The sequence below is a fragment of the Mucilaginibacter sp. genome (assembly GCF_041660805.1).
Classification (GTDB): domain Bacteria; phylum Bacteroidota; class Bacteroidia; order Sphingobacteriales; family Sphingobacteriaceae; genus Mucilaginibacter.
Genome location: NZ_JBAZVP010000013.1, coordinates 1 through 114837 on the forward strand (window position 1 = coordinate 1; position 114837 = coordinate 114837).

General features: G+C 40.8%; 119 protein-coding genes and 1 pseudogene (1 of these 120 only partly in view). 77 read left to right on the forward strand and 43 right to left on the reverse strand.

Annotated elements, in window-relative coordinates; genetic code table 11:
* The 11 genes and pseudogenes from hisG to WC743_RS16325 all read left to right on the forward strand — a co-directional run.
* Positions 1 to 200, forward strand: a 200-nt coding sequence (hisG, locus tag WC743_RS16275) for an ATP phosphoribosyltransferase (protein ID WP_373013512.1), incomplete at its 5' end; no start/stop codon positions are given.
* Between the two features lie 98 nt (positions 201 to 298).
* A complete protein-coding gene (gene hisD / locus WC743_RS16280) occupies positions 299 to 1585 on the forward strand; it encodes a histidinol dehydrogenase (protein WP_373013513.1) in 1287 nt (428 codons plus the stop codon).
* A 134-nt stretch (positions 1586 to 1719) separates the two neighbouring features.
* Positions 1720 to 2766 carry a histidinol-phosphate transaminase gene (gene hisC, locus WC743_RS16285; protein ID WP_373013515.1) on the forward strand — a complete coding sequence of 349 codons (1047 nt, stop codon included), beginning with the start codon at positions 1720 to 1722 and terminating at the stop codon, positions 2764 to 2766.
* Positions 2766 to 3914 carry a bifunctional histidinol-phosphatase/imidazoleglycerol-phosphate dehydratase HisB gene (hisB, locus tag WC743_RS16290; RefSeq protein WP_373013517.1) on the forward strand — a complete coding sequence of 383 codons (1149 nt, stop codon included), beginning with the start codon at positions 2766 to 2768 and terminating at the stop codon, positions 3912 to 3914. The genes hisC and hisB overlap by 1 nt, the downstream gene beginning before the upstream one ends.
* 36 nt (positions 3915 to 3950) lie before the next feature.
* The gene (gene hisH / locus WC743_RS16295) at positions 3951 to 4601 is read left to right on the forward strand and encodes an imidazole glycerol phosphate synthase subunit HisH (RefSeq protein WP_373013519.1); all 651 of its coding nucleotides are present in this window, start codon (positions 3951 to 3953) and stop codon (positions 4599 to 4601) included.
* 3 nt (positions 4602 to 4604) lie between these two features.
* On the forward strand, positions 4605 to 5354 hold the full coding sequence (locus WC743_RS16300) for a HisA/HisF-related TIM barrel protein (RefSeq protein ID WP_373013521.1): 750 nt from the start codon (positions 4605 to 4607) through the stop codon (positions 5352 to 5354).
* Between the two features lie 50 nt (positions 5355 to 5404).
* Entirely contained in the window at positions 5405 to 5605 is a 201-nt protein-coding gene (locus WC743_RS16305) for a DUF559 domain-containing protein (RefSeq protein WP_373013523.1), read from the forward strand.
* A gap of 13 nt (positions 5606 to 5618) precedes the next feature.
* Positions 5619 to 5702 (forward strand): annotated as a pseudogene (locus tag WC743_RS16310) (hypothetical protein); the annotation flags it as partial.
* 36 nt (positions 5703 to 5738) lie between these two features.
* Positions 5739 to 6542, forward strand: coding sequence for an imidazole glycerol phosphate synthase subunit HisF (gene hisF, locus WC743_RS16315; RefSeq protein WP_373013525.1), 804 nt, complete (start codon positions 5739 to 5741; stop codon positions 6540 to 6542).
* 117 nt (positions 6543 to 6659) lie between these two features.
* A complete protein-coding gene (hisIE, locus tag WC743_RS16320; RefSeq protein ID WP_373013527.1) occupies positions 6660 to 7247 on the forward strand; it encodes a bifunctional phosphoribosyl-AMP cyclohydrolase/phosphoribosyl-ATP diphosphatase HisIE in 588 nt (195 codons plus the stop codon).
* Positions 7248 to 7333: 86 nt separating this feature from the next.
* A complete protein-coding gene (locus WC743_RS16325; protein WP_373013529.1) occupies positions 7334 to 8236 on the forward strand; it encodes a WD40 repeat domain-containing protein in 903 nt (300 codons plus the stop codon).
* On the opposite strand, the gene WC743_RS16330 is transcribed toward WC743_RS16325, so the two are convergent.
* Together WC743_RS16330 and WC743_RS16335 are read right to left on the reverse strand one after the other, a co-directional pair.
* Entirely contained in the window at positions 8233 to 8994 is a 762-nt protein-coding gene (locus tag WC743_RS16330) for an NlpC/P60 family protein (protein ID WP_373013531.1), read from the reverse strand. The two genes, WC743_RS16325 and WC743_RS16330, sit on opposite strands and share 4 nt — an antisense overlap.
* Before the next feature lie 104 nt (positions 8995 to 9098).
* Positions 9099 to 9452 (reverse strand): 4Fe-4S dicluster domain-containing protein, encoded by a 354-nt coding sequence (locus WC743_RS16335; RefSeq protein ID WP_373013533.1) that lies wholly within the window; start codon positions 9450 to 9452, stop codon positions 9099 to 9101.
* A gap of 101 nt (positions 9453 to 9553) precedes the next feature.
* Between WC743_RS16335 and WC743_RS16340 the strand changes: the two genes are divergently transcribed.
* The 6 genes from WC743_RS16340 (at position 9554) to dnaJ (ending at position 13648) form a co-directional block, all read left to right on the forward strand.
* The gene (locus WC743_RS16340) at positions 9554 to 10576 is read left to right on the forward strand and encodes an acyl-CoA reductase (RefSeq protein WP_373013535.1); all 1023 of its coding nucleotides are present in this window, start codon (positions 9554 to 9556) and stop codon (positions 10574 to 10576) included.
* A 109-nt stretch (positions 10577 to 10685) separates the two neighbouring features.
* Entirely contained in the window at positions 10686 to 10889 is a 204-nt protein-coding gene (locus WC743_RS16345) for a fructose-6-phosphate aldolase (protein WP_373013537.1), read from the forward strand.
* A gap of 4 nt (positions 10890 to 10893) precedes the next feature.
* Positions 10894 to 11577, forward strand: coding sequence for a cell division ATP-binding protein FtsE (locus WC743_RS16350; protein ID WP_373013538.1), 684 nt, complete (start codon positions 10894 to 10896; stop codon positions 11575 to 11577).
* 40 nt (positions 11578 to 11617) lie between these two features.
* On the forward strand, positions 11618 to 11686 hold the full coding sequence (locus WC743_RS16355; protein WP_373013762.1) for a hypothetical protein: 69 nt from the start codon (positions 11618 to 11620) through the stop codon (positions 11684 to 11686).
* Positions 11687 to 11754: 68 nt separating this feature from the next.
* Positions 11755 to 12345: a nucleotide exchange factor GrpE gene (locus WC743_RS16360; RefSeq protein ID WP_373013539.1), complete on the forward strand. Its 591-nt coding sequence runs from the start codon at positions 11755 to 11757 to the stop codon at positions 12343 to 12345.
* A 139-nt stretch (positions 12346 to 12484) separates the two neighbouring features.
* On the forward strand, positions 12485 to 13648 hold the full coding sequence (gene dnaJ / locus WC743_RS16365) for a molecular chaperone DnaJ (protein ID WP_373013541.1): 1164 nt from the start codon (positions 12485 to 12487) through the stop codon (positions 13646 to 13648).
* Between the two features lie 62 nt (positions 13649 to 13710).
* Here dnaJ and WC743_RS16370 read toward each other — a convergent pair whose 3' ends face one another.
* Positions 13711 to 14706, reverse strand: coding sequence for a nucleoside hydrolase (locus tag WC743_RS16370; protein ID WP_373013543.1), 996 nt, complete (start codon positions 14704 to 14706; stop codon positions 13711 to 13713).
* An 89-nt stretch (positions 14707 to 14795) separates the two neighbouring features.
* Between WC743_RS16370 and WC743_RS16375 the strand changes: the two genes are divergently transcribed.
* The 4 genes from WC743_RS16375 to WC743_RS16390 all read left to right on the forward strand — a co-directional run bounded on the left by WC743_RS16375 (position 14796) and on the right by WC743_RS16390 (position 20398).
* Complete coding sequence (locus tag WC743_RS16375; RefSeq protein ID WP_373013545.1) at positions 14796 to 15704, forward strand: ABC transporter ATP-binding protein; 909 nt, start codon at positions 14796 to 14798, stop codon at positions 15702 to 15704.
* Between the two features lie 3 nt (positions 15705 to 15707).
* Positions 15708 to 16961: an ABC transporter permease gene (locus tag WC743_RS16380; protein WP_373013547.1), complete on the forward strand. Its 1254-nt coding sequence runs from the start codon at positions 15708 to 15710 to the stop codon at positions 16959 to 16961.
* A gap of 76 nt (positions 16962 to 17037) precedes the next feature.
* Complete coding sequence (locus tag WC743_RS16385) at positions 17038 to 17988, forward strand: exopolyphosphatase (RefSeq protein WP_373013549.1); 951 nt, start codon at positions 17038 to 17040, stop codon at positions 17986 to 17988.
* Positions 17989 to 18418: 430 nt separating this feature from the next.
* Entirely contained in the window at positions 18419 to 20398 is a 1980-nt protein-coding gene (locus WC743_RS16390) for a M1 family metallopeptidase (RefSeq protein ID WP_373013551.1), read from the forward strand.
* Between the two features lie 137 nt (positions 20399 to 20535).
* Here WC743_RS16390 and WC743_RS16395 read toward each other — a convergent pair whose 3' ends face one another.
* From WC743_RS16395 to WC743_RS16415, 5 genes are all read right to left on the reverse strand, one after another.
* A complete protein-coding gene (locus WC743_RS16395; RefSeq protein ID WP_373013553.1) occupies positions 20536 to 21105 on the reverse strand; it encodes a Maf family nucleotide pyrophosphatase in 570 nt (189 codons plus the stop codon).
* 45 nt (positions 21106 to 21150) lie between these two features.
* Positions 21151 to 21672 (reverse strand): KdsC family phosphatase, encoded by a 522-nt coding sequence (locus tag WC743_RS16400; protein WP_373013555.1) that lies wholly within the window; start codon positions 21670 to 21672, stop codon positions 21151 to 21153.
* Positions 21673 to 21736: 64 nt separating this feature from the next.
* Positions 21737 to 21979, reverse strand: coding sequence for a Fe-S cluster assembly protein IscX (gene iscX, locus WC743_RS16405; protein WP_373013557.1), 243 nt, complete (start codon positions 21977 to 21979; stop codon positions 21737 to 21739).
* Positions 21980 to 22023: 44 nt separating this feature from the next.
* Positions 22024 to 22356, reverse strand: coding sequence for a 2Fe-2S iron-sulfur cluster-binding protein (locus WC743_RS16410; RefSeq protein WP_373013559.1), 333 nt, complete (start codon positions 22354 to 22356; stop codon positions 22024 to 22026).
* A 19-nt stretch (positions 22357 to 22375) separates the two neighbouring features.
* Positions 22376 to 23158: a Rossmann-like and DUF2520 domain-containing protein gene (locus tag WC743_RS16415; protein ID WP_373013561.1), complete on the reverse strand. Its 783-nt coding sequence runs from the start codon at positions 23156 to 23158 to the stop codon at positions 22376 to 22378.
* 82 nt (positions 23159 to 23240) lie between these two features.
* Here WC743_RS16415 and WC743_RS16420 point away from each other — a divergent pair, with 82 nt between their 5' ends.
* From WC743_RS16420 to WC743_RS16475, 12 genes are all read left to right on the forward strand, one after another.
* Complete coding sequence (locus WC743_RS16420; protein WP_373013562.1) at positions 23241 to 24161, forward strand: alpha/beta fold hydrolase; 921 nt, start codon at positions 23241 to 23243, stop codon at positions 24159 to 24161.
* A 34-nt stretch (positions 24162 to 24195) separates the two neighbouring features.
* Positions 24196 to 24531, forward strand: a complete 336-nt coding sequence (locus WC743_RS16425) for a YbjQ family protein (protein ID WP_373013564.1) — start codon at positions 24196 to 24198, stop codon at positions 24529 to 24531.
* A 188-nt stretch (positions 24532 to 24719) separates the two neighbouring features.
* The gene (locus WC743_RS16430) at positions 24720 to 26090 is read left to right on the forward strand and encodes a dipeptidase (RefSeq protein ID WP_373013566.1); all 1371 of its coding nucleotides are present in this window, start codon (positions 24720 to 24722) and stop codon (positions 26088 to 26090) included.
* A 416-nt stretch (positions 26091 to 26506) separates the two neighbouring features.
* A complete protein-coding gene (locus tag WC743_RS16435; protein ID WP_373013568.1) occupies positions 26507 to 27112 on the forward strand; it encodes a GIN domain-containing protein in 606 nt (201 codons plus the stop codon).
* A 673-nt stretch (positions 27113 to 27785) separates the two neighbouring features.
* A complete protein-coding gene (locus WC743_RS16440; protein WP_373013570.1) occupies positions 27786 to 28391 on the forward strand; it encodes a GIN domain-containing protein in 606 nt (201 codons plus the stop codon).
* 122 nt (positions 28392 to 28513) lie between these two features.
* Positions 28514 to 29239, forward strand: a complete 726-nt coding sequence (locus WC743_RS16445; RefSeq protein ID WP_373013572.1) for a head GIN domain-containing protein — start codon at positions 28514 to 28516, stop codon at positions 29237 to 29239.
* Positions 29240 to 29319: 80 nt separating this feature from the next.
* Positions 29320 to 30321, forward strand: coding sequence for a c-type cytochrome (locus WC743_RS16450; protein ID WP_373013574.1), 1002 nt, complete (start codon positions 29320 to 29322; stop codon positions 30319 to 30321).
* Positions 30322 to 30401: 80 nt separating this feature from the next.
* Positions 30402 to 31751, forward strand: coding sequence for a trigger factor (gene tig, locus WC743_RS16455; RefSeq protein WP_373013576.1), 1350 nt, complete (start codon positions 30402 to 30404; stop codon positions 31749 to 31751).
* A 196-nt stretch (positions 31752 to 31947) separates the two neighbouring features.
* On the forward strand, positions 31948 to 32667 hold the full coding sequence (locus WC743_RS16460) for an ATP-dependent Clp protease proteolytic subunit (protein ID WP_373013578.1): 720 nt from the start codon (positions 31948 to 31950) through the stop codon (positions 32665 to 32667).
* Between the two features lie 91 nt (positions 32668 to 32758).
* Entirely contained in the window at positions 32759 to 33997 is a 1239-nt protein-coding gene (gene clpX / locus WC743_RS16465; RefSeq protein WP_373013580.1) for an ATP-dependent Clp protease ATP-binding subunit ClpX, read from the forward strand.
* A gap of 129 nt (positions 33998 to 34126) precedes the next feature.
* Complete coding sequence (locus WC743_RS16470) at positions 34127 to 34987, forward strand: AMP nucleosidase (RefSeq protein WP_373013582.1); 861 nt, start codon at positions 34127 to 34129, stop codon at positions 34985 to 34987.
* Positions 34988 to 35171: 184 nt separating this feature from the next.
* A complete protein-coding gene (locus WC743_RS16475; protein WP_373013583.1) occupies positions 35172 to 36533 on the forward strand; it encodes a pyridoxal-phosphate dependent enzyme in 1362 nt (453 codons plus the stop codon).
* Positions 36534 to 36676: 143 nt separating this feature from the next.
* On the opposite strand, the gene WC743_RS16480 is transcribed toward WC743_RS16475, so the two are convergent.
* From WC743_RS16480 to WC743_RS16490, 3 genes are all read right to left on the reverse strand, one after another.
* Positions 36677 to 38233: an ArnT family glycosyltransferase gene (locus WC743_RS16480; RefSeq protein WP_373013585.1), complete on the reverse strand. Its 1557-nt coding sequence runs from the start codon at positions 38231 to 38233 to the stop codon at positions 36677 to 36679.
* Positions 38234 to 38391: 158 nt separating this feature from the next.
* A complete protein-coding gene (gene murA / locus WC743_RS16485; protein WP_373013587.1) occupies positions 38392 to 39699 on the reverse strand; it encodes a UDP-N-acetylglucosamine 1-carboxyvinyltransferase in 1308 nt (435 codons plus the stop codon).
* 159 nt (positions 39700 to 39858) lie between these two features.
* Positions 39859 to 40590: a DUF4290 domain-containing protein gene (locus WC743_RS16490; protein ID WP_373013589.1), complete on the reverse strand. Its 732-nt coding sequence runs from the start codon at positions 40588 to 40590 to the stop codon at positions 39859 to 39861.
* 194 nt (positions 40591 to 40784) lie between these two features.
* Between WC743_RS16490 and WC743_RS16495 the strand changes: the two genes are divergently transcribed.
* On the forward strand, positions 40785 to 41900 hold the full coding sequence (locus WC743_RS16495) for a mandelate racemase/muconate lactonizing enzyme family protein (RefSeq protein ID WP_373013591.1): 1116 nt from the start codon (positions 40785 to 40787) through the stop codon (positions 41898 to 41900).
* On the opposite strand, the gene WC743_RS16500 is transcribed toward WC743_RS16495, so the two are convergent.
* Positions 41897 to 42673: an NUDIX domain-containing protein gene (locus tag WC743_RS16500; protein ID WP_373013593.1), complete on the reverse strand. Its 777-nt coding sequence runs from the start codon at positions 42671 to 42673 to the stop codon at positions 41897 to 41899. The two genes, WC743_RS16495 and WC743_RS16500, sit on opposite strands and share 4 nt — an antisense overlap.
* Positions 42674 to 42810: 137 nt before the next feature.
* On the opposite strand from WC743_RS16500, the gene WC743_RS16505 reads away from it, so the two are divergent.
* Genes WC743_RS16505 through WC743_RS16515 form a run of 3 tightly spaced genes read left to right on the forward strand, consistent with a single transcriptional unit; the run spans position 42811 to position 46205 of the window.
* Positions 42811 to 43812, forward strand: a complete 1002-nt coding sequence (locus tag WC743_RS16505; RefSeq protein WP_373013595.1) for a sugar phosphate isomerase/epimerase family protein — start codon at positions 42811 to 42813, stop codon at positions 43810 to 43812.
* A 13-nt stretch (positions 43813 to 43825) separates the two neighbouring features.
* Entirely contained in the window at positions 43826 to 45583 is a 1758-nt protein-coding gene (locus tag WC743_RS16510; RefSeq protein ID WP_373013597.1) for a GMC family oxidoreductase, read from the forward strand.
* A 4-nt stretch (positions 45584 to 45587) separates the two neighbouring features.
* Entirely contained in the window at positions 45588 to 46205 is a 618-nt protein-coding gene (locus WC743_RS16515) for a gluconate 2-dehydrogenase subunit 3 family protein (protein WP_373013599.1), read from the forward strand.
* Positions 46206 to 46298: 93 nt separating this feature from the next.
* On the opposite strand, the gene WC743_RS16520 is transcribed toward WC743_RS16515, so the two are convergent.
* Positions 46299 to 48191: an ATP-dependent DNA helicase RecQ gene (locus WC743_RS16520; protein WP_373013601.1), complete on the reverse strand. Its 1893-nt coding sequence runs from the start codon at positions 48189 to 48191 to the stop codon at positions 46299 to 46301.
* A 134-nt stretch (positions 48192 to 48325) separates the two neighbouring features.
* Positions 48326 to 49612, reverse strand: a complete 1287-nt coding sequence (locus WC743_RS16525) for a citrate synthase (RefSeq protein ID WP_373013603.1) — start codon at positions 49610 to 49612, stop codon at positions 48326 to 48328.
* A gap of 146 nt (positions 49613 to 49758) precedes the next feature.
* Here WC743_RS16525 and WC743_RS16530 point away from each other — a divergent pair, with 146 nt between their 5' ends.
* Positions 49759 to 52983, forward strand: coding sequence for a PAS domain S-box protein (locus WC743_RS16530; RefSeq protein ID WP_373013605.1), 3225 nt, complete (start codon positions 49759 to 49761; stop codon positions 52981 to 52983).
* A 192-nt stretch (positions 52984 to 53175) separates the two neighbouring features.
* Here WC743_RS16530 and WC743_RS16535 read toward each other — a convergent pair whose 3' ends face one another.
* Positions 53176 to 54423, reverse strand: a complete 1248-nt coding sequence (locus WC743_RS16535; protein WP_373013606.1) for an ABC transporter permease — start codon at positions 54421 to 54423, stop codon at positions 53176 to 53178.
* 189 nt (positions 54424 to 54612) lie between these two features.
* On the opposite strand from WC743_RS16535, the gene queA reads away from it, so the two are divergent.
* Positions 54613 to 55662 (forward strand): tRNA preQ1(34) S-adenosylmethionine ribosyltransferase-isomerase QueA, encoded by a 1050-nt coding sequence (gene queA, locus WC743_RS16540; RefSeq protein ID WP_373013608.1) that lies wholly within the window; start codon positions 54613 to 54615, stop codon positions 55660 to 55662.
* An 88-nt stretch (positions 55663 to 55750) separates the two neighbouring features.
* Positions 55751 to 56467 (forward strand): 2-C-methyl-D-erythritol 4-phosphate cytidylyltransferase, encoded by a 717-nt coding sequence (locus WC743_RS16545; RefSeq protein WP_373013610.1) that lies wholly within the window; start codon positions 55751 to 55753, stop codon positions 56465 to 56467.
* Positions 56468 to 56501: 34 nt separating this feature from the next.
* Here WC743_RS16545 and WC743_RS16550 read toward each other — a convergent pair whose 3' ends face one another.
* The 4 genes from WC743_RS16550 to WC743_RS16565 form a co-directional block, all read right to left on the reverse strand.
* Positions 56502 to 56648, reverse strand: a complete 147-nt coding sequence (locus WC743_RS16550) for a lmo0937 family membrane protein (protein ID WP_121249096.1) — start codon at positions 56646 to 56648, stop codon at positions 56502 to 56504.
* 135 nt (positions 56649 to 56783) lie between these two features.
* Complete coding sequence (locus WC743_RS16555) at positions 56784 to 56930, reverse strand: lmo0937 family membrane protein (RefSeq protein WP_191176231.1); 147 nt, start codon at positions 56928 to 56930, stop codon at positions 56784 to 56786.
* Between the two features lie 129 nt (positions 56931 to 57059).
* Positions 57060 to 57281 carry a DUF2795 domain-containing protein gene (locus WC743_RS16560; protein WP_002996718.1) on the reverse strand — a complete coding sequence of 74 codons (222 nt, stop codon included), beginning with the start codon at positions 57279 to 57281 and terminating at the stop codon, positions 57060 to 57062.
* A gap of 85 nt (positions 57282 to 57366) precedes the next feature.
* Positions 57367 to 57915 carry a cob(I)yrinic acid a,c-diamide adenosyltransferase gene (locus tag WC743_RS16565; RefSeq protein WP_373013612.1) on the reverse strand — a complete coding sequence of 183 codons (549 nt, stop codon included), beginning with the start codon at positions 57913 to 57915 and terminating at the stop codon, positions 57367 to 57369.
* A 234-nt stretch (positions 57916 to 58149) separates the two neighbouring features.
* Here WC743_RS16565 and WC743_RS16570 point away from each other — a divergent pair, with 234 nt between their 5' ends.
* Entirely contained in the window at positions 58150 to 59163 is a 1014-nt protein-coding gene (locus tag WC743_RS16570) for a chitinase (RefSeq protein ID WP_373013614.1), read from the forward strand.
* Between the two features lie 117 nt (positions 59164 to 59280).
* Here the strand turns inward: WC743_RS16570 and WC743_RS16575 are convergent, their stop codons facing one another.
* Entirely contained in the window at positions 59281 to 60495 is a 1215-nt protein-coding gene (locus tag WC743_RS16575) for an ABC transporter substrate-binding protein (protein WP_373013616.1), read from the reverse strand.
* A 127-nt stretch (positions 60496 to 60622) separates the two neighbouring features.
* On the opposite strand from WC743_RS16575, the gene WC743_RS16580 reads away from it, so the two are divergent.
* Positions 60623 to 61243 (forward strand): hypothetical protein, encoded by a 621-nt coding sequence (locus WC743_RS16580; RefSeq protein ID WP_373013618.1) that lies wholly within the window; start codon positions 60623 to 60625, stop codon positions 61241 to 61243.
* A gap of 266 nt (positions 61244 to 61509) precedes the next feature.
* On the opposite strand, the gene WC743_RS16585 is transcribed toward WC743_RS16580, so the two are convergent.
* The 3 genes from WC743_RS16585 to WC743_RS16595 all read right to left on the reverse strand — a co-directional run bounded on the left by WC743_RS16585 (position 61510) and on the right by WC743_RS16595 (position 63433).
* A complete protein-coding gene (locus WC743_RS16585; RefSeq protein ID WP_373013620.1) occupies positions 61510 to 62268 on the reverse strand; it encodes an ABC transporter ATP-binding protein in 759 nt (252 codons plus the stop codon).
* A 150-nt stretch (positions 62269 to 62418) separates the two neighbouring features.
* The gene (gatC, locus tag WC743_RS16590; RefSeq protein WP_373013622.1) at positions 62419 to 62706 is read right to left on the reverse strand and encodes an Asp-tRNA(Asn)/Glu-tRNA(Gln) amidotransferase subunit GatC; all 288 of its coding nucleotides are present in this window, start codon (positions 62704 to 62706) and stop codon (positions 62419 to 62421) included.
* Positions 62681 to 63433 (reverse strand): lysophospholipid acyltransferase family protein, encoded by a 753-nt coding sequence (locus tag WC743_RS16595; RefSeq protein ID WP_373013624.1) that lies wholly within the window; start codon positions 63431 to 63433, stop codon positions 62681 to 62683. Before WC743_RS16595 ends, gatC begins: the two co-directional genes overlap by 26 nt.
* A 40-nt stretch (positions 63434 to 63473) precedes the next feature.
* Here WC743_RS16595 and trpS point away from each other — a divergent pair, with 40 nt between their 5' ends.
* The 7 genes from trpS to yidC all read left to right on the forward strand — a co-directional run bounded on the left by trpS (position 63474) and on the right by yidC (position 70784).
* Positions 63474 to 64469 carry a tryptophan--tRNA ligase gene (trpS, locus tag WC743_RS16600; RefSeq protein ID WP_373013626.1) on the forward strand — a complete coding sequence of 332 codons (996 nt, stop codon included), beginning with the start codon at positions 63474 to 63476 and terminating at the stop codon, positions 64467 to 64469.
* A gap of 107 nt (positions 64470 to 64576) precedes the next feature.
* On the forward strand, positions 64577 to 65191 hold the full coding sequence (locus tag WC743_RS16605) for a deoxynucleoside kinase (RefSeq protein ID WP_373013628.1): 615 nt from the start codon (positions 64577 to 64579) through the stop codon (positions 65189 to 65191).
* 415 nt (positions 65192 to 65606) lie between these two features.
* Positions 65607 to 65987, forward strand: a complete 381-nt coding sequence (locus WC743_RS16610) for a hypothetical protein (RefSeq protein WP_373013630.1) — start codon at positions 65607 to 65609, stop codon at positions 65985 to 65987.
* A gap of 19 nt (positions 65988 to 66006) precedes the next feature.
* Positions 66007 to 66249 carry a hypothetical protein gene (locus WC743_RS16615; RefSeq protein ID WP_373013631.1) on the forward strand — a complete coding sequence of 81 codons (243 nt, stop codon included), beginning with the start codon at positions 66007 to 66009 and terminating at the stop codon, positions 66247 to 66249.
* A 532-nt stretch (positions 66250 to 66781) separates the two neighbouring features.
* Entirely contained in the window at positions 66782 to 68392 is a 1611-nt protein-coding gene (locus WC743_RS16620; RefSeq protein WP_373013633.1) for a CTP synthase, read from the forward strand.
* Between the two features lie 20 nt (positions 68393 to 68412).
* Entirely contained in the window at positions 68413 to 68907 is a 495-nt protein-coding gene (locus WC743_RS16625) for an SRPBCC domain-containing protein (RefSeq protein WP_373013635.1), read from the forward strand.
* A 44-nt stretch (positions 68908 to 68951) separates the two neighbouring features.
* The gene (gene yidC / locus WC743_RS16630) at positions 68952 to 70784 is read left to right on the forward strand and encodes a membrane protein insertase YidC (protein WP_373013636.1); all 1833 of its coding nucleotides are present in this window, start codon (positions 68952 to 68954) and stop codon (positions 70782 to 70784) included.
* Between the two features lie 91 nt (positions 70785 to 70875).
* Here the strand turns inward: yidC and WC743_RS16635 are convergent, their stop codons facing one another.
* Entirely contained in the window at positions 70876 to 71205 is a 330-nt protein-coding gene (locus tag WC743_RS16635) for a YegP family protein (RefSeq protein ID WP_373013638.1), read from the reverse strand.
* 165 nt (positions 71206 to 71370) lie between these two features.
* Between WC743_RS16635 and WC743_RS16640 the strand changes: the two genes are divergently transcribed.
* On the forward strand, positions 71371 to 71577 hold the full coding sequence (locus WC743_RS16640; RefSeq protein WP_373013640.1) for a hypothetical protein: 207 nt from the start codon (positions 71371 to 71373) through the stop codon (positions 71575 to 71577).
* A gap of 58 nt (positions 71578 to 71635) precedes the next feature.
* On the forward strand, positions 71636 to 72283 hold the full coding sequence (locus WC743_RS16645) for a hypothetical protein (protein WP_373013642.1): 648 nt from the start codon (positions 71636 to 71638) through the stop codon (positions 72281 to 72283).
* Between the two features lie 44 nt (positions 72284 to 72327).
* Here WC743_RS16645 and WC743_RS16650 read toward each other — a convergent pair whose 3' ends face one another.
* Complete coding sequence (locus tag WC743_RS16650) at positions 72328 to 72966, reverse strand: hypothetical protein (protein ID WP_373013644.1); 639 nt, start codon at positions 72964 to 72966, stop codon at positions 72328 to 72330.
* A 159-nt stretch (positions 72967 to 73125) separates the two neighbouring features.
* On the opposite strand from WC743_RS16650, the gene WC743_RS16655 reads away from it, so the two are divergent.
* Complete coding sequence (locus WC743_RS16655) at positions 73126 to 74493, forward strand: exonuclease domain-containing protein (protein ID WP_373013646.1); 1368 nt, start codon at positions 73126 to 73128, stop codon at positions 74491 to 74493.
* A gap of 244 nt (positions 74494 to 74737) precedes the next feature.
* Positions 74738 to 75271: a pyridoxamine 5'-phosphate oxidase family protein gene (locus WC743_RS16660; protein WP_373013647.1), complete on the forward strand. Its 534-nt coding sequence runs from the start codon at positions 74738 to 74740 to the stop codon at positions 75269 to 75271.
* Positions 75272 to 75402: 131 nt separating this feature from the next.
* Here the strand turns inward: WC743_RS16660 and pyrF are convergent, their stop codons facing one another.
* Positions 75403 to 76233 (reverse strand): orotidine-5'-phosphate decarboxylase, encoded by an 831-nt coding sequence (gene pyrF / locus WC743_RS16665; RefSeq protein WP_373013764.1) that lies wholly within the window; start codon positions 76231 to 76233, stop codon positions 75403 to 75405.
* Between the two features lie 256 nt (positions 76234 to 76489).
* On the opposite strand from pyrF, the gene rho reads away from it, so the two are divergent.
* The 3 genes from rho to purS all read left to right on the forward strand — a co-directional run bounded on the left by rho (position 76490) and on the right by purS (position 79183).
* Positions 76490 to 78133, forward strand: a complete 1644-nt coding sequence (gene rho, locus WC743_RS16670; protein ID WP_373013649.1) for a transcription termination factor Rho — start codon at positions 76490 to 76492, stop codon at positions 78131 to 78133.
* An 89-nt stretch (positions 78134 to 78222) separates the two neighbouring features.
* Entirely contained in the window at positions 78223 to 78945 is a 723-nt protein-coding gene (pssA, locus tag WC743_RS16675) for a CDP-diacylglycerol--serine O-phosphatidyltransferase (protein WP_373013651.1), read from the forward strand.
* Complete coding sequence (purS, locus tag WC743_RS16680; protein WP_373013653.1) at positions 78926 to 79183, forward strand: phosphoribosylformylglycinamidine synthase subunit PurS; 258 nt, start codon at positions 78926 to 78928, stop codon at positions 79181 to 79183. Before pssA ends, purS begins: the two co-directional genes overlap by 20 nt.
* 94 nt (positions 79184 to 79277) lie before the next feature.
* Here the strand turns inward: purS and WC743_RS16685 are convergent, their stop codons facing one another.
* Both WC743_RS16685 and folK read right to left on the reverse strand, forming a co-directional pair.
* Positions 79278 to 79655, reverse strand: a complete 378-nt coding sequence (locus tag WC743_RS16685; RefSeq protein WP_373013655.1) for an Hpt domain-containing protein — start codon at positions 79653 to 79655, stop codon at positions 79278 to 79280.
* Positions 79656 to 79677: 22 nt separating this feature from the next.
* Positions 79678 to 80157, reverse strand: a complete 480-nt coding sequence (gene folK / locus WC743_RS16690; protein ID WP_373013657.1) for a 2-amino-4-hydroxy-6-hydroxymethyldihydropteridine diphosphokinase — start codon at positions 80155 to 80157, stop codon at positions 79678 to 79680.
* Positions 80158 to 80244: 87 nt separating this feature from the next.
* Here folK and sppA point away from each other — a divergent pair, with 87 nt between their 5' ends.
* The 6 genes from sppA (at position 80245) to WC743_RS16720 (ending at position 86696) form a co-directional block, all read left to right on the forward strand.
* A complete protein-coding gene (gene sppA / locus WC743_RS16695) occupies positions 80245 to 82017 on the forward strand; it encodes a signal peptide peptidase SppA (protein ID WP_373013659.1) in 1773 nt (590 codons plus the stop codon).
* Between the two features lie 285 nt (positions 82018 to 82302).
* Positions 82303 to 83979, forward strand: a complete 1677-nt coding sequence (locus WC743_RS16700; RefSeq protein ID WP_373013661.1) for a helix-hairpin-helix domain-containing protein — start codon at positions 82303 to 82305, stop codon at positions 83977 to 83979.
* A 128-nt stretch (positions 83980 to 84107) separates the two neighbouring features.
* Positions 84108 to 84662 (forward strand): D-sedoheptulose 7-phosphate isomerase, encoded by a 555-nt coding sequence (gene gmhA, locus WC743_RS16705; protein ID WP_373013663.1) that lies wholly within the window; start codon positions 84108 to 84110, stop codon positions 84660 to 84662.
* Positions 84663 to 84679: 17 nt separating this feature from the next.
* A complete protein-coding gene (gene rfaE2, locus WC743_RS16710; protein WP_373013665.1) occupies positions 84680 to 85183 on the forward strand; it encodes a D-glycero-beta-D-manno-heptose 1-phosphate adenylyltransferase in 504 nt (167 codons plus the stop codon).
* Positions 85184 to 85185: 2 nt separating this feature from the next.
* Entirely contained in the window at positions 85186 to 86157 is a 972-nt protein-coding gene (locus WC743_RS16715; protein ID WP_373013667.1) for a glycosyltransferase family 9 protein, read from the forward strand.
* Between the two features lie 65 nt (positions 86158 to 86222).
* Positions 86223 to 86696 carry a histidine phosphatase family protein gene (locus WC743_RS16720; RefSeq protein WP_373013669.1) on the forward strand — a complete coding sequence of 158 codons (474 nt, stop codon included), beginning with the start codon at positions 86223 to 86225 and terminating at the stop codon, positions 86694 to 86696.
* Positions 86697 to 86698: 2 nt separating this feature from the next.
* On the opposite strand, the gene dprA is transcribed toward WC743_RS16720, so the two are convergent.
* Entirely contained in the window at positions 86699 to 87799 is a 1101-nt protein-coding gene (gene dprA, locus WC743_RS16725) for a DNA-processing protein DprA (RefSeq protein ID WP_373013671.1), read from the reverse strand.
* 179 nt (positions 87800 to 87978) lie between these two features.
* On the opposite strand from dprA, the gene WC743_RS16730 reads away from it, so the two are divergent.
* Both WC743_RS16730 and WC743_RS16735 read left to right on the forward strand, forming a co-directional pair.
* Entirely contained in the window at positions 87979 to 88356 is a 378-nt protein-coding gene (locus WC743_RS16730) for a BlaI/MecI/CopY family transcriptional regulator (RefSeq protein WP_373013673.1), read from the forward strand.
* On the forward strand, positions 88353 to 90071 hold the full coding sequence (locus WC743_RS16735) for a M56 family metallopeptidase (RefSeq protein WP_373013675.1): 1719 nt from the start codon (positions 88353 to 88355) through the stop codon (positions 90069 to 90071). Before WC743_RS16730 ends, WC743_RS16735 begins: the two co-directional genes overlap by 4 nt.
* A gap of 81 nt (positions 90072 to 90152) precedes the next feature.
* Here WC743_RS16735 and rsmG read toward each other — a convergent pair whose 3' ends face one another.
* From rsmG to WC743_RS16750, 3 genes are read right to left on the reverse strand one after another with little or no spacing between them, the layout of a single operon-like run.
* Complete coding sequence (rsmG, locus tag WC743_RS16740; protein WP_373013677.1) at positions 90153 to 90779, reverse strand: 16S rRNA (guanine(527)-N(7))-methyltransferase RsmG; 627 nt, start codon at positions 90777 to 90779, stop codon at positions 90153 to 90155.
* Positions 90769 to 91374, reverse strand: coding sequence for an RNA polymerase sigma factor (locus WC743_RS16745; protein ID WP_373013679.1), 606 nt, complete (start codon positions 91372 to 91374; stop codon positions 90769 to 90771). Before WC743_RS16745 ends, rsmG begins: the two co-directional genes overlap by 11 nt.
* Complete coding sequence (locus tag WC743_RS16750) at positions 91365 to 92366, reverse strand: glycosyltransferase (protein WP_373013681.1); 1002 nt, start codon at positions 92364 to 92366, stop codon at positions 91365 to 91367. The genes WC743_RS16745 and WC743_RS16750 overlap by 10 nt, the downstream gene beginning before the upstream one ends.
* Before the next feature lie 485 nt (positions 92367 to 92851).
* Between WC743_RS16750 and tgt the strand changes: the two genes are divergently transcribed.
* From tgt to WC743_RS16770, 4 genes are all read left to right on the forward strand, one after another.
* The gene (gene tgt, locus WC743_RS16755) at positions 92852 to 93982 is read left to right on the forward strand and encodes a tRNA guanosine(34) transglycosylase Tgt (protein ID WP_373013683.1); all 1131 of its coding nucleotides are present in this window, start codon (positions 92852 to 92854) and stop codon (positions 93980 to 93982) included.
* Positions 93982 to 95097, forward strand: coding sequence for an LptF/LptG family permease (locus WC743_RS16760; RefSeq protein WP_373013685.1), 1116 nt, complete (start codon positions 93982 to 93984; stop codon positions 95095 to 95097). The genes tgt and WC743_RS16760 overlap by 1 nt, the downstream gene beginning before the upstream one ends.
* Positions 95097 to 96002, forward strand: coding sequence for a DMT family transporter (locus WC743_RS16765; protein ID WP_373013687.1), 906 nt, complete (start codon positions 95097 to 95099; stop codon positions 96000 to 96002). Before WC743_RS16760 ends, WC743_RS16765 begins: the two co-directional genes overlap by 1 nt.
* Before the next feature lie 842 nt (positions 96003 to 96844).
* On the forward strand, positions 96845 to 97123 hold the full coding sequence (locus tag WC743_RS16770) for a hypothetical protein (protein WP_373013689.1): 279 nt from the start codon (positions 96845 to 96847) through the stop codon (positions 97121 to 97123).
* Positions 97124 to 97192: 69 nt separating this feature from the next.
* Here WC743_RS16770 and ispE read toward each other — a convergent pair whose 3' ends face one another.
* The gene (gene ispE, locus WC743_RS16775) at positions 97193 to 97996 is read right to left on the reverse strand and encodes a 4-(cytidine 5'-diphospho)-2-C-methyl-D-erythritol kinase (RefSeq protein WP_373013690.1); all 804 of its coding nucleotides are present in this window, start codon (positions 97994 to 97996) and stop codon (positions 97193 to 97195) included.
* A 165-nt stretch (positions 97997 to 98161) separates the two neighbouring features.
* Between ispE and WC743_RS16780 the strand changes: the two genes are divergently transcribed.
* The 7 genes from WC743_RS16780 to WC743_RS16810 all read left to right on the forward strand — a co-directional run bounded on the left by WC743_RS16780 (position 98162) and on the right by WC743_RS16810 (position 105486).
* The gene (locus tag WC743_RS16780; RefSeq protein ID WP_373013692.1) at positions 98162 to 98983 is read left to right on the forward strand and encodes a thymidylate synthase; all 822 of its coding nucleotides are present in this window, start codon (positions 98162 to 98164) and stop codon (positions 98981 to 98983) included.
* A gap of 21 nt (positions 98984 to 99004) precedes the next feature.
* Entirely contained in the window at positions 99005 to 99193 is a 189-nt protein-coding gene (locus tag WC743_RS16785; RefSeq protein WP_373013694.1) for a hypothetical protein, read from the forward strand.
* On the forward strand, positions 99190 to 99417 hold the full coding sequence (locus WC743_RS16790; protein WP_373013696.1) for a type II toxin-antitoxin system death-on-curing family toxin: 228 nt from the start codon (positions 99190 to 99192) through the stop codon (positions 99415 to 99417). The genes WC743_RS16785 and WC743_RS16790 overlap by 4 nt, the downstream gene beginning before the upstream one ends.
* Before the next feature lie 168 nt (positions 99418 to 99585).
* Positions 99586 to 100068, forward strand: a complete 483-nt coding sequence (locus WC743_RS16795; RefSeq protein WP_373013698.1) for a dihydrofolate reductase — start codon at positions 99586 to 99588, stop codon at positions 100066 to 100068.
* Positions 100069 to 100183: 115 nt separating this feature from the next.
* Positions 100184 to 103156, forward strand: a complete 2973-nt coding sequence (gene secDF, locus WC743_RS16800; protein ID WP_373013700.1) for a protein translocase subunit SecDF — start codon at positions 100184 to 100186, stop codon at positions 103154 to 103156.
* Positions 103157 to 103311: 155 nt separating this feature from the next.
* Entirely contained in the window at positions 103312 to 104625 is a 1314-nt protein-coding gene (locus WC743_RS16805; protein ID WP_373013702.1) for an NAD(P)/FAD-dependent oxidoreductase, read from the forward strand.
* Positions 104626 to 104628: 3 nt separating this feature from the next.
* On the forward strand, positions 104629 to 105486 hold the full coding sequence (locus WC743_RS16810) for a hydroxymethylglutaryl-CoA lyase (protein WP_373013704.1): 858 nt from the start codon (positions 104629 to 104631) through the stop codon (positions 105484 to 105486).
* 65 nt (positions 105487 to 105551) lie between these two features.
* On the opposite strand, the gene WC743_RS16815 is transcribed toward WC743_RS16810, so the two are convergent.
* The 3 genes from WC743_RS16815 to fbaA all read right to left on the reverse strand — a co-directional run bounded on the left by WC743_RS16815 (position 105552) and on the right by fbaA (position 107619).
* On the reverse strand, positions 105552 to 105989 hold the full coding sequence (locus tag WC743_RS16815) for a GNAT family N-acetyltransferase (protein WP_373013705.1): 438 nt from the start codon (positions 105987 to 105989) through the stop codon (positions 105552 to 105554).
* A complete protein-coding gene (locus WC743_RS16820) occupies positions 105946 to 106455 on the reverse strand; it encodes a low affinity iron permease family protein (protein ID WP_373013707.1) in 510 nt (169 codons plus the stop codon). The genes WC743_RS16815 and WC743_RS16820 overlap by 44 nt, the downstream gene beginning before the upstream one ends.
* An 84-nt stretch (positions 106456 to 106539) precedes the next feature.
* Entirely contained in the window at positions 106540 to 107619 is a 1080-nt protein-coding gene (fbaA, locus tag WC743_RS16825; RefSeq protein WP_373013709.1) for a class II fructose-bisphosphate aldolase, read from the reverse strand.
* Between the two features lie 198 nt (positions 107620 to 107817).
* Here fbaA and accD point away from each other — a divergent pair, with 198 nt between their 5' ends.
* On the forward strand, positions 107818 to 108690 hold the full coding sequence (accD, locus tag WC743_RS16830) for an acetyl-CoA carboxylase, carboxyltransferase subunit beta (protein ID WP_373013766.1): 873 nt from the start codon (positions 107818 to 107820) through the stop codon (positions 108688 to 108690).
* Positions 108691 to 108901: 211 nt separating this feature from the next.
* Here accD and WC743_RS16835 read toward each other — a convergent pair whose 3' ends face one another.
* From WC743_RS16835 to glmM, 3 genes are all read right to left on the reverse strand, one after another.
* Positions 108902 to 109327, reverse strand: a complete 426-nt coding sequence (locus WC743_RS16835) for a hypothetical protein (RefSeq protein WP_373013711.1) — start codon at positions 109325 to 109327, stop codon at positions 108902 to 108904.
* 79 nt (positions 109328 to 109406) lie between these two features.
* Positions 109407 to 110543, reverse strand: coding sequence for a cysteine desulfurase family protein (locus WC743_RS16840; protein WP_373013713.1), 1137 nt, complete (start codon positions 110541 to 110543; stop codon positions 109407 to 109409).
* An 87-nt stretch (positions 110544 to 110630) separates the two neighbouring features.
* Complete coding sequence (glmM, locus tag WC743_RS16845) at positions 110631 to 112019, reverse strand: phosphoglucosamine mutase (protein ID WP_373013715.1); 1389 nt, start codon at positions 112017 to 112019, stop codon at positions 110631 to 110633.
* Between the two features lie 138 nt (positions 112020 to 112157).
* On the opposite strand from glmM, the gene WC743_RS16850 reads away from it, so the two are divergent.
* Complete coding sequence (locus WC743_RS16850; RefSeq protein ID WP_373013717.1) at positions 112158 to 112727, forward strand: phosphatase PAP2 family protein; 570 nt, start codon at positions 112158 to 112160, stop codon at positions 112725 to 112727.
* Between the two features lie 523 nt (positions 112728 to 113250).
* Here WC743_RS16850 and WC743_RS16855 read toward each other — a convergent pair.
* The 4 genes in view from WC743_RS16855 to coaE are tightly spaced (at most 27 nt apart) and all read right to left on the reverse strand, a layout consistent with a single transcriptional unit that may run on beyond the window.
* Positions 113251 to 113700 (reverse strand): MarR family winged helix-turn-helix transcriptional regulator, encoded by a 450-nt coding sequence (locus tag WC743_RS16855; RefSeq protein WP_373013719.1) that lies wholly within the window; start codon positions 113698 to 113700, stop codon positions 113251 to 113253.
* Positions 113701 to 113727: 27 nt separating this feature from the next.
* Positions 113728 to 113889, reverse strand: coding sequence for a DUF5522 domain-containing protein (locus WC743_RS16860; protein WP_373013721.1), 162 nt, complete (start codon positions 113887 to 113889; stop codon positions 113728 to 113730).
* Complete coding sequence (locus tag WC743_RS16865; protein WP_373013723.1) at positions 113889 to 114827, reverse strand: exonuclease; 939 nt, start codon at positions 114825 to 114827, stop codon at positions 113889 to 113891. The genes WC743_RS16860 and WC743_RS16865 overlap by 1 nt, the downstream gene beginning before the upstream one ends.
* A protein-coding gene (coaE, locus tag WC743_RS16870; RefSeq protein WP_373013725.1) for a dephospho-CoA kinase crosses the window boundary here: on the reverse strand, positions 114824 to 114837 show its 3' end. It continues 589 nt past the right edge of the window; only the last 14 of its 603 coding nucleotides appear in the window; its start codon lies beyond the right edge, outside the window; its stop codon occupies positions 114824 to 114826. The genes WC743_RS16865 and coaE overlap by 4 nt, the downstream gene beginning before the upstream one ends.

Below are 114837 nucleotides of genomic sequence, written 5' to 3' on the forward strand. Positions count from 1 at the left end.
TAGAACGCAAGAATTTAGATACAGTTATTGCATTATTACCGGGCGTAAAAAGCCCGTCGGTAGTGCCATTGGCAGAGGCCAATTGGGTGGCGATACATACTGTTATCCCTGAACGTGATTTCTGGGATAGGATAAGCCAGCTAAAACAAGCCGGAGCGCAAGGCATTGTAGTAATGCCGATAGAGAAAATAATATTATAGGCCTCACCTAAATCCTCTCCTTTGGAGAGGACTTGAAGTAGGGCTTTAACATAACATAGATACTCCCTCTCCTTTGGAGAGGGGTTGGGGGTGAGGCAATGGAAACATTCAATTATTCAGATTTAAGTGAAGCGGATATCCAAAAACTGGTTCAGCGTAATGTTGACCCGGCAAATGAGATACGCGCGTTGGTTGAAGAAGTAATAGACCATGTAAAACAACATGGCGACCGTGCTTTGTTTGATTATGCCCATAAATTTGATAAAGTTCAACTGGACAAGCTGTATTTAAATAAAGCCGAACTACAGGAACTTGCAGCCGCTATACTACCCGAGCAGCAAGAGGCTTTACAAACCGCTTATGCTAATATTTATAAATTTCATAAGGCGCAGCTAAAAACTGAGGACAAGATTGAAACTATGCCTGGCGTAACTTGCTGGCGCGAATTAAGGGCTATTGAAAAAGTTGGGCTTTACATTCCTGGTGGTACGGCGGTATTGCCATCTACCTTTTTAATGTTAGGCATCCCGGCACGTATTGCAGGTTGTGACCAGATAGTAGTATGTTCCCCTCCTCAAAAAAACGGTAAGGTAAATGCGTTTATAGCATACGTGGCTTTAATGCTGGGTATAGATAAAGTTTATCTGGCGGGTGGCTCACAGGCCATTGCCGCTATGGCTTATGGCACCGAAACAATTACAAAGGTGGATAAGATATTTGGGCCTGGAAACCAGTTTGTAACGAAGGCCAAAACCATTATCCAGTCTACAACTACTACTGCCATTGATATGCCTGCGGGGCCATCAGAAGTATTAGTAATTGCTGATAGAACCGCCAAACCTGCCTACGTAGCTGCCGATTTGCTGGCACAAGCCGAGCATGGTATTGATAGCCAGGCTATATTAGTTTGTACATCAGAAAGCATCGCACAAGCAGTATCAGCCGAGGTTGAGAAACAATTAGCCGTATTGCCCCGTGCAGAAATTGCTAAGCAGGCATTGGATAATTCTTACATCATCATAGCCAATACGTTAGATGAGGCCATGAATTTCAGTAATGAATACGCTCCCGAGCATTTGATATTGGCTGCCAATAACTGGCAACAGCTAACGGCTGGCATTAAAAATGCAGGATCTGTTTTCCTGGGAAATTTAACGCCGGAGAGTGCGGGCGATTATGCATCGGGCACCAACCATACCCTGCCTACGAGCAGCTATGCAAGGGCATATTCGGGTGTATCGGTAGATTCATTTGTAAAAAAGATAACCTTTCAGCATTTAACTGATGAGGGGGTACAAAATATAGGCCCTGCAGTAGAAATACTGGCCGAAATGGAAGGCCTGCACGCGCATAGGAATGCGGTGAGTATAAGGATGAATAAATAGCATTATGTCATTGCGAGGTACGAAGCCTCACCCTGCCCTCTCCAAAGGAGAGGGTTCTAAGTTTTAAAGTCCTCTCCTTTGGAGAGGATTTAGGTGAGGCCATCGCTCGCAATAACATATAAGAATAGAATAACATGTACGATATAAATAACATACTACGCGAAAACATAAAAAACCTAACCCCCTACTCTTCTGCACGTGATGAGTACCAGGGCGAGGCAAGCGTATTTTTGGATGCTAATGAAAACGCATTCGGCTCTCCGTTGGATACAGCATACAACCGCTACCCCGATCCAATGCAGTACCAGGTAAAAATGCGCCTGAGCGAAATTAAGGGTGTTCCCGCACGCAATATATTTGTAGGTAACGGCAGCGATGAAGCTATCGACATCCTGTTCCGCAGCTTTTGTAACCCGGGGGTAGATAACGTGATCATTGTTCCGCCTACCTATGGCATGTACCAGGTATCGGCCAATATAAATGATGTGGAAGTGCGCAAGGTATTATTAACCGAAGAATACCAGCTAAACCTGGAAGGGATTGCAGAAGCTATAGACGAGCGGACTAAACTGATCTTTATCTGTTCGCCAAACAATCCTACCGGTAATTCCATTAACCGGGATGATATAGAAACGCTGCTGGCCAATTTTAACGGTATTGTTGTTATTGATGAAGCTTACATCAACTTTAGCCGCCAAAAAACTTTTATACAGGAACTAACCGAGTACGCCAACCTTGTTGTACTGCAAACTCTCTCAAAAGCATGGGGATTGGCCGGTTTACGTGTAGGTATGGCCTTTGCAAGCGAAGAGATAATAGAAGTAATGAACAAGGTAAAACCGCCGTATAACGTTAACGAGGCTTCACAGCAATTAGCTTTAGAGGCATTAAATAATGTACAGCAGGTTAACGAATGGATAAAGGAAACTTTAGCACAGCGCGATAAATTAGTGCTCACTTTAAAGGACTTTAATTTTGTGCTGGACATTTACCCATCTGATGCGAATTTCATCCTCGTAAAAACAACAGATGCTAAAGGCATATATAACTTTCTGGTGCAAAATGGCATCATCATCCGTAACCGTACAAATGTAGAATTATGTGAAGGCTGCCTGCGGATAACCATTGGCACCCCTGATGAAAATAAAATATTGATTGACACCTTACAGCAATATAAATAATGAATAAGCTGCAAAAAGTACTTTTTATTGATCGAGATGGTACTATTATTAATGAAACTGAAGACGAGCAGATAGACTCGTTCGAGAAACTTACATTTTATCCCGGCGCATTGCAATACCTGCCCAAAATTGCAGCCGAATTGGATTATGAGCTGGTAATGGTAACCAATCAGGATGGTTTAGGAACAGCATCTTATCCGGAAGATACTTTTTGGCCGGTGCACAACCTCATCATAAAAACATTTGAGAACGAGGGCGTACACTTTTCATACGAAGCGATAGACCGTACATTCCCTGCCGACAATGCCCCTACCCGTAAACCGGCAACAGGCCTGCTTACCCAATACCTTGATGCTGAAAAGTACGACCTGAAAAACTCCTTTACTATAGGCGACCGCAAGAATGATATTTTGCTGGCTAAAAATTTAGGCGCAAAAGGCATATGGCTCAACAATAAATCGGGCTTGGGAGATCATGAATTTAAAACGGATGAAAATAATGGCATTGCCTCTGTTGTAGCCCTGCAAACTACCGAATGGAAAGATATTTACGAGTTTTTGAAGCTGGGCATACGTGTTGTTGAACATAGCCGGGTTACAAAAGAAACGGATATCTATATTAAAATAAACCTTGATGGAACCGGCGAGTCAAAGGTATCAACTGGCTTAAATTTCTTTGACCACATGCTGGATCAAATTGCCCGCCATGGCGGCATAGATCTGACTGTTATTGCCAAAGGCGACCTGCATATTGATGAACATCACACCATTGAAGATACAGGTATTGCCCTGGGTGAAGTTTTTGCCACTGCTTTAGGCAATAAAATGGGCATTGAGCGTTATGGTTTTTGTCTCCCTATGGATGATTGCCTTGCACAAGCAGCTATTGATTTTGGCGGACGAAACTGGATTGTTTGGGAAGCAGATTTTAAGCGCGAAAAGGTTGGCGATGTGCCTACAGAGATGTTTTACCACTTCTTTAAATCTTTCAGTGACGCGGCAAAATGCAACCTGAATATAAAAGTCGAAGGACAAAACGAACATCACAAAATTGAAGCTATATTTAAAGCCTTTGCCAAAGCCATAAAAGTGGCGGTAAAGCGCGATGTAAACAAAATGGTTTTACCGAGTACTAAAGGACTACTTTAACCCCCTCCGCCCCCTGCAGGGGGAACTTTGAATAAAATGATTGATACAAATGAAAATATTTTAAAACATTCAGAAACTCCCCCTTCAGGGGGCGGGGGGATTGGTATAATAAGATACGGCGCCGGAAACATTTTTTCTCTCACTGCTGCATTAGAGCGGTTGGGGATTGCCTATGGCATGATCAATTCTGAAGCAGATTTTGAACAGTATGACCGTTATATTATACCCGGCGTTGGGCATGCAGGTGCTGCTATGCATAAACTGGAACAAACCGGCCTTGTGCCTACCATAAAAGCGCTCAATAAACCTACTTTGGGTATTTGTGTAGGTATGCAGCTGCTCACTTCACATAGTGAGGAGGGCGATGCCGGTCTGCTGAATATTTTCCCTGTAAAAACGCTTAAATTCGCCAGCAATGGCCCTTTTAAAGTGCCGCACACCGGCTGGAACCAGGTATTTGCAGAGAAAGAAAATCCACTTTTTGAAAATATTCCTGTCGGATCACACTTTTACTTTGTACATTCATACTTTATTGAGTATGACCCATTATACACTTTATCATCAACAAGTTACATAAATAAATTTTCGGCATCAATTTGGCATGACAATTTTTACGGTGTACAATTTCACCCTGAAAAGTCTGGCGTGCATGGCGAAACATTACTTAAAAATTTCTCAAAAATTTAAAACATGTATATTATCCCCGCTATTGATATTTTAAATAAAAAGGTTGTACGATTGCGTGAGGGCGATTATCAGCAGGTAACAGAGTACGATGTTACGCTGGAAGAAATGATTGAAAGGTATCAATCTAACGGCACCAATTTTATTCATATAATAGATTTGAACGGCGCTAAAAACGATTTTAGCAATCAGCAATATTTGTTTGATGTAATCCGTAAAACAGATATGCAGGTACAGTATGGCGGCGGTATCCGCAGTATTGAGAAAGTAAAAGAGCTGATAGATGCCGGCGTTCACCGCGTTATTGTTGGTACACAAGCCATAACCAACCCAACTTTTTTAGAAGACCTGAGTAAAGCGGTTTGTGGCAAGGATAAATGCAGCGACCAGGTTGTTATTGCTATTGATGTGCTCGACGAAGTGATCAAATATTCCGGTTGGATGGAAAGCTCTCCAATTAAGCTGATGGATTATGTAGATAAGTGCCTGGCATTAGGCTTTTACCGTTTTCTATGTACTGATATTAACAAGGATGGCAAATTAGGCGGTGCCGGTGTTGAATTGTATGAAAAACTGCTTGATCATTCTCCATTCATTAAACTGATCGCATCGGGCGGTGTAAGTTCAATGGCTGATATTGAACAACTAAGTAAAATAAAAGTAGAAGCCTGCGTAGTTGGAAAAGCCATCTATGAAAACCACATTAGTATTGAAGAAATTAAAAACTGGAATTTAGAATCACTTATTTCCATATAACCCCCCAGCCCCCTGAAGGGGGAGCTTTTGAATAGCCATTTCAACGATGTATGAGTAAGCAACTTTTTCTCAGTGCTGGGTCAAAGATTTTTGAGAATGCCAAAGGCCTTCGTAATAATCCAACCCTGGCTGAAACTACTCTTTGGGGATATTTAAAAGGCAATAGACTTGGGGTGAAATTTAGAAGGCAACATCCGTTAGGAAATATATATAGCAGATTTTTATTGCCATCAACACAAATTAATAATTGAATTAGATGGTAGTATTCATCAGCTACCTGAAGTAGCCGCGAACGACATACAAAGACAAGGAAGTCTTGAAGCCGACGGCATAAAATTTCTTCGATTTAATAACAACGAGATACTTAATCAACTTGAAAAAGTTTTGACAACTATAAAAGCAAACATTAGCTCCCCCTTCAGGGGGCGGGGGGGGTTAACCAAGCGAATCATCCCCTGCCTTGATGTTAAAGACGGCCGCACTGTAAAAGGTGTGAACTTTGTTGATCTGCGAGATGCCGGCGACCCGGTTGAACTGGCTTGGAATTATTCGCAGCAAGGCGCCGATGAACTGGTTTTTCTGGACATTACCGCAACTGTTGAGCGCCGCAAAACAATGGTGGAGCTGGTAAAATCAGTAGCCAGGCAAATTAATATCCCATTTACCATTGGTGGGGGCATAAATGAAATTGCCGATGCGGATGCCTTATTAAATGCCGGAGCCGATAAAATATCCATAAACTCGGCCGCGGTACGTAACCCTGCTTTAATTGATGAACTGGCTAAAGCATTTGGTGTACAGTTTGTAGTAATAGCAGTTGATACAAGGATAATGGGCAATAAAAACATTGTACATTTAAATGGCGGCCGCCTGCCCACAGAAAAAGAAACGTTAAACTGGATATTGGAAGCCGAAGACCGTGGAGCAGGTGAAATACTGCTAACATCTATGGACCATGACGGCACAAAAGCAGGTTTTGATAATGGGTTGCTTAAATTGGTGAATGATGCGGTAAACATCCCGGTCATCGCATCAGGGGGGGCGGGTTCTGTTCAGCATTTTGTTGATGTATTTCAGCAAACAAATGTTGATGCCGCACTGGCAGCATCAGTTTTTCATTATGGTGAAATACTGATCCCAGACCTGAAAACTATTTTGAGACAAAATAATATTGAGGTAAGGGTTTAAGCCTTTGGTTCCCCTCTTGAGAGGGGTTAGGGGTGTGTTTACTCTGCGAATGACACACCCCTGCCAATACACAACCCTCCACGCCCCCTCTCGAGAGGGGATTTAAAACAGATAACTATGAACATCGACTTTAACAAAACAGACGGTTTAGTGCCGGTTATTATACAGGATGAGCAAACACTCGAAGTGCTGATGCTGGGGTATATGAACCAGGAAGCTTATGATAAAACCGTACATGAAAATATCGTCACTTTCTTTTCCCGTTCAAAAAACCGCTTGTGGACAAAAGGAGAAACCAGCAATAACTACCTGCATGTAAAAACTATGCATATTGATTGTGATAACGACACCCTGCTGATAAAGGTTAAAGCTGATGGCCCTACCTGCCATACCGGATCACGCAGCTGTTTCCAAACAGATTATAATCAGAACTTTATTATGCAACTGGAAAGCATCATTGCCGACAGGTATGAAAACCCGCAAGAGGGATCGTACGTAAATAAGCTACGGAATAAAGGCCTGAACAAAATAGCCCAAAAAGTTGGTGAAGAAGGCGTAGAAACTGTAATAGCAGCTCTTGCAGAAACAGAAACCGACCTTATCAATGAATCATCAGACCTGGTGTTTCACCTACTGGTACTGCTTCGTGAAAAAGGTTTAAATTTAGAGCGAATAGCAAAAAATTTAGAGGAAAGACACAAGTAGAGAGTTAGCAGTTTTAGGTTTGCAGTTAGCATCTTAATACTGCAAACTGATAACTGCCCACTGATAACTGCCTACCGCAAACCAAAATGGAAGTACAAAAAACAGCAGAACTTACCGGCCATAGTAACCCAATATTTACCCTTGAACTTTCACAAAAGCCGGGGATATTGTTTACAGGTGGCAATGATAAAGGTTTGGTAGAATGGAGCCTGGAAAGTAATTCGTTCATTAAAGTAATGTTCCCGGTGCCTACGTCTATCTATGCTATCCATTGCCCGGTTGGTTACCCGTTGATGTTTGCCGGGCTGCGCAGCGGAGAGGTATTGGTATTCAACTTTATAGAGCAAAAAATAACGCATCGCTTAAGGCATCATGTTAAGCCAATCTTTGATATCAAGTCATCGGTTAAAAAGAATGAATTGCTGATAGTTTCAGAAGACGGTACGGTATCTGTATGGAGCCTGAATACTTTAGAGTTAGTGCATAGTATTGCGGTATCAAATGACACCGTACGCTGCATTACTATTAATCCCGAAGAAAACCGGGTCGCTTTTGGCTGCCGCGATAATCGCATAGTAATATATGACCTTGAGGATTACAGTTTAATTAAAGCATTAATTGGCCATACAATGGCTGTTTTTTCCTTACAATATTCACCAAACGGCGAATACCTGGTATCAGGCAGCAGGGATGCACAGGTAAAGATATGGGATAATAAAATCTATAGCCTTATTCAAAATATTCCGGCACATTTATTTGCGGTTAATCACATTGCATTTCATTCCACGCTACCATACTTTGCTACTGCCAGTATGGATAAAAGCATTAAAATATGGGATGCCTCTGATTTTAAGCTCCGTAAGATAATCAGCCGCGAAAAAGGTTATGACAGCCATGCCCTATCCATTAACAAACTGGCATGGAACGGCAATCAGCTACTTTCAGTAAGCGACGATAAAAAAGTGATCTGCTGGGACGTAACGTTTTAGTAATACCGTTTTATCACACGAAGTTTGTGCGTGTACCTTTTTAATTCCTCAGAGTAGATCCCCTCATTATCAATAGTATCTATCTTAACCTTACCCGATGCATGAATAATTTGTCCGTTGTTTAGCAGGATGCCTACATGCGTTATACGGTTTTCTTCGGCGCCAAAAAAGGCCAGATCACCCAATTTTGCTTTGGCTAAACTATTTACAAGCATACCATCCTCGGCTTGTAAAGAAGCATCCCGCCTCAGGTTAATGCGCATCAACTTAAATACAATTTGTGTAAAGCCCGAGCAATCAATACCAAAATGGGTACGGCCACCCCATAAATAAGGTGCATTTAAGTAAGATTTGGCAATGTTGGTGATATAGTCGTTTTCACCTATTTCACCTATAATTTCAAACTTTTGGTTGCCTATATAGCTTGTAGTCCCTTCCAAAAACGCAAGAGAGCTCCCGGCCGGCAAATATATAATTGAATTATCAAGAATTTTCCAGGCTTGTGTAACGGGCTTAAACGTTAGTGGGGCCGGTGTTTGCAAAAGGCGTTTATAAGCCATATGGCCAAGCATAGTAAATTGCAACCTGTCTATCCAGCCGGTGTAGTTATCGGTAGCTGTGGTTATTTTAACCCACTTTTCTTTCCATTCTATAATCTCAAAGGCTTCGCCAAACAACACCTGCGATACCTGTTCACTGCGGTCGCTCGGTTCTGCACGTAAGGGTACAATTGCAAGATTACAAATTCCGTATTCCATATAAAAAATCTCAAATAATTACGTATAATCACAAAAAATATTACAACATAAAAAAGGGGAATGCGTTATCCGCATTCCCCTCTAAGGTAAATTATTTTTTACTATTATTCGTTCATGTGCAGCCAGTCCTTTTTGGCCAGCAATTCTTCTTCTGTTTCTCTAACGTCTTCATCATCAACGCAGCAATCTACCGGGCAAACCGCGGCACACTGTGGTTCGTCATGAAAACCTACACATTCGGTACATTTATCAGGTACAATGTAATATATATCATCAGACAATGCAGCCTGAGTTTCTTCTGCATTTAATGTATTGCCATCGCCAAAATCAATAATTCCTTTTAAACCCGTACCGTCTGAAAATCTCCAGCCGGCTCCCGCATCATAAATTGCATTATTGGGGCACTCTGGTTCGCAGGCTCCACAGTTTATGCATTCATCGGTGATTATAATCGCCATATTATTAAATATTCTTATTTTCTCAATTAACTTTGTCCAACTTGCAAAGTATGCAAATATAACAAAAAAAGGCTTTAAGGGTTTACCCGCTTAACATATATATGTCAAAATTAGATATTTCAACTACTATAAACATTTTTACAGAATTAGGAAAGCAATTAGCAACCCCTGATACCCAATTAATGCATATTATTGATTCTGAGCGCCAATACAATGCCTGGTTTACCCCAGAAAGTGTATTACGGGCGGTTGTAGCAACCGGAGAAATGTTAAATGCAGAAGACCTTGAAAAATGGTTGAGCAGATATAATATCCAAAATAAAGCAGGCAAAAAAATTGGTTTAGTACTGGCAGGTAACATACCACTGGTGGGTTTTCATGATGTATTGTGCGTTTTATTAACCGGTAACCATGCTTTAATAAAAGCATCATCGCAAGATGCACGACTTATTAAATACGTTTTAAGCAAGCTGGTTGATATTGAAACTTCTTATAAAGATCAGTTTAGTATTGTTGAGCGACTGGTAAATTTTGATGCTATTATTGCCACCGGTAGTAACAATACATCGCGCTATTTTGAATACTATTTTGGCAAAGTGCCTAACATAATCCGCAAAAACCGCAACAGTATAGCCTTATTAACGGGTAACGAAACGGCCGCGGACCTGCATAACCTGGGCCATGATATTTTTGACTATTATGGCCTGGGCTGCCGCAACGTATCTAAATTATTAGTACCTGCTGGTTACAATTTTAATTTCTTTTTTGAATCGATAGAAGATTTTAACCCTATTATCAACCATCATAAATACAATAACAATTACGATTACAATAAATCAATTTACCTGGTAAACCGCGATGAACATCTGGATAACGGTTTTTTACTAGTTAAGCAGGATACCCGGCTGGTTTCGCCACTGGCAGTGTTGTTTTATGATACTTACGATAGCATTGAATTGGCAGAAAAATTTTTACAAGAGCAAACCGATCAATTGCAGTGTATAGTAACGGGAGTTCCGTTGCAAATAAAAAATCAGCAGGTAACTTTTGGCCAAAGCCAGTATCCGCAATTATGGGATTATGCCGATGGCATTGATACAATGGAATTCTTGTCAAATCTTTAAAATTACAATACCTTTGGAGAAGTAGTGATTAATCATTGAGTTATTAGGTAATTGGTTAACAAACCGTTTTAAGAATGACTTAATGACTAATGACCCAATGACTAAAACAATGTATATAATAAAAGTTAAAGGCGTTGCCAAAATACCCGACTATGTACAGCTGCGGGATGATAAGTTTACGTTGCTGGCTTATTTTAGGGTTGACAGGCCTGAGAAATCACTGGATAAGGTGGGCCTGAGCCACAAATTTGATTATATAATGAATATTGTAAAAGACCTGCCTTTTGGTAAAATATTAAAATTAGAGCTATAATAACATGATAGGAAACTCTATTATAAAATTAAACAACATTGATGTTTTTCAGCAAAAGCATTTGGTGCTGTCAAACGTTAATCTGCATATTGATAAAGGTGATTTTGTATGGCTTATTGGCCAAACAGGTTCAGGCAAAAGCAGCTTGCTAAAAATTATTTATGGCGATTTAAGTGTTCCAAGCGGCACAGGCCATGCCTGCGGTTATGAGCTAAGTAAACTTGCAGATAAGGATGTTCCTTACCTGCGCCGTAAACTGGGTATCGTTTTTCAGGACTTTCAGTTACTGACTGACAGATCTGTTGAGCAAAACCTCCAGTTTGTTATGCGTGCCACCGGCTGGACAGATAAGCAACAAATATCTGACAGGATATTGGATGTACTTGAGAAAGTAGGCCTTCGTTCTAAGTTAAAAAAGATGCCGCATGAACTATCAGGCGGCGAACAGCAACGTGTGGTGATTGCCCGCGCCCTGTTAAATAATCCTGAAATTATTTTGGCCGATGAACCAACCGGTAATCTTGACCCTGATACATCTGAAGAGATCGTTCTGCTGTTAAAGCAAATCAGCCAGTCGGGTACCGCGGTATTAATTGCCACACATGATTATCATATCATCCGCACTTTCCCATCGCGCATTATTAAATGCGAAAACGGCAAAGTATTAGAGGATGTTCAGATAGCATAGACAGTTTGCAATAGGCACAGTTAGCAGGAAGGCAGAATTTGTGAACTGCCAACTGGTATCTGCAATACTTAGTGACTGCCAACTCAAAACTGCAAACTTAACCGACTAATTTAATTACTACTGACAGCTTGTCGGATTAAACCCGATGGCAGGATACTTGATTAGCATTATTTGCTTATGAATTTTAATGACATGTTAAAGAAAAAGAAGAAAGAAGATTCAGAAACCCGTGAAAATACAGCTGAAATGGCAAACGAAAGCGGACAAACTGACGGACAAGAAGAAGTTCAACAGGTTGAGGTTACAGAGAACACCATTTCTTTAGAGGAGAAGTGTAAAGAAGAGCTGTCACAGGCAAATGATAAGTTTTTACGCTTATATGCCGAGTTTGATAACTTCCGCCGCAGAACTGCAAAAGAACGCGAAGAAGCCCGTAAAACAGAAGGTAAGGATGTAATTGTTGCCCTTTTACCCGTATTGGATGACTTTGAACGTGCTATAAGATCAATGGAAAACGCAACCGATATTGTTGCTGTTAAAGAAGGTGTTGTGCTTATTCAAAATAAAATGAAGAATATTTTGGCGCAAAAAGGCTTAAAAGAAATGCAGTCAATAGGCTCGCCTTTTAATGCCGACCTACACGAGGCTATTACCAATATCCCTGCCCCTACAGATGATATGAAGGGAAGTGTGATAGATGAAATGGAAAAAGGATATGAGCTTAATGATACAGTTATCCGCTTTGCGAAAGTAATTGTTGGAGCATAAAGATAGTTAGTGAATTAGTGAAGGGCTGAATTAGTGAATTACATCTCGCTAAACCATCACTCATTTATTAATTGAATATATAAGTAGAGCGCTGAATTAATCACTAATTCGCTAACTCACTAAATCAATAAATAAAAACATGGCTAAAAGAGATTATTATGATGTGCTTGGTGTTAGCAGAGGCGCTGATGCTGATGAGGTAAAAAAAGCATATCGTAAAATGGCTATCAAATATCACCCGGATAAGAACGAGGGGGATAAAGAAGCCGAAGAAAAATTTAAGGAAGCTGCTGAAGCTTACGAAGTGTTAAGCTCGCCCGAAAAACGCCAGCGGTATGATCAGTTTGGCCATGCTGCTAATGCTTCATCACCAAATGGCGGTGGCTATGGTGGCGGAAGCATGAATATGGACGACATATTTAGCCAGTTTGGTGACATATTTGGCGGTGGCAGCCCATTTGAAGGATTTTTTGGTGGCGGCGGCAGGCAAGGTGGCAGTGGCCGCAGGGTTGCACGCGGCAGTAACTTACGTATTAAAGTAAGGCTAACCATTGAAGAAATTGCCAACGGTGCCGAAAAGAAAATAAAGGTAAACAAGCAAATACTTTGTAAAACCTGCGATGGCACAGGCGCAAAAGATAAATCATCTTTTACAACTTGTAAAACTTGCGGAGGCCAGGGATCTGTACGCAGGGTAACCAATACCATTTTGGGCCAGATGCAAACAACCAGCACCTGCCCTACCTGTAACGGCGAAGGATCAATAATCACTTCAAAATGTAATGTTTGCCACGGCGACGGTGTTGTACGCGGCGAAGAAACCATTACTATAAACGTTCCGGCTGGTGTAAGCGAAGGCATGCAGTTAAGCATGAGCGGTAAAGGTAATGCTGCCCCACGCGGTGGTGTACCCGGAGACCTGATCATCCTGATAGAAGAAATTCCTCATGAAACTTTAAAACGCGACGGTAACAATGTGATCTATGATCTGCATGTGAACTTTGTTGACGCAACCCTGGGTACAAGTGTTGAAGTGCCAACAATTGATGGCAAGGCCAAAATAAAAATTGAGCCGGGCACACAGGGCGGTAAAATATTACGCTTAAAAGGTAAAGGCGTTCCGGAAGTAAACTCTTACCACCGCGGCGACCAACTGATACACATCAATATCTGGACACCAAAAGCGCTAAGCCGCGAAGAACGCGAGATCTTAGAAAAACTACAGGGTTCACCTAATTTTAAACCAAACCCGGGCAAAAACGAGAAAAGTTTCTTTGAACGGATGAAGGAATATTTTGAGTAATAGATAATCAGAAAAATCGGAAAGATAATATGAAGCCCGGATCGTTAAGATTCCGGGCTTTTTTACGGCTTCATTTTGGGCTGGTGCATCATCAAGTCATTAATAATGTCTTCCACCTTTTTTGCCGGCATTTTTTCTACAAGGTAGGCATGCAGGGTTCCTCCATCATCCCATGCATTATTACCCTCATTAGCTACTGTAATTTTTCCTTTATGCAAGGTATAATATGCAGAGTAACCTCTCACAGCTACTAATACAGCCGTTTCGTCCCAGCTTTTGCGGCCGGTTGAATCCTCGGCAGCCTTTGGGATACTTAAGCTGAATACATCCTTTACCGGGCTGTTTTTTATAGCAGCATTATTTATTAAAGGCAAACCCGTTTTTATTTTCTCCCCTATCTCAAACCCACTAAGGATAACCGGTGTAGGCCAGTTATCAAAAGCATGCTGACTTGCTGTTGCATCTTTCATCACATTAAATTCCCATCCGGAGGGAAACTTTCCTGCCATGCTTACCAATAATTTTACCTTTTTCTGCACAAGCTTTTGCCCGCTAAGCGCCGAATATTCATCCGCACCTGATTGTAGCAGGTTAGCCAGGTTAGTTAAAAATCCTACAGAAACTATGGTTACACTGCCATCCGGCTGGGCAGCCAGTATTTTACGGTAAAGCTTCACCGCGTCCTCTGCTTCGCTATTAGTTTTTAATTGATGCGGATATTTAGCCAATACTGTATCTGTCCAGTGTTGGGTATCGCGCAGGCTTAAGGCATACCCTTTTGGCACACCTATGGGAGTATTGGGGCGTTTAAAATACGTGTTAAATACACTTAGTACGCCGGCTACGCCTTCATAATTTGTGCTGGCCATGGTAGCTAATATTTTTGCTTCTCCCTTATCAGCCATCGCATGCAGAATAGCTATGGCCCCTACGTCGTCATAATCGGGGCCCATATCTGTATCAAAGATAATATTGCAGGGCTTTTGCTTAATAGTTTGGCATTCGGCAATTACTGTTATATAAAAAAGAAATGTGAAGAGTAAGGTAAATTTGTTCATGACTAAATTGGTTAACCAACTAATATATAATTAATCCGTGTAACAATCACACCCTACCTATATCTAATTTAGCAAAAACTAACCCTGATATGCTAAGCATTCGCAACATTGTTAAACAATATGCCGGTCACCGTGCGTTAAGCGATGTAAGTTTAGAAGTTGAAAAAGGCCAGATCTATGGCTTGCTAGGCCCAAATGGCGCCGGCAAAACTTCACTCATCCGTATTATTAATCAAATAACCGCCCCTGATTCCGGCGAAGTGTACTTTAACGGCCAAAAGCTTAATCAAAACCATATTGAGCGGATTGGTTATTTGCCTGAAGAGCGCGGCTTGTACAAAAAAATGGAAATAGGCGAACAGATGATCTACCTGGCCCGCCTGAAAGGTCTAAGCCGTGCGGAAGCTACCCAGCGCCTGAAATTTTGGTTTGATAAACTGGGCATGGAAACCTGGTGGAAAAAGAAGATAGAAGAACTATCAAAAGGGATGCAGCAAAAAGCACAGTTCGTAGCTACAGTTTTGCATGAGCCCGACTTGATCATTCTGGATGAACCCTTTAGCGGGTTTGACCCGGTAAATGCCGAAATTATTAAAGATGAGATACTGGAATTAAATCGCAAAGGTGCTACCATCCTGTTCTCTACACACCGTATGGAATCTGTAGAGGAGCTTTGTGATGCAATTGCCCTCATCCACAAATCGCATAAGATACTCGACGGTAAAGTTAAAGCTATCCGCCGCTCGTACCGTAATGATACTTACCTGGTGGAATATGCCGGTGAAAAATTAAGCTTTGACGGCAACCAGCCATTTGATGTGGTAAGTGAATTAACAGGTGATGATAATACCCACACCATCCGCCTAAAGCTGAACGGAAATAATACATCAAACGATGTGCTGCAATACTTGATACCCCAAACGCGCATTAACATGCTGCAGGAAGTTATCCCGAGCATGAACGAAATTTTTATCGAAAAAGTAAATCTAATAGCATAAACCATGAATAAAGTTTTACTCATAATACAACGCGAATACATAACCCGTGTCAGGAAAAAATCATTCATCATAATGATTTTTGTGGTGCCTTTGCTGATATTGGGCATGACAGGTATTATCGCCTTAGTAGCCAAAAACACCAGCGAGCTATCATCAGAGCAAGTTGTTAATGTAATTGACCAAAGCAATGTTTTTGCAGGGAAATTACACAACGTGAAGAACATTAAGTTCCAACCAACAAAGCAATCTTTAGAGGAAGCTAAAGCTGGTTTACAGGGTAACGAAGACCTGTCTTTGTTACTGATACCTGCCAACTATACAAAAGTGCCGGTACAGATATTTTCAAAAAAGAAGCCATCTTTTAAGCTTACGCAAGAGGTTGAAAATCAAATGAACACCATTGCTACCACAAAAAGTATGGTTGAGCATCATATTGATACCGCTTTCTTAAATACCATCAAAAAAAATAAAATATCCATCAGTGCGATGGAGGTTACTGCAACAGGCACTAAAGATGCTAACGTGGGCCCGACTATGCTGGTAGGGATAGCCTGTGCTATTTTCATTTATCTGGCATTATTTATTTACGGCGCGCAGGTTATGAGAGGTGTTATTGAAGAAAAAACCAGCAGAATTATCGAGGTGATCATATCATCTGTTAAGCCTTTCCAATTAATGCTTGGGAAAATAATTGGTGTAGGTTTGGTTGGTTTAACGCAATTCACAGCATGGATAGTGTTATCAATAATTGCCACCAAAATAGCCGGACAAGCATTTTCATCGCCCCAAAGCCCCATGATGGGCGCCCTCGCTGTTTTGCAAACTATTCCTTTCGGATACATTTTGGGCTGTTTCCTGTTTTACTTTATAACAGGATATCTGCTTTACAGTGCGTTGTTTGCAGCGGTAGGCTCGGCTGTTGATAGCGAAACCGAAACGCAGCAGTTTATGTTCCCTATAACTTTACCATTACTGTTTACCTATATCCTGTCGGTATCTGTATTATTCCAGGCGCCTGATAGCCCGCTGGCCGTATGGCTTTCCATCATTCCATTTACGGCACCCGTTGCCATGATGGTGCGGATCCCATTTGGCGGGGTAGCGGTTTGGCAATTGGCTTTATCTATGTCATTAATGGTAATAGGCTTTTTGTTTACAACCTATGTAGCTGCACGCATTTACAGGGTGGGCATACTTATGTATGGCAAAAAAGCAAGCTTTAAAGAACTTGCTAAATGGTTCTTTTATAAAGAGTAAACCCTAAACTTCATCATAAATTCAAAAATCCCTTAAAAGTCAAAAACTTTTAAAGGGATTTTTTACTTTAGTAACAATGCAAAATGAAAATGTGCCAGCAATAAACAAACGTGTAGCCGTAATGGATTTGGGTACCAATACCTTTCATTTACTTATTGCAGAAGGCCCTGCAGATAACTTTAATGAGATATTCCACATTCATGAAGGTGTAAAGCTGGGCGAAGGTGGCATTAACAAAGGCGTCATACAGTCGTTAGCATTTGAGCGGGGCATCACTACAATGCAAAGGTTTCAAAGCTATATTCAGGCGCATGAAGTACATATAGTTAAAGCTATTGCCACCTCTGCTATCCGCAATGCGGTAAACGGCAATGACTTTATTGCACAGGTTAAGGAAAAGGCAGGTATCCAAATAGAACTTATTAATGGCGAACAGGAAGCCGCTTACATTTACAACGGTATAAAAGCAAGTGGTTGCCTAACCGAAGATAACGCGTTGGTGATGGATATTGGCGGCGGCAGTGTAGAATTCATCATCGGTAATAAAGATGAAGTGCTTTGGAAACAAAGTTTTGAAATAGGCGCTGCCCGGCTTATGGATAAATTTCACCAAACCGACCCAATACCCCTTCAATCAATTAAAGAGCTAACCCGATACCTGGACGGTAAATTAGGCGAGTTATTTAAAGCTGCTTTGCAATTTAAACCGTCTGTACTTATCGGTTCATCAGGCGCGTTTGAAAGCTTTGCTGAAGTGATAGAGTTAGAAAAAGGTAAACCTTTTGATTTGAAACAAACAAAGGTTTATGAATTTGATACCGACGATCTTTTAGACCTCATAGAACGCCTCGCCAAATCTACACATGCTAAACGCACCGCTATAAAAGGCATTATCCCTGTGCGGGTTGATATGATTGTGGTAGCAAGCTTAATCACCATTTATATTATGCAAAAGCTGGGTTTAACAGATGTAACCATGTCTTCTTATTCATTAAAAGAAGGAGTGCTGGCTGATATGCTGGCGTAACCCGCAAATTAAGGGATTTATTATATCACAACTTGGAAAATATTTCTTGAAAATTCCATAACATCGTTCTTTAGTTTGTTGTGAAACATCTGAATTCTCAATAAACCCGAAATTAAAAGGCGTTTTTTCTTCGCCAGTAAATACTATAATATAACTTTCCTCAACTCTTTGATCTATCCTGCAAATCTTTTTCAAAAATTCATTAATCAATTCATTTTCTAACATAGTAGCATTTTTAACACCTCAGTTATTAGAGGTGATTACAATGTTATCCATTAATTAGCTTATTAAAACAATCCCGTAATCTTCTTTGTGGCATAATTGCCTACAATAACTCGTGAACATTACAAGGCCATTCAGAATACTCGGCTAACTGGAGCCAATAGAAATTAACATATCCTTAGTATATTGCTGTCGCTTAGCATCCCACATGAAAAAAATATACATCTGCACCGCTCTACTCGTGTTATCGGCTTTTATCGCCCAGGCACAAAAGAAAAACGCTAATGATACCATCACTACCAACTATCAGCCTTCGGTGTTGTTTTCTCCGCTGCCTTATACAAAAAATGGCGACGAAGTGCATTCCCCTAACGGCGACCCCGGACCAAAATACTGGCAAAACCGGGCCGATTATCAACTGAACATTACGCTTGATACTGTAAGTAAAACCATTAGTGGTACAGATAATATTACCTATACCAACAACAGCCCCGATGCTTTGCAATACCTGTGGCTGCACCTTGACCAAAACACTTATAAAAAAGATGCCCGATCAAACTTTGTAACCGGCGCCCAGGCAACACAACATACCAATGGTTATAATATTGAATCGGTTTCAATAGTAACAAATGGCAAAAGCCAGGCGGTTAATTACACAATGACCGATACGCGTATGCAGGTGCGTATGCCTGTAGCCTTAGCCGGTAAGGGTGGCAAGGTAAATGTGGTAATCAAGTATCATTACACCATCCCCGGCAATTTTGGCAATCGCACTGATTATACCGACACAAAAAACGGCAAGATCTATGAGATAGCCCAATTCTATCCCCGCATGTGTGTTTATGATGATGCCCGCGGATGGGATACCGCGCCATTTTTGGGCAGTGGTGAATTTTATTTAGAGTATGGCGATATCGATTATAAAATAACCCTTCCGGCAGATATGATAGTAGCCGGCTCTGGTGAGTTATTGAACCCCGCCGATGTGTTGACCGCAAAACAGATAGCAAGATTAGCAGCAGCCCGCAACAGCGATAAAACCATTATGATCCGTACTGCTGCAGAGGTTACCGACCCGTCATCGCGCCCGGTGAATAAGGGCAACCTTACCTGGCACTTTAAAATGCTGAACACCCGTGATGTAGCTTTTGGGGCATCAAAGGCTTTTATATGGGATGCGGCAAGGGTTAACCTGCCCGGCGGTAAAAAGTGCTTGGCCATGTCGGTATACCCGGTTGAAAGTCAGGGCAGCGATGCCTGGGGTCGGGCCACAGAATATTTGAAGGGTTCGATAGAATATTTTTCGGCGAAATGGTTTGTTTACCCTTATCCGGTAGCTATTAACGAGGCTGGTATTGCAGGCGGAATGGAATATCCGGGTATTGTGCTTGATGGGATAAATGACAAAGGCAAAGAACTTTTTTGGGTGACCGCGCACGAAATTGGCCATAACTGGTTCCCGATGATAGTAGGCAGTGATGAGCGCCGCTTTGCCTGGATGGACGAGGGCTTTAATACCTTTATTGATGTATATGCATCTGATGTATTTAATAAAGGTGAGTATGCCCCTAAACGCGACAGCGAATACGCGGAGAAAGGCGGTAACCCTGCCGATGAGGTCATTCCTTTTATTACCGATCCGGAATCGCCTACCATTATGACCGCACCGGATGCTATCCCCGAGAAATATCGCCACCCCCTCACCTATTTTAAGCCGGCTTTTGGTTTGATATTGCTGCGCGAACAGATTTTAGGTAAGGACAGGTTTGATTATGCTTTTAAAAACTATATAAACAAATGGGCCTATAAACACCCACAGCCTGATGACTTTTTTCGTTCGATGGAGAATGGCGCGGGCGAAGACCTGAACTGGTTTTGGCGAGGCTGGTACTTTAATAATTACAAGCTGGATATAGCACTGATAGATGCCAAGTATGTAAGCAAGGACCATAACAAAGGCATACAACTAACTATTGCCAATAAAGAAATGATGGCCATGCCTTTTACAGTTGAAGTAAAACTAAAAGACGGCAGTAAACAACGCACCTATTTCCCGGTAGAAACATGGCTGCAAAACAAGGTAACTACCTATATCCTGCCAACCACGCAGGAAGCCGAAAGCGTAACCGTTGACCCGGATAATGCGTTGCCAGATGTGAATAGAAAGAATAATGTGAGGAAGTTATAAATACCCAATGACATGGTTTTGTAGAGACGCAATATTTTGCGTCTCTTTTTGCATGTGTAATTGTATTAGTTAAAGACGCAAAATATTGCGTCTCTACAATTTTATTCTGAAAATTCTTTAATTTGGTAAATTCCGGTTCAGACAATGTTTTTCAATTGCTGGTACAGCTTTTCTGTAGGCAGCCCCACCACATTGGTATATGACCCGTTGATCCGTTCAATACCTATCAGGCCTATACGTTGCTGGATGCCGTATGAGCCGGCTTTATCCATAGGTTGGTATTCCTCAACATAGCTTCTTATTTCGTGGTCAGTGAGCTTACGGAAAAACACTTCTGACCTGTCATAAAATTTATTGTATTGATGATTGTGCAGCAAACACACACCTGTATAAACCTCATGCACCCTGCCTGATAAACGCTGCAGCATTTCAACCGCATGTTCAGATGATTCTGGTTTGCCTAGTATCAGGCCATCAATACTTACAATGGTATCGGCAGTTAACACCACCTCATTAGTAACATCTTCATCAAAGGCTTCCGCTTTTTGCTGCGCTATATATAAAGCTATCTCAGCAGGCGATAAACCATCAGGATAAGATTCATCAACTTCCTTTAAAACCACCCTAAAATCAATATCCATCAGCCTCAACAGTTCCTGTCTGCGTGGCGATTTAGATGCCAAAATAATTTGAGGAAAAGTACTCATCTTGAAAAGATCTAACTTTTATAACTTTACACTTTTAACTTAGAATTACCAGCTATATGCTTCGGCGTTCATCCATTTGCCTTGTATCTTCATTACCTTTTCAATAATGTCGCGGGCACAGCCTTTGCCACCGCCCAAAGGCGAAATATAAGTGCAAATAGCTTTTATCTCTTCGGCGGCATCTGCAGGGCAAACCGGTAGGCCAACCAGTTTCATTACGGCCAGATCGGGGATATCATCTGCCATATATAAAATATTGGCCGGGTTAATACTTTTTTCCTCAATGTAGATCTTAAACCTTTCAGACTTAGTATGCGCACCCAGGTACACATCATTGATGCCCAAACTATTTAAACGGAATAGCGCGCTTTTTGATCTGCTGCCAGATATTGCTGCAACATTATAGCCGCATTTTACAGCCAGCTGCAAAGCGTAACCATCTTTTATATTAAATGCACGGCTCTGTACCCCGGTTTCGCTCACAAGGATCGACCCGTCTGTTAATACACCATCCACATCAAAAATAAAAGTGGTAATATCTTTAAGCTTATTTAAAAAGGATTCCATTTACTTGGTCATTGAGTTATTGGGCTATTAGCTAAGCAAACTGCCCATTTAGAACTGCAAACTGTTATTGATTATCGCGCCATTCGTACACCCAGGCAGATTGTATTTGCTCCAGGTGGCCTTCATTAGATTGTTCGCGTGTGCCGGCAAAATTTGGTAACGACAGCACCCATTCTAAAAGTTCAGTAAAGCGGATGCGATATATCTTTGATTCATCAAAATCATCACCAAACTTTTCATAAAGTTCAATAGCTATATCTTCGTAGTCGTTCCATTGTATCGGAAGAGCAAATTTATTATCTGTCATTGTATGTTGTACGTTAACGTATTACACGTTTATTGTTTTTTAAATTAGTGCCCCATAAAAGACGATTGATCTGGCAGGGTAATCTCAATATCGCCGTCAATTATAACACACTGGCAGCCTAACCTTGATGTTATACGCGGGTTTACCGCCCGGTCAATAAAGTCCTCTTCCTTGTCAGATATCTCCTGGATATTATCCATTCCTTTATTAACATATACATGGCAGGTACTGCAGCCACATACGCCGCCGCAATTATGCTGTAACTCAATGCCGTTTTCCAGGCAAACATCCAAAACAGATTCCCCTTCGGCAATGGGTAGTTCCACGGTTTCGTGGTCCGCTTCCTCAAAGTTAATCCTTACTTTAAAAATATTCATTTTGGCAAAAGTAACAAAATTACTTATCCCCGTTGCCAGTGTTATGGTTTTTGATAATATCCTGACTTAACAGACTATATATTTCTTGCAATTTTGCTTCGTTTTTAAGCATTTGTAAATGCTTTTGAATGGTTTGTTCATCATTACGCACCGCCGGGCCTGTTTGTACATCAATAGGCGAATGTTCTTTAATTTTATCGGCTGTTTCCAATATCAACGGGCGCAGCATATCAAAACTCATACTGTGCTGGGCTAAAAGCTGCTCAGAGATCGTGTACAAATGATTGGTAAAGTTACAGGCAAACACCGCCGCCAAATGCAATATTTTCCGTTGTGAAGAACCTACCCTGTAAATGTTGTTACTAATGCTTCGTGCCAATTCTTCCAATTCTCTGGTGATCTCTTCTGTTGCACCCTCAATGCATAAAGGCACCTCTCTAAAATTCAGCTCTTTTGTTTTACTGAAAGTTTGCAGCGGATAAAAAACGCCGGCCCGCTCAGTAAAGTCTTGTATCAACTGCATATCCACTGCACCTGATGTATGGGCGATGAGCTTTTTAAACCCGGAAAGTTGCGGGACAACTTCTGCTATCGCATCATCTTTAACAGCAATAATAAAAATATCAGTATCAGCAGTAATATTTTCCAGGTCATCAATAGCCTCTGCCCCTACATGATAGGCCAGCAAAGCTGCATTCTGCATATCGCGGCTGTATACCTGCGCTATGCGGTGCCCTGCATTTTTAAACGCGGCCGATAAATGTGTGGCAACATTGCCCGAGCCTATGATGGTGATACGCATATACTGTTTAACTTTACGGCGCTAAATTAAATATTTCAATTACTTTTATCTTTTTTTACTGATAGCCAATTCCTTATTGTAAATGAAAATTTTAAAAAATCTGTTAATAACCTTACTGGCATTGATATTTTTTGCTGTGGCTGCATTGGTCATATTATATTTTATTAAGAATAAAGAGACAAAAGAGATAACGCATGAGTTTAGAAAAAATACCGGCGGCAGTTATGAAGCTTTAAACATGGGGCAAACCCATTATGAACTCGATGGCCAGGATACCGGGAAGGTAGTGATACTCATAAATGGCTTTAGCGTGCCTTATTACATTTGGGATGGCACATTTGAATATTTGGTTGACCATGGTTTTAGGGTATTGCGGTATGATTTGTATGGCCGTGGTTTCTCTGACAGGCCCGATGTTCTTTATAACAAAAAATTATACCTTGATCAGATAAAGGAAATGATTGAACATTTGCATCTGCAAAAGCCGGTTAGCCTGGTTGGTGTATCATTTGGCGGCACGCTGGCTACTGATTTTACCTGCGATTATCCGGAGATGGTTAACAAGGTGGTATTAATTGATCCAGGCTACACAAGGCCTAAACCGAAACTCCCTCAGTTTATACCCGAAATAAAAGAAACTCTTACAGCCGATGACAGGGCAAACAGCCAGATGGATGATTTCATATACCCCGAGCTCCATCCGGATTGGGTTAAACAATATTTGCCGCAAATGGAGTATAAAGGTTTCCGCAGGTCGCTGATATCTACTAATTACAATTACCGTTACAATGGCCGCGAAAGTAATACTATCCTAAACTCAAAGCATAAACCGGTGCTTTTAATATGGGGAAAAGAAGACAAGACCGTTCCGTTCACTTACAGCGATTCTATACGTAGTGTATTAAAGACTCAATTTTTGCCGGTTGATGATGCAGCACACCTGCCTCATCTTGAGAAACCCGAGATTGTTAACCCCGCGATAGTAACTTTTTTAAAGAAGTAGCATCTAAATCATACATCAACACAAAAACTCTGTTATGGATATTTCACTCATCACCACCAGCAATGCGTTAGAAGGCTATAAAATTGTTAAACATTTAGGCGTTGTACGCGGCATTACTGTTCGCAGCCGTAGTGTTGTAGGTAATTTTGCCGGTGGCATCCAGTCGCTTTTTGGCGGCAGGCTATCGGTTTATGTTGAACTTTGCGAAAATGCACGCCAGGAAGCTTATCATCTTTTAATACAGCATGCTCAGGCAATGGGCGCTAATGCCATAGTTGGTATGCGTTATGATGCTAACGAAGTGATGCAAGGCATTACCGAAGTATTAGCTTACGGAACAGCAGTGATTGTTGAGAAAGCTACTGAATAAGCTATAATTTTCACGCAAAGACGCTAAGGCGCTAAGAAGAACATTTGTCATGGTGAGCTTGTTGAACCATTTGCCATACGTATAAGTCTTCGACGGGCTCAGACTGACAAACAGCGTGTTCGCGTCTTTGCGCGAAAAATCTTTTTACTTAACAAACAACACTATATTTGCTCAAAATTACACCTACTATGCAAGTAATAAAGCAATATATAGAAGAAAATAAACAACGTTTGCTTGACGAATTATTTGAGCTGCTGCGTTTTCCCTCAGTTAGTGCCGACCCAAAATACAAACCGGATGTTTTAAATGCTGCCGATTATGTAGCCAAAAAACTAACCGACGCTGGTGCCGATAAGGTAGAGGTTTGCCAAACAGCAGGCTACCCTATTGTTTACGGCGAAAAAATAATTGACGCCTCTTTACCTACTGTGCTGGTATATGGCCATTACGATGTGCAACCACCAGATCCGTTGGAGTTATGGAAAACACCTCCGTTTGAGCCAACAATTCGTGATGGTAAAATATATGCGCGTGGTGCCTGTGATGATAAAGGCCAGTTTTACATGCATATAAAAGCATTTGAGCTGATGATGCAAACCAATACCCTGCCCTGCAATATCAAATTTATGATAGAGGGCGAGGAAGAGGTAGGCTCTAATAACCTGGGCATATTTGTAAAAGCAAATAAGGAACGCTTAAAAGCCGATGTGGTATTGATATCAGATACCTCTATGATAAGCATGGAGCACCCTTCACTGGAAACCGGCTTGCGTGGCCTTTCCTACCTTGAGGTTGAAGTAACCGGCCCTAACCGCGACCTGCACTCTGGCGTATATGGTGGTGCTGTAGCTAACCCTGCAACCATCCTTGCAAAAATGATAGCATCTTTACATGACGACGACAACCACATTACCATTCCCGGTTTTTATGATGATGTTACCGAATTAACTGAAAGCGAGCGCAAAGAATTGAACGCTGCACCTTATGACGAGCAAGAATATAAAACCGACCTTGATATAGCCGAAGTTTGGGGCGAAAAAGGTTATACCACGATTGAGCGCACAGGTACCCGCCCTACGCTTGAAGTGAACGGCATTTGGGGTGGCTATATTGGTGAAGGCGCTAAAACGGTATTACCATCAAAGGCCAGCGCTAAAATTTCAATGCGATTGGTCCCCAACCAAACATCAGAAAAGATCACCAGGCTGTTTACAGATCATTTTTTGAAGATAGCGCCTAAATATGTTAAAGTAAAGGTAACCCCTCATCATGGCGGCGAACCAGTGGTTACCCCTACTGATAGTATTGCTTATAAGGCAGCGCAAAAAGCCATTGCCGAATCATTTGGCAAGCAGCCTATCCCAACCCGTGGCGGCGGTAGTATCCCAATTGTTGCTTTATTTGAAGCCGAACTGGGCCTGAAAACTGTACTAATGGGCTTTGGCCTGGATAGCGATGCACTGCACTCTCCAAATGAGAAATACGATATCTTTAACTATTACAAGGGAATAGAAACTATCCCCCTGTTTCATAAATATTTTGCAGAATTAAGCAAATAGGATAATTTAAAACAGCCCATGCTTTTTCAAGCATGGGCTGTTTTAGTAAATGTAAGTAGAGAGATTTTTGCCTTTAGCTTTTTCAGGTACTCTTTAAAATTATCTTCCACCATTCGGGTTATGATGTAATTTCTGTATATCCCCGTTAAAAGTTGCCCGCAAGCATAAAAAGGATGACAAATTGTTCCTTTGACCTTTTAGTAAGGCCGGAACACATCCCTGTTCCTTGATTCTTTTCTCCTATTTCTAAATTTTCTTTGCCATTTCACCGTCACAAACAGGCCGTTTACCGATATAAACAGGCTGTACATCTAATTGGCAATATTTAGCTGTAACGTTTTGAAACTGGTGGCGTCATATGGATGTATTTAAAAACAAAAAACACACAAATAGCTCACAATCAAACAATAAATAAAATGAAAGCTCAATTTTTAACCATAGCAACCATCTTCACATTAGCATTAGGTACTGTATCATCAACATACGCATCAGTAAAAACCGACAAAGATGAAAACAGCACAATATTGAAAAATGTAAGTAACATCAACAAAATAGAAATTCACGGAAATGTTGAATTGTTTATATCTGACGGCAGTGCAGATCAGGTAAAAGTTTACAACAAATACTACGAAGAAAGCGCGCTGGTACAAAGCCAGGACGGTGTATTGCGTATCTCATCATACGCTGATCAAAAATTAGTGGTTTGGGTAACTGCAAATGACCTGCGTGCAATCACCGCTTATGATAACTCTGAAGTAAAATCTTTCGGTAACTTATCTAAGATAAACCTTGATGTAACTTTAAACAATACCGCATCGGCTAAATTAAACCTGGATGCTTACAATGCAAACATTACAGTAAATGACCGCGCTAAAGCAGACCTTACCGGTAAAGTAACAGATTACAACCTGGTACAAGAGCAGTCAGCATCAGTTAACCATACTAACTTGGTTGCAGAAAACGTTACCAGTAAAACAAACCCGGTATCTGTTCAGCCTAAAACTGAGTTAGCCAATTTGTAAGCACTACTTTTGCAAAAGTTCAACATATATTCCAAAGGCCATCGTTATTGCGGTGGCCTTTTTTGTTTTGGGTGGATGGATGATTTGTCTGTCTCTTTTACTCTTTTTTCGCAACGTGGAGCGAGGATGGTCAAACGAAGTCACTTTTAGCGGAATATCTATTTAGCAACTCAATGCAAAATATAGTACACAAACTCTCCGCAACTGGTGCCGAATCTGAAAATGAAATAAACTGACAAAGCAATCAAAAAATATTTGAAAAGTCTGTTCTCCTTTAAATATACTATTTGTTCCATAGTTGATGAATTGAATACCTTCTAATTTCAAAAGTAATAAATATAGTAAACATATTTATACTAAATAGTTAGGTGCTAATCTGATTACGATTAGAAAAAGTAAGTTCATCATCGGGCACAAATTATTTCATCATTCAAAATTTTATATGGGATTTTCGATATAAAACTTTTCGCCTTTTTCATAAGTCTCCTAATCATAAGTTCCATACTTATAATTCCCCCCCATTTCGCCGATTAAAATCACCCATTTACCGAGATAAACCGGGGTCATATCTATTTCAGGCTATATGGGTGTAACGTTTTTAAAACGGGATCGTCTTATATATGTATTTAAAAACAACACAGTACAATCACCTGAAAATCAAAATATTAATAAAATGAAAACAACAATCTTAACCATCTTCGCTATAGCATCTTTAGCAATGGTAAACAGCAATTCAGCTTACGCAAACTCAAATAATAATGATAAAGAAGTAAGCACCGTTTTAAACAACGTAGGTAACATCAATAAAATTGAGATCCACGGAAATGTTGAGCTTTACGTATCTGATGGCAGTGCCGATCAGGTAAAGGTTTACAACAAATACTACTCAGAAAGCGCATTGGTACAAAGCCGCGATGGCGTGTTACGCATATCATCATACAACAACCAGAAATTAGTGGTTTGGGTAACTGCAAATGACCTGCGCGCAATTAGTGCTTATGATAACGCCGAAGTAAAATCATTTGGTAACTTATCTAAAATAGAGTTAGAAGTTAACTTACACAACAACGCCACTGCTAACTTAAATTTAGATGCTTACCGCGCCAATGTAACCGTTAATGACAATGCTAAAGCAACATTATCAGGTACTGTTAATGACTATTGCTTAAAATATGCATCACCAGCAAACGTAAACGCAAAAGATTTTGCAGCAGTAAATTCAACAACAACATTGATAAGTAACCCGGAATATAAAGGTTCTGAACTTGCCCGCCTGTAATCTATGACTTTCCAAAAGTTCAACATATATTAAAAAAGCTGTCATACGTTGACGGCTTTTTCCATTTTAAGTGTAACTTCATACGTATAACCACAGTCAAACACCAAAACATACAACCAATCATGAAAAAAACCTACTTACAATTATTACTATTGTTAGCTATAGTTTCAGTTAGCTTATTATCATCATGCCGAAGGTTCAGATGCGTGCATGGTTCAGGTAAGGTAATTACCGATAACCGTAAAGTATCTGATTTTACAAGAGTTGATATCTCTGGCGGCTTTAAAGTAAAGCTGGTACAGGATAGCTCACAAACAGTTAGTATTCATGCTGATGATAACCTGCTTCAATACATTAAAACCAATGTTACCGGTGGTAAACTCACCATACACAGCCGCAGGAACTTCTGCAGCAGCGGCGAAATAACCATTACCGTGGGTGTTCGTAACCTTGAAGAGGTTGGTGCATCGGGGGCAGTAGAAGTTACTTCAAACGGCGTTATAAAAGCCAGGGACCTGCATTTTGACTTGTCGGGTGCTACTAAAATTGATATGGAACTTAATGCTGCAACTGTAAATACAGAAGGCAGTGGTTCAACCGAGATATACCTGAAAGGCCAGGCAGGCACCCACAATATTGACCTGAGCGGCAGCGGAAAGGTTGAAGCGCTTGATTTTGTTGTAGGTAAATACAATATTGAAACATCAGGTGCAAGCCATTGCAAAATAAATGTATTGAACACTTTAAGTGTGCATACCAGCGGTGCATCAGAAATTGAGTATCGTGGTAATCCATCAAGCGTTACAAACGATAAATCGGGAGCATCATCAGTACAAAAAATTGATTAAATAAATAAATTTCAAATCATATGTAACACATTATAAGGTAAGTACGTCATATTGTTTTTAAACCTAGTACTTACCTTATCATGAAAAAATTCAGAAAGTGGGCAGCTTATATAGTTATCACCATTACATTAGTTATTATAGCTGGTGTTTGTTACGTTACCCTCGCCTTACCAGATGTTGGCAAACCCGAAGAAATTAAAGTTGAATTAACCCCGCAAAGAATTGAACGGGGTAAATATCTTGCCAACCACGTTGCTGTTTGTATAGATTGCCATAGCACCCGCGACTGGAACAAATTTGCCGGCCCCATAGTACCCAACGGCCTGGGTGCAGGCGGAGAGAAATTTGATGGGCGGGTTGGTTTCCCCGGCGAAGTGTATGTACCTAACATTACCCCGGCAAATTTAAAGAACTGGACCGATGGTGAACTGTACCGTGCAATTACTACCGGCGTAAAAAAAGATGGTTCGGCCATATTTCCTATTATGCCATGGCAGTCGTACTCAAAAATGGATCCTGATGATGTTTATAACATCATCGCGTATATACGCACCCTTGAGCCCCATCAGGCTACCTATCCAAAGCGTAAGCTTGATTTCCCACTAAATTTAATTGTAAACACAATGCCTAAAAAGGCAGAGCCGGGTAAAAGGCCTGCAGAAAACGACACCTTACAATATGGTGCCTATTTGGTGCAAACAGCCGCATGCCGCGAGTGCCATACAAAGGCTGATAAAGGTGTACCAATATCAGGAATGGACTTAGCCGGAGGTAACGAGTATAATATTGGTAACGGGATAACTTTACGGTCGGCTAATATATCGCCGGATAATGGTACCGGCATTGGTAAGTGGACTAAAGAACAATTTATAAGCAAGTTTAAGCAATTTGCCAACGGCACATTAAAGCCTTTTGAAGTTAAACCCGGCGAATTTCAAACTATAATGCCATGGTGGCGCTATAGCGGGATGAACGAAAAAGACCTGGGAGCAATATATGCCTATCTCAAAACAGTTAAGCCTGTAAAAAACCAGGTTAATAAATTTCAGGTTAACACGGTTGCTCAAATAAATTCAAAATAAATTCATACTTTTGCGCCTCGAATTTTGCATAGCCTGCATGGCTATATCTTAGAGAATTAAATTAATACCAGGTAAAAAAGATGAATATATCACAGGAAAAAATTGATAACCTGAACACAGTTGTTAAAATCAACATCAACCCCGAGGATTACCAGCCAAAGGTTGAAAAAGCAATGAAAGACCATGCTAAAAAAGCAAAAATGCCAGGCTTTCGCCCGGGTATGGTACCTGTTGCACACATAAAAAAAATGTACGGTAAAAGCATTTTGGTTGACGAGATCAACAACATGCTATCTGATACCTTAAATAAATATTTAGACGAAGAAAAACTTGAAGTATTAGGCCAGCCTTTACCTAAAGTTGATGATAATAAAGAATACAACTGGGATTTTGCCGACAATTTTGAGTTTAACTACGAAGTTGGCCTGGCACCTGAGTTTACTATTGAGTTTACTTCAAAAGACAAGCTTACCCAGTACGAGATTAAGGTTGACGAAGAAACCCTGGCCTCACGTATAAAAAATATCCGTAAAAGCTATGGCAAAATGACAAATCCTGACGTATCGGCAGACGATGATGTACTTTATGCCGAATTAACCCAGCTTTCTCCGGATGGTTCTGTTTTTGATGATGGAATTAGCAACACAACATCTGTACGTTTAGATCAGATACAGGATGAAACTGTTAAAGCTTCATTAATTGGTCTTAAAAAAGGTGATGAGTTAGTTTTTGATATTCAGAAAGCTTTTGATAACGATGCGGCTAAGGTTGCGGGGTTATTAAAAATTGAAGAAACAGAAGCGGCTGATTTAAAATCGAACTTTAAATTAACTGTTAAAAATGTTAACCGTTTAGAAGAAGGCGATTTAAACCAGGAGTTCTTTGACAAATTATTTGGTGAAGGTGTAGTTACTACTGAAGAAGGTTTCAGGGAAAAAATAACTGAAGAGCTGGAAACTATGATGAAACAGGATGCAGAACGTAAACTGCAGAATGACATTTACAATTACAGCTTAAGTAAAGTTGATTTTAATTTACCTGATGACTTCCTGAAACGTTGGTTAAAAGCAACTAACGAAAAACTGACCGCAGAAGAACTGGAAGGCGGTTATGCCGATTTTGCTAAAAACCTTAAATGGACCCTGATTGAAAACAAACTGATCAAGGAAGCAAACATCGATATTAAATACGACGAAGTTTTTGCTTACGCGAAAGCAAGCCTGGATCAGCAATTCAGAATGTACAGCCAGCAGGCGCTTAGCGATGAGCAACTGGGCCAGTACACAGTACAGTATCTGCAAAATAAAGAGAATGCAAATAAGATATTTGAAGAAGTAAAAGCCGTTAAGGTGTTTGATTATGTTAAAAGCGTAATTACCCTTAATAAAGAAGAGATATTATTCTCTGATTTTAACAAGCTGGAAGCTTAATACAAATTTCAATATACTTTTACCAAAAGCATCCGCCCCGTGGCAGATGCTTTTGTTGTATAAAGATGTTGCTTATCTTAAAATATCTCATCAATAAATTTTACTTTGGGCAAACTTTATAGTTTAAAATCTATTCAACTAAAAACTATATTTATTGCCGTTACCTAAAAGCATTACATTATAAAAAACACATATCATGAGTAGTAATATTGATAAGAATGAATTTCGTAAATATGCTGTTAAGCATCACCGCTTAAACGGCCTTCATGTTGATAAATATCTATCAAACTTTGATCGCAGCCGCATGCCGAACGGTATTTATACCCCAACCGGTATGACGCCTTATATTATTGAAGAGCGCCAGTTAAACGTAGCCCAGATGGACGTGTTCTCGCGTTTAATGATGGACCGTATCATTTTCCTGGGCGATGCTATTTATGAAAACATAGCAAACATTATACAAGCCCAATTGCTATTCTTACAGTCGGCAGATAGTAAACGCGACATCCAGATCTATATCAATTCTCCGGGTGGTTCAGTTTACGCCGGTTTAGGTATTTATGATACCATGCAGTTCATATCAAACGATGTAGCAACAATTTGTACAGGTATGGCAGCATCAATGGGTGCCGTATTATTAGTTGCCGGTGCAAAAGGCAAACGTGCCGCTTTACCGCATTCAAGGGTAATGATTCACCAGCCATCAGGCGGCGCACAAGGCCAGCAGTCTGATATTGAGATCACTTATCATGAGATCACTAAACTAAAAAAAGAACTGTACCAGATAATTGCAGACCATAGTGGTACCGATTACCAGACAGTTTGGGATGCATCAGACCGTGACCATTGGATGATTGCTGACGAAGCAAAAGAATTTGGTATGGTTGATGAAATTTTAAAAGGAAGCAAACAATAATTAATTATTGTGTTATAACATTGTATTTTAATACGTTGAGATGTTTTGTTATAAACAAACAATTAATTATTTTAGATAAATTTATAAGCAGATGAATAAGAACAGCAAGGAGATCAGGTGCTCGTTTTGTGGTGCAGGTAAGCAAGATTCCCTGATGCTGATAGCGGGCCTTGACGCACATATTTGTGATAAATGTGTGAACCAGGCTAACGAGATACTTGCCGAAGAGTTGAAAGTACGTAAAGTAAAGGCATCTCCGGCTGCGCCTGCTATGCTGAAACCAGCCGAAATAAAAGCTCACCTTGACCAATATATTATTGGCCAGGATGATGCCAAAAAAGTATTATCAGTTGCGGTATACAACCATTACAAGCGTTTAAACCAGCGTATTGATAAGGATGAGGTGGAGATTGAAAAATCAAACATCATTATGGTAGGCGAAACCGGTACCGGCAAAACCTTACTGGCAAAAACTCTGGCTAAAGTGCTTAACGTACCTTTTTGCATATGCGATGCTACTGTACTTACAGAAGCCGGTTATGTAGGAGAAGACGTGGAAAGTATATTAACCCGTTTATTGCAATCTGCAGACTATGATGTAAACCTTGCCGAACGTGGCATTGTATATATTGATGAGGTAGATAAAATTGCCCGTAAAAGCGATAACGCTTCCATTACCCGTGACGTAAGCGGCGAAGGTGTACAACAGGCATTGCTGAAAATATTGGAAGGAACAATGGTTAACGTACCACCACAAGGGGGCCGTAAACATCCTGATCAAAAAATGATCACAGTAAACACCAGCAACATTTTATTTATTTGCGGCGGTGCCTTTGATGGTATTGACAGGAAAATAGCCAGCCGTTTGCGTGCACAAACTGTAGGTTACAAATTAAAGGGTAATGATGGCGAGGTTGATATGAAAAACCTTTATAAGTACATTACTCCGCAAGATTTGAAATCTTTTGGCTTAATACCCGAGCTGATTGGCCGTTTACCAGTGCTTACTTATCTGAACCCGCTTGATAGGGAGGCTTTGCACAATATCTTAACCGAGCCAAAAAACTCGCTGTTAAAACAATATAAAAAACTGTTTGAATATGAAGGTGTAAAGCTGGATTTTGATATAGAAGTGTTGGATTTTGTGGTAGATAAGGCTATGGAATTTAAGCTGGGCGCCCGTGGGTTACGCTCTATATGCGAAGCCATTATGATTGACGCCATGTTTGAGTTCCCATCAAAAAAAGATGTGAAACGCTTAAATGTCACCCTTGATTATGCCAGGGAGAAGTTTGAAAAATCTGACCTTAAAAAATTAAAGGTGGCTTAACAATAACAACATTTTTTAAAATTATATTTGTATATTACAACACTAACCCTGGTGCAACGCCGGGGTTTGCTGTATAAAAAGGTTTTTTTAACCCTGCACTAACAATAATAAGTGCCAAACAAAAAGCATATGAATGAAGAATTAGATATAAAAAAAGACGACTCCCAAAACCTCGGAAAAAAAGTAAAAGAGGTATCATCGCCTGTAAAATCAGGCTTAAAAACTAAAGCAGCTATTGTAGCTAACTGGCTGCCCCGCTACACCGGGAGGCCATTAGATGATTTTGGTGAATACATTATCTTAACCAATTTCTCTAAATATCTGCAGCTATTTTCTGAATGGAATGACAATGCGCCAATTCTGGGGCTTGATAAACCAATGCAAAGCGTAACAGCTAACGGTATTACTATTATTAATTTTGGAATGGGTAGTTCAGTAGCGGCTACCGTAATGGATCTTTTAACAGCAGTACATCCAAAAGCTGTTATATTTTTAGGCAAATGCGGCGGCTTAAAAAAGAAAAATAATGTAGGCGACCTGATACTCCCAATAGCCGCTATAAGAGGCGAAGGCACATCAAACGACTACTTACCTGCCGAGGTGCCCGCGCTGCCTGCATTCGCCCTGCAAAAGGCCATCTCGACCACCATACGTGAACAGGCCCGCGATTACTGGACAGGCACCTGCTATACCACCAACCGCCGGGTTTGGGAACATGATAAGGAGTTTAAAAAATATCTGAAAGAGCTGCGTGCTATGGCCGTGGATATGGAAACCGCTACCATATTTACAACAGGCTTTGCCAACAAGATCCCAACGGGCGCATTGCTGCTGGTATCAGATCAGCCGATGATACCTGAAGGTGTCAAAACTGCCGAGAGCGACTCAAATGTTACCACCCAATATGTTGAAACCCACCTCCGTGTAGGTATCGAATCATTAAAGCAGCTTATAAACAACGGACTGACTGTTAAACACTTGAAATTTTAATTTGATGAATGTTTATTGAGTTGATTAGGTGAGTAGTTCCTGAACACTCACTATTCACTTAATCAACTACTCACTAAATGTAAATTCTGACAATTCTTAATTCTATAATTTCCGGTTCTGACAGAATATTTACTAATTTTGGTGTCTACTCTGTTTTGTATACAGGGTAAGTAGCATTTAAATTATGTGGTATAATAATATACTGGAAACCATAGGCAATACGCCAATGGTGAAACTGAATAAAGTAGTGAAAGATATCCCGGCTACCGTTTTAGCCAAAATAGAAACCACTAATCCCGGTAATTCAATTAAGGACCGTATGGCCCTTAAAATGATAGAAGATGCCGAGAAAAGCGGTAAACTTAAACCGGGCGGTACCATTATTGAAGGTACATCAGGCAATACCGGTATGGGCTTAGCCATTGCAGCTGTTATAAAAGGCTATAAATGTATCTTCACCAGTACCGATAAACAATCAAAAGAAAAGTTTGATGCCCTGCGCGCTTTTGGCGCCGAGGTAATTGTTTGCCCTACCAACGTTGAACCAGAAGATCCACGTTCATACTATTCTGTTTCATCGCGCTTAGAGGCCGAAGTGCCAAACTCCTGGAAACCCAATCAGTACGATAATTTATCAAACTCACAGGCCCACTATGAACAAACAGGCCCCGAGATTTGGGAACAAACAGAAGGTAAGATTACGCACCTGGTAGTAGGCGTAGGCACAGGAGGCACCATATCTGGTACAGCAAAATTTTTGAAGGAAAAGAACCCGGCTATCCAGGTTTTGGGTATTGATACTTATGGTTCGGTATTTAAAAAATATAAGGAGACAGGCGAGTTTGATAAGAACGAGATCTACCCTTATATCACCGAAGGTATTGGCGAAGATTTTTTACCGCAGAATGTTGATTTTAGCCTGATAGATCATTTTGAAAAAGTGACTGATAAAGATGCTGCCTTAATGACCCGTGAGATAGCCCGTAAGGAAGGCATATTTGCAGGTAACTCAACAGGATCTGCAGTGGCAGGCGTACTGCAAATGAAAGATAAATTCAAAGAAGGCGATGTAGTGGTGGTTATTTTCCCTGACCATGGTACACGCTACCTGGGTAAAATGTATAACGACGACTGGCTGCGCGATCGTGGTTTCCTGAAAGAAGAAAAACTGACAGCCCGCAATATCATCAGCAAAAAAGAATATCAGGAGATTGTTACTATCGACTGCGAAAAGACTGTTCTGGAGGCTATAAATACTATCAAATCGCTTAACATAAGCCAGATACCGGTTACACAACATGGCATGGTGATAGGTAAAATAACCGAAAGTGACATCCTTGATTCATTGATGGAAAACCCGGGCATAAAATCGCAGCCGGTTAAAACTATATCAACGGCTCCCTTCCCTTTTATTGACCTGAATACTTCTATTGATAAAATTTCGGGCATGATAAACCGCGACAACATAGCGGTACTGGTTGAAGATGATAACGGTAAAATTGAGATCATCACCCAATACGATATTATCAATGCGATATCGGCTTAGGAGATAAAAATTAAAGATAAATAGATGAAAGACAAAGGATTTGAATGTAGAGACACAATATTTTGTGTCTCTTTTTTTGTCTCAGCCTGTCCGTTCTGAGAGAGAGTAAAGGATCTAAAAGGGAACTGACCCCTAACCGTCAACTATTCCAACCTCTTCTTTGCCATTTCCTTTTTATAAATTTCGTTAAGTTTTGGAGAGGGATTAATTAACAGATAAATTCTAGTGCCTTTTTCCCTGGCCAAAGGGTTTAAAACCTCTCCGGTTTTATGATAGCTTTCTAACATCGGACTAATCCTTCTTTCCACATTGTCGTCGTCGTCAACGTAAATAATGTATTTTCCATCCAAATTATCAGGCGCCCAAAGGGTAAAGCTACTGCCGAGGCTTACTACATCAGGTATATTATATTTTTTGTGGAAATGATGCAGGGCACCGGCTTCGCCATAATTGTCGGCAAAAATTTGAGTGTGCTTTTGCTGTTCGGGTGTAAGGCTATGGTAAGTATTGGCAACCTTTTGTGCCATTTCCTCCCAGCCCAGCATATCGGCGTAATCCTGCGTCATTGGGTGCTGTTTAAGATCTTCCCACTTAGTGGCAAAATTCAAAACTGGCATATGCTCATGAGTATACCTGAAAAACGCCAATGTGGTTTTTAAGGGTAAAATAGGCAACACCAAAGGCAGTAATAACATGTTGGGTACAACAAATACTAAAATGGCTGTAATACGCAATAAAAAATAAGTGCGTTTTAACATCCGCTCAAAAGCAAAGCCGCCGGCTGCAAACAACATGGGATAAGCGCCAAAAATGTAATAATTTTTGCCATTCATTTGCAGCAGGAACAAGAATATTAATATATAAGCAATAGCCAGATACCTGAACCTACGCAAGCGGAAAGAGAATAAGAGAAACAAAAAGCCGGTAAGCCACACAAATAGTGCAAGGCCATTAACCAATACTTGCTGCATTATAAAATCAACAGGCTTTAGATAGTCCAGCTGTGTTGCCCGCAATTCTTTCATGTGGTTAATAACCGGTAAATTGTGTGCAAACTGCCATATTATATTAGGTAAAAATATGACCACTGCAATAAGCGCGGATACAACTACGTGCTTATTGAACAGCAACTTACGTTCTTTACTTATCAGGATGCCTATAATGAGCGAGAAGGTAAAGAACGCCATGGTATACTTAGTCAGCATTCCAAAGCCTACAGCTGCACCAATCCAGTACAGGTATTTTACATCGGCAGTGTTTAAATATTTGGTAAACAGCCAAACGGTTAGTACCCACCAAAGCTGGTCAAAAACTACAGGCTGAAACAAATAGCCGCTTGCTGCCATGGCCGGCGAAAATATAAGCGCTAAACAAGCCAGCGTTATGGCAAACCTGCGCCCGCCCAATTCTACTGTTATCCGGCCGGTAAGCCATATGATACAGGCGCTAGCAATGGTAGAGAAAACCCTGGCTGCCGCAACAGAATCGCCAAAAACAGATAAAGTGATTTTTGCCAGTACTGCAATAAACGGCGGTACTTCTTTATAGCCCCAGTCTAAATGATCGGCCAGTACCAGGTGCAGGAACTCATCACGGTGAAAACCGAAATGACTGATAGCAAGCAGGTTTAATACAATTTTTAATACAACAAAGATCAGTATAAAGGTAGAATAAGATGATCTTCGGTTTTTATAAGGCATTTATTGGTTAATTAAGCAGGGAGCAGAAAGCCCAAGGCATAAAGCTATAAAAAAAATGCAAAAAGCAGAAAGCCTGAATAGACAAAGGATGAAAGACAAAAGATTTAGTTGATTATCATGTCTTTTGTATTTCATCCTTATGCCTTTTATCTCTAAAATTAAACTCTTTTAATTTCGGCCCCTAATGCTTTAAGGCGCTCATCAATGTTTTGGTAACCGCGCTCTATTTGCTCAATGTTGTAAATGGTAGATTGCCCCTGTGCCGATAATGCAGCGATCAGTAGTGATACCCCTGCCCGGATATCAGGCGAGGTCATGGATATACCGCGTAGCTGTACCTGCTTATCCAGGCCAATAACTGTGGCACGGTGCGGGTCGCAAAGAATAATGTTGGCGCCCATATCCAGTAATTTATCTACAAAGAACAAGCGGCTCTCAAACATTTTTTGATGTATAAGCACAGACCCTTTTGCTTGTGTGGCAACTACCAGCACAATGCTTAGCAAATCTGGGGTAAAGCCCGGCCATGGCGAATCGGCAACGGTTAATAATGATCCATCGATAAAAGTATCAATCTCGTAATGGTCTTGTGACGGGATGTAAATATCATCGCCTCTCAGTTCCATTTGTATCCCCAGGCGTTTAAACACGTCAGGGATCATACCCAGTTCTTTATATTTAACGTCTTTAATAGTGATCTCGGATCCTGTCATGGCAGCAAGGCCAATGAAAGAACCTATCTCTATCATATCCGGCAGCATGCGGTGGTCGGTACCACCTAATTCGCTTACACCTTCAATTGTTAGCAGGTTTGATGCTATGCCGCTAATTTTAGCACCCATGCGGTTAAGCATTTTGCATAATTGCTGCAGATAAGGTTCACAGGCCGCATTATAAATGGTAGTAATACCTTTAGCCAGTACAGCTGCCATTACAATGTTAGCAGTACCGGTAACAGATGCTTCGTCAAGTAAAATGTAAGTTCCCTGCAGGTTAGATGCATCTACATTATAAAACCCGTTTTCGGGGTTAAAATCAAACCGTGCGCCTAATTTTTCAAAACCCAGAAAATGGGTATCCAAACGGCGGCGGCCAATTTTATCGCCACCCGGTTTTGGGATAGATGCCTTACCGAAACGCGCTAAAAGCGGCCCCAATATCATGATAGAGCCACGCAAACCTCCACCCTTAGTTTTAAACGCTTCTGAAGTGAAAAAATCCTGATCTATTTCTTTAGCCTCGAAAGTGCAGGTATCGCGTGAGATACGGTCAACCACAACACCCATATCACCAAGCAGTTCTATTAGTTTGTTAACATCCTGTATGTCAGGTATGTTAGTTATGGTCATTTTTTCGCTGGTAAGTAATACAGCCGATATTATTTGTAAAGCCTCATTTTTTGCCCCCTGGGGGATGATCTCGCCTTTAAGCTTTTTACCGCCCTGTATTTCAAATGCGTTTCTCATAGTATATAGTTCATGGTTGATGGTTCGTAATTCATGGCCTCAAGCTTAGCTAATTGGTCATAGTTAAAGGACAAAGATTATAAAATAATCGGAATTGCCCCTAAACCCTTTTACCATTACCTATAAGCAATGAACCATCAACTATAACCAATAAATCAATTAGTATTTTTTTGCTCCTCCGGTGTTGCGGCCACGGTTTTGGTTGTTATTGCGCGGGTTATTATTGTTTGTACGACCACTGCCACCGCCACCGCGGTTATTTTGATTATTGGTTCTGCCGCCACGATTGTTATTATTTTGAGCACTAAAGTTATTCGGGCGGAACTCAACGCGGTTAAGGTTGATGTTGTCTTCCAATTTCAGTTCACCGTTTGATAAAGCGTAAAGGTCAGATAGGATAGTTTCATCGGCAACAGAGTCTTTATTCCATTGCACATAGGCCATTTTCATGAAGTTGGCCACGGCTTGTACCATATGGCGCCTGCGCTCAGGCTCTTCAATGCTTTTAGCCTTTTCAATCATCATCTCTATGGTTTTACCATAGTGCTTGTATTTTATGCGCTGATGCGGATATTTAAGCGGCTCCGGCTTTAAATGAATCGCCTCCGGGCTTGGTTTTGGGTATGGTGAATCTACATCTAACTGAAAATCAGATATAATATGTAAGTGATCCCACAGTTTGTGTTTAAAGTCGGCTACATCACGCAGGTGGGGGTTTAAAAAACCCATCAGGTCTATTACAACCTGTGCGTATTTATTGCGTTCTTCTTTGGTTGGTAACGCAACTATGTATTTCACCATATTTTGCACGTTACGGCCGTATTCTGTAAGTAAAAGTTTATTCCTGGTTGAATTATAATCAAACCCGCCAGGCAAATTAGTTAATGCCATGTATATTTTTAATTAAATAAAGTCTTGAAATATTTTTCCGACTCATGGACGATTTCTTAAAACAGAGGGCAGAAACCGGAGAACCGAAATGGATTATTATGTAGTAACGCAAATATACGGTAAATGTGTTAATGTACAAATTTTGTTAACCAGCATCTAATTTGTATTAATTTAGCCATAAGCATTATCTTACTATGAATAAACAACCCGTTACCATCACCTCAATAGATATTTATCGTTTCAGTATCCCCATGGAGCCTTTTACCATAGCTACAGGGACTATGGACCATGCGCAGAATGTATTTATCCGGATCCATACCAATGCCGGTTTCTACGGCGTGGGCGAGTGCTCTGCTTTCCCTATGATTGTGGGCGAAACACAGGATACCTGCCTGGTAATGGCTAAAGATTTTGCAAAACTATGGTTAGGAAAAGATGCATTGGAGATTTCGGCTCGGATGCAGGAGCTTCATGCTTTTACCGCGGGCAACACCACTATTAAAAGCGCTTTTGATATTGCCTTGTATGATATTGCCTCAAAAAATGCCGGATTGCCGCTTTACCAGTTTTTGGGCGGCGAAAAGCGGGTAATTGAAAGCGATATCACCATCGGTATAAACACACCCGAAGCAATGACTGCAAAAGCCATCGACTTTAAAGAATCGGGCGCTCATATATTAAAAGTAAAATTAGGAAAGGATGCCGCGATTGATGTGGAACGCATAAAACAGATCCGGAAGGCGGTTGGTACCGAAATGAAGATACGGGTTGATGCTAACCAGGGCTGGAGTTTTGATGAAGCGGTATATGCCTTACAGGCGATTGGCCAGTACGATATTGAATTTTGCGAACAACCCATGCGCACCTGGTATGACGACAACCTGCCCGAATTAATGAAGCTATCCCCGGTGAAAATTATGGCAGATGAAAGTGTGTACAACCATCATGATGCCCGAAAGCAAATCAATAGCGGTTCTTGCGATTATATCAATATAAAAATGTCAAAATCCGGCGGGATAACTGAGGCTAAAAAGATCCATGATCTTGCCGCCGGAAAAGGAATTGCGTGTATGATGGGCGGCATGCTGGAGAGCCGTATCGCTTTAAGCGCCAAACTCCACTTTGTATACGCCAGCCCCAATATTCATTTTTATGATATGGATACCTGTATGCTGGGCCACCTGCAAGACCCATGCGTTGGCGGCGTAACTTATGATGGCTATAAACTCAACATCAACGATGCACCAGGAATAGGTGCCGATGCAGATGAAGCCTTTTTGGCAGGCTGCGAAAAGTTTACGATTGCTTAGGTAAGCGTTGTGCCGGTTTCTAAGGCTTTATTGTATTTTTTTATATCAAATTTATACAGGTACGGCGCGCGATGAGGGCCAATGTTGCGTTTTTCGTTCAGTTTTTTTATCAGGCCTAAAAACACCAGCTTTTTTGGGAAGTTGCGAATATCCAGCTTCTTATCAAGTATGGTTTCGTAAACCGCATGGATCTCCGTAAGGGTGAATTTTTTAGGCAGCAGTTTTTCTGCAATAGGGTAATAATACAATTGCAACCTTAGCGCCTGCAAGGCTTCTTTAACCATATCGTCATGGTCATAAAGCAGTGGCGGCACCTCATTTATGTTAAACCACTCGCAATAGGTAGACATAAAATCAGACTTCGGGGTCACCAAAGAGAAATCAGTAATGGCATAATAACCTATGGAGATGGTTTGATCCATCAGCCAACTGTCCTTAATATGCTTTACACCAGCCATTTCAGAAAACTTTTCAAAATCTATCTCATTCCACTTAATGCGGTCGGGGTCGCCAAAGGTTTTATATTGCTGCAGGTACAGGTCGTCTAATCCTGTCCTTTCCTTAACAATGCGCTTTGCTGCCTGGTCAAGTGTTTCTGTACGTTTTATGTAGCCGCCCGGCAAACAATAGCCCTCTAAAGCCTTATATCGCGATAGCAAAATTTTTAACTGATGGTCATGATATCCAAATATGGCGTTATCCATAGATACATGCGGTATAAACGTTTTGTACCCGTTAGCTATAAAATCCTGTAACTCCTCTATTGTTTCCATTTCCTTTAAAGTACATCAAATATGTTCAAAAATAATAAATAAAAATTTCTATTTAGTAAAATTTGCAAAATAGAAATTAACCCATATCTTTATTGTGTAAATTTTACCAAATAGAAAAAACCAAATCAATAAACCACATGACACTTAACAGAAGATCTTTCCTTTCAACTGCAGCGATGGGTGCGGCAGGCATTGGGTTAGCGGCAGCTATTCCTGATTATTTATTTGCTGCGGATACTAAAGACAAAGACGCGTTCTTTAAAATTGCCCTGTCGCAGTTTTCTTTAGCCAGTCAGTTCTGGACAAAGAAGCTCGATCCGCTTGATTTCCCTGCAAAAACTAAAAAGGATTTTGGTATAACCGGCCTTGATTACTGCTCCATGTTTTTTGCCGATAAGGCTAAAGACATGCAGTTTTTAGGTGAACTGAAAAAGCGGTCGGCCGATAATGGCTGTTACAACCTGCGGATAATGGTTGATGGTGAAGGTGTTTTAGGTGAATTGGATACAGCCGAAAGGACAAAGGCCATTGAAAAACATTACAAATGGATTGATGCCGCCGCATACCTGGGCTGCCCTATGATAAGGGTTAACGTTGAGGGTGAAGGCAAACCGGAAGAAGTTGCAAAAGCGGCCGAAGACAGCCTGCGCAAGTTGCTGGAATATGGCAGCTCAAGAAAGGTGGATGTAATAGTAGAGAACCACGTTGGCATATCTTGTAACGGCGCATGGCTGGCAGGTGTTATAAAAAGTGTTAACAGCAAACATTGCGGCACCCTGGCCGATTTTGGCAACTTTTGTATAAACCGCACTAAGCCAGAAGCACAAACTATAGAAGCCTACATGAAAACCAAATGCCTGGAAGAGTATGACAGGTATAAAGGCATTGCAGAACTAATGCCTTATGCAAAGGGAGTGCATGCCAAGACCCATAAGTTTGACGCGGATGGAAACGATACCGAAACGGATTTCGCAAAAATGTTCGGCATTATGAAAAAATCGGGTTTTAACGGGTGGATAAGCATCGAGTATGAAGGTGGCCTGTTTAAAATGTATGCACCCGATAGCCCCTATCTTGATGATGATGCAGGCGTGCTTGCTACAAAAAAACTGGTTGAAAAAGTTGGCAAATTAGCATAGCACCAATCGCATCATGAAAGATATTCAAATTAAAAGATCTGCCGAGGTGTATGATGTGGTCATCATTGGCTCGGGGGCAGGTGGTGGCATGGCCGGTTATGTGCTTGCCAAAGCCGGTGTTAAAGTTTTAATGCTGGAGGCCGGGCCGTTTTTTGACCCGGCAAAAGATTCACTTCAGCTTAAATGGCCGTATGAATCTGCCAGGCGTGGTGGTAATGCTACCCGCCCTATGGGTGATTTTGATGCCGCCTATGGCGGATGGGACATTGAAGGTGAACCCTACACCCAAAAGAATGGCACCGATTTTAAATGGTTCAGGGCTAAAATGCTGGGCGGCCGTACTAATCACTGGGGGAGGATATCTCTGCGTATGGGGCCTAAAGATTTTAAGGCCCGCAGCAGTTACGGCGTTGGCGACGACTGGCCAGTAACCTATGAGGATATAAAACCCTACTACGATAAGGTTGACCGGCTGATAGGGGTATACGGCTCGATGGAGGGTATGGAGAACGACCCCGACGGTATATTTTTACCTCCGCCCAAACCGAGGTTGAATGAACTGATCATTAAAAAGGCGGTTACGGGTTTAGGTATAAAAGTAATTGCAGGCCGTGGATCAATATTAACAGAAAAATTGCCGGGCAATAATGAGCGCGGGGCTTGCTTTTTTTGCGGGCAGTGTAACCGTTCCTGCAAAATTTATGGTGATTTCTCGGCATCATCCTGTTTGGTGATCCCGGCTATAAAAACGGGTAACTTAAAGGTAATAACCAATGCCATTGTACGCGAGATAATTACCGGCAGCGATGGGCTGGCCAACGGTGTATCATATGTAAACAAAGATGATATGCAGGAGTATGCTGTAAAAGCAAAAACAGTGATACTGGCAGCCGGCACCTGCGAATCTGCACGGATCCTGTTAAATTCAAAATCGTCACAACACCCTAACGGATTGGCAAATAGCAGCAACGTAGTGGGTAAGTATCTGCATGATAGCACCCAAACCGGTGGCGCAGCTATACTACCCCAACTGCTGGACAGGAAGCGCTTTAATGAAGATGGTGTAGGCAGCTTGCATATTTACGCTCCCTGGTGGGGCGACCATAAAAAGCTTGACTTTGCCCGGGGTTATCACTTAGAGTTATTTGGAGGGATGATGATGCCCGGCTATGGCGGCTACCTGGGTTTTGAAGGTGCCCTTGTGCCTTACCTTAATGGTTACCTGCCCGGTAAAGATGGCAAGATGAAACCAGGTGGCGGCTTTGGTAAAGGGCTTAAAGATGATTACCGCAGATTTTACGGCACACTGGCCGCCATTGGCTGCCACGGAACTGATATTGCCAAGGAAGATAATTATTGTGAGATAGATAACAGCGTGGTTGATAAATACGGTATCCCCGTGCTGCGGTTTAATTACAAATGGGGGCCTGAAGAAATTAAACAGGCTAAACACATGCAGCAAACCATACAGGAAAGTATTAAGGCGATGGGCGGCATACCATTGGTACAACCTGCCGGGCCCGAAAATAATTATGGTTTGGATAAGCCGGGAAAAGGGATCCATGAAGTTGGCACAGTGCGTATGGGTGATAACGCTCAAAAATCATCATTAAATAAATGGGGACAGGCACATGATTGCCGCAACCTTTTTGTGGTAGATGGATCTGTGTTTGTACAGCAATCAGAAAAGAACCCTACCTGGACTATTTTGGCGCTTAGCATGCGCACAGCGGAGTTTATTTTAAATCAAAAGAAAAGACAAAACATTTAACCAAATGAACAGAAGAGATAGTTTAAAGGCCCTTGGGCTAACAGTTTCTACAACGGTACTGCTTGACTCATGTAACCCGGTTACTGCTGTAAAAACAGCAGATGGGGTTGTTTTAGATGAAACCGGCAGGCAAAAGTATGAGGTTGAAAGAGAAAAGAAATTACTTGCCGAGAAGTTTTTTGACGCTCATGAGATGGCAACCATTACCCTGCTGGCAGACTTAATAATACCAAAAGATGAGCATAGTGGTAGTGCCTCAGATGCCAGGGTGCCAGATTTTATTGAGTTTATTGTAAAGGACGAACCCGAACATGCCCTGCCAATGCGTGGTGGTTTGCGCTGGCTGGATGTAAAATGCCTTAACAAGTATAACAATGAGTTTAAAAGCTGTACACCACAACAACAGCTGGAAATTTTAAGTGCAATAGCTTACCCTATGCAGGCAACGCCGGATATGGCAGCCGGCGTAACCTTCTTTAACAAGATGCGTGAACTTACTTCAATAGGATTTTTTACCAGTAAAATAGGGATTGAAGACCTGGGTTACAAAGGCAACTCCCCTACAAAATGGGAAGGCGTGCCTGCTGATGTTTTAAAGCAATACGGACTGGAAAATGTTTAGCTGTAAGCAACAAAATTATTAGCGGTTACCTATTAGTTAAGTGATTAAAAATTAAGCGGCATTGCGTGTTCAGTCCAAATTCAACCACCGTTATTACAAATAATAATTCTCTCCGTCCGTTTTAATCTTCCCTGCATCAAGCAGCAAGCGGATGGTGGTGATCTTTTCTTTTTCGGTGCCTAGTTTAAGGCCTGTCATAAGAGTATCAATGGTATGGTTGGCTGTGCTTAACAACTGCACAATCTCGTTAGTAATGTCGTCAAATATCTCATCAGCATTTTTTTGACGGCGTTCTTCCAGGCAAACATCACATACACCGCATTTCATTGCATTGGGTTCATCAAAGTATGCCAGCAGCATTTGACTGCGGCAACGCTTATGCTCTGCGTAGGCAAATACCGCCTCCATCTTGGTACGGTAGGTGATCTTTCTTTGCTCTATGTATGTTTTATTAATATAAAGGTTATTGGCATGCTGCCGCGCTTTTAACCAGGTTATCTGTGGCTTATCGGTTTGCGGCAGGTAGCTTAAAAGGTTAAAATCCTGCAGTTGCTTTAGGCCGTCTATTACCTGCTGTGTATTCATACCTGTTCGGCGGGACAGGTCAAATTCTTTCAGGCGTACATAATTTTCAAACGATCCGCCGTATGAACGCAGCAGGGTTTTTATAAATGCATCCCAACCCGGGTTCTGGATCTGAAAATTATACAATTCCTCATTCAGCACCTCAAACCTGAAACGCGATGGCAGGTATACGCTTTCATTAAATGACACATATTCGTCCTGCTCTAAAAACTTTAAAGCATTAAGTGTTTTTATGGCATCCAGCTTATACCTGGCGCAAAATTCGCCCAGGTCAAGGTCAAAGCTTGTCCCTTCCCCTGCCTCATATGCCAGCTGGCAATAGTTAGCTAAGTGATGGTAGATCTGCTTTATCTCCTCAACCGAGGGGAAGTTGAGCAGAAATTTCTTTTCTTCTTTAATACGGTCGGTATGGTTGTATAGTAAAACGCCGTAGGCCCTTTGCTCATCCCTGCCTCCCCTGCCTGCTTCCTGGTAATAGGCTTCCAGGCTTTCGGGGATATCCTTATGTATCACAAACCTAACATCGGGTTTATCAATCCCCATCCCAAAGGCATTTGTGGCAACTATAATACGGATACGGTTAGCTTTCCATGCTTCCTGCTTTGCAGATCTTTCATCAACCGGCAGGCCGGCATGATAGTAATCAGCATGGATATAATTTTCATTATAAAATTTTGCTATCTCAAAGGTCTCTTTTCTACTGCGAACGTACACAATGCCGCTTCCTTGTATGCCATTGGCTACGTCTAATAATTTCTTAAGCTTGTTCTCTGTATTTTGTACCACGTACCGCAGGTTGCGGCGCTCAAAGCTTTTCTGGTAAACATCGGGCTGCTTAAACAAAAGCTTTTCCTGAATATCTTCTCTCACCTGCGCGGTGGCCGTTGCGGTAAGTGCCAAAACAGGAACCTGAGGATGGAGTTCCCGCAGATCAGCTATTTTTAGGTACGACGGCCTAAAATCATACCCCCATTGCGAGATACAATGCGCCTCATCAACCGCGAACAGGTTAACTTTCATATACTTTATCCGCTCGCGTACCAGTTCTGATGCCAAACGTTCAGGTGAGATATACAGGAACCTGGTTGTACCGTAAATGCAATTATCCAGCGCGATATCTACCTCGCGCCTGCCCATGCCGGATACTATGGCCATCGCTTCTATTCCTTTAGCTTTCAGATTCTCTACCTGGTCTTTCATGAGGGCTATCAGGGGCGAAACTACCACGCAGATCCCATCCATAGCTAATGCAGGGATCTGGAAACATACTGATTTACCACCACCGGTTGGTAACAATGCTAAAGTATCATGCCCCTGCAATACAGACGTAATGATCTCTTCCTGCATCGGCCGGAAATCATCATGTCCCCAATATTGCTTTAGTATTTCGCGTGGCGTCATTTACTTTTATGAAAAAAAGCCCGGCATAGCGGGCTTTGCCTCACCTAAATCCTCTCCAAAGAAGAGGGTTTAAGATTCAAAGGCTTGTTTATATTTTTCCTTCCTCCTCCTTTGGAGAAGGCCGGGGTGAGGCTCTATCTGTTTTTGATATCGGTATAATTCCTGTCAGTAGCTCCAACATATATTTGGCGCGGGCGGCCAATTGGCTCTTTATTGGCTTTCATTTCTTTCCACTGTGCTATCCATCCCGGTAAACGCCCTAAAGCAAATAGTACGGTAAACATATCAGTTGGGAAACCTAAAGCAGTATAAATAATGCCCGAGTAAAAGTCAACATTAGGGTAAAGCTTACGCTCAACAAAGTATGGATCGTGCAGGGCAACTTCTTCCAGTTTCTTGGCTATCTCCAGCGTTTCGTCATTTATACCCAATTTCTCAAGGATATCATCACAAGCTTTTTTAATGATCTTGGCGCGTGGGTCAAAGTTCTTATATACCCGGTGGCCAAATCCCATTAAACGGAACGGATCGTTCTTATCTTTTGCTTTGGCTATCCATTTATCGGTATCGCCGCCGTCTTCTTTAATTTTTTGCAGCATTTCTATCACCGCCTGGTTAGCACCGCCATGCAGCGGGCCCCATAGTGCAGAGATCCCTGCTGATATGGATGCATATAAGTTAGCATCAGATGAACCTACTATGCGTACAGTTGATGTTGAGCAGTTTTGCTCATGATCAGCATGTAAAATAAGCAGCTTGTTCATAGCGCTTACTACTACCGGGTCAATATCAATCTCCTCGGTACGTTGCCCAAAGGTCATGTGCATAAAGTTGGTTACATAATCAAACTGATTACGCGGATAAATAACCGGGTGCCCTAATGATTTTTTGTATATCCATGATACAATTGTGCTCATTTTAGCGATCAGCTTAATTATCTCCAGGTTCACTTCCTCGGCAGATAAACCTTGTTTAAGTGATGCGGGGTTAAATGCGGCCAACGCACCTATTAATGATGACAATTGCCCCATTGGATGCGAACCTGAAGGGAAACCATCAAAAAACTTTTTCATATCCTCATGAACAAGGGTATGACGGCTAATTTCCAGCTCAAAGCTTTTCAATTGCTCTGCAGATGGCAGATCTCCATATATAAGCAAATAAGCAACCTCAATAAAGGTTGAATTCTCTGCAAGCTGCTCTATAGGGTAACCACGATATTTTAAAATACCTACCTCGCCATCAAGGAAGGTTATCGCGCTTTTTGTTGCGCCGGTATTTTTGTAACCAACATCAAGCGTAACATAACCACTCTGATCACGCAGCTTTGAAATGTCGATCGCTTTTTCGCCTTCGGTACCTTCTATTACAGGAAGATCATACGTTTTATCACCAATTTTTAATTGTGCAGTATCAGCCATAGAAAAAATAGTATTTGCAACAAATGTAAATAAATCTGCGTATTAATAGCCGTTAAGATGTATTTACTATTTGTAAAATTCTTATTTACTGCAAATAGCTATTTATAGTATGTTTGGGAAAAATAAAATACATTTTAATTTAAAACATGTCATTTAAAGATAGGGCACTGTTACTGGTAGAAAATGACAATACTATTCACCGACTGCTATTAATTGGTTTATTTATTGCAGCGCCCTCGCTGCATTACCTGTGTTTTAATAATTCTTATGACCCGGTTTGGCTGCGTGCGCTTACCTGTATACTTTGTGCTATAAGCTTAGGACTCTCACTTGGCGGTAATAAAACCTACTATAAATACATATTATATGTAACCATGTTGGCTTATGTGATTATTAACAACTGTATTTTATTAGGTGTTAACAGCTTTGATCACGAATATATTTTCAGCACCATAACTATCTTTATTGCCTTAACCCTTTTTTGTAAAAGGCAATGGGAGTTTGTATCCATAACCGTAATAAACATTGCAGCTGTACTTACAGCTTATATTATAGCACCTCACCTGTTTATATCGCCATTTGTATTAGGTGTACTTTTGTTTATTTTTATCCTTATTGCCTATATATCTTTTCTGGTGCTGAGGAGCTATCAAATGCAGTTTAAAAAAGCCATTAATAAGGTACTTCATCTAAATGAATCATTACGTAAAAGCCAGGAACAATTACATGCGCTTATTAGCTCTGTTAACGATACCATTTTTGAGTTTGATGAAAACGGTATCTGCCTAAACGTATGGTTTGGCCCGCAAACCCCACATTATTTAAAGCCCGAAACTTTTTTAAATAAAACACTCATTGAAGCCATAGGTGTTGAAAGAGCAAAACCCTTTAACGGGGTATATGACTATGTTTTAAAACATAAACAAACTTCAACTATCGAGTTTCCTTCCATATACGGAGAACCGGGATGGTTCCTGGCCAAGTCATCGCCGGTTATTGATGTTAACGGTAACTATACCAAGCGCATTTCTGTTACGGTAACTGATATAACTGAACAAAAGAAACATGCCGATGCCCTGATAGAGAATAAAAACCTGCTGCAACAGGCACAAGCAATTGCTAAAACAGGTAACTGGTGGTATGATACTGAGTCAAAGGAGAATTTCTGGTCAGAGAATTTATTTAAAGTATTGGAGATAGATGCCATTCCTGAGGAAATGAGCAAGTTTGAATACTACATTAGCCTGGTTCACCCGGATGACATGGAAAAGGCTGCCAGCTTCTTTAATAATGTTTACAGAGCAACCAAAAACAGCCTGGAGCATAAAATGATCACCCCAAAAGGCAACCTAAAATATATACAGGTGCTAATGGACGATTTTCATTTTGATGATACAGGCAAGCCAAAACGGATCATAGGAATCATAAAGGATATTACAGACTCAAGATTAGCTGAGAAAGCTGTTAAGATAAGTCAGATTGAATTGCTGGAAGCACAAGCTATTGCCAAAATTGGCAACTGGAAATGGGACAGCGCCTCAAACATACTGTCATGGAGCGATGAAGTTAATTCAATTTACGAGGTTGATGGTGATAATGCCGTTAAATCCCGCAATGGTAAATTGCTTTTAAAACATATTCACCCTGATGACAGATATATAATTAAACACCTGCTGCATAATTCAGATAAGGTGGGCACATCTTATGAATACCGTATTATTACGCCAAAAGGAAATGTAAAACACATTAGTGTGATATGGGGTAAATTAATGTACCGCGATGATGGTTCCGTACGTAAGATAATTGGTACCCTGCAGGATATTACCCAGCGCAAACAAGCCGAAATTGACTATAAAACTACTGAAACCAAGTACCGGATGGTATTGGAAACCATTAAACTTGCCGCGATATCTGTAGATGCCGCTGGCAAAATAATATTTTGTAATAAGTACCTGGCCAACCTGCTTGGCTACAGCCAGGCAGAGATACTGGGTATGAATTGGATGCAAACTTTTATACCAGAGGATTTGCGTGAATTTATAACGAGCTGGTTTACTAACAATAATGTGAGGACACATTATATAAATCCTGTGATTTGCCGTAATGGCGAGCTACGTATCATTAGCTGGCAAAACACCATTAGTTATGATGATTATGGTAACCTTAAAGGTACAACCAGCATTGGTGAAGATATTACCCTGCAGCAAAAAGCGCGGCAGGAACTAATAACAGCCAAAGAACATGCAGAGCGTTCATCGCACTTTAAATCGGAGTTTCTTTCTATTATGAGCCACGAGATAAGAACTCCAATGAACGCCGTTATAGGCATCACTAACCTGCTTTTGTCTGAAGACCCAAGACCCGAACAGTTAGAATACTTGAACACCTTGAAATTTAGCAGTGAGAACCTCCTGGCCATTATCAATGATATTTTAGATTATAATAAAATTGAGGCAGGTAAATTACAGTTAAGCAAAGCGCCATTCAATCTCCTCCGGCTGACGCAAAACATCCGCCAGTCGTTTTACGCGAAAGCGCTGGAAAAGAACCTGGTTATTGAGTTAATATCAGACAGCGCTATACCGGAATTTGTGATGGGCGATCAAACCCGCTTAGGGCAGATACTTATTAACCTGGTAAACAACGCCGTTAAGTTTACCTCGGCCGGCAAGGTAACCATCTTGCTTGAAAAGGGGCAGCTAAACAATAAAGAAGTGCTGGTGAACTTTAAGGTGATAGATACCGGCATAGGCATCTCTGCCGAAAGCCTGGAGGTTATTTTTGATCCATTTATACAGGAAGATCAGGTAATTAATCATGAATATGGCGGTACGGGGCTTGGTTTGGCCATTACCAAACGATTGATAGAACTTTACCAGAGCAGCATTGAAGTAATAAGTGAGCTGGGTAAAGGTACGCAGTTTAGCTTCTCTATATTATTTGACCTCCTGGCCGAGCCCGTTGTTCCTATCCCTGAAAATATGATACCGGTAAACGTGCCAATGAATTTATTGGGGATGAACATACTTGTTGTTGACGATAATAAAATGAACATCATGATCGCGTCTAAGTTCCTGAAGAAATGGCAAGCTAATGTAGACGAAGCCCTTAACGGTAAAATAGCAGTAGATATGGCCAATAACAAAGCATATGATATGATCATTATGGATTTACAAATGCCTGTAATGGATGGTTTTGAGGCAACGGCGATAATAAAACAGCAATATCCTCACCTGCCCATTATAGCCTTTACTGCTGATGCCATGCCTGAAACCCACAATAAAGCTTTTGAAGCCGGCATGTGTGATTACCTGACCAAACCTTTTGTACCTGATGTGTTATTTGAAAAAGTAACCAGGCACCGCAGGTGATTTACCTCCCACGGCAACTTTGGGTGAGTAAGGTTTATAATATCATTGCGGGGAGCGCAGCGACGCGGACAAACAATTGTAGGGAGCCCATTAATTCCACCCAAGAAAAATTAAACTCATTAATAATCTCGTAGCCAATACCTAAGCGTTTAGCATACGAGAGATTGCTGAATGATATATTTCAAATCCTTCTTAATTAGTCCTTATGGCCTCAACCGGGTCAAGCCTTGAAGCAAACCAGGCGGGTACTATACCAGATATAATACCGATAACTACCGATATACTGATCCCGAACATTATATTATTTATATCCAGTACTATTTGTATATCAGCCGCTGCCTTCACGCCAAACGTACCCAGGTACACCAGAAGCAAGCCCATAGCCCCTCCCAACAGGCACAAAACAATAGATTCTATAAGGAATTGCAGTAGTATAAAATAGTTTTTAGCACCTAACGATTTTTGTATCCCTATAATATTGGTACGTTCTTTTACCGATACAAACATAATATTGGCAATACCAAAACCACCTACCAATATAGAAAAACCGCCTATTATAGCACCCGCAATATTCACAATACCAAATAACTGATCTAATTGATTTGACAGGATATTTGATTTATTTAAAGCAAAATTATCTTCAACACCCGGGCGTATGCTCCTTACAGAGCGCATTATACCACGCACTTCGCTCTCTACTTCAACATCGTTTAAATTATCCTGCCCGCGTACAACTATCTGCGGGTTATATTTTTCATTCTCAATATCAATAATATTCTTGGCAAAGTTTAAAGGCAGCAATATTTCATTATCACTGCTTATGCCTAAGATATCTTTACCTTCTTTAGCAAAAACGCCTATAATGGTAACCTTGCGGCCCATAATTTTAATTTGTTTACCAACGCCTGTACCATCGGGGAAAAGAGCATCGGCTATATCAGCACCCACATTGGCTACCGGCGCACCCGTGCGCGATTCTATGTCTGTAAAGTACCGGCCATCCTGAAAGTCAAAATTCCATGTTTTATCATGATCGTGAGATACGGCATCTATCTGCGCACCATCAACAGTATTACTTCCGTATTTTACGGTGCGGTTATCAATGCTAATTTCGTATGAGGTTGCCTTTGCAGTTTGGCTGCGGCGGCGCAATTGCTCAAAATCGCGCAACTTAGGCACCGGCCTTTGCATATATTTCCACCAGGGGAAATTATCTTCACCTACCCAGGGCCATTTCTGTATATATATACTGTTGCTGCCCAGTTTGTTAACACTCTTCTGCAAATTATTGCGCAAAGTATCAACCGCAGAAAATACTGCTATAATAGTAAAAATACCTATGGTTACACCCAATAATGAAAGTAATGTACGCAGCTTATTTTGCCTTAAAGCATCATAGGCAAACAGGAAGCTTTCGCGGATAAGTTTTAATATTATCATATCACTATTTTGATTTCGGTTGGTGTAAATTAACTATATAATTGGAAAACAACATTTGTTAGACGGTGTTAATGCAATTAAGTTACAGTATTATTGTTTGATTTAAGTATTTACACTTAGTCAATTAATAAAGCGGAAAAAATAACAAAAATTCCGTACATTTGCGCCCTGAAAATTCATATATAAAGCATGAAATTATCCCAATTTAAATTCAATTTACCTGAATCATTAATCGCCCATTCACCGTCAGATATACGTGACGAATCACGTTTAATGGTTTTACACCGCGATTCGGGCAAAATTGAGCATAAAATATTCAAGGATATACTGGATTATTTTGATGACCAGGATGTAATGATCCTGAACAACACAAAAGTGTTTCCGGCACGTATGTATGGCAACAAAGAAAAAACCGGCGCTACTATAGAGGTTTTTTTACTGCGTGAGCTAAATAAAGAACTACGCCTTTGGGACGTACTGGTTGACCCGGCACGTAAAATACGTGTAGGTAACAAACTTTATTTTGGTGATGACGATCTGTTAATTGCCGAAGTTGTTGATAATACTACCTCACGTGGCCGTACCATCCGTTTCTTATTTGATGGTACCGATGAAGAATTTAGACGCAATGTTGAAATTTTAGGCGAAACACCACTGCCTAAATATATAAAACGTAAGGCTACCGCCGAAGATAAAGAGCGCTACCAAACCATATTTGCCAAGCATGAAGGCGCCGTTGCGGCCCCTACTGCAGGTTTGCACTTTAGCCGCGAGCTAATGAAACGCCTTGAATTAAAAGGTGTTGAATTTGCCGAGGTTACCCTGCATGTTGGTTTAGGAACTTTCCGCCCGGTTGAGGTAGAGGATTTGACCAAGCACAAAATGGATTCTGAGCAATTCATTATTGAGCAAAAACAAGCTGACATTGTAAACCGTGGCATTGAAAGAAAAAAACGTATTTGCGCTGTTGGTACAACATCTATGCGTGCGGTTGAATCTGCAGTATCTGCGGGCAAAAGCTTAAAAGCAGCTAACGATTGGACCAGTAAATTCATTTTCCCTCCATACGAATTCAGCATAGCTAACTCTATGATAACCAACTTCCACACACCTGAATCAACCCTGTTGATGATGGTTAGTGCTTTTGGTGGTTACGAACATGTGATGAACGCTTATGAAGTTGCAGTGAAAGAGAAATATCGCTTTTACAGCTACGGCGATGCGATGCTGATTATTTAAGCATAGCTATGAGATAATAGATTTGAGATATGAGACTAAAACTCATATCTCATTTTTTTTGTCATAAATTTGAACTACTATTAATAGCATGTCCAGTCTCAAATCTCACATCTCAAATCCAAAATCTAATTACGCTATCATCGTAGCCGGTGGCTCAGGCACCCGGATGCAATCGGCATTGCCTAAACAATTTTTGTTGCTTTGCGGTAAGCCGGTGCTAATGCATACTATTGAAGCATTCTATAATAGTAAATCATCGCCTCAAATTATTTTGGTGCTGCATGCCGATTATCACAGCCTTTGGGAACAACTTTGCAGCAGTCATCAATTTACTATACAACACACTTTAATTGCCGGTGGCAAAACGCGTTTTCATTCTGTAAAAAATGCGGTTGACCTGATTTTGGATAACAATGTGCTAATTGCTGTACATGATGCCGTAAGGCCGCTCATTAGCGAACTTATAATAGACGAGGCTTACCAGTGTGCTGCTGAGAACGGAACGGCCGTTACAGCCGTTAAAAGCCGCGATTCTGTAAGGCTGCTAAAAGGTGGAATATCAACAAGCTTAAACCGTGATGAAATATACCTGGTACAAACCCCGCAAACCTTCCAATCAGCTTTGCTGAAAGACGCTTACAACCAGCCATACAGCCCCAATTTTACTGATGATGCATCGGTAGTTGAACAGGCCGGCACTCAAATAACGTTAATTGAAGGGCTTTATAGTAACATTAAGATCACTTTTCCCGAAGATATTATTGTAGCGGAGGCCCTTATAAACGAAAAAAGCCATCAGCATTAAGCTGATGGCTGTATAAATATCTATCTGGTATCTATCAGGCCCTCCTGATTACCCCAAGTAATAAAGCGATTATAGCTATTACCAGTAAAATGTGTATTAAGCCCCCGGCATGGTTAACGAAAAATCCGAAGATCCATCCTATTACCAGGATTACTGCGATTATGTACAATAAGCTTCTCATAATGTTGTTTGTTTTTGTTAAAGTTTTAGTTGAATGTACTTTCACATACCAAAATCTATTCCAAAAAGCCATTAAATAAAAAGAAGCGCTTTTGTAAGCACTTCTTTTTATTTAATGGACCGTTACAACTAATTATCAAGCCCTTCTTATCACTCCTAAAAGCAAAGCTATAATAGCAATGACCAGTAATATATGGATTATACCGCCAGAGCCGGCGTAAAAAAATCCGAATGCCCATCCTATAACCAGGATAACAGCAATAATGTACAATAAGCCTCTCATAATGTAAGTATTTAGTGTTAAGTATTAAATAAGTAAATGTTAACCTTATAATACTAAAATCATTCCAAAAAGGCAGCACAACAAAAAAGCCCTTTAAAAAAGGGCTTTTTTATATCTCGCTATGGATGATCAATACTCATCTTCGTTGAAAAAGAAGTCGTCTTTGGTTGGGTAATCCGGCCAAATCTCCTCAATATTCTCATAAGGTTCACCATCATCTTCCAGTGCCTGCAGGTTCTCAATAACCTCTACCGGCGCTCCGGAACGTATAGCGTAATCAATTAATTCATCTTTAGTTGCCGGCCATGGGGCGTCCTCAAGGTGAGATGCTAATTCAAGTGTCCAATACATGTTTTTATATTATGTGGTAAAATTTCCTTTTTCGCAAAAGTATAATATTTTTAAATTGATTATCAATATTTTTTTGTAATATTTTTTATATTCTCGGTATCCATTGGTTTTCAGGGATTTTTGCATCGTGGCCAATCACCCTGGCCAGGGTGAACAGGTAATCACTCAACCTGTTCAGATAAATATTCACTTTTTCGTCAACCGTGCTCTCTTCTGCCAGATGCACGCTTAGCCTTTCGGCCCGGCGGCATACACAACGTGCTATATGACAGTATGATATAGCATTGCTTCCACCCGGTAAAATAAAATGCCTAAGCTCGGGCAATCGTTCATTCATCCTGTCCATTTCCTTTTCAAGCAACTCAATATCTTCGGGGTGCAGATCAGGTATTATCATTTTAGACTTTTCAGGATCGGCCGCCAATGACGATCCTATGGTAAACAACCTGTCCTGTATTTGTTTTAAAATTTCTTTATCATAGTCGCTAATCTCCTGATCTCTAATTAACCCCACATAAGAATTCAGTTCATCAACCGTACCGTAACTTTCAATACGCAGATGGTGCTTGGGCACCCGTGTGCCTCCAATTAACGATGTATAGCCCTTATCTCCGGTTTTGGTGTATATCTTCATAGCAATTAAACTATTTTGGTATCGTTTATGTTTAATCACAAGGTCACAAAGAGAAAATCACAAAGGCCACAAATATTTATGGAGTATATTCTATGTGCTTTATGATCTTTGAGACTAAATGATCAGCAATTTACCGTCTTACTTTATGGTAAAAATTTTTATGTGAAATTTTTACCGTTTTTAAACTTAATCTTGTACTTAATGTTTTGTTCCAAATATATAATATTACGAACTATGAAACTCATTATATCATCGGCCAGGCTGGCAATAATTAGTTTATGCACCGTATCGTTGTTAAGCTTTAATTGCGGGGGTAATAATACGGGCAATAACTCAAGCAAATCAGCAGCTGCAAAACCTACCCCCAAACCATCTTTTGCCAAACTTTTAAGCGAACAGCAATTTAATGATCTGTTTCCGCAGCGCAACAAGTTTTACACTTACCAGTCTTTTATAAAAGCGGTTGATGATTTATCTAATATAAGCGTCAAGGTGACCAGGCGCGCATTATCGGTATACCAACTCATCCGTACTGATAAACGTACCGGAAAGCCCGCCATAGTGCGCCAGGACGTAGACTGGAACGAAGACTGGGCCAAAGTAAAGCCCGATAGCTCTTATGTTATAGATTATGGTGGTTTTTGTACCGATAAAGATGCAGCGGTAAATAAACGCGAATTAGCCGCATTTTTTGCCCATATAGCCCACGAAACCCGTCACGGCATGAATGGTGAATATAAAGATGGCTTAATGCTTTTGCATGAAGACAATACATCTCTAAACTATTTTGGCGAAAGTGATGACTATCCGCCCTTTAAAGGACAAAAATATTATGGCCGCGGGCCAATGCAACTAAGCTATAACGGCAATTATGGCTATGCCGCCGATTGTATTTTTGGCGATGAAAAAGTATTATTGAACAACCCCGGTTTGGTAGAGACCGACCCTGTAGTGGCTTTTAAAACAGCTGTATACTTTTGGATGACCCCCGAAACGCATAAACCATCGGCACATGATGTAATGATTGGCAAATGGCAGCCCAACGCGGCAGACAAAGCCAAAGGCCGCACGCCTGGTTTTGGTATGACTATTAATATTGTAAACGGCGAGATAGAATGCAATAAAGGCGATAACATGTACAACATGAAAGACCGCATAGGTTTTTACCAGTTCTTTTTAACCAAACTGGGTGCAACAGATCCTAACTGCGCCTGCAGCTGCGGAAAAATGCAGCCCTACAGGTATTAGGATTATTTCGGATGTCGAATATTCGATTTCGGATTTACTTACACACCTATTCAAACGTAAATCAAGCGTTCTTATCAGAACGCCTCATGCTTTTATAAATATTCTAACCAAACAGATTTACTCGTCAGATTTCCCTGTCAATTTCCATACATAAGCAGCGCCATCTTTAATAATACCAAAATAATCAAACGTGCCGCTTGCACGGTCGCCGGCGGTATCAAGGGCGTCGGCGCCAACTATACCCGCATGTTTATTGGCTTGCTCTACAAAACTTGTTTTTAGTTTGGCAATATCGGTTGTACTGCCTTCTGTACTTTCAAGCGTGTAGGCAATTGCCCAAAGAGCATCATAAGCGGCTAATGCAAATGCATCGGGCTCAATGCCTGTTTTAGTTTTAATACGGTCGGCTATGGGTTTCCATTGTGACTGCAATGCCGCAGGCAAACCAAACGAAGGTGCAAAGAAGCCTGTTTTAATGGCAAAATCGGCAGCTACAGCATCACTCAATAATGCCGTGCTAAGCACAACGCCATCGCCACCATACCACTTAATATTGCTCAACAATGGTTCTGCAGCAGCCAGTTTAAAAAGTCCGGTACATTCATCAAACGATGCCAGATAAACACCTACATTGGCAGCACCATATTTAGCATTCAGCCTGGTAACTTCCGTTTTCATGGCAGCTATTACCGAAGCAAAGTTGGTTGTGGTGATTGCATAAGGTGCAAGAGCACTTATTTCGCCGCCTTTAGCGGTAAAAGCAGCACCCGTAGCTAATTGCAGCCCCTTGTTGCCGGCATCATCGCGGGCAAGGGTAACTAAACCTTTAATCCCTTTTTTAAAGATAGTATTGGCAATAGCAGCACCTTCAATTTTATCGGGCGGACAAAAACGGAATATATTATCATCGGCAATGGCTAAACTGCCAGCGGTACTGCTTTGGCTTACTACAATTACCTGCCCTCCATCTACTAGCGGCTTAATGGCGGCCAGTTCGGCACTTGATTGCGGCCCTATAACAAAATGAACTCCCCCGTTTTTAGCGGCTGTAAATTGTGTTTTAGCCACCTCTGTTTCCAGTTTGGTATCTGACACGTGTACCGCTATGCTGAACTTGGCGTCTCTTTGCGCCAGGTAAATATTAATATCTTCTGCAGCAAGCTCTATTGCTGCTTTTGAAGTGATACCCAATGATGACCAGTTGCCTGTAAGCGAAAATAAACCTTCAACAGTAACAGGCCTGGAAACAATTATTTTTTTTGATTTTGAGCATGATTGTATAACAAGCACAACGGCCAGCAGCGCGATAACAGGAAATAGTAACTTCTTCATTTATGGTAATTGTTTGGTTTTGCAAAATACATAAAATAATGGGTTGGCTCTTATTTGTGAATTTGCTTCAAAAGCCTGCTTTTATTATCAGCCTTTAGTATATTTAGCCGGTTTTTATGAAAATATAATGAATAAGCTTTCTTTTGATACCACCGGGCTGGCAGCAGTTGATATCCATGCTTTTGAAGCTACTTGTGATGCTTTAAAAAACAATTTCAGGGTGGATGTACCCGGCTATATCGATTTTCAATTAGAACAGTTTGAGATTTTTAATCATTACAAAGACCTGAACATTCGTGATGCCTATGCTATAAAACATGCCGGTGCCGATAGCTATATGCTTTATCTCGAAATGAAACCTAATATTACAAGCACAAAGGCCGAATTAAAGCGCCACTGTCATTATCAGCCATGGGCGTTAACTTACTTAAAGCATGATTTTGGCCGTGTGTTTATCCGTACAGAAACTTTGATAGATAAGATCCGCGAGATCATCTTCCCCATCGAGCTTGATTTTAAAGAAGACAAACCTTTTAGCAACCGCTTTTATGTACTAACGGATGATAAGGAGAAAGCCCATGAAGGCATGACTCAAGAGTTTCGTGATGCCATGATGCTGATAAAGGAAACTGATTTTGTATTAGAGATCTTCGAGCATACGCTTATCGTAGGCAACCGCAAACCGATTGCGCCTGAGCATGCCTGTTACCTGGCCGAGTTTGTAGCGAGGCTGGTGGCGATAAAGTAGAAATTGTTGGTGCGGTGGCGATGTGCGATTCCCTCCCAACGGGAGGGTGCAGGGAGGGGTTTATGAGATAGACATTGGCATAAATAACCCCTACCCACCACATCACAGGCAGCCACACCCTTCCCCAAGGAAGGAGTACAAATCTTCCAAAAACCTGTGATGGAAAACTTCAACAACCGGCTCCAACTAAAAAACAAAAACCCTCTTTGCTTTGCAACAAAGAGGGTCTCATATATAGTGATACAGGCTAAGCCAAACTATAAAATTTATTGTTCTTTAACTTCTACCGGCGCATGCTTGCTTACCGTATGAATATTCTCGTTTAGGTAGTCGTCTTCTACCAAGCCGTCACGCATACGTACAATACGGTGAGCGTGTTTAGCAATATCTTCTTCGTGGGTAACCAGTATAATGGTATTGCCTTTAGCATGAATATCTTCCATAAGCCCCATAATTTCTATTGAGGTTTTGGTATCAAGGTTACCCGTAGGCTCATCAGCCAATATTATAGATGGATCATTGATCAAAGCCCTTGCAACGGCAACACGCTGGCGCTGGCCACCTGAAAGCTCATTAGGGCGGTGATCTGTACGGTTACCCAGGCCAACATTCTCTAAAGCTCTTCTGGCACGTTCGTTACGTTTCTCTTTGTTGATACCTGCATAAACCAACGGCAGGGCAACATTATCTAAGGCACTGTTACGGGGCAATAAGTTAAACGTTTGGAAAACAAAGCCAATCTCGTTGTTTCTTACTTCGGCCAAATCATTATCAGTCATGTGGCTTACGTTGATGCCATTAAGGATATATTCGCCTTTGGTTGGTGTATCCAGGCAACCCAAAATGTTCATCAAAGTTGATTTACCAGAACCGGAAGGGCCCATCAGCGCAACAAATTCGCCCTTGTTTATAGTTAACGTCACTGATTTTATAGCGTGTATAATTTCAGACCCGATAACGTATTTACGACCGATATCCTTTATAATAATAAGTGGTTCTTCCTTACTGATAATTGTTGGGTTCATCCGTTTTTCTTACTTTGACATTAAGGTAGTATAAAATGTTACACTTTGAAAGATAAAAGATTTAAAGATAAAGGATTTGTTAGGTGAAAGATAAAAGATAAGATCTTTATTCTTTTCGTCTTTCGTCTGCTCGTCTTTTTTCCCTCCTGCCTACTTAATCACCTTCGCTACCAAAAAGTGACTTTCATCATGGTCGGGGGCGTTCAGTAAAGCTTCTTCAGTGGTAATAACCTGTTTTACTTCATCTTCGCGCAAAACATTCACCTCACTGGTCATGTAAACCAGTGGTTCAACACCTACGGTATCTACCTCGTTAAGCTTATCCATAAAGCCCAGGATCTTGTTCATGTCCTTTATCATTTCGGCCTTTTCACCGGCTGCCAGCTCAAGCCTTGCCAGGTGGGCCACTTTATCAACCGTTTTTTCGTCTATGATCATGCTGTTTTAATTTTTTATTGATAACGCTGTGCACCTCATCTCTCAGGGCATCGGCATCATTAATAGTTAAATGCGCTGTTTCAATGGGTTTATGTACAAATATATTACATACACCCGGCTTTGAGCCAAATTTATGCCCATTATCCCACAAAATATTCCATGTATTTAAAGAGGTAACGGGTATAATGGGTATTTTTAACTCTATAGCCATTCTAAAAGGGCCATTCTTAAAAGCATGCAGCCTGGGCGGATAAGGATCAGGAATGGTAGCCTCGGGGAATATGATTACCGTAATACCACTTTCCAATCTTTCCATAGCTTGTTTAAATGCCCGGAACGAAGCGACCCTGCTTTCCCGGTTCACCGGAATATCAACCGTACGGAAGAATAAGCCGGTAACCAGCCCGTTCACCAATTCCTCTTTACCCATAAAACAGCAATTGCTTTTTACCAGCAGGCTCATGGCCGTTATATCGAGGTTAGATGTGTGGTTGGGGGTAACTATATATGTTTTACTCCAATCAATAGGTACTTCATAATCAAACCGGTAGCGGATGCCCACCAGCAGCGAACTGATGTATCCCCACACGCGCCTTAACGCGTTCATGCTTTTGTAGTGTGCCGGTTTGTGAGAAAAATAATACAGGAAAGGCCATAATAAAAAATAAAAAAATGCAACACTTGCCTGGTAAAGGTAAACGTGCACTTTCTTCAATATCATTTTCATCGCCCTCAAAAATAGAAAAAATCCTTACTTTCGCCCCTATATGGAAACTGTTGTTAGTGGCATACGTTCAACCGGAAATCTGCATCTGGGAAACTATTACGGGGCGATACAAAACTTCGTGAAGATGCAAAATGAATATAATTGCTTTTTTTTTATTGCCGACCTGCATTCGTTAACTACCCACCCTACCCCTGCCAATTTACATGGCAACGTTAAACAGGTGCTGGTAGAATATCTGGCCGCCGGTATTGACCCGGAGAAGGCTACTATTTATGTACAGAGTGATGTACCTGAGGTATCTGAACTGTACCTGTACCTAAACATGAACGCCTACATGGGCGAACTGGAACGCAGTACATCATTTAAAGATAAAGTGCGCGCAAACCCTGATAATGTTAACGCAGGCCTGTTAACCTATCCGGTTTTAATGGCTGCGGATATTTTGATACACAAAGCTACCAAAGTACCTGTAGGTAAAGATCAGGAACAACACCTGGAAATGTCACGTACCTTTGGTAACCGCTTTAACAGGTTATATGATCATGAGTACTTCCCCGAGCCTTATGCATTTAGCATGGGTGAAAGCCTTGTAAAAATACCCGGATTAGATGGGAAAGGAAAAATGGGGAAATCTGAAGGTGAAGGCAATGCCGTTTTCCTTTCTGACGCTCCCGAAGTGATCCGCAAGAAAGTAATGCGTGCCGTTACTGATAGTGGCCCAACCCAGGATAACCAGCCAAAACCACAAGAGATACAAAACCTGTTCGACCTGATGAAGGTGGTATCAACCCCGGATACACTGGAGCATTTTAATAATTTGTACAATACCTGCGCTATCCGTTACGGCGATCTGAAAAAACAGCTGGCCGAAGACATGATTGTTGCCACCACTCCTATCCGCGAAAAAATTAACGATATAGCAAACAACGCTCCTTACCTAAGGCAAGTGGCACGTTACGGTGCCGCCAAAGCACGCGAAAGCGCAGCCAAAACCATCAGGGAAGTAAGAGAAATTATCGGTTTCAGGAATTTTTAATATCTGAAACAGAATTTACAGAATTATTGGATTTACAGAATTAAGATTTCAATAATTCGGTTAATTCTGTAAATTGTGGAAATTCTGATTCAGACAAAAAAACATATATGCACATAGCTATTGTAGGAAATATTGGCGCGGGTAAAACCACATTAACAGAAATGTTAGCGAAAAATTACGGTTGGGAACCCATGTATGAAGCGGTTGACAATAACCCATACCTGGAAGACTTTTACAACGAAATGAAACGCTGGAGCTTTAACCTTCAAATTTATTTCCTTAACAGCCGCTATCGCCAGATAGTTGAAATTCAAAAAAGCGGCCTTGATATTATACAGGACAGGACCATTTACGAGGATGCCTACATCTTTGCCGAAAACCTGCATGATATGGGCCTCATGACCACCCGCGATTATGAGAACTATCAAAGCATGTTTGATAACATAACCGAGTTTATTAAACCGCCTGATCTGCTGGTATACCTTAAAGCAAGCGTGCCTACCCTGGTAAACAATATACAGCGCCGTGGCCGCGAGTATGAGATTGGCATCCGTATAGATTACCTATCTAAACTAAACGAGAAGTATGATAAATGGATAAAAGGCTACAAGCTGGGTAAATTGCTGATACTGGATAAAGATAACCTTGATTTTGCCAACAACCCCGAAGATATGGGCACCATTGTTAACCTTATTGAACGCGAAATAAACGGATTGTTTTAGAAGCCGAGCGACGGCAGAGTAAATTAACTTATATCATTGTGCCTGTGGTCGGTGTTATCACCGCACCACTTTGCCCTTGTTGGTGTTGTCACCAACAAGCCGCCATGCATTCTAAATTGCATTTACTCAGCCGTCCTAAATATTGTTGGTGCGGTGATAACACAGACCACAGGCTGAAGGAACTCCATGGGTTGATAACTCATTATATGGAACATATTTAATGTACATTAGTGGTGCGGTGATAACACCGACCACAGGCTGAAATGTCCGTAACTCCAATTGGCAATATGTTACGATTGCAATTAGATAATACGACAGACCAACATTCACTTTATTTCCATTTGCCGTGGGTACATGGTGTGCCTAGAAGTCCCGGTCAACTCACGCAGCAAAGCACAATTTATCAACGTTTTATATGGTACGTAGAAAGAAAATGATAGTCAAACTCATAGTTGTTTTGGCTTTCCTATTTATATTATTTTATGGTTGTCACCCTTTACAAAGTACTTTACCTGGAATTTATATTTCCAATGAAAAAAATGTAGTAGACAGTGTTTTTTTATATAATGACTTCCATTATATTCATAAAGTCCTTGTGCGAGATAGCCTTAAAATACAAAAAGGACGATGGGACTATTCTTATGGAACTATTCGACTTTATGATTTTAAATCTTATGCACAAGATTTGCCTATTGATTCTGGGACAAGAATCACTAAGGTGAATATTTCTTACAAAGGAATCATAGAGATAGAGATCAATAGCGATAGCGATATTAACTATTTAAAGGTTAGATGATTTTGCCAATCAGGGGGGAATGGGAGACGGCGGAGTTCTAATCCCAACTTCACCATCTGCAATTAACCTTAAAAGAATTGGAGAAGCGTTTTATACCAATGTCACTTATGAAGAAAATTATTATGATCTTAGGTTTACAAAAAGTAAATTAAAAGTGATGAATGTAGACATTCCAAGTATGAATGTTATGTTTTCAGCAAGAGAGCGAAACGGCCCCCCAACTGGTCTAAGTTTAGCGCAGCGTAACTTAGACCTTAATTGAGACCGGTTCCTTGCCATCGTCAGGGGTTTATATACTGGAATATCGCGTAGTAGACCACCTGGTAATATCAGGGCTGTTTTCGGGGATAAGGATAATAATGGTACCTTGTCAGCAAGTGACATTGTACAGACGAGTGATTATTGCCCTTTAGCCTGTGGTCGGTGTTATCACCGCACCACTGTGCCCTTGTTGGTGTTGTCACCAACAAGCCGCCATGCATTCTAAATTGCATTTACTCAGCCGTCCTAAATGTTGTTGGTGACAACACCAACAACGGCGCAAGGATCTTTTGAAAAGGCCCCTGTGATGCATTCAATCCTTTGCGTCTTTGCGAGAAAACCTCACGAGGAAGTCTTTTCATCAATCTCTAACATTTACAACTCATTACAACAACTTCAACCTGTCAACAATTGTTAACTTTCCAACAAAAGCATTTTTTATAACCCAAAATCCGCAATTTTTCCTACTTTTGTATCCCGTACACAAACAATTGGTTTCGGCATAAAAACCGCTGACCGGATTTCAAAAAATCATGACTAAATACATCTTTGTTACGGGTGGCGTTACCTCGTCATTAGGGAAAGGCATTATATCTGCCTCATTAGCTAAACTTCTTCAGGCACGTGGCTACCGCGTAACCATTCAAAAATTCGATCCTTACATTAACATTGATCCGGGAACTTTAAACCCTTATGAACATGGCGAATGCTATGTTACCGAGGATGGCGCCGAAACCGACCTTGACCTTGGCCATTATGAGCGTTTCCTGAACACGCCTACTTCAAAAGCCAATAATATTACTACCGGCCGTATTTATCAAAACGTGATAAATCGCGAACGCGAAGGCGCTTTTTTAGGTAAAACAGTACAAGTGGTACCGCACATTACCGACGAGATTAAACGCAACATGCGCATATTAGGCGAAACCGGCGATTACGATATTGTAATAACTGAAATTGGCGGTACAGTTGGCGACATTGAGTCGTTACCGTTTGTAGAGGCTGTGCGCCAGTTTAAGTGGGAAGTGGGTTCAAGCAACGCGCTGGTTATCCACCTTACATTGATCCCTTTTCTTGCTGCTGCCGGCGAATTAAAGACCAAGCCTACACAACACTCTGTTAAAATGCTGCTGGAGTATGGTATACAGCCAGATATACTGGTTTGCCGTACCGAGCACCATATTAATATGGATATCAGAAAAAAAATCGCATTATTTTGTAACGTAAACATTAATGCGGTGATCGAATCAATGGATGCATCAACCATTTATGATGTGCCATTGCTGATGCTAAAAGAACAATTAGATAAAACAGTACTAACCAAGCTGAAGCTTTCGCTTAAGCATGAGCCTGACCTGGAGAGCTGGAAAGACTTTTTAGGCCGCTTAAAAAACCCTACATCCGAAGTAAAAATTGGCCTGGTAGGTAAATATGTAGAGCTGCCCGATGCTTATAAATCAATCATAGAATCGTTTATACATGCTGGTGCTAAAAACGAATGTAAGGTAAAAGTACAGTACATCCCGTCAGAACAATTAACCATTGAAAACGCTGTTGAAAAACTGCGCGGTCTGCATGGTGTATTAGTTGCGCCGGGCTTTGGCGAGCGTGGTTTTGAAGGAAAAATTGAGGCTATCCGTTACGTACGCGAAAATAATATCCCATTCTTTGGGATTTGTTTAGGTATGCAATGCGCCGTTGTTGAATTTGGCCGCAATGTATTAAACTTAAAAAACGCCAGCAGTACCGAAATGAACTTTGAGACCCCTCACCCGGTTATAGCGATGATGGAAGATCAAAAAAGCATTGTGAACAAAGGCGGCACCATGCGTTTAGGCGCTTACCCGTGCGATCTTAAAAAAGGAAGCAAAGCTGCCCTTGCATACGGCAAAACACAAATTAGCGAACGCCACAGGCACCGCTATGAGTTTAACAACGCTTATTTAAAACAATACGAAACCGCGGGCTTAACCCCATCTGGCATAAACCCAGAAAATAATCTGGTTGAAGTTGTAGAGTTAAAAAACCATCCGTTTTTTGTGGGTGCACAATTTCATCCCGAATTAAAATCAACAGTTGCTAATCCGCATCCACTTTTTATTAACTTTGTCGCCGCTTCACTGGCTTACGCCCGTAAGAAGTAAGTGCTTAAATAATAGATAGGATGAAAGATTTTGATTGGACCTCGTTTGTAAAAAGAATTGCTGTTAAGGCAAATCTGGCAGACATCTATTCCGCCTGGACCCTATCTGCCGAAATTGAAAAGTGGTTTTTAGAGAAAGCTGAGTTTTATGATGCAGAGGGTGATTTGCTTGGCGCCAATACGCCGGTAACCCAGGGCTGCACTTATAAATGGTATTGGTTTTTATTCCCAGATGATATGCCGGGCAGGATACTGGACGCCAATGGGAAGAACCATATCCGCTTTACCTTTGAAGGAGAATGTATTGTTGATATAAATCTTGAAGAACAAGATGGCTATACGATAATTGAATTAACACAGCGTAACATTCCTACCGACGACAACTCTAAAAAGAATATCAGATTAGGCTGCGCAAACGGATGGGCATTTTACCTTACCAACTTAAAGTCGGTTTACGAGGGTGGGATTGATTTAAGAAATAAAGACGAAAATTTAACAGTGATGATCAATAATTAGGCGTTGCTTAATTAAAAAGAACCGATCATACGATACAATAGATAATGGATAAAAATACGTTTACAGGATTATTCCTGATCATGCTCATCATGGGCGCCTCAATATACTTTATGAAGCCATCTGAGGCCGATATAAAGAAAGAGAAAGAAAGAGTTCACCTTGATTCGCTTAAAAAAACAGGTGTAACTGCCCCTGCTGCGGTTGCAAATACAGCAAAATTTGATACAGCTAAAAAAACAACAGTTGTTGATTCGGCCGTTTTAAAAACACCTTTTGGTGCTGCAACCGCAGGCACTGAACAATTTGTTACGCTCGAAAATAAAGATATCCGCCTAAAGCTTTCAACAAAGGGCGGACGTGTATATTCTGCAGAGTTAAAGGAATTTAAAACCTTTGATAAAAAGCCGCTTATCCTTTTTAACGGCCAGGACAATCATTTTGGCTTAATTTTTAGCGCCGGCGGTAAAAACATCAATACTGATGAACTTTACTTTACCCCAAGTGCTAAAGTATTGCAGGTAGCCGATAAAGATTCATCATCAATTACCATGCGCTTAAGCTATAGCCCTACGCAGTATATTGATTATGTGTACTCGCTTAACGGCACAGGTTATAAAGTTGGGTTAACGGTTAAACCGGTAGGCCTTGACCAGGTAATTGCCAACAGCGGTACAGTTAACCTTAACTGGATAAGCAACCCGTTAAAGCAGGAAATAGACATCAACCAGGAGCGCCAGTATTCATCTATTTATTATAACAATTTTGATGGTGATAATAATGATATAGGCGATACTAAAGACCAGGAAAAGGCTTTCCCGGAGAGTAAAACGCAATGGTTTTCTTTTAAGCAGCACTTCTTTTCATCGGTGTTGATCAGTAAAGACGGCTTTAGTAAATCTAACTTTGTGGTGAGCCATGATACCAGTAACCATGCGGTTATTAAAAACATGAAGGCAAGCGCCACGCTTGCACGCAGCGCAGATGGCAGCTATCCGTTAACTTTCTATTTTGGCCCTAACCGTTACGAAACATTAAAAAAACAAGGCTCCGATCTGCAGAAGCAAATTGGTATGGGCTGGGGACCGTTAAAATATATTAACAGGTTTGCGGTATTGCCTGTATTTAACTTCCTGCAACAATTTGGCTGGAACTACGGGATCATTATTCTGGCATTGACCGTTATTTTGAAACTGGTTCTTTCGCCGCTTACTTATAAGTCGTACTTATCAATGGCCAAAATGCGTGTGCTTAAGCCTGAGATGGACGAGATCAAGGCTAAAGTTGGTGATGATAACCCTACCCTTTTACAGCAGGAATACCTTAAGCTTTACAAAAAAGCAGGTGTAAACCCATTGGGCGGATGTTTACCACTGCTGCTGCAAATGCCAATAGTGATCGCGTTCTTCCGCTTTTTCCCAAGCTTATTTGAGCTGAGAGGACAGGCTTTCTTGTGGATGCATGACCTGTCTACTTACGATGCCATAATAACTTTTAGCCCTCTACCTATAATTGGCGGCCATATAAGTTTAATGTGCTTGCTGATGACCATATCTACATTGATATATACGTATTTCAACAATCAAATCTCGGGTGCTACCGGCCAAATGAAATATATAGGTTATATAACACCTATTATTTTCTTTGCTACACTTAATGTTTACCCTTCAGGTTTAAATTATTATTACTTTTTAGCTAACATGCTTACCTTTTTACAGCAGTACCTTATTAAATTAATGGTTGATGATAAAAAGATCCATGCCCAGATCCAGGAGAACAAAAAGAAACCGGAAGATCCTAAAAAGAAAAAATCAGGCTTTGGTGCCAAATTAGAAGAAATGATGCGCCAGCAACAACAAGTGCAAACTAAGAAGAAATAATTAAGGAAAAATTAGTAAAAAATCCCGGTTGTGTATGCAACCGGGATTTTTTTATTGATAAATTTAAATGTCTTATTACAGGCTAATAAAATCACTCTTCTTCTATCACAGTAGCATCAGGAGCATTTTTCTTTACCGATTCAATGCCATTCTCTCTGCCAGACGTACTTTCATACAATTCACTTTTCCCAATAATCTGTCCATTCGTGGCTTTCAAATTAAAATAATACTTCTCACTTTTTGAGGTGAGCTTTTCAAAACGGTTATCATCCGTAGCATTCTTCTTTACCGATTCAATACCACTGTGCATAGCACTACTTGTTGTATACCCCTCGCTTGATAGTATAACCTGCCCATTGGTAGCTAATAGGTTAAAATAATATTGACCATCTTTTCCCCTTTTTGTTGCAAATTTTCCCATAATAGTTTTTTTTAAAAAATGATATAACAAAGCTGCAATATTGCAATAAATTAAAGTTATGGATTAAATAAATTAAATCACAAATAAAAAATATTCTTATAAAGCATCATTTTTGTATATTGTTTAATAATTAACAACATCAATCAACTATAAAGCATTAAAATTATGGAAGAGCTTATTCAGATTGTATCGGAAAAAACTGGGATTTCAACCGATAAGGCACGTAGCGCTATTGATACAGTTATATCTCATTTAAAAGATAAATTACCAATGGGATTGGGCGAAAAAATAGAATCATTCTTAAACGACGGATCATCATCGTTTGATGATTTATTTGGTGATTTAAAAGGCAAATTGGGGAATATTTTTTAAACCTATGCCGCGCGAAGGTTCAATTACCTATCAATTAATTATTACAAATTTTTAAAACATGAAAAAAATATTTGCCCTGCTATTATCATTTTTTATGCTTATAGCAATTGAAAACACATTTGCGCAAACTACAGATGCAGCAAAAAAAGCGAAAGATAAAACAGAAAAAGCGAAAGCCAAGGCTGATAAATCGGCTGCTGATAAAGCCGAGGAAAAAGCGCAGGCAAAAGCCGAAAAGGCTAAAGCTAAAGCTGATGAAAAGGCACAGGCCAAAGCCGATGCAAAAGTCGAAAAGGCCAAAGCTAAAGCTGACGAAAAAGCACAGGCCAAGGCCGATGCAAAAGCCGAAAAGGCCAAAGCTAAAGCCGATGATAAAGCGGATAAGGTTACTGCTGAAGTTAAAGACAGCAAAGCTAAAGCTGATGATAAAATAACTAAAACCCGTACTAAAACTAAAGTTGCTAAAACCAAAGTTGATGAAAACGTTGATAATACGGCAACCACAGTTAAAGAAACAAAAGCCAAAACTGCAAATAAAATAGAAAAAGCCAAAACACCTAAAACCTATGCACAAGCAGAAAACAAATCTGCTGATAAGGCAATAGGTACCGATGCTAAAGGAAGAACTATTTACCTGGGCCCGAGAGGAGGAAAATATACCCTATCACCAAGTGGTTATAAAGAATACATTAAAAGAACAGAGTAATATAATTACCCCCCTGCAGCATTTACTGCAGGGGTTTTTATTTATCATTTTTCGTAAGGAAAATTTCTTGCTACTTTCTTCATCATTCTTTCCATAACCTCATCAGCACTTGAAAACATACCTTCATTCATTTGCTTATAAAAACGCCATATCAAATTTCCATCAAGGCCATTGTTTATTTGCATGGTTAATGAACCGGATGCTGTACTACCACCAAAACCAAAAACAAGTGTTTTGGCAATTGCGGCCGCTTCGCTTCCGGTTCTTTGATAAGCATAACTGGATTGTATGATAGCATCTACCTTTAAAATTTTGGATAACGAATCGGCAGTAATTGAGTCAAGCTTCTCAAACACGCCAGCTTGTTTTAATAATATATTGGTTCTTTGTACATCTTGAAATGAAACAATATAGTTATTTGCTTTTCGTAACAAGTAAGTATACATTCCTTGTTGCATATTAATCCCTTCGTCTTTTTCTTGTACGGCATTATCCGCTGCATTATAATTTTTAGGGAATTTTTTATGCGATATGGTAACTCTTAAAGGTAAAATAGCAACTATTTTCTGCTTTTCAATTATAGCTTTCAAATTTGGGGCCTCATAAATCTGCTTGGCTTGACCGAAAGCCGTTGTGAAAAATAGCGTAGAAAATAAAATCAATAGTGTAAAAAATTGTTTCATAAAGATTAGGTTTTAGGTTTTAATTAATAACTGCGTAATATATGCACAAACCATTAATGATTAATATTTATTATTTATCGAACTTATTCGAAATAAACTTTCTAACTTTTCTAACATTTTCAACTAAATATATTAGCAATTAATATTTACATTTGCTATATGTATGCAATTGTGGATATTGAGACTACCGGGGGGCATGCCAGCGCAAATGGCATAACAGAAATTGCAATTTGCATACACGATGGTAAAAAGATTACCCGTCGTTTTGAAACACTGGTAAACCCTCAGCGGGATATCCCGGTTTATATTCGCGCGTTAACGGGGATCACTAACGAGATGGTACAGGATGCCCCGCTTTTTGAAGATGTTGCACACGAGATCTACCACATGCTTAAAGGGCAGGTATTTGTTGCCCACAACGTAAACTTTGATTATTCGTTTTTAAAATACCATCTCAACGCCGCAGGCTACGAATTGCAGGCCAACAAGCTTTGCACCGTAAGGCTAGGCCGTAAGATAATGCCGGGCCTGCTATCATACAGCCTGGGCAAGCTTTGTACCCACCTGGGCATTGCCAATAACAGCAGGCACCGTGCCATGGGCGATGCCGAGGCTACAGCACAACTATTCGGACTTTATTTAAAGAACGATACCGATAACCACATAAGCCAGGCTTTAAAGCAAAATTCAAAAGAACAAGTATTGCCTGCTAACCTGCCTAAAGCGGATATTGAAGCTTTGCCATCATCGCCGGGCATATATTACTTTCATGACCAAAAAGGTAAAGTGGTTTATGTAGGCAAAGCAAAAAACATTAAGAAAAGGGTATGCAGTCACTTCACCGGCAACAATCCCAACCTGCAGCGCCAGGAGTTTTTACGTAATATATATCGTATCAGTCACCAGGTTTGCGGTACGGAGCTAATTGCTTTTGTACTGGAAGCAGTGGAAATAAAACGCCTTTGGCCAAAATATAACCGGTCGCTTAAACGCTTTGAAAACACTTACGGCCTTTACGCCTTTGAAGATCAGCGTGGCTACATGCGCCTGGCGGTTGATAAACACCGTAAACATATGCCATCGGTATATGCCTGCAACTCGCTGCTTGAGGGCCATAACCTGTTAACCAAACTGATTGAGACCTTTGACCTGTGCCCCAAACTGTGCTTTGTACAAAAGAACGACCAACCCTGCAACGGCGGCAATGCAGGCTCATGTGCCTGTGAGGGACATGAAACACCGGATAACTACAATCAAAAAGTATCTGCCGCTATTGATGAGCTGAAAAAAGCCCTCCCTACATTTGCTATCCGCGATGAAGGGCGTACTGATGATGAGCACAGCTGTATCCTGATAGAAGAAGGTCGTTTTTATGGCATGGGCTACATTTCGCATTATTACGATGCCGATAATATTCAGGCATTGAAGAACTACCTTACCCCTTATCCCGGTAATGATTACATCAAAAATATTGTGACCGGATATGCCAGCCGTTTCCCGGAACGCAAAGTGAGTTTTTCGGCGTAATTCTCTTCTTGTCGTGATGAGCCTGTCCAATTTGTCAGTCTGAGCCTGTCGAACCATTAGCGGTTAGGGCTTTGCACGGTCTTCGACAAGCTCAGACTGACCCTTTTTTCAGGTGTGTCGTAGCCAGTCTCCTCACAACGTTATCACTAATATCAATTCACCAGCCAATCCTTCCCGCATCTTCAAAACAATTATATTTCCTTAAGGTTAATATATTATCATTTAATACTATAAACCAATAATTATGGATAGCATAAATCAGCAACAGCCTGAAGATAATTTTCAGAATTTAGAAGGCAACGAGGCCTGGAAAAAACTTAAGGAAATGGCCGAAGGCGTGAGTTGCTTTTTTTGCAGCAACATTAAAACCGGGTTGCCTTTCTCTACCCGCCCTATGTCGCCACAAAAAATTGACGACAATGGTGATCTGTGGTTCCTGAGTCCTAACGATAGCCACAAGAACATGGAAATTGAAACAGACCCAATGGTACAGCTACTTTTCCAGGGATCTAAATATTCTGATTTCCTGAACGTTTACGGCATAGCGGAGATCATTGAGGATAAGGAAAAAATCAAAGAATTATGGGAACCGATATTAAAAACATGGTTTACAGAGGGTGTTGATGACCCAAGGATATCCATTATAAAAGTATCGCCAACGCAAGGCTATTACTGGGATAATAAACATGGCAACGCAATAGCATTTGCAAAACAGCTTGTTGGTGCTGCTTTAGGTAAAACCCTTGATGATTCTATAGAGGGCAAGCTCCAGGTATGATACAGTTGATCGGGTTGGTTAAGTAAGTCGATGATTAGATAGGTTCTAATAGCTTAACCAACCCGCATCAACTTAATCTTCAAATACTTATCAAACCATGATAGCTTACCATCAAAGCTATTGAACAAACCCTAAATTATCCCGGCCTTCTCCAACTCAGCTTGCATTTGCTGCTGTAATTTTAAGGCCTCCGCACGTGCGGCATCGGCAAAATCTTCACCGTTGCCTGCGTAAATAATAGAACGCGATGCATTTACTATCAATCCGCAATCAGGCGTCATACCATACTTGCACACTTCTTCAAGGCTGCCGCCCTGTGCACCTACACCGGGCACCAGTAAAAAGTTATCGGGCGCATATTTACGAATATTCGTAAACTCGGTACTTTTAGTGGCACCTACCACAAACATTATCCTGTCTGCTCCGGCCCAGGTATTGGCCTTTTGTATAACAGTTTCAAACAGGTAACCATCTCCGGTTTGCAGATACTGGAAGTCTTTACTACCTACTGATGAGGTGAGCGCAAGCAGTATAACCCACTTACCTTCGTACTTTAAATAAGGTGTAACGCTGTCATTACCCATATATGGTGTAACAGTAATGGCATCAAAGCCCATGCCCGATGCCTCTTCATTAAAAAATGCTTTGGCGTAATTATCAGATGTGTTGCCTATATCACCGCGCTTGGCATCAATGATAGATAAACAGTCTTTAGGCAGGTATTCATAAGTGGATATGAGGCTTTGCAAACCTTTTAAACCGCGGCTTTCATAAAAGGCCGCATTGGGCTTGTAAGATATGCACAGGTCATGTGTAGCATCAACAATACGCTTGTTAAATTCAAAAACCGGGTCAGGGTATTGTTTTAAAAATTCGGGGATCTTATCAAGATCGGTATCCAGCCCAACACATAAAAAGGTTTTCTTTAGTTTGATCTGTTCTATTAGTTGTTGGCGTGATATCATTAGAAGGCGTTTTTTGCTCCGGCAAAAATCTAAAAAAATAGGTTAATAGATGATTTTTTTTATATAAATTTGCATTTTAAGATAATTTCATTAAAATTGCATTGTTTTCCCTTGCATTTCTTGCACTAAAGAAACAATTGATCACCAACTTTATTATTATTCTAATACTTGCCTGGGCTTAATTTTTGCATTACAGGGTTAAACAACAATTTCTTTCAAAATTAAAAAATCCTTTTGAACTATATTTCATCTCATGTCTGATACCATCGAATTGAACGACAAACTCGTTTCTGAGTTGCGCGATATTGCAAAAAGTTTAGGAATCGCTGAAGCTGATGAGCTTAGAAAAGCCCAGCTGATAACTGCAATTGTTAAACAGCAACAACTAATTGAAGCCGCCCGGAACCAACAAAATGTTGTTAATGATAACTACTCTGAAAAAATTACTGAACCTGCCGTAGCTGTTGAAACCGCCGATATTGGCGAAAAAACACGCAAAAGAACCCGGGTTGTAAAATTAAAGAATGAACCTCGTGTTGAAGTTCCTTTAAATGATACCAACCTATTTGAGCAGGAGCAGGATGAAGAAGAGGAGTTACAAAATAACCCGCCCGACAACTTTGCTACACAACCTGTTGCAGCAGTTGTTACTGCTGAAGATGGCCAGCCTGTTAGAACTGAACAGGCAGACCAGCCGGTAACAACCGATACCCGCCCTCAAAAATTTGACAGGCGTGCTAACAACCAGCAAAAAAACCAGGAGCCGGCCATTAATCTTGACTTTGATAACGTAATTGTTAATGAAGGTGTATTGGAAATTATGCCTGATGGCTATGGTTTCCTGCGCTCGTCTGATTATAATTACCTTACCTCGCCTGATGATATTTATGTATCGCAGTCGCAAATAAAATTATTCGGTTTAAAAACCGGCGATACCGTTCGCGGCAGCATCCGCCCTCCAAAAGAAGGCGAAAAATATTTCCCGCTGGTACGCGTAGAAGCCATTAACGGCCGTATACCTGCCGAAGTGCGTGACCGTGTCCCTTTTGATCACTTAACGCCGCTTTTCCCATCTGAGAAATTGAGCCTGTTCACTGATGCCGGTAACTATTCAACCCGTATCATGGACCTGTTCTCGCCAATTGGTAAAGGGCAGCGTGGTTTAATTGTGGCCCAGCCTAAAACAGGTAAAACCATGTTGTTAAAGGATGTGGCTAACGCGATAGCAAAAAACCACCCCGAAGTTTACCTGATCATTCTTTTGATTGATGAGCGCCCTGAGGAGGTAACAGATATGGCCCGCAGCGTACGTGCCGAAGTGGTATCATCAACGTTTGATGAGCCTGCAGAACGCCACGTAAAAATTGCCAACATTGTGCTTGAAAAAGCAAAACGTATGGTAGAGTGCGGCCATGATGTAGTTATCCTTTTAGATTCTATCACCCGTTTGGCACGTGCTTATAACACGGTTGCACCGGCATCAGGTAAAATATTATCAGGTGGTGTTGATGCCAACGCGTTGCATAAACCTAAACGTTTCTTTGGTGCGGCCCGTAATATTGAAGATGGCGGTTCATTAACCATAATTGCTACAGCACTTACCGAAACCGGCTCTAAAATGGATGAGGTTATCTTTGAAGAATTTAAAGGTACCGGTAACATGGAGCTGCAACTGGATAGAAAATTATCTAACAAACGTATCTTCCCTGCTATTGATATCACCGCATCAAGCACCCGTCGTGACGATTTATTGCTTGACCGCGACACCCTGCAACGTATCTGGATACTGCGTAACCATCTTGCTGATATGAACTCGCAAGAATCTATGGAGTTTTTACAGGCACAGATAAGGGGTACAAAAACTAACGAGGAATTCTTGATATCAATGAATTCATAATATATTTATGCATTAGGAGTTATAATTTAGCATAATGTTAACTTATAACTTCGTGCATTTTAAGAAAATTATGATACCTTCATAACGTGATGAAGAGACGTGTAAAAAAACACCTTCCAAATGCTATAACATGCGCTAATTTGTTTAGTGGCTGTATAGGCATCGTGTTTACCTTTCAGGATAATCTTGTGTTTGCTTCATATGCCATTTTCCTGGCAGCAATATTTGATTTTTTTGACGGGTTTGCATCACGTGTGCTTAAATCATATTCCGGCATAGGTAAAGATCTGGATTCATTAGCCGATATGGTAAGCTTTGGTGTATTACCATCGGCTATAATGTATGAGCTGCTGTTACAGGCGCCGCAAATAAACCATGTAAGTGAGTATCTGAACTTTATAGCCTTCCTGATACCCGTTTTCTCGGCCCTGCGACTGGCAAAGTTCAATACCGACTCCAGGCAAGCCGAAAGCTTTATAGGCCTGCCTACCCCGGCAAACGCCATTCTGATAGCCTCCATTCCTTTAATACTACAGCAATACAACAGCATAGCGCCTTACATTTTAAACCCATACGGGTTAACCTGTTTTATTGTGGTAATGTGTACCCTTCTGGTTGCCGAAATACCATTGATGTCGCTTAAATTTAAGAACAGCGATTTCAACAAAAATATTTTTCGCTATTTATTGCTGCTGTTTTCGGCAATACTCATTCTATTTTTTAAATTTGCCGCAGTTCCGGTGGTTATAGTAATGTATATCACCCTTTCTTTAATTCAACTTAAATTTACAAATGACAAAGTTCCTGGCTGAAATTGATGTAATGCCTAAAAAAGAAATACTTGACCCGCAAGGAAAGGCAGTTACCGGTAGCATGAAAAACCTGGGCTTATCTGAAATTCACAACATACGTATTGGTAAACACATCTCTTTAGAAATTGAAGCTGATAGTGTAGAAACCGCAAACGCAAAAGTTGATGAAGCCTGCAAAAATCTTTTAGCTAACCTTATAATGGAAAGCTACAGCTTTAAACTGCAAGAAATAGCTTAAAGCATAACGCTAAAATCTTTAATACAATAGTTTGTAAGCATTAAAGGCAACCATTTTGGCTGCCTTTTTCTTTTATATATTTTTCGCTTTCGGCTTATAAATTCGCTTCTTTCTCTGCTTTTATTTTCTCAAGCTCAATCAAGTTTGAAGTAATCACGCTTTTTACATCATTGAATTTGGTTGTGATCTCATCAACGTTTTCGCCTCCGGCTTTACACCATATCTCCACCTCCTGTATATTGGCCTGGCTTTGCGGCATGCCAAAAAATCCCAAATTAGGTTTTAGTTTATGCGAAGCAGCCGCTGCTGTAGCCCAGTCCTGTGCAGATATAGCACTGCTTATTGTATCCAGTAGCTGAGGTGTCTGATCTAAAAACATGGTGATAGAATCTACAATGAATTCATCGCTCCCATCGGCAATTTCATATAAGAACGCAAGATCAAGGTCCTGGTTTGGTAAAGAGTCTGGCATTATAAAGGTTTAAGTATCAAAATTATAATTTTTTTACAATCAAGCTGTCTTTTAATTCGCTTTTCAAATTTAAAATATTCTTTTTTAGTATAGGGTGGATAAAATCAGGGGCCAATTCTACTAATGGTTCTAAGGTAAAGCGCCGGTTATGCAATTCAGGATGTGGAACTATCAGCCCCGGTTCGTTAATAATATTATCGCCATAAAATAAAATATCTATATCAATTATGCGCGATCCCCACTTTACATCCCGTTTGCGGCCAAGCATTATCTCGATATCCAAGATCCGCTCCAACACAATTTTTGCAGACAAATCCGTATTTAGCTGTACAACCTGGTTCAGATAGTCGGGTTCATCTGTTTTCCCCCATGATTGGGTTTCATATATGCCCGATGCATTTGTTAAGGGCGCAATATTCTGTTCAATTAGCTGTATCGCTTTTTGCAAATACGCTTCGCGGTTACCTAAATTACTGCCTAACAGTAAAAAAACATTAATCATGTTGTAACAATTATTATAGGTGAGGCTCTTAACATTATACCATGTGTAATTACTAAGTTTGCATATATAAAAGATTTATAACAGTTAATGAAACAATTTTTCAAATTTGTACTGGCTACCATTGTTGGTATTATAATAGTAAGCATCGTCTCTATATTTATTATAGCCGGAATTATAGCGGTTGCAAGCAGCGATAAAGCCGTTGAGGTTGATTCAAATTCTTTATTACACATCAAAATAAATTACGACATTAAAGAGCGTACGCCCAATAATCCGTTTGCCGGTTTAGGCTTTTTAGGTATTGATGGCGAAAAAGCCGTTGGTTTAAATGATATACTGGCCAATATTAAAAAGGCCAAAACAGATGATAACATTAAGGGCATTTTCTTAGACGAAAGCTACATGATGAGCGGCCAGGCCACTACCGAAGAAATTCGTAACGCGCTTATTGATTTTAAAAAATCAGGCAAGTTTTTAATCGCCTACTCAGAAGTGTATACCCAGGGCTTTTATTATTTAGCATCTGTTGCCGATAAAGTGTACTTAAACCCAAAAGGATTTTTTGAATTTAAGGGATTCAGCTCTGAGGTCACTTTCCTGAAAGGCGCACTTGATAAGCTGGGCATCGAAGCACAGATCATTAAAGTGGGCACTTACAAAAGCGCGGTTGAGCCCTTAATATTAACTAAAATGAGCGATGCCAACCGCCTGCAGGTAACCTCTTACTTAGGATCATTGTATGATCATTTCCTTACCGGTATCAGCAAAAACCGTAATATTAATAAAGATTCATTATTTAACCTGGCTAACAACGGCATAATACAAGAGCCGGAAGACGCCCTGAAATATAAACTGGTTGATGGCCTTAAATATAAGGACGAGATATTAACCGAGTTAAAACAACGCACCGGTATCGACCAGAAAAAAGATCTTCACAACGTTGAACTGGCCGATTATGCCAAAAGCAGTTCTAAAACTGACAACAGTACAGTAAACACTTCTAAAAACCGTATCGCCATTGTTTATGCATCAGGAGAAATTAGCGGCGGCGATGGTGACGATAACAATATTGGATCTGAAAAGATATCTAAAGCTATCCGCAAGGTACGTTTGGATGATAAAGTAAAAGCAGTAGTACTCCGTGTAAATTCTCCGGGCGGCAGCTCGCTGGCGTCTGATGTAATATGGCGCGAAGTGATGCTTACCAAAAAGGTAAAACCTATTATTGTTTCTATGGGCGATGTAGCTGCATCAGGTGGTTATTATATAGCCTGCGCGGCAGATTCTATTATTGCCGAACCAAACACTATAACAGGCTCTATAGGCATCTTCGCGGTGTTGCCTAACCTGCAAAAACTGTTTAACGACAAATTGGGTATCACGTTTGATGGTGTAAAAACCGGCAAGTATGCAGATCTGGGCGATGTTAGCCGCCCGTTAACACCTGATGAAAAAGCCATTTTGCAAAAAAGCGTGAACCATGGTTACGATACATTTACCAAAGCAGTAGCCGAGGGCCGCGGTAAAACACAGGCATATATTAACAGCATTGGCCAGGGCCGTGTGTGGACGGGCTCACAGGCAGTAAAAATTGGACTGGTTGACCGCTTAGGAAATATTAGCGACGCGGTAAAATCTGCTGCTAAAAAAGCTAATATTAAAGATTACAAACTGGTATCCTATCCCGAGCAAAAAAGTATCCTGAATAAATTTGGCGAGGGTTTAACCTCCGAAGTGAAAGCGCATTTTGTTAAAGCCGAACTTGGCGAAAACTACCGCTATTACGAGCAAATTAAAGGGGTAACCAAAATGATGCGCACACCACAGGCACGTATGCCTTATGATATTGTAATAAAATAGTTTTATTAATGTTTTGATTGAAAGCCGCCTGTAATGGGTGGCTTTTTTGTTTGAAGAAAATTAACCACAGAGGACACAAAGTTATGGATCTAAGTATTAGTAAGTATTAATGTCTTAGCGTACTTTGTGATTTCTCCTTTGTGAACTCTGTGGTTTAATGAATTACAAAGTTGTAAGCATTATAGTTAAAACACACCAATCATGTCGCTGTTATTATGGTATACCAATTATAAATAAAAGGCATTTTTACATTCGGCTTTTGTATTTTTACTGCCAAACCAAATTATGGAGAACAAACCCATAGCGCGTCAGCTACGTTTACTATCGCAATTAATGGAATTGCATGAGGTAAACCCCTTCAAAATTAAATCAATAGCCAATGCCGCTTTCAAGGTAGATAAGCTGCCTTTCCCTATTGCGGGCAAAAAATTGGATGAACTGGAGAAAATTGATGGTATAGGTAAAAGTATTGCCACCAAAATTGCCGAAATACTGGAAACCGGCACCATGACCGAACTACAAAATATACTTGCAGATACCCCCGAAGGTGTTGTCGAAATGATGGGCATTAAAGGTATCGGCCCAAAAAAAGTAGCCATTATTTGGAAAGACCTGGGTATTGAGAACGTTGGCGAGCTTTACTATGCCTGTAATGAGAACCGCCTGATCGAAGCGAAAGGTTTCGGACTGAAAACGCAGGAAGAGATCAAAAAAGTCATCGAATTCAGGATGGCTGGCAATGGCAAGTTCCTTTACGCGCAAGTAAAAGAGGAAGCTAATTTATTAATGAACGAGATAAGGGGCATCTTTCCTGAAGCTTTGAAGCATTTTGCCGGGGATTTTCGCCGGTTAAATGAGATCATTAGCGAACTGGTAATTGTGGTAGGCAGCCTTAATCAGCAAGTGGCCTATAATGCACTGGCACAATCTGATATTTTACAAAATGTTACCTTAAGCGGCACCCATATTGGCGGCGAATTAAGCAATGGCCTGCTGGTTGACATTATTTGTGTTGACAAAGGCGAATATTATAAAGAGCTTTTTATTAATACCGGTAACGAAGAACATGTACAGGCAGTAACCCAACGGATAAGCGACTATCTTGAACAGCCCGAAAGCGAGGAGTTGATCTATCAAAAAGCCGGGCTTGCCTGGATACCACCTGAGCTGCGCGAAGGCGATACCTTTATTAAAAAGGCTTACGATAATGCCCTCCCCAAATTAATTACTTACCACGATCTTAAGGGTACTTTACACAACCACAGCACCTGGAGCGATGGTGTAAATACCCTGGAAGAAATGGCACTGTACTGCCGCGACGAATTAAAGCTGGAATATTTGGGCATGTGCGACCATAGTAAAAGCGCTTTTTACGCCAAGGGATTAAGTATTGAAAGGGTGCTGCAGCAACAGGAAGAAATAGATCATCTGAATAAAAAATTAGATGGCTTTCATATATTTAAAGGCATTGAATCGGATATATTGAATGATGGCTCACTTGATTACCCGGAAGAGATACTGAAACGGTTTGATTTTATAGTAGCATCAATACACTCCAACCTTAAAATGCAGGAAGAAAAAGCTACCGCGCGTTTAATTAAAGCTATTGAAAACCCATATACTACCATTTTAGGGCACCCAACCGGCAGGTTGCTCCTGAGCCGTAAAGGGTACAGTATCGATTATAAAAAGGTAATTGATGCCTGTGCAGCTAATAAAGTGGTTATTGAAATAAATGCCAACCCTTTACGCCTTGATTTGGATTGGCGCTGGCACCAATATGCTTTAGATAAGGATGTAATGTTATCTATTAACCCCGATGCACACCGTAATAGTGGTTTTCGTGATATGGAATTTGGTGTGAATGTTGGCCGTAAAGGCGGCCTTACTAAAGAAATGTGCTTAAATGCTTTATCTTTAAATGAAATTAAAAAGGTTTTTGAACTAAAAAAGCCAAAATAATGTAGAGACGCAATATTTTGCGTCTCTAACTACATGCAATTTTTAATAATTAATATTATGCAGAAGACACAAAATATTGTGTCTCTACAATAAAGAATGTATATAATTTACATTTCACTTCTATTTAAATGGTTATTGAAGAACTTAAGGAACATCAGCTTTTAATACAGAAAGTAATTGACACGCTAGCGCCCGATATTGAGTTGGCTTGTGAGCTGATCATCACTACTATAAATGATGGCTGCAAGGTTTTAATTGCCGGTAACGGCGGCAGCGCTGCAGATGCGCAGCACATAGCAGCAGAGCTAAGCGGCAGGTTTGTAAAAGAGCGTAAAGCTTTGCCCGGTATTGCTTTAACGGTTGATACGTCGGCTTTAACTGCCATAGCTAATGATTACGGTTATAGCCATGTTTTCGCACGTCAGGTAGAGGCATTGGCCCGACCCGGCGATCTGTTTATCGGAATTTCGACCAGTGGAAACAGTCAGGGAATTTTAAACGCCTTTGAAGCGGCAACAGAAATTGGCTGTAAAACGCTGGGGCTATCCGGTCGTGACGGGGGTAAAATGAATGGACTTTGTGATGTGAATATAGTGATACCATCAAACGTTACCGCCCGCATCCAGGAGATGCATATTCTTGTGGGCCATATCCTTTGTAAGGCTGTGGATGATCTGTTTTAAATCATTAATTTTACCGTATGCAAACTCACCTGGAGCAAACATTATTGAATAAGATAACCGATCTGCCAACACTTTTAGGTAAGGTAAACACCTGGAAAAGTGAGGGGAAAAAGATAGTTTTTACAAATGGCGTGTTTGATCTGCTGCACTTAGGCCACATTACCTACATGGCAAAAGCCGCCGAACTGGGCGATAAACTGATAATTGGACTAAACGCCGATGCTTCTGTAAAACGCCTGAAAGGCGAAAACCGTCCGGTTAACGATCAAAATAATCGCGCTGCCTTGTTGGCTGCTATGTATTTTATAGATGCCGTAGTGGTTTTTGAAGAAGATACCCCGCTTAACCTCATCACTCAGATATTGCCTGATATACTGGTGAAAGGCGCCGATTATTCGGTTGAAAATATAGCCGGCGCTAAAGAGGTTTTAGCCAACGGCGGCGAGGTAAAAACCATTACTTTGGTTGAAGGGCATTCATCAACCAATATCATCAATAAAATAAAGAGCCAGATGGCATAGCCATGAAAGTACTGGTTATCCGCTTTAGCTCAATGGGCGATATTATTTATACAACGCCTGTTGTACGTTGCCTCAAAATGCAGCTTCCCGGTGCCGAAGTGCATTTCATTACCAAACCAGCATTCAAGTATATATACGATAATAACCCTTATGTTGATAAGCTGTTGCTGCTAAAGCCTTCGTTATCAGAGACTATAGCCGAGATAAAAACCGAAGGGTACGATCATATTATTGACCTGCACAATAACCTGCGTACAACTATTATTAAACTGCGCACCGGCATCAAATCGTCCACTTATAAAAAGCAAACCATACGCAAGTGGCTCAGCTTAAAGTTTAACTTAAAGCTGGTAGCACCTACTCATTTGGTTGACCGCTATATGCGGGCTGTTCAATTTTTAGGGGTGACGAACGATGGGCAGCCTATTGATTACTACATTAAAGCCCATCATCAACTGGCTGATCTGCTGCCTGCATCGCACCAAAATAACTATGTAGCATTTGTAATTGGCGCTACACATTTTACCAAACGGATGCCAAATGATAAGATCATCAGCATTTGCCGGGAGCTAAAACACCCTGTTGTTTTGCTGGGTGGCGATGATGTTAAAGCTAATGGCGATGAAATTGCCGCAGCTATCGGCCCCAATATTTATAATGCATGCGGTAAAACATCGCTGGATGAGTCGGTATTTTTGGTATCGCAATCTGCAACGATTATAGGTTTTGATACCGGCCTTACCCATATTGCCGAAGCTTTTAACAAGCCCATCGTATCTGTTTGGGGTGGTACCGTACCCGAGTTGTTAGGCGTACAACCCTATATGGTTAAAGATGTGTTGGTTGCGGGCATTGACCTGTACTGCCGCCCCTGCTCAAAATTCGGCTTGGAAAAATGCCCGCTTGGCCATTTTAAATGCATGAAGGAGATCCCTGAAGAACCAATTACTACTTTTATAAACAATCGTTTATAACAGAAATAAAAATATTCTGAAACAAAAAGAGGTGCGTACCGTTCCCCTTTTTTAGTCTGTAGCCGATGAAAACACTTTTGCTGGTACGCCACGCCAATGCCCTGCATAAATCAATCAAAGGAGATTTTGAACGACAACTAAGTCCGAAAGGATTAAAAGATGCCGAGCAGATGGCAAACAAGGTAAAAAAAGCAGGGCATGTTCCACAGCTCATTATCAGTAGTGAAGCAGAAAGAGCTAAAGCCACAGCCACCATTTTTACAGATATATTAGATTTGCCTGCCCCGCAAACACAAGGGACTATTTATGAAGGGAATGAAAAAAAACTGTTAAAGATCATCAACAAGTTCCCCGACGAAGTGGAGCGCATTGCACTTGTTGGCCACAACCCCGATATAAGTAGCCTGCTATTTTTGCTAACCGGTAAATACCTTGATATGCCCACCTGCACGGTGGCTTTAATATCTTTTGAGTTTGACGAATGGGAAGCCATCAGCAGCAATACCGGCGACCTGGATTGGTACGCTTCGCCCGAATAGCATTAATTAATACAATAAGCTTTACCCGGCAACGAGCGGATAAAACCCTGCAACTCCATATCAAGCAGGGTCATAGCTAACTGGCTCACAGGCATATTGGCCTTTATAGACAGGTCATCAATAGGCAGCGGCGCTTTATGCTGTTGGATAATATCATAAATGGCTTTTTCCTGTACCGATAGATCAATGGGCAACATTAACTGCTCCGGCGCGCCTTTCAGGTCGCTATTCTTTTCCCAACCCAGGCTGTAAGCCAGGTCGGCAACGCAGGTTAGCAAAGCGGCTTTGTTATTCCTTATCAGAAAGTTGCATCCTTCAGAATACTCATCCCCCAGCCTGCCGGGGAAAGCAAAAACATCACGGTTATAAGAATTAGCAATTTCGGCAGTGATCAGGGCCCCGCCTTTAAGCCCTGCCTCTACCACTACGGTAGCATCGGCCATGCCGGCCACAATGCGATTACGTTCGGGGAAATGCTGCCTGTCCGGGACGGTACCAAATGGGTATTCAGTTAACAAACCGCCATTTTCCAGCATCTTTTCGGCTGTTGCCCGATTTTGGCTTGGGTATAATTTATCTAATCCGTGGCCTAAAACACCCACCGTTGGCACGCCTAATTTTATAGACTCTTTATGGGCGGCAACATCAATGCCCAGGGCAAGGCCGCTTACTATTAAAGTGTTGTATTCTTTTAGTTCTTCAACCAGTTGTTTACAAAGCTGCCTGCCATAATCAGTGGCATTGCGTGTACCTACTATGCTTACAACGCGGTGCATATTAAAGTTGGCGTTACCTTTACTATGTAACAGTATAGGCGCATCGTGGCAGTTCTTTAATCTGCGCGGGAAACGGGCATCGGTATAAAAAATTACGTCGATATTATTCTTTTCGATGTTTTTCAGCTCGGCTTCGGCTTTTCTTATCCCTTCATCAAAATCTAACTGACCAATTGTTTTTTCGCCGATGCCGGGCACCTTTATAAATTTTGCCTTATTGGTTTTGAAAATAGTTTCGGCATCTCCTATATGTGCTAACAGCAATCTGGCGGTTGAAGGGCCAATATTCTTAATAAAAGTTAAAGCAAGCTGGTGTAGTATCGACATGATAATTGTGAGCTCTAAAATATAAATAATCCTAAAATAATTAGCAATAAATAAACAAAACCATCTATATAGTCCTCTCCTTTTGGAGAGGGCAGGGTGAGGCGATAAAAAAACTATAAAAATAGTTTGCAAACTATAAAAATAGTTCTACCTTTATTAAACTATAAAAATAGTTTGCTATGACACTTAAAGAACTCACAAAAGCCGAAGAGCAGATCATGCAGATACTATGGCAACTAAACGAAGCTATAGTTAAGGATATCCTGGAGAAAATACCTGAACCTAAGCCGGCCTATAATACGGTATCAACAGTGGTTAGGGTATTGGAGGGCAAAGGTTTTATTGACCATAAGGCCTACGGAAACTCGCATGTTTACTTTCCACTCATTAGCGAGGATACTTATAAAAAGTTCACTTTTGATAAGCTGATGAACAACTACTTTGATAACTCATACAAAAGCCTGGTATCATTTATTGCCGACGAGAAGAACCTGGGCATAAAAGAACTGGATGAACTTACCGAACTGATTAACAAACTAAAGAACAAAAAACAATGAACTGGCTGCACTACCTCGTTGAAGCAAATATTTACCTGGGGGTATTTTATTTGTGCTACTGTTTGTTTTTAAATAACGAAACGCATTATACCCTAAGCAGGGTATACCTGCTGTTTAGCTGTGTAATATCATTTGTGCTGCCGGTTACGCAGTTAAGTATTTTAAAGCCCGTTGAACCAATAGCGCTGGAACCGGTAGCTATCGCCCCAACAAATGTGGCGATACATTATGCTGTCCCCCCACCGCCGCCACCCATGGATCCTGGATTTACCTTGCAAGACGGACTGATATATGTATATATATTAGGTGTTGCTATTGCTTTAACTGTATTCCTGTTCCGTTTATATCAGTTGTTTAAACTATCGCGCGGCAATCAAAAACTTAATGACAATAGCTACCAGATCATCCATTTAAAAAGCGACAATACGGCTTTCTCTTTTTTTAACTACCTGTTCATTGGTACCAATATATCACAGTCAGAAACCATAATAGCGCATGAACTGGTGCATATACGCCAAAAACATTCATGGGACATTATGCTGTTGGAAATACTGAAAGTGATTAATTGGTTTAACCCGTTTATATACCTGTTACAACGCAGCATAAAAACCGTGCATGAGTATATTGCCGATGAACAAACCGCTGCTTATGAGCGCGATGCCCTTACCTACTCTACTTTTTTACTGAACAATGCCTACGGCATACAAGGTTCAGCCATTGCGCATTCATTTTTCAATTATAACCTTCTAAAAAAGAGAATTATTATGTTAAACAAAAACCGATCAGGTAAGTTAGCCAGGCTAAAATACCTTGCAGCGCTGCCGCTTTGCGCGGGAATGCTCTGCGCATCCACATTAGCTTTTGCTAAAGATTACGGCTGGGTAGACCTCACGCCGAAGAAAACCCCCGTGGAAAAACCAAAGGTTAAGCGCCTTAAAATTGTTGATGGCAACATCACGGCTTACTCAGACAACGTAACCGTGAAAGAAAAAGATGGCAGCAGCAAAAAATTTGAGGTGGGCACTATAACCGCTACGGCCATAAGTTATTTGCTAAAGGAGCACAAACTTAAAGTAACTATTATTGAGGCAGATAGCGCCACAAACAAGAATAGCCCGATGGTGGTATTGCCAGATGCCCAGGACACCATTAAGCATCAATCACCGCCGCCACCTCCACCGCAACCGGTTAATCCTATTTATAAAGACCTGATAGAATACACGGCGAAACATGTCCGCTACCCGACAGCAGCCCGTAACAAGGAGCTTGTAGGCAACGTTTTAGTTAGCCTAAGGATAAACGATGCGCACAAAATAACAGATCTAAAGGTTGTAAATGGTATAGGATCGGGCTGCGATGAAGAAGTTATCAGAGCATTAAAAAGTTATCCCGGCACAATATCTCAAAAACCCGGCACTTACCGCCTTATGACGACCTTTGCGTTAATCGAAGAGTCAAACTCAAAATCACACTACCCTAGACGAATATCCAGCGATATTGAAGATAGTAAAAATTTCATTGGGCAGGTTGTTGTTGTGGGTTATGTTCCCAAACTGGGTATTGTTAAATTTCCGCCACCGCCGCCACCTGCACCTCCGGTAAAAAAGGTTGGTAAAATTAAATTTCCACCACCGCCACCACCGGTAGAAAAGGTTGGTAAAGTCAAATTTCCGCCACCTGCTGAAAGCCCGGTCAAAGCGGTAAGTGTAAACTAATAGTAGTGGCTATTGATAAGTTAATACGTATGAGAGACCCTGGAAAGCGAAAACCCAGCTTATATCTTATGGTTTTTAAAGCTATCCTTTTACGTAGATAACCTGCTTGGTTTCAAAAAACTCCTCCTCAAAGTAATCTTTGAGATGATATTGCTGAACGGCTAAACCCGCGTCGGCAATTTCTTGTGTAAGGTCGCCGCCTTTTAAATACAGTATCCCGTTAGGTAATTTATTTTTAGATATTTTGTTAAACTTGCCTTTTACCCAGGGATAAAAATCTTTTAGTTGCGTAACCGCGCGTGATACCACAAAATCAAATTTCTCTTTTATTTCTTCGGCACGTGCGTGCGATGCTTTAACGTTTTTTAACCCCAAAGCCGAAGCTACCTCGTTCACTACCTTTATTTTTTTACCGATAGAATCAACCAGATGAAACTGGGTTTCGGGGAATAAAATAGCTAATGGGATACCGGGAAAACCACCGCCTGTGCCTACATCCAGCACATTCTCGCCAGGCAAAAAGCTCATTACTTTGGCTATGCCCAATGAATGCAGTACATGGCGCTCATATAACAGATCAATATCCTTACGTGATATTACGTTTATCTGGCTGTTCCATAAAGTGTAAAGCTCTTGCAGGCGGGCAAATTGCTCTTGCTGCGCCGCGGTAATATGCGGAAAATATTTTAACAGAATATCAGATGTCATCCTTATTATAGCGATTAATAATATTGCCCAAAAGGTATCTAGCCCTAAATAATTGTGCCTTTACAGTACCCAAAGGCAAATCAAGCTGCAGGGCTATTTCTTCATATGATAGCTCATCAAAATAGCGGAGGGTGATGAGGTTGCGATAGCGCATGGGCAAGCTTTCTATCAATAATTTCAGTTCTTCGGTTTGTTGCTTTTTAATGGATGTTTCCTCCGGGTTCAACCCGTCAGATTTTATTTGAAGCGGCTTTTCATCCCCATCCTCATCCATCATGCCATGTATTGATTGCGTATTAAGCTTTTTCTTGCGGATAAAATCAATACAATTATTGGTAGCCACCCTAAAAAGCCAGGTGCTAAAGGCGTATTCGGGTTGGTATTTATCTAACTTTTCAAATGCTTTTGCAAAGGTTTCAACGGTAAGATCATTGGCGTCCTCCTTGTTGTTAACCATTTTAAGCACCATAAAATAAATAGAATCCTTATAACGGTGCATCAGATCGGCGTAGGCTTTTTGGTTGCCTTGCCTTGCTTTTATTACCAGGTGAAAATCGTTCTTGGCATTTTCGGTAAAATGTGCGTTCATTTCCATCTGGTTGTTTTTATAAATGTACCAATCACCCCAAACAAATTTAAGTAGGTATAATATATTATATCAAAAAACGGCAATGACCATATCAAATCATTGCAATTAAGCTTCTTAAATACTTTTCTATATACCAAAACCTGTAGTACCAATCTAAAAACAACTATACCAACTGCCCACAAAGGCTCAAAGTTATATACCAGGCACAATATAAATAAAACATAAAATAAAAACCCGCTTAAGGCATCAAAACTTAGCATTCGCCTGTGGCTGCCTTTATAAAACTTACCTACCCCCATGTGGCGTTTCTTTTGCCTAAACCAGCCGCCAAGTGTTGTTTTGGCATCGGTATAAGTAAAGGTATCCGGGTGTATTTCAATTGCCGTATTTTGAGGGGTTGCGTTCTGGTTTACAAACAAGTCATCATCGCCAGATAGAATATGCATGTGCGATGCAAAGCCTTTGGTGGCAAAAAACAACGATTTGGTATATGCCAAGTTACGGCCAATGCCCATATAAGCATTGCCATTTAAAGCGGCCGAAAGATAACTAATCCCCGTTTTTAAAGTTTCAAATCGGATAAAAGGGTTCAATAAATTACCGGTGCGTTTATAAGGCGAATAACCTAAAACTATTTGTACCGAAGGACTAAACCTGGCAGCCATGCGGGTTATCCAGTTTAATGAAGCTGGTTTGCAATCGGCATCGGTAAACAATAAATGTTCGTTTTGGGCGGCCTTAATACCTAAAGTTAAGGCAAACTTTTTACCAGTTTTAAAGCGGATATGCTCGGTAATCGTAACTATTTTCAGGTGCGGAAACTCCCTTTGGATGTCTTGCAGCACCTCGTCAGAATTATCGGTAGAACAATCATTAATTACCACAACCTCGTAATTAGGGTAGTTTTGCTGTAATATATAAGGCAGATTTTCGGTTAAGTTGCGTGCCTCGTTACGGGCACTGATGATAACAGATATGGGGACGCTAAATTCAGGCATGGTTTGCACAGGCTTATACCCGGCAAGTCTGCTGTGATAATTGAATAAATAATAAAGTTGAACGATGAAACAAAGCTGAAATAAAACAAATAACGCCTCTTGAATGTAAGCTTCCAATGCACCTATTAATATTAGGTGCAAATTTGTTAAAAATCAGCGATATTTTGGTGTAAAAGTTTTAAAGGTTATGAGATAGGTAAAAGCCTGTATTTGTGTGGGGAAGCGAGTGAAAAAATGGTCGATCAACTTACTCCGGTTACGCTACGCTGGCCATCCCTCTCAGTAAGCGTAAAGAGGGTAATAATGCAATGGGGAACAGTTTTCAACCATCACCCGGCTCACGTCTCTTCCTTACTTTCACTTGCTTCGCCTGCGGCCGGAATTTCCTTCCGCGTAAAAATTTAAAACACTCATATTATTAACCATTTATAACCGCTATAACCGTTCTTAACCTCTCATAACTTTTGTTAATTTTGCGGTACTAAATGAAATTTACTTTAACAGCTCAAGACCCTCTTTCAAAAGCCCGCGCGGGCGAGGTTACAACAGATCACGGGGTTATACAAACACCTATATTTATGCCTGTTGGCACAGCCGGCACGGTAAAAGCAGTACATCAGCGCGAGCTGAAGGATGATATTAAAGCGCAGATAATTCTGGGCAACACCTATCATTTATACTTAAGGCCGGGTTTAAATACAATTGAACAGGCTGGTGGCTTGCATAAATTTAATGGCTGGGACGGCCCCATTTTAACAGATAGCGGCGGTTATCAGGTGTATTCATTAACCGAAGTACGTAAGATAAAAGAAGAAGGCGTTACTTTTCGTTCGCATGTAGATGGCTCAAAACACCTGTTTACGCCCGAGAATGTGATGGATATTCAGCGTATTATTGGTGCCGATATTATTATGGCATTTGATGAATGTACGCCCTACCCGTGCGATTATAACTACGCCAAACGCTCTATTGAAATGACTCATCGCTGGCTTAAACGCTGCTGCGAACGCTTTGATACCACCGATCCTAAGTACGGTTACAGCCAAACACTGTTCCCTATTGTACAGGGATCGGTATATAAAGACCTGCGGGTGCGGTCGGCAGAAGTGATAGCTTCTTTTGAACGTGAAGGAAACGCCATTGGTGGCCTTTCTGTTGGTGAACCTGCCGAAGAGATGTACGCCATGACAGAAGTTGTGTGCAATATATTACCGGAGCAAAAACCACGTTACTTAATGGGCGTAGGTACGCCTGTTAACATTTTGGAAAACATTGCTTTAGGTATTGATATGTTTGACTGTGTAATGCCTACCCGCAATGCACGTAACGGTATGCTTTTCACAAAGGATGGTATTATTAATATAAAGAATGAGAAGTGGAAAAATGACTTCTCGCCTATACAGGCAGATAGCGATCTTTTTGCCGATACCTGCTATACAAAAGCTTATTTAAGGCACCTGATACACTCGGGTGAGATGCTGGGCGCGCAGATAGCAACACTGCATAACCTGCATTTTTACCTGTGGCTGGTTAAAGAGGCCCGCAAAAAGATCATATCTGGCGAGTTTTACGATTGGAAAAAGATAATGGTGAACCGTTTAGGCGCAAGATTATAATGAGGACACTCCTGCACAGATATTTAACCGTAATAGACCGGTATATCATTAAAAAGTACCTGGGTACATTCATATTTACCCTGGGCATTTTTATGGTGATATCTGTTGTATTTGATATTTCTGAGCACCTTGATAATTTTTTGGGAGAAGGCGCTACTTTAAACGAGATCATATTTACTTACTATGTGGGTTTTATACCCTTTTATATGATGCTGCTTTCGCCGCTTATTAACTTTTTAGCGGTTATTTTTTTTACGGCTAAGATGGCCAACCAAACAGAAATTGTACCCATCTTAACCAGCCGGGCCAGTTTTTACCGGTTTTTAAGGCCGTATGTTATCTCTTCAACGCTGATATTTACCGTATCATTATTGGCTAATTTGTACCTTTTACCTTATACAAATAAGCTAAAAGTGACCTTTGAAAGTGCTAATTTTTTTAAAAATGACGACCCTTCAAAGAACGAAGTACATATCCAATTAGATAAAAACACGTTCGTTTTTATGCAATCTTTCAACACTGAAACCAAAACAGGTTTCCAGTTTATGCTTGAAAAATATGATGGCGACGAACTAAAAGAGCGATTAACTGCCCCCAGTATTGCCTACGATACACTCAAAAACAAGTGGAAAATAATTAGCCCGTCTATACGATATGTGAATGGTTTAAAGGAAAAATACATCACTAACGGCCCTCCTATTGATACTGTTTTAGACATGCGCCCGGTTGATTTTGAAGCCCATGATAACGTGGCCAGCAACATATATGGGGCTATGTCATTAAGCGCTTTAAACAAGGGAATAGAGAAAGAAAAAACCCGCGGAACGGGTGTCATAATTGATATGCGGTTTGAAAAATACCGCCGTTTTGTTGAGCCATTATCATCATTTGTACTGGCCTGTATTGGTGTTGCCATATCATCGCGCAGGGTACGCGGGGGAGTTGGTTTGCCCCTGGGGATAGGAATTTTTATCTGTTTTACATATATAGTTGTCAATAAATTCGCGTTGGTTTTTGCCATAAAAGGAGGCTTTCCACCCCTTATGGCAGTGTTTATTCCTAACATTATATTTGGTTTATTGGGCTATATTTTACTCCTGAAAGCACCAAAATAATGCCTCCAAAAGCTGCAAATCCCGGCCTTAATAAGAACCTGATCATCCTTCATCTCACTGTTTTTGTTTGGGGATTTACCGGAATTTTGGGCCAGCTTATCACCATATCCGCGGTAAATTTGGTTTGGTACAGGGTTATAATTGCTGTGATTTCGCTATTTTTTTACGTTCTTTTTTACAAAAAAACGCACAAAATCAGTGTCAAATCGTATCCAAAATTGGTGTTAACAGGCGCTTTAGTGGGTGGCCACTGGATACTTTTCTTCGCTTCTATCAAGCTTTCTACCGTTCCGGTAACGCTGGTTTGCCTCTCATCAATGACACTTTTTACCGCTATTCTGGAGCCGCTGATCAACAAAAAAAGGATCTCGAAAATGGAAATAGTTGCGGGAGTTTTAATAATCACCGGCATTGTTTTAATTTTTAAATTCGAATCACATTACACTAAGGGTATCATAGCAGGGTTAACAAGCGCGTTAATGGCAAGCCTTTTTTCTATCATTAACTCCCGGTTTGTACAAAAAGTTGAAGCAACTATCATAGCGTTTTATGAGCTCCTGGGGGCGTTCATCTGGATAACTTTATACCTTGTTGTTACCCATGGCTTCAATCAAAGCATGATACCCAAGCCTGCTGATGTTGGCTACTTATTACTGCTCGGGACAGTTTGCACATCGCTTGCCTACGTTGCCGGCGTATCCGTAATGCGTGAGCTTTCGGCATTCCGGGCAGCCCTTATCACCAACCTTGAGCCGGTGTATGGCATCATTCTGGCCTTTATTTTTTTTGGTAATATGAATAAAATGACGGGTGGTTTTTGGGTGGGTGCACTCATTATACTGTCTACTATCTTCCTGTTTCCGGTTGCCCAAAAGCAGGTAGCACGCCGCAAAGCCAGGGCATAATCCTTTATTTTTTTCTTTAATATCAGTCAAACTACACCTCTACTTACCGGGTAGGGGGTAAGATTGCACGTCAAAAATGCACTGTATTTAAGCCCCTGTGAGCCATAATAATTTCCCGACAGGAAATACCCTCAACAAATACTTCAAGTACGGCGAGGGCCAAAATTGAAAAATCTATTAGTGTATTGAACCAATATTCGAAAATAGTGCAGAAACAAGACTGTAAAGCACTATATTTTACCAATTACCAGTAAACATTCAATTTATTTAATTTATATATTAATTTATTAATCAATATGTTATATAGATTATTAAATATATAAGTTTAACTAAATTCAACTTTTTAAAATAACAAATACTAAAAATAATAGCATCGTTATTTATAGGTACATAATTAACAGTTTAGTGTATTAATATTCAGCATATTAGAAGTTGTTAATTAAGGCATTGGTGCGCATTGACTTTGGCAACTTTAATTAAGTAGTAAGTGTATTTAAAATGAAATGTGAGATTTTAAAAAAATCAGTGAAGATGCGAGCTTGTATACAAATCCAATTTCTGAACGAAAAAATATCGCTTAAAAATTCATCGTTGCCGCAACCAATACGGCAATAGCCGGCTCAGGAAAATCATCAGAAAATCGGAGGCCGGTTAAGGTTTGCCTCAACTCAAATTAGAGGGAGTAGGTTTTGGGCTTTGTAAAAACTTTTTCAAAAATTGTTACGCACACCTCTCCTTTTGTTATTGCCAATAAATTTTTAACACCAGGCACTATCAATAAACCCATTTTTAAAAAACATTTAAAAACCGCATATTGTATAAACTATAAACCAGGAAATTTTATGAGCATTAAAAATATTTTCGCGCTTGTTATTGTGGTGCTGCTAACGGTGGTCATTATGCAAAATACCGACAAGGTAAAATTTACCATTTTGTTTAGCGATGTGTACCTGCCAAAAGTAACGGTGATGACAGCCGTATCAGTAGCGGCATTTATTTTAGGTGTGCTGGTTGGCCGGCCAAAAAACAAGAAGTATGACATCGGCGAGCATTATGACAATATCCACGGAAAGGATAATCCCAAAACACTAAGCGACGAAGACAGGGACTACATTAATTAACCTGTGTGAGCAGTGAGCTGTGAATGGTGAGTAGTTTTCATTGCACCATTTATTAATTACTGCAGTTTCTTAAACGTTGTAAAAAACCTGGTTACTCTCTTCCATTCCCTGCAGATTTGGAGTAGCCTCAAATATCCCAAAAACCGATGCTCCACTCCCGCTCATACTGGCGTATAACGCACCATGTTCATACAGCTCTGCTTTTACGCCACGTATAACAGGCTGATCGCGGAATATATGGCCCTCAAAATCATTCTTAATGTGCCCTCTCCATGCCGTTAAGGGCATTTTTATAAGGTCGTATAAAGATTCTTTAACTGGCGCCGGTTTTACGCCTCTGTAGGCTTCTGAAGTAGATACATGGGCATCTGGCATCACCAATACAATTTTATAAGCCGAGAGGTCTAATTTGATAGGTTCAAACTCATCACCCTTCTCAAAAGCAAACACGGGCTTGCTTTCAATAAAGAAAGCACAGTCGGCGCCAAGCACCCGGGCATAGTCCATCATTTTGTCAGGCGATAAGCCCAACCCAAATTTTTCATTCATCAGCCTGATAAAAAAAGCAGCGTCTGAAGACCCGCCACCAAGCCCTGCTCCTATGGGAATATTTTTGTGCAGGTGTATTTTTACAGCCGGCAAATCAAAATCCTTTTTTAGCAAATGATAACCCTTGATGCAAAGGTTGTCGTCAAGGTTGCCAGGGATGTCCATACCCGATGATTCAAAGCTCAGTTCAGGGGCTTCTATCACTTCCAGTACATCGTTAATTTTTACCGGGTAAAAAACAGTTTCCAAATCATGATAACCATCCGGTCGGCGGTTAATTATATTGAGGCCAATGTTTATCTTTGCGTTTGGAAATACGATCATTCAAATTTGATTAACACCGATGTATTTTTACACATCCGTAGGATTCCAAAAATAGATTATTTTTATTTGTGTTTTAAAAAGTTGATTGAGGGGATAGTTAATTATTGAGTGGTTAAGCACTCTGAAAACTATTCACCCAATCAACCACTCACTCAATCAACAACAATGAAACAATACCTCGACCTGATGCAGCATGTGATGGATAACGGCGCGCAAAAACATGACCGCACCGGGACAGGCACATTAAGCGTGTTTGGGTACCAGATGCGTTTTAACCTGCAGGATGGCTTTCCGTTGGTGACCACCAAAAAGCTGCACCTGAAATCTATCATCCATGAGCTGATATGGTTTTTAACCGGCGATACCAATATCCAATATCTGAAAGATAACGGTGTACGCATTTGGGATGAGTGGGCAGACGAGAATGGCAACCTGGGGCCGGTGTACGGTTACCAATGGCGATCATGGCCAAAACCTGATGGCGGCCACATTGATCAGATAACCCAGGTTGTAAATCAACTCAAGAACAATCCGGACTCGCGCCGCATTATGGTATCGGCATGGAACGTTGCCGATGTTAACCAGATGGCACTGCCACCCTGCCATAGCCTGTTCCAGTTTTATGTGCAGCCTGCTGACACTGCAAAAGGCGAAACAAGAGGCAAACTATCATGCCAGCTTTATCAGCGCAGTGCCGATATATTTTTGGGTGTGCCTTTCAACATTGCATCATACGCTTTGCTCACTATGATGATGGCGCAGGTATGTGACCTGGACTATGGCGATTTCATCCACACTTTTGGCGATGCCCATTTGTACAATAATCACCTGGAGCAAACCAAACTGCAGCTTACCCGCGAACCAAAGCCATTACCAACAATGCGGATCAATCCTGAAGTAAAAGACATCTTTGGATTTAAGTTTGAAGATTTCACGCTGGAGAACTATGAACCGTGGCCGCACATTAAGGGAGCTGTAGCTGTTTAATAAATTTTGTAAATTTGTTTTATGACTACGACAGAGATAAGAGACGAAATACATAAAGTATTGGATCAGGTTCCAGAAGAGGCACTTCCTGACGTTTTAGGATTTCTTAAGGAATTACAAGTTCATTCATCAGATAAAATTAAGCTTGCAAATAATTTAAAAAAAATCCTTTCGGAAGACAGGGAGTTGCTTGAAAAGCTTGCTAAATGATAGATGCAAAAACTGTCGAGCGAATTCATAGTATTTTGATTGATGAATTTGGAGGGAGCAAGGGTATAAGGGACGTAGCTGGTTTAGAAGCAGCACTTGCCAGACCTTACATGACATTTGATCAAATAGATTTGTATCCAACACCTGTTGATAAAGCGACGGCGATTTTCGAGAGTCTTATTATTAATCACCCTTTCATAGATGGTAATAAACGTAGATGGTAATAAACGCATAGCTTATGTCTTGCTAAGGCTAACATTGCTTAATGAAGGTTTTGATTTTGTTGCTTCACAAATAGATAAATATGAGATGGCAATTTCCGCAAGTATGGGAATATTCGATTTCAATCAGATTAAAGATTGGTTAATTACCAAACTTATTAAAACTAACCAATGACAATATCCATAATAGTCGCTATCGGCGAAAATTACGCCATAGGTAAAAACAACCAGTTGCTTTGGCATATGCCTAATGATCTTAAACATTTTAAAAAGATCACATCAGGCCGTACCATTATCATGGGAAGGAAAACCTATGAGTCGGTAGGTAAGCCTTTACCAAACCGCCGCAATATTGTGGTAACCCGGCAGGATATTGTGATCCCCGGCTGCGAGGTGGTAAAATCAATAGACGAAGGTTTATCGCTTTGCGCGCATGAAGATGAAGTGTTTATTGGCGGCGGGGCCGAAATTTACCGGCAGGCCATGGATAAATGCGACCGGATCTATCTTACTATAATTCATAAAGATTTTGAAGCCGACACGTTTTTCCCGGAGATTGACTACCTGAAATGGACAGAAACAAGCAGGGAAACATTTGAGCCCGATGAAAAAAACCCGCTTCCCTATTCTTTTATCACACTTAACCGGGCCTAACAAAAACAATCAATATTTTGTTTCAATTAAAAATTTCATGCTTGTGAAATTTTATTAGATTTGCCGTCTTATTTTGAAAAGCTTATAAACTAATTAATTACATATTTAATTCGCGATGCAAGGAAAAGGGGTTATTAAATTTTTCGCCATTCTGCTGGCTGTAGTGTGCTTGTACCAGCTTTCTTTTACATGGGTGGCCCATAAAGTTGAGAAAGATGCCAAAGAATATTCAAAAGGCAACCCTGAAAAGGAAAAGGCTTATTTGGATTCGATATCTACTCAACCGGTATATCCTTTATTTAACCATACTTACCAGTATTGTGTTGACAGGGAACTTGCCTTAGGTTTAGATTTAAAAGGCGGTATGAACGTTACGATGCAAATTTCGTTACGTGAATTGGTAGAAGCATTATCAAACAAAAATCCGGATGTTGTTTTCAACCAGGCGTTAACAAACGCGCAAAAAAGAAGCGTTACCGAGCAAAAAGACTACATAACCCTTTTTGTTGATGAGTACGAAAAACTGGCGCCTAACGGAAAACTGGCTGCAATATTTGCAAACAGCAACAACCAGGAGAAATTAAAGTTCAACTCATCAAACAATGATGTTGAAACTTATTTGAAAGATCAGGCAAATACTGCTGTACAACAATCATACACTGTATTGCATACCCGTATTGATCAATTTGGTGTAACACAACCAAACATTCAGTTACAAAAAAGCACCAACCGTATCTTAATTGAGCTACCGGGTGTTAAAGAACCTGAACGTGTGCGTAAGCTTTTATCAGGAACTGCAAAATTGGAGTTCTATCAAACTTATGACAACACCGAAGTTTATCAGTTATTGGTTAACATCAATAGCCTGCTAGCAGCTAAAAACAAAACTGCTGCTCCTAAAGATACAACCAAGGCTGCCGCAACCGCTGCTAAAACACCAACATCTGCAAAAGATTCTGCAAACTCGTTATTGGCTAAGCTTAAAAACACAACCAGTAAAGATTCTGCAGGTTTAAACAACAAAACCCAGTTGGCTGCTCAAAACCCATTGTTCTCGGTAATGTCATTAGTTACTTACCAGGATGCAAGTGGCCAGCAACAATTAAACCCGGGCCCTATTGTAGGTTACTCTGCAGTTAAGGATACCGCTAAAGTGAACAGCTACCTGCGCAGTGCTGATGTAAAATCAGTTCTTCCGCAAAACCTGAAATTCCTTTGGGGTGTTAAGCCAATTGAGAAAACAAAGGTTTTTGAACTTTATGCTATCAAATTAGCAGGTGCCGAAAATGGCCCTGTATTATCTGGCGATGTGATCAATGACGCACGTAACGATGTTGACCAGCTTAAAGGCGGTTACGAGGTTACCATGTATATGAACTCACAAGGCGCGCAAAAATGGAAAACTGTTACTGCCGAAGCATCTGCCGGAGCACAGAAAAGAGCCATTGCCATTGTATTGGATGACAATGTTTACTCTGCCCCTAATGTACAGAACGAAATTTCTGGTGGTGTATCATCAATATCAGGTGGTAACTTCACTTTAGAAGATACAAAAGATTTAGCCAACGTATTAAAGGCCGGTCGTTTACCTGCTCCTGCCCGTATCATTGGCGAGGAGGTTGTAGGTCCGTCATTAGGCCAGGAAGCTATCAGCGCTGGTTTACTGTCATGTATCTTAGGCTTGGTGGTTATTTTGATCTTCATGATAGCTTACTACAACCGTGCAGGTACCGTTGCAGTAGTAGCCGTATTGGTAAACGTATTCTTCCTGATGGGTGTATTGATCAGCTTACGCGCTGTATTGACGCTACCAGGTATCGCAGGTATCATCCTGATATTAGGTGTGGCTGTTGATGCGAACGTATTGGTATATGAACGTGTACGTGAAGAGCTTGGCTTAGGCAAATCACTCCGCATAGCAATTGCCGATGGTTTTAAACATGCTTTACCATCAATTTTGGATGCCAACATCAGTACATTCTTAACAGGTGTTATCTTGTTCTTATTCGGCTCGGGCCCTATCCAGGGTTTCGCAACTACTTTAATGATCGGTATCGTAACTACTTTGTTCTGCTCATTACTGATCTCCAGGTTGATATTTGAATTTATGCTTGAAAAAGGCTGGGATATTAAATTCTCACGCCCATGGAGCTCACATACTTTTAAAAATGCAAACTATGCATTTGTTAAAAACCGCTTTAAATTTTACGCCTTCTCTGGTATATTCATTATAGCGGGTTTAGTATCAATGGTAACCCGTGGTTTTAACTATGGTGTTGACTTTGGTGGTGGCCACACTTATGTTATTAAGTTTACCAACCCTGTTACTACAGGTCAGGTTCATGAGGCAGTAGACGTTTCGCTTGGTCGTGGTACTGAGGTAAAAACTTATGGCACTGATAAGATCAGCATTAATACCAACTACCTTATCAATGATAATTCGCCTACGGCAGATGATAAAGTACAGGCTGCTTTATTAAAAGCATTAGCTACTACCCCGGCTACAAAGATCAGTGCAAACCAGATATTAAGTCATCAAAAGGTTGAAGCTACTATCGCAAATGAGGTTAAAGCATCGGCAAAATGGACAATCATCATCGCCATTATTGTTATCTCGGCTTATATATTGATCAGGTTCCGCAAATGGCAGTTTAGCTTAGGCGCCATGATAGCTACCGCGCATGATTCGTTACTGGTACTATCCTTCTTCTCTTTGTTTAAAGACGTATTACCATTCTCTTTAGATATTGACCAGGCATTCATTGCGGCCCTGCTTACAGTAATTGGTTATTCAATTAACGATACTGTGGTAGTGTTTGACCGTATCCGTGAGTTCCTTGAGCTTCATCATGCAAAAACTGATGATCCGGAAGAGGTAATTAACCATGCCATTAACAATACATTAAGCCGTACCATTATTACCGCTTTAACCGTGATAATGATCTTGGTTATCTTATTTGTGTTTGGTGGTGATGTTATCCGTGGTTTCTCATTCGCATTGCTAATAGGTGTTATATTTGGTACTTATTCGTCAATATGTGTGGCGACACCAGTAATCATCGACTTTGGGAAAAAAGACCTTAGGTAACAGTTAATGGTTAAATAGGTTGATTAAGTGAGTAGTTAACCATTCTCTTAATCAACTACTCACCAATAACATATTTTAAAAGGCTCCAAAGAACATTTGGAGCCTTTTTTGTTTTATATCAAGCTGGTAAGCTTAAACATAAAATCTACTATAACATGAGCAATACTGATCTATCAAAGTTTCCCGTAGTAGTTATCATAGGTGGTGGCTTTGGCGGTATACAAGTAGTTAAACAACTGGCCGATAAGCCAGTAGAGGTTGTATTAATAGATAAACATAATTACCACACCTTTCAGCCCCTGTTGTACCAGGTAGCTACGGGCAGTTTGGAGGCCGAGTCTATCGCTTTCTCGTTAAGAAAGAACTTTGATAGCCAAAAGAACCTGCGTTTCCGCAATACAGAGGTTACTCATATTGATACAGATAACAATGTTGTAGAAACCACCATTGGTTCTATAAAATACGATTACCTGGTTATAGCAACCGGTTCAACAACCAACTTTTTTGGTAATAAAGAGATTGAGCATTACGCTATGCCAATGAAATCAATCCCTGAAGCTTTGAACCTGCGTTACCTGGTACTTCAGAACCTTGAGGAGGCCATTTTAAAGCCCTCTAAGGAAGAACGCGCTCCTTTCCTGTCGTTTGTACTTGTAGGTGCCGGGCCTACCGGTGTAGAGCTTGCAGGCGCGTTAGCGGAGTTGCGTAATCATGTACTTAATAAAGATTATCCCGAACTGTCAAAAGAGGAAATGAAGGTTTACCTGGTAGATTTTTTACCAAAAGTATTAGGGCCTTTCTCTGACGAAGGATCAAAAGCCGCGCAGGACTTCCTGACCGGCATGGGTGTTGAGTTATTGCTGAATGTAAAGGTGGATAGCTATGACGGCCACGAAATAAAATTTGAGGGCGGCAAAAGCATCCTCACCAAAAATGTAATATGGTCTGCAGGTGTAATGGGTGTGATACCAGAGGGGATCGCAAAAGAAGGGATTGAACGTGGTAACCGCATCAGGGTTGATAATATTTGCCGTATGGTTGGCAGCAATAACATATTTGCCATAGGCGATGTAGCTGCCATGATAACTGACGAAACACCTAAAGGCCACCCGGGTGTGGCGCAGGTGGCTATCCAGATGGGGGAAACTACCGGTAAAAACATTATCCGCCTGTTAAGGGCCGAGCAACCAGTCCCTTTTAAATATAACGATAAAGGTTCATTGGCAACCATAGGCCGTAATAAAGCCATTGCCGATTTAGGAAAGATCAAATTCCAGGGATTTTTTGCATGGCTGATATGGATGTTTGTTCACCTGATATCGTTAATGGGTGGGCGTAACCGGGTCATCGTGTTCATTAACTGGGTGGCCAGCTACTTAACTTATAATGGTGGCAGCAGGCTCATAATCCGTAACTTTAAACGCGAAGAGTTACACCAAAAGGACGAACAGGTTTCCAAACCAGATTAATACATGCCCGAAACAATTCAAATAACCGAATGCCCGCGTGATGCCATGCAGGGCCTTCATGATTTTGTACCTACGGAAATAAAGGCGGCTTACATCAATCTGCTTTTACAGGTTGGCTTTGATACTATTGATTTTGGAAGTTTTGTTTCGCCCAAAGCCATTCCCCAAATGCGCGATACCGCCGAAGTTTTAAGCAAGCTTAACCTGGATAATACCCGCTCAAAGTTATTGGCTATTGTAGCTAATTACCGGGGGGCAGAAGATGCCGCAAGCCATGAGGAGATCACTTATCTGGGCTACCCTTTCTCTATATCAGAAACTTTCCAGCTGCGCAATACCAATACAACCATTCACCAGGCTTTTGATAATGTTAAGCAAATGGCCGCCTTATGCACCGCTAAAAACAAAACATTACTGGTATACCTGTCTATGGGGTTTGGTAACCCTTACGGGGATAAATGGGATACAGAGATAGTGCAGCAATGGACAGAAAAACTGGTCAATGAGGGTATTTATAATATTGCCTTGTCTGATACCATTGGCATAGCCACACCAGAGCAGATAAGTAACCTATACCCCGCTTTAGCGAATGAATTTTTGGGTGTGCAATTTGGGGTGCACCTTCACTCCACACCCGATACCTGGCAGGAAAAGATAGCTGCGGCTTTTGAAAGCGGCTGTACCAAATTTGACGCCGCGTTAAAAGGATATGGTGGCTGCCCAATGGCCAAAGATGAGCTTACAGGCAACATCGCTACCGAAAACCTAATAGCATACCTCTTACACCAAAATATCAACCTGGGGCTTAATTTAAATAAACTGAGCGAAGCGATGGATTACACCGGGAAGGTGTTTGGGTGAGGAAAGCGTTTAAGGATCAAAGGTGTCATTGCGAGAAGCGCAGCGACGCGGCAATGACATGGATTCTATCCCCCCTTCACCATTTTGTAATGCTTTATCCCGGCTTCTTCAAATTCGGGGCCTATCTTTTTAAAGCCAAATTTTTCATAAAGGGTTACGGCCGGTGTCTGCGCATGCAAATAAATGTAACCGGCATCGGCCGGCAGATCAGCTAAAACGGCTTTTACCAGTTCAGACCCTACACCTCCGCGAAATTTTGACAATACGGCAAAGCGCTCCAGCTTATAGCCCTTATCTGTTTTTCTCCAGCGGGCAGCACCTGCAGGTTCACCATCTACAGTGGCTAAAAAATGGGTAGATACATCTTCATTCTCCCACTCCAGTTCCGGCGGGCAGTTTTGCTCGTCAACAAACACTTTACGCCTAATGGCAAATACTTTTTCAAGGTCGGTGGGTTCACTAACTTTTAATACTTCTATTTTTGATTCTATTTTTGTAGGCATGCTGATAATGCGGTTTCAATTTAAATCCTGATAGTTTGGTTTGATGGTTCTCTTCTGCAGCATCTATTGAGTGTGTACAGGTCAGGTCATCTTCTTTCTCGGCGAGTTCGGATAATTTTACGTAAAATTTATGCAGCTGATCCAGATCTACCTCACTCAAATCTTCAATATCAACCATTCGGTTACTGGCTCCCTGGTGCGATGCAAGCAGTTCGTTTAATTTAAGATGAATGGCTTTTGAATCTTTATTCTGTGATTTTTGGATCAGGAAAACCATTAAAAAGGTGATAATAGTTGTACCGGTGTTGATAATGAGCTGCCAGGTATCCGAGTAATTAAATACCGGCCCGGTTAACAGCCAAACAACAATTGTAGACATAGCAATTATAAACGCGGCTGAACTGCCTGTTGCGGCTGTTGCCCAATTTGCAAATTGTTCAAATAAATTTTTATTTTTTTTGGCCATGGCTGATAGATTTTTACATATAACCTAAAAAAACCGCCAATGTTCTTAACAAAGGCGGTTTTCATTACTAAATGCTTTATAATACTATAGCTTGCTATTTACATCAATGCAATTAAGGTCGCCAAATGCTTCAGTAAGCCTTTTTACAAAGGTTTCTTCGCCTTTACGTAACCATACACGCGGATCGTAATATTTTTTGTTTGGAGAATCGTCGCCATCCGGGCTGCCTATTTGTGTTTGCAAATAGCCTTCTTTTGCCTGGTAGTAATCTTTTATGCCTTCCCAAAATGCCCATTGCATATCGGTATCAATATTCATTTTAATAGCTCCGTAAGATATCGCTTCGCGAATTTCTGCCTGGCTTGAACCTGACCCGCCGTGGAATACAAAGTTGATTGGCTTTTCTACTGTAAGGTTATGTTTTTGTTTTAAAAACTCTTGTGAGTTATGCAGGATCACCGGCTGCAGTTTCACATTACCCGGTTTATAAACACCGTGTACGTTACCAAAAGCCGCGGCAATGGTAAAGCGAGGGCTAACTTTTGAAAGTTCTTCATAAGCATAAGCTACTTCTTCTGGCTGCGTATATAAACGTGAGCTGTCAACATCAGAGTTGTCTACACCATCTTCTTCTCCACCGGTAACACCTAATTCAATTTCAACGGTCATGCCCATTTTGGCCATGCGCTCAAGGTATTTTGCAGATATTTCTATATTCTCTTCAATTGGCTCTTCAGAAAGATCAAGCATATGTGATGAAAACAATGGCCTGCCTGTTTCAGCAAAGAATTTTTCACCATGTTCTAACAAACCGTCAATCCAGGGCAATAATTTTTTAGCGGCATGGTCGGTATGCAAAATAACCGCAATACCATAATGCTCTGCCAGTAAATGCACGTGCTTTGCAGCAGATACACCACCTAAAATACAAGCCTGTAATTTTGAATTATCTAATGATTTACCGGCGTAAAACTGGGCGCCTCCATTTGATAACTGGATAATAACCGGTGAATTAACAGCTTTAGCTGTTTCCATTACGGCATTTATAGAATTTGTGCCTATAACGTTTACCGCCGGCAATGCAAACTGATGTTTTTTTGCTGCTTCAAATAGCTCCTGCACTTGATCGCCGTGCAGAACACCTTTATAATTTTTTAAATCCATGAGCGTTTGTTTGGGCCTCGAAGTTATAATTTAGATACGAGATTTAAGATATAGGACGAGAGTTTTTTTGGATTTCTCTTGTTTTATTGCTTTTCTATCTACTTTGTAATCACTAATCTTATCTCAAATATAATATCTCGTGTCTCAAATCTAAAATATTTTGTTTCTTTGCATTACTTGAAAGACTTAGAAATAGATATGGCGTGGTTTAAGCGGGAAATTAAAGGGATAATTACGACTACGGAAGAAAAGAAGGAAGCCCCTGACGGCATCTGGAATAAATGCCCGAATTGTAAGAAACCGTTACATTACTCAGAACAGGTAGAAAACCAATACGTTTGCCACTACTGCGGCTTCCATTTACGCATTGGTTCAAAAGAATATTTTTCAATATTGTTTGATGATAACCAGTTTACAGAATTGTTTGCCAATTTGCATTCTGGCGACCCGTTGAACTTTACTGATAGTAAAAAATATACCGATCGTGTAGCCGAAACACAGAAGAAAACCGGCCTGCAGGATGCTATACGTGCTGCGCACGGCAAAATGAACGGCCAGGAACTGATTATTGCATGTATGGATTTTAACTTTATAGGAGGCTCTATGGGATCTGTAGTGGGCGAGAAAATTGCCCGTTCTATTGATTACAGCATTGCAAATAAGGTTCCCTTTCTGATGATATCAAAATCTGGCGGGGCACGGATGATGGAAGCTGCATTTTCACTCATGCAAATGGCCAAAACATCTGCCAAACTTGCCTTATTAAGCCAAGCTAAGGTGCCTTATATATCTTTATTAACAGACCCTACTACCGGTGGTGTAACCGCATCATACGCTATGCTGGGCGATATTAATATTGCCGAACCCGGTGCGCTTATAGGCTTTGCCGGACCAAGGGTTATTAAAGAAACCATCAAAAAAGATCTTCCTAAAGGTTTCCAGACCGCTGAATTTGTACAGGAGCATGGTTTCCTTGATTTTATAGTAGACAGGCGCGAAATGAAAGAAAAACTGGCTTCATTTTTAAAAATGCTGACCCCGGTTGCAGAAAAACCTGAACCATCGGTATAAAATACTACAAACAAAAAAGGCCATCTGAATCAGATGGCCTTTTTTGTTTTGTCCATATGTCATACTGAATTTATTTCAATTGCGTGAGAGATGCCGAAATAAATTCGGCATGACGGTTGGTTGTTAAATAGCGATTTGGATTGTGTCCAATAAAAAAGCCATTCGTTAGTTTGACGAATGGCTTTTCTGTAAATTAAAATTTGAAAAGCTGTTATATCCCTTCAGTACCTGGCTCGTGGCCTAACATTCTGCCGGTTGTGCGGCCATGTGGGCGGCTGACAAAATCTGTTTTGGTAGCTACCCCTACTGATGGAAACTCATGCGGGTTAGGCGGAGTTACATCGTTTTGTTCGCTATATGAAGTATCGGCTCCTTGTTGTTGCTGGTTAACCTCTGTTTGGGTAGAATAGCCTGTTCCTTCATTATCAGACTCACGTTCTTCAGGAGTTTCATCCGGATGATTTTCCGGGTCAGATCCACCTGAATAATTACCTTCTGTGGTTGTACCGCTACCTTCCTCAGAAAAATCCCTGTTTGTTATATCACCATTATCCGGCGTGTCAAATGAGTTTACTCCGCTGCCCTGAGATTGATTATTTGAATCATCGCCCCAGATATTTTCATTGTTAGTTGTCATAGTCTTTGTTTTAATTGATATATAAAACAACCCATGAAATCGCACTATTGTTTTCTAAAAAAGAAATTTTATTAACCACCTATGCGCTTACAAGGCACAATTCGCGCAATTTGGCTACGGTGTAATCAACTTCGTCCTTAGTGTTATATTTTGAAAAAGAGAACCTTACCGAAGGCCTGTCCGGGTTAGCCCCTATAGCGGTAAGTACGTGTGAACCAATATCTGAACCCGAGCTGCACGCGCTGCCGCCTGATGCGGATATACCTGCAATGTCCAGATTAAATAATAGCATATCAGCCATTTCCATTTCAGGGAAAGAAGCATTTAACACCGTATATAAACTTTTAGCGGGGTCAGTTTCGCCATTAAAAGTTACACCCGGTACATGCTGCTCCAGCTTACTTTTCATGTATGATTTAAGGTCCTGGATATAGTTTTGGTGCTGATCCATTTCAGCATACGCCATTTCAAGGGCTTTGGCTAAACCTGCTATACCGTAAACATTCTCGGTTCCGCCGCGCATATTGCGTTCTTGTGCACCACCGTATATCATTGGGTTGATCTTAACACGATGGTTAATGTGCAAAAAGCCCACGCCTTTTGGCCCGTGCAGCTTGTGTGCCGCGCATACCATAAAATGCAATTTAAGCTTGCTTAGATCATGTTTGTAATGGCCAACAGTTTGTACCGTATCGCTATGAAAAAGAGCGTTATAAGCCTCGCAGAGATCACCTACCTTGTCCAGATCGGTAATAGTGCTTAACTCATTATTGGCATGCATTAATGATACAAAACTGCGTTCGTTATTCTTTAATAAAGTTTCAAGATGATCATAATCAACGTTGCCTTTACTATCAACATCGGCATAGCTTAATTTAATAACACCTGCTTTTTCCATAGCCTGTAGTGTATGCAAAACCGCATGGTGCTCCAGTTTGGTGGTAATAGCATGTGTTAATTTATGATCTACAATTCCGCAACGGATAGCAGTATTATCAGCTTCGGTACCACCGCTGGTAAAAAATATTTCGGCAGGCGAGGTATGCAGTAAACCGGCTATCGTTTTGCGTGAACGTTCAATTAATGTCCGTACCTCCCGGCCATGTGCATGTATGGATGAAGGATTACCAAATTGGTTTTCCATCACCTTGTACATTTCTTTTAAAACTTCAGGATCAAGAGCTGTAGTAGCGGCATTATCAAAGTAAACACGCATGTTAGTAAAAATTAGTGAGTTGGCGAATTACTGATTTAGTGAATTTAAATGACAGTCTTAAACAATCACTAAATCATTAATTCACAATTAATTAAGTTGTAATATTTCTTTTATATCTGTTATTATCTTGTTAGCCAGGTTATTCGCTACGGTTTCTGAGTTTCCTTCAGAGTATATACGGATAATAGGCTCGGTATTAGACTTGCGCAAATGTACCCATTCTTTATCAAACTCAATTTTTAAGCCGTCAATAGTTGAGTGCGGTTGTTTCTGATATTTCTCTTCAACTTTCAATAACAACGCGTCAATATCCATTTCGGGAGTTAGCGTAATTTTGTTTTTAGAGATAAAGTAGTTAGGATACGAGCTTTTAAGCACCGATACGGGTTTACCATACTTAGCTAAATGAGTTAAAAATAACGCTATACCCACCAGGGCATCACGGCCGTAATGTAACTCGGGATAAATAACCCCGCCGTTGCCTTCACCGCCTATAATGGCATTAACTTCTTTCATTTTATTTACCACGTTCACCTCGCCTACTGCCGCTGCATAGTATTCGCCGCCGGCATTTTCGGTAACATCACGCAGGGCACGGGTTGATGACAGGTTAGATACCGTATTACCTTTCGTCTTTTTCAACACATAATCGGCAACGGCTACCAATGTATATTCCTCGCCAAACATGCCGCCATCTTCGCAAACAAAGCAAAGGCGGTCAACATCGGGGTCAACAGCTATACCTATGTCGGCTTTTTTCTTTAAAACCTCCTGCGATAAAGCGATCAGGTTTTCGGGCAATGGCTCCGGGTTGTGCGGAAAATTACCAGTAGGTTCGCAATATAGTTCGTGAACGGTTTTAACGCCTAATGCTTTTAACAATGCAGGCACAAAAATGCCCCCGGTGGAATTAACGCAGTCAATTACCACCTTAAAATCGGCTTTAGCTATGGCTTCAACATCTACCAAAGGCAGGGCCAGTATCTTATCTATATGTTTTTGAAGATAGGTATCATCATTAATAACTTTACCCAGGTCGTTTACATCAGCGTATATAAAATCACTGCTTTCAGCAATTTCTAACACTTCTTTACCATCAATATCACTAATAAACTCGCCTTTTTCATTTAGCAACTTTAAAGCATTCCATTGTTTGGGGTTGTGGCTTGCGGTAAGGATAATACCACCGGCAGCCTGCTCATCCGGTACGGCAACCTCAACGGTTGGCGTGGTAGATAAACCTAAGTCTATCACGTCAATCCCTAAACCTTGCAAAGTGCCAATAACCAGATTGTTAACCATGGTACCCGAAATGCGTGCGTCACGGCCTAAAACGATCTTTTTTAACCCTGATCTTTTTACTGCCCAACTACCAAAAGCCGAAGTGAACTTTACTATATCCAAAGGGGTTAGGCCTTCACCTGCTGCGCCGCCAATTGTGCCCCTTATTCCCGAAATTGATTTTATTAGTGTCAAAATTAAAATAATAATAAGCTACAAAAATAAGATTATTTCAGTGATAGCAGTGTAAAATTCCTTTTCATTAAGGCTGATTTTATTGGCTATATTTGTTGATATTTCGCGTTTTTATCCACATTCATCCGCATAAAAGCAATGCCCAACCAGCTATTAGATTTTGACAGGCACCTTTTTTACTTTATTAACCACGACCTGTCAAACACTTTTTTCGACTGGATAATGCCGCTGATGCGTAATCCCCAATTTTGGATCCCGCTTTACCTGTTTATTATTGCTTTTTGCCTTTGGCGATATAAAAAGCAAGGCGCTATACTCATAGTAATGTTAATATTAGCCGTAGGTTTTGCTGATTTTACCAGCGCCAGCCTCATCAAAAAATATGTAGTAAGGGTTCGCCCGTGCAGGGATGTGGTTACATCGGCTACAGTAATTAGCAGGGTGCCGTGTGGTACCGGCTACAGCTTCCCCTCTACCCATGCTACCGACCATTTCGCCATAGCCCTGTTTTTAAACTGCTTATTTTTAAAAAAATGGCCCTGGGTATTACCAGCCTGCGTTTTGTGGGCAACCATTATTTGTTTTGCACAGGTATATGTAGGAGTGCATTTCCCGGTAGATGTAATCTGCGGGGCAATTTATGGCAGTTTAGTTGGATGGTTATTCGCTGCCGGGTTTAAGAAGTTGCAACCGGAATTTACCGCCTGATTACTAATTGACTTACTGCACAATCCCTTCTCCAATTATATAAAATGGCAAAGTGTTCCGTTCCGCTAAAAGCGGAACACTCCGTAAAAAATCGACTCTTTTTTTAATCCTGATGGCCTCTTTGCATGATTAATACCGCAGGCAGATTGCGTGCCAAACGTCAAAAAAAACTCTAAAAATCTCTAATTAATTCTAAAAATCTCTATTTATCTCTTTTTTGCGACGCAATTATGCAGCAAAATACAGTGCGGAAAAACAGGCTCTCAGGAATTGAAAAATCTCAAAATAAAAAAAATGTTTGCCGGGATACAAATACCGGTGGATATCAAAAAGTGTTTGTGAAGATACAAACACCGGTGGGTTTATATATATATATCGCAGCCCAACTCCGCATTTCGGTGTCCTCACCGAAATCTTTAAGCAAATCGCCGGGTGCAACTGTTTACAGGGACACAAACACCAGGCATATTTTTATCTTGATTCCTGGCTCTTGAATCTAACCTCTTGATTCTATATTAAGAGATTACCCCCTCATCTTATCCAGCAGATCGCTTAGCTGGCCAGCTTCTTCTTCGGTAAGGTTTTGTTTAAACAGGTCTTTTGTTTTGAATTCGGCACCCATTTTTTCAAGGACACTTAACCCTTCCTCACTGATGCGGATATCAACCGCGCGGCGGTCGCTTGAATTGGTACAACGAGAAACCAATCCCTTTTGTACCAAACGATCAACAATGCGCGATGCATCAGACATTTTATCAATCATTCGTTCCTTTAAAAGGTTTACGGTTGCGGGCTTTGGATACTGGCCGCGTAAAATTCTAAGAATGTTGAATTGTTGCTGGGTAAGTTTAAATTTCTCAAACTCGGGGCGCATGTAATTCGTGATCCAACCATAGGTATAGTTGAGGTTGATAACTGCTTTGTGGTAGTTATCTTCAAAATTCGTGCTTTTTATATCTTCCTCTATTCCCATTTATTAACGAAATGCATGCAAATATAATTATTTATCTCTTGTTTTACCGGTCTGCTTTTCCCGGCCATAACTCCAGGGACAGTGCAGGCATTTGTTTTTACAGCAATAGCCCCGTTTTAAGTGATACTCTTTGGTAAACACAAAATTCCCTTCCTGGTTTATATAATAATCAATATTCTCCTGCAGCATTAGCTCAGCAATTTCACAAAAATATCATTATTAAAATAATTCTTAAGGTGTGTACCGTTTCCATGCAGTGTCCAGATCTGTTTTGGTTCGGTCTGTTTAACGGTTTCAATGATGTCGTTCCAATCGGCATGGTCAGATATAAAAAGCGTGTCCTGCGCGTTCACCTGCAGGTTTTTCCATCCCGATGCAAACAATCTTTTCACCCCCGTAGCCCTAAAATAGCTGTCAAAAGTAAACGGCGGAACGATGTAGATCCATTCCTCCTGTGTTTTCATCAGCTTGCGGCCATATATCTGATGGTTACCCAACTCAAACCCCATTTTTTGATAAATGGCATTAATAGGCATAATACGGTGATGCACCAATATCTTTTTTTGCGGCGCGTGCTCATTTATCATCCGGATCAATCGCTGGCTCTTACCCAGGCTATAAGCCCCTAACAGAATATTTATTTTAATGTCGTTCAGTTTTTTGATCTCTTCTACCGGGTTTGGGTGCATAACCCCGGGGTCGGCAAAAGTGCTTTCGGTTATCAGCACATCAGCTTTCACAAATTCATATGGTTCGCAGGTGGCATCTGGCTGTAACTTATAATCGCCGGTGTACAAATAACGGGTACCTTCGTACTCCATTAATATTTGTGCAGAGCCGGGCATATGGCCCGCCGGGATAAAGGTTAGCTGTACATTGCCAATATTAAACGCCGCGTTATAATTGGTCGTATAAATGACCTTACCTGCACTTTTGCCATAGCGTAATTGCATAAAGGCCAGGGTAGCGGCAGTGGTATAAATATGGTGGTTGCCGCTTACGGCATGGTCTGCATGGGCGTGGGTGATTACCGCTTTGTTTACAGGCTGTTTAGGGTCGAGGTAAAAGTCGCCGTATTTGCAGTACAAACCGTTGTCATCAAAAACAACAAAATCGTCAATTATCATTTATCAGGAG

What these genes read in the sequence shown, in the direction of transcription:
- dprA (WP_373013671.1), bottom strand. Translation starts at nt 87,799, where the DNA reads ATGTCGATACTACACCAGCTTGCTTTAACTTTTATTAAGAATATTGGC.
- WC743_RS16585 (WP_373013620.1), bottom strand. Translation starts at nt 62,268, where the DNA reads ATGAACCCAACAATTATCAGTAAGGAAGAACCACTTATTATTATAAAG.
- WC743_RS16595 (WP_373013624.1), bottom strand. Translation starts at nt 63,433, where the DNA reads ATGAAAATGATATTGAAGAAAGTGCACGTTTACCTTTACCAGGCAAGT.
- WC743_RS16650 (WP_373013644.1), bottom strand. Translation starts at nt 72,966, where the DNA reads ATGAAACAATTTTTTACACTATTGATTTTATTTTCTACGCTATTTTTC.
- WC743_RS16655 (WP_373013646.1), top strand. Translation starts at nt 73,126, where the DNA reads ATGTATGCAATTGTGGATATTGAGACTACCGGGGGGCATGCCAGCGCA.
- hisH (WP_373013519.1), top strand. Translation starts at nt 3,951, where the DNA reads ATGATTGATACAAATGAAAATATTTTAAAACATTCAGAAACTCCCCCT.
- trpS (WP_373013626.1), top strand. Translation starts at nt 63,474, where the DNA reads ATGGAAACTGTTGTTAGTGGCATACGTTCAACCGGAAATCTGCATCTG.
- hisB (WP_373013517.1), top strand. Translation starts at nt 2,766, where the DNA reads ATGAATAAGCTGCAAAAAGTACTTTTTATTGATCGAGATGGTACTATT.
- WC743_RS16350 (WP_373013538.1), top strand. Translation starts at nt 10,894, where the DNA reads ATGATAGGAAACTCTATTATAAAATTAAACAACATTGATGTTTTTCAG.
- WC743_RS16450 (WP_373013574.1), top strand. Translation starts at nt 29,320, where the DNA reads ATGAAAAAATTCAGAAAGTGGGCAGCTTATATAGTTATCACCATTACA.
- purS (WP_373013653.1), top strand. Translation starts at nt 78,926, where the DNA reads ATGACAAAGTTCCTGGCTGAAATTGATGTAATGCCTAAAAAAGAAATA.
- WC743_RS16770 (WP_373013689.1), top strand. Translation starts at nt 96,845, where the DNA reads ATGAGCATTAAAAATATTTTCGCGCTTGTTATTGTGGTGCTGCTAACG.
- WC743_RS16550 (WP_121249096.1), bottom strand. Translation starts at nt 56,648, where the DNA reads ATGAGAAGCTTATTGTACATAATCGCAGTAATCCTGGTAATAGGATGG.
- hisIE (WP_373013527.1), top strand. Translation starts at nt 6,660, where the DNA reads ATGAACATCGACTTTAACAAAACAGACGGTTTAGTGCCGGTTATTATA.
- WC743_RS16445 (WP_373013572.1), top strand. Translation starts at nt 28,514, where the DNA reads ATGAAAAAAACCTACTTACAATTATTACTATTGTTAGCTATAGTTTCA.
- WC743_RS16765 (WP_373013687.1), top strand. Translation starts at nt 95,097, where the DNA reads ATGCCTCCAAAAGCTGCAAATCCCGGCCTTAATAAGAACCTGATCATC.
- tig (WP_373013576.1), top strand. Translation starts at nt 30,402, where the DNA reads ATGAATATATCACAGGAAAAAATTGATAACCTGAACACAGTTGTTAAA.
- WC743_RS16495 (WP_373013591.1), top strand. Translation starts at nt 40,785, where the DNA reads ATGAATAAACAACCCGTTACCATCACCTCAATAGATATTTATCGTTTC.
- WC743_RS16535 (WP_373013606.1), bottom strand. Translation starts at nt 54,423, where the DNA reads ATGATAATATTAAAACTTATCCGCGAAAGCTTCCTGTTTGCCTATGAT.
- WC743_RS16430 (WP_373013566.1), top strand. Translation starts at nt 24,720, where the DNA reads ATGCAAGTAATAAAGCAATATATAGAAGAAAATAAACAACGTTTGCTT.
- ispE (WP_373013690.1), bottom strand. Translation starts at nt 97,996, where the DNA reads ATGATCGTATTTCCAAACGCAAAGATAAACATTGGCCTCAATATAATT.
- pssA (WP_373013651.1), top strand. Translation starts at nt 78,223, where the DNA reads ATGAAGAGACGTGTAAAAAAACACCTTCCAAATGCTATAACATGCGCT.
- WC743_RS16375 (WP_373013545.1), top strand. Translation starts at nt 14,796, where the DNA reads ATGCTAAGCATTCGCAACATTGTTAAACAATATGCCGGTCACCGTGCG.
- WC743_RS16750 (WP_373013681.1), bottom strand. Translation starts at nt 92,366, where the DNA reads ATGCCTGAATTTAGCGTCCCCATATCTGTTATCATCAGTGCCCGTAAC.
- WC743_RS16440 (WP_373013570.1), top strand. Translation starts at nt 27,786, where the DNA reads ATGAAAACAACAATCTTAACCATCTTCGCTATAGCATCTTTAGCAATG.
- rfaE2 (WP_373013665.1), top strand. Translation starts at nt 84,680, where the DNA reads ATGCAAACTCACCTGGAGCAAACATTATTGAATAAGATAACCGATCTG.
- tgt (WP_373013683.1), top strand. Translation starts at nt 92,852, where the DNA reads ATGAAATTTACTTTAACAGCTCAAGACCCTCTTTCAAAAGCCCGCGCG.
- WC743_RS16545 (WP_373013610.1), top strand. Translation starts at nt 55,751, where the DNA reads ATGTCCAGTCTCAAATCTCACATCTCAAATCCAAAATCTAATTACGCT.
- WC743_RS16645 (WP_373013642.1), top strand. Translation starts at nt 71,636, where the DNA reads ATGAAAAAAATATTTGCCCTGCTATTATCATTTTTTATGCTTATAGCA.
- WC743_RS16325 (WP_373013529.1), top strand. Translation starts at nt 7,334, where the DNA reads ATGGAAGTACAAAAAACAGCAGAACTTACCGGCCATAGTAACCCAATA.
- WC743_RS16610 (WP_373013630.1), top strand. Translation starts at nt 65,607, where the DNA reads ATGGTACGTAGAAAGAAAATGATAGTCAAACTCATAGTTGTTTTGGCT.
- murA (WP_373013587.1), bottom strand. Translation starts at nt 39,699, where the DNA reads ATGAGAAACGCATTTGAAATACAGGGCGGTAAAAAGCTTAAAGGCGAG.
- WC743_RS16400 (WP_373013555.1), bottom strand. Translation starts at nt 21,672, where the DNA reads ATGGAATCCTTTTTAAATAAGCTTAAAGATATTACCACTTTTATTTTT.
- WC743_RS16500 (WP_373013593.1), bottom strand. Translation starts at nt 42,673, where the DNA reads ATGGAAACAATAGAGGAGTTACAGGATTTTATAGCTAACGGGTACAAA.
- WC743_RS16640 (WP_373013640.1), top strand. Translation starts at nt 71,371, where the DNA reads ATGGAAGAGCTTATTCAGATTGTATCGGAAAAAACTGGGATTTCAACC.
- WC743_RS16460 (WP_373013578.1), top strand. Translation starts at nt 31,948, where the DNA reads ATGAGTAGTAATATTGATAAGAATGAATTTCGTAAATATGCTGTTAAG.
- WC743_RS16860 (WP_373013721.1), bottom strand. Translation starts at nt 113,889, where the DNA reads ATGCTGCAGGAGAATATTGATTATTATATAAACCAGGAAGGGAATTTT.
- WC743_RS16805 (WP_373013702.1), top strand. Translation starts at nt 103,312, where the DNA reads ATGAGCAATACTGATCTATCAAAGTTTCCCGTAGTAGTTATCATAGGT.
- secDF (WP_373013700.1), top strand. Translation starts at nt 100,184, where the DNA reads ATGCAAGGAAAAGGGGTTATTAAATTTTTCGCCATTCTGCTGGCTGTA.
- WC743_RS16735 (WP_373013675.1), top strand. Translation starts at nt 88,353, where the DNA reads ATGAACTGGCTGCACTACCTCGTTGAAGCAAATATTTACCTGGGGGTA.
- WC743_RS16305 (WP_373013523.1), top strand. Translation starts at nt 5,405, where the DNA reads ATGAGTAAGCAACTTTTTCTCAGTGCTGGGTCAAAGATTTTTGAGAAT.
- sppA (WP_373013659.1), top strand. Translation starts at nt 80,245, where the DNA reads ATGAAACAATTTTTCAAATTTGTACTGGCTACCATTGTTGGTATTATA.
- WC743_RS16605 (WP_373013628.1), top strand. Translation starts at nt 64,577, where the DNA reads ATGCACATAGCTATTGTAGGAAATATTGGCGCGGGTAAAACCACATTA.
- gmhA (WP_373013663.1), top strand. Translation starts at nt 84,108, where the DNA reads ATGGTTATTGAAGAACTTAAGGAACATCAGCTTTTAATACAGAAAGTA.
- WC743_RS16815 (WP_373013705.1), bottom strand. Translation starts at nt 105,989, where the DNA reads ATGCCTACAAAAATAGAATCAAAAATAGAAGTATTAAAAGTTAGTGAA.
- WC743_RS16525 (WP_373013603.1), bottom strand. Translation starts at nt 49,612, where the DNA reads ATGGCTGATACTGCACAATTAAAAATTGGTGATAAAACGTATGATCTT.
- WC743_RS16780 (WP_373013692.1), top strand. Translation starts at nt 98,162, where the DNA reads ATGAAACAATACCTCGACCTGATGCAGCATGTGATGGATAACGGCGCG.
- WC743_RS16490 (WP_373013589.1), bottom strand. Translation starts at nt 40,590, where the DNA reads ATGGCATTAACTAATTTGCCTGGCGGGTTTGATTATAATTCAACCAGG.
- WC743_RS16335 (WP_373013533.1), bottom strand. Translation starts at nt 9,452, where the DNA reads ATGGCGATTATAATCACCGATGAATGCATAAACTGTGGAGCCTGCGAA.
- WC743_RS16715 (WP_373013667.1), top strand. Translation starts at nt 85,186, where the DNA reads ATGAAAGTACTGGTTATCCGCTTTAGCTCAATGGGCGATATTATTTAT.
- WC743_RS16570 (WP_373013614.1), top strand. Translation starts at nt 58,150, where the DNA reads ATGAAACTCATTATATCATCGGCCAGGCTGGCAATAATTAGTTTATGC.
- WC743_RS16300 (WP_373013521.1), top strand. Translation starts at nt 4,605, where the DNA reads ATGTATATTATCCCCGCTATTGATATTTTAAATAAAAAGGTTGTACGA.
- WC743_RS16530 (WP_373013605.1), top strand. Translation starts at nt 49,759, where the DNA reads ATGTCATTTAAAGATAGGGCACTGTTACTGGTAGAAAATGACAATACT.
- WC743_RS16390 (WP_373013551.1), top strand. Translation starts at nt 18,419, where the DNA reads ATGAAAAAAATATACATCTGCACCGCTCTACTCGTGTTATCGGCTTTT.
- WC743_RS16340 (WP_373013535.1), top strand. Translation starts at nt 9,554, where the DNA reads ATGTCAAAATTAGATATTTCAACTACTATAAACATTTTTACAGAATTA.
- WC743_RS16760 (WP_373013685.1), top strand. Translation starts at nt 93,982, where the DNA reads ATGAGGACACTCCTGCACAGATATTTAACCGTAATAGACCGGTATATC.
- rsmG (WP_373013677.1), bottom strand. Translation starts at nt 90,779, where the DNA reads ATGACATCTGATATTCTGTTAAAATATTTTCCGCATATTACCGCGGCG.
- gatC (WP_373013622.1), bottom strand. Translation starts at nt 62,706, where the DNA reads ATGATCATAGACGAAAAAACGGTTGATAAAGTGGCCCACCTGGCAAGG.
- WC743_RS16850 (WP_373013717.1), top strand. Translation starts at nt 112,158, where the DNA reads ATGCCCAACCAGCTATTAGATTTTGACAGGCACCTTTTTTACTTTATT.
- WC743_RS16395 (WP_373013553.1), bottom strand. Translation starts at nt 21,105, where the DNA reads ATGAGTACTTTTCCTCAAATTATTTTGGCATCTAAATCGCCACGCAGA.
- WC743_RS16790 (WP_373013696.1), top strand. Translation starts at nt 99,190, where the DNA reads ATGATAGATGCAAAAACTGTCGAGCGAATTCATAGTATTTTGATTGAT.
- WC743_RS16730 (WP_373013673.1), top strand. Translation starts at nt 87,979, where the DNA reads ATGACACTTAAAGAACTCACAAAAGCCGAAGAGCAGATCATGCAGATA.
- WC743_RS16360 (WP_373013539.1), top strand. Translation starts at nt 11,755, where the DNA reads ATGAATTTTAATGACATGTTAAAGAAAAAGAAGAAAGAAGATTCAGAA.
- WC743_RS16720 (WP_373013669.1), top strand. Translation starts at nt 86,223, where the DNA reads ATGAAAACACTTTTGCTGGTACGCCACGCCAATGCCCTGCATAAATCA.
- WC743_RS16685 (WP_373013655.1), bottom strand. Translation starts at nt 79,655, where the DNA reads ATGCCAGACTCTTTACCAAACCAGGACCTTGATCTTGCGTTCTTATAT.
- WC743_RS16435 (WP_373013568.1), top strand. Translation starts at nt 26,507, where the DNA reads ATGAAAGCTCAATTTTTAACCATAGCAACCATCTTCACATTAGCATTA.
- WC743_RS16420 (WP_373013562.1), top strand. Translation starts at nt 23,241, where the DNA reads ATGAAAATTTTAAAAAATCTGTTAATAACCTTACTGGCATTGATATTT.
- WC743_RS16810 (WP_373013704.1), top strand. Translation starts at nt 104,629, where the DNA reads ATGCCCGAAACAATTCAAATAACCGAATGCCCGCGTGATGCCATGCAG.
- hisC (WP_373013515.1), top strand. Translation starts at nt 1,720, where the DNA reads ATGTACGATATAAATAACATACTACGCGAAAACATAAAAAACCTAACC.
- WC743_RS16625 (WP_373013635.1), top strand. Translation starts at nt 68,413, where the DNA reads ATGAAAGATTTTGATTGGACCTCGTTTGTAAAAAGAATTGCTGTTAAG.
- yidC (WP_373013636.1), top strand. Translation starts at nt 68,952, where the DNA reads ATGGATAAAAATACGTTTACAGGATTATTCCTGATCATGCTCATCATG.
- WC743_RS16415 (WP_373013561.1), bottom strand. Translation starts at nt 23,158, where the DNA reads ATGCGTATCACCATCATAGGCTCGGGCAATGTTGCCACACATTTATCG.
- WC743_RS16565 (WP_373013612.1), bottom strand. Translation starts at nt 57,915, where the DNA reads ATGAAGATATACACCAAAACCGGAGATAAGGGCTATACATCGTTAATT.
- WC743_RS16515 (WP_373013599.1), top strand. Translation starts at nt 45,588, where the DNA reads ATGAACAGAAGAGATAGTTTAAAGGCCCTTGGGCTAACAGTTTCTACA.
- clpX (WP_373013580.1), top strand. Translation starts at nt 32,759, where the DNA reads ATGAATAAGAACAGCAAGGAGATCAGGTGCTCGTTTTGTGGTGCAGGT.
- queA (WP_373013608.1), top strand. Translation starts at nt 54,613, where the DNA reads ATGAAATTATCCCAATTTAAATTCAATTTACCTGAATCATTAATCGCC.
- WC743_RS16785 (WP_373013694.1), top strand. Translation starts at nt 99,005, where the DNA reads ATGACTACGACAGAGATAAGAGACGAAATACATAAAGTATTGGATCAG.
- folK (WP_373013657.1), bottom strand. Translation starts at nt 80,157, where the DNA reads ATGATTAATGTTTTTTTACTGTTAGGCAGTAATTTAGGTAACCGCGAA.
- WC743_RS16510 (WP_373013597.1), top strand. Translation starts at nt 43,826, where the DNA reads ATGAAAGATATTCAAATTAAAAGATCTGCCGAGGTGTATGATGTGGTC.
- WC743_RS16555 (WP_191176231.1), bottom strand. Translation starts at nt 56,930, where the DNA reads ATGAGAGGCTTATTGTACATTATTGCTGTTATCCTGGTTATAGGATGG.
- WC743_RS16380 (WP_373013547.1), top strand. Translation starts at nt 15,708, where the DNA reads ATGAATAAAGTTTTACTCATAATACAACGCGAATACATAACCCGTGTC.
- WC743_RS16480 (WP_373013585.1), bottom strand. Translation starts at nt 38,233, where the DNA reads ATGCCTTATAAAAACCGAAGATCATCTTATTCTACCTTTATACTGATC.
- WC743_RS16840 (WP_373013713.1), bottom strand. Translation starts at nt 110,543, where the DNA reads ATGCGTGTTTACTTTGATAATGCCGCTACTACAGCTCTTGATCCTGAA.
- WC743_RS16820 (WP_373013707.1), bottom strand. Translation starts at nt 106,455, where the DNA reads ATGGCCAAAAAAAATAAAAATTTATTTGAACAATTTGCAAATTGGGCA.
- WC743_RS16470 (WP_373013582.1), top strand. Translation starts at nt 34,127, where the DNA reads ATGAATGAAGAATTAGATATAAAAAAAGACGACTCCCAAAACCTCGGA.
- dnaJ (WP_373013541.1), top strand. Translation starts at nt 12,485, where the DNA reads ATGGCTAAAAGAGATTATTATGATGTGCTTGGTGTTAGCAGAGGCGCT.
- WC743_RS16385 (WP_373013549.1), top strand. Translation starts at nt 17,038, where the DNA reads ATGCAAAATGAAAATGTGCCAGCAATAAACAAACGTGTAGCCGTAATG.
- WC743_RS16700 (WP_373013661.1), top strand. Translation starts at nt 82,303, where the DNA reads ATGGAGAACAAACCCATAGCGCGTCAGCTACGTTTACTATCGCAATTA.
- rho (WP_373013649.1), top strand. Translation starts at nt 76,490, where the DNA reads ATGTCTGATACCATCGAATTGAACGACAAACTCGTTTCTGAGTTGCGC.
- WC743_RS16745 (WP_373013679.1), bottom strand. Translation starts at nt 91,374, where the DNA reads ATGGAAATGAACGCACATTTTACCGAAAATGCCAAGAACGATTTTCAC.
- WC743_RS16505 (WP_373013595.1), top strand. Translation starts at nt 42,811, where the DNA reads ATGACACTTAACAGAAGATCTTTCCTTTCAACTGCAGCGATGGGTGCG.
- WC743_RS16410 (WP_373013559.1), bottom strand. Translation starts at nt 22,356, where the DNA reads ATGAATATTTTTAAAGTAAGGATTAACTTTGAGGAAGCGGACCACGAA.
- WC743_RS16370 (WP_373013543.1), bottom strand. Translation starts at nt 14,706, where the DNA reads ATGAACAAATTTACCTTACTCTTCACATTTCTTTTTTATATAACAGTA.
- WC743_RS16330 (WP_373013531.1), bottom strand. Translation starts at nt 8,994, where the DNA reads ATGGAATACGGAATTTGTAATCTTGCAATTGTACCCTTACGTGCAGAA.
- WC743_RS16560 (WP_002996718.1), bottom strand. Translation starts at nt 57,281, where the DNA reads ATGTATTGGACACTTGAATTAGCATCTCACCTTGAGGACGCCCCATGG.
- WC743_RS16475 (WP_373013583.1), top strand. Translation starts at nt 35,172, where the DNA reads ATGTGGTATAATAATATACTGGAAACCATAGGCAATACGCCAATGGTG.
- fbaA (WP_373013709.1), bottom strand. Translation starts at nt 107,619, where the DNA reads ATGGATTTAAAAAATTATAAAGGTGTTCTGCACGGCGATCAAGTGCAG.
- WC743_RS16615 (WP_373013631.1), top strand. Translation starts at nt 66,007, where the DNA reads ATGGGAGACGGCGGAGTTCTAATCCCAACTTCACCATCTGCAATTAAC.
- WC743_RS16855 (WP_373013719.1), bottom strand. Translation starts at nt 113,700, where the DNA reads ATGGGAATAGAGGAAGATATAAAAAGCACGAATTTTGAAGATAACTAC.
- WC743_RS16835 (WP_373013711.1), bottom strand. Translation starts at nt 109,327, where the DNA reads ATGACAACTAACAATGAAAATATCTGGGGCGATGATTCAAATAATCAA.
- WC743_RS16425 (WP_373013564.1), top strand. Translation starts at nt 24,196, where the DNA reads ATGGATATTTCACTCATCACCACCAGCAATGCGTTAGAAGGCTATAAA.
- WC743_RS16520 (WP_373013601.1), bottom strand. Translation starts at nt 48,191, where the DNA reads ATGACGCCACGCGAAATACTAAAGCAATATTGGGGACATGATGATTTC.
- hisD (WP_373013513.1), top strand. Translation starts at nt 299, where the DNA reads ATGGAAACATTCAATTATTCAGATTTAAGTGAAGCGGATATCCAAAAA.
- WC743_RS16620 (WP_373013633.1), top strand. Translation starts at nt 66,782, where the DNA reads ATGACTAAATACATCTTTGTTACGGGTGGCGTTACCTCGTCATTAGGG.
- WC743_RS16865 (WP_373013723.1), bottom strand. Translation starts at nt 114,827, where the DNA reads ATGATAATTGACGATTTTGTTGTTTTTGATGACAACGGTTTGTACTGC.
- WC743_RS16795 (WP_373013698.1), top strand. Translation starts at nt 99,586, where the DNA reads ATGACAATATCCATAATAGTCGCTATCGGCGAAAATTACGCCATAGGT.
- WC743_RS16575 (WP_373013616.1), bottom strand. Translation starts at nt 60,495, where the DNA reads ATGAAGAAGTTACTATTTCCTGTTATCGCGCTGCTGGCCGTTGTGCTT.
- iscX (WP_373013557.1), bottom strand. Translation starts at nt 21,979, where the DNA reads ATGACAGATAATAAATTTGCTCTTCCGATACAATGGAACGACTACGAA.
- accD (WP_373013766.1), top strand. Translation starts at nt 107,818, where the DNA reads ATGGCGTGGTTTAAGCGGGAAATTAAAGGGATAATTACGACTACGGAA.
- WC743_RS16660 (WP_373013647.1), top strand. Translation starts at nt 74,738, where the DNA reads ATGGATAGCATAAATCAGCAACAGCCTGAAGATAATTTTCAGAATTTA.
- WC743_RS16345 (WP_373013537.1), top strand. Translation starts at nt 10,686, where the DNA reads ATGTATATAATAAAAGTTAAAGGCGTTGCCAAAATACCCGACTATGTA.
- WC743_RS16635 (WP_373013638.1), bottom strand. Translation starts at nt 71,205, where the DNA reads ATGGGAAAATTTGCAACAAAAAGGGGAAAAGATGGTCAATATTATTTT.
- WC743_RS16580 (WP_373013618.1), top strand. Translation starts at nt 60,623, where the DNA reads ATGAATAAGCTTTCTTTTGATACCACCGGGCTGGCAGCAGTTGATATC.